86 protein-coding genes and 1 pseudogene (1 of these 87 running past the window's edge) are annotated in these 115,343 nt (G+C 51.7%); 27 read left to right on the top strand and 60 right to left on the bottom strand.

What is annotated here, in order from left to right; genetic code table 11:
• The 5 genes from CHH67_RS15675 to CHH67_RS15655 all read right to left on the bottom strand — a co-directional run.
• Window positions 1-3,319, bottom strand: partial view of an invasin domain 3-containing protein gene (locus CHH67_RS15675; RefSeq protein ID WP_244908216.1) — the 5' portion only. 1,643 nt of this gene lie to the left of the window's left edge; the window shows 3,319 of its 4,962 coding nt (coding positions 1-3,319); it begins with the start codon at window positions 3,317-3,319; its stop codon lies beyond the left edge, outside the window.
• 285 nt (window positions 3,320-3,604) lie between these two features.
• Entirely contained in the window at window positions 3,605-6,199 is a 2,595-nt protein-coding gene (locus tag CHH67_RS15670; protein WP_095266139.1) for a winged helix-turn-helix domain-containing protein, read from the bottom strand.
• A 107-nt stretch (window positions 6,200-6,306) separates the two neighbouring features.
• The gene (locus CHH67_RS15665; RefSeq protein ID WP_095266138.1) at window positions 6,307-6,516 is read right to left on the bottom strand and encodes a hypothetical protein; all 210 of its coding nucleotides are present in this window, start codon (window positions 6,514-6,516) and stop codon (window positions 6,307-6,309) included.
• A gap of 12 nt (window positions 6,517-6,528) precedes the next feature.
• Window positions 6,529-7,005: a phage tail protein gene (locus CHH67_RS15660; RefSeq protein WP_095266137.1), complete on the bottom strand. Its 477-nt coding sequence runs from the start codon at window positions 7,003-7,005 to the stop codon at window positions 6,529-6,531.
• Between the two features lie 32 nt (window positions 7,006-7,037).
• On the bottom strand, window positions 7,038-7,517 hold the full coding sequence (locus CHH67_RS15655; RefSeq protein ID WP_095266136.1) for a GyrI-like domain-containing protein: 480 nt from the start codon (window positions 7,515-7,517) through the stop codon (window positions 7,038-7,040).
• A 109-nt stretch (window positions 7,518-7,626) separates the two neighbouring features.
• Here CHH67_RS15655 and CHH67_RS15650 point away from each other — a divergent pair, with 109 nt between their 5' ends.
• Window positions 7,627-8,577 carry a helix-turn-helix transcriptional regulator gene (locus CHH67_RS15650; protein WP_095266135.1) on the top strand — a complete coding sequence of 317 codons (951 nt, stop codon included), beginning with the start codon at window positions 7,627-7,629 and terminating at the stop codon, window positions 8,575-8,577.
• Window positions 8,578-8,790: 213 nt separating this feature from the next.
• A complete protein-coding gene (locus CHH67_RS15645; RefSeq protein ID WP_095266134.1) occupies window positions 8,791-9,927 on the top strand; it encodes a zinc-dependent alcohol dehydrogenase in 1,137 nt (378 codons plus the stop codon).
• A gap of 191 nt (window positions 9,928-10,118) precedes the next feature.
• On the opposite strand, the gene CHH67_RS15640 is transcribed toward CHH67_RS15645, so the two are convergent.
• The 6 genes from CHH67_RS15640 to CHH67_RS15615 all read right to left on the bottom strand — a co-directional run bounded on the left by CHH67_RS15640 (window position 10,119) and on the right by CHH67_RS15615 (window position 15,643).
• Entirely contained in the window at window positions 10,119-10,940 is an 822-nt protein-coding gene (locus tag CHH67_RS15640) for a tyrosine-protein phosphatase (RefSeq protein ID WP_176475410.1), read from the bottom strand.
• 49 nt (window positions 10,941-10,989) lie between these two features.
• Window positions 10,990-12,255, bottom strand: a complete 1,266-nt coding sequence (locus tag CHH67_RS15635; protein WP_176475411.1) for an ABC transporter substrate-binding protein — start codon at window positions 12,253-12,255, stop codon at window positions 10,990-10,992.
• An 82-nt stretch (window positions 12,256-12,337) separates the two neighbouring features.
• On the bottom strand, window positions 12,338-13,222 hold the full coding sequence (locus CHH67_RS15630) for a carbohydrate ABC transporter permease (protein ID WP_095266131.1): 885 nt from the start codon (window positions 13,220-13,222) through the stop codon (window positions 12,338-12,340).
• Window positions 13,223-13,246: 24 nt separating this feature from the next.
• Entirely contained in the window at window positions 13,247-14,119 is an 873-nt protein-coding gene (locus CHH67_RS15625; protein WP_179292142.1) for a carbohydrate ABC transporter permease, read from the bottom strand.
• 17 nt (window positions 14,120-14,136) lie between these two features.
• A complete protein-coding gene (locus CHH67_RS15620) occupies window positions 14,137-14,835 on the bottom strand; it encodes a glycerophosphodiester phosphodiesterase (protein ID WP_179292141.1) in 699 nt (232 codons plus the stop codon).
• Window positions 14,836-14,986: 151 nt separating this feature from the next.
• Entirely contained in the window at window positions 14,987-15,643 is a 657-nt protein-coding gene (locus CHH67_RS15615) for a GntR family transcriptional regulator (RefSeq protein ID WP_095266129.1), read from the bottom strand.
• Between the two features lie 232 nt (window positions 15,644-15,875).
• Between CHH67_RS15615 and CHH67_RS15610 the strand changes: the two genes are divergently transcribed.
• Window positions 15,876-16,616, top strand: a complete 741-nt coding sequence (locus CHH67_RS15610; RefSeq protein ID WP_095266128.1) for an EcsC family protein — start codon at window positions 15,876-15,878, stop codon at window positions 16,614-16,616.
• Between the two features lie 250 nt (window positions 16,617-16,866).
• Entirely contained in the window at window positions 16,867-18,219 is a 1,353-nt protein-coding gene (locus CHH67_RS15605) for a glycoside hydrolase family 64 protein (protein ID WP_176475414.1), read from the top strand.
• Between the two features lie 65 nt (window positions 18,220-18,284).
• Here the strand turns inward: CHH67_RS15605 and CHH67_RS15600 are convergent, their stop codons facing one another.
• Window positions 18,285-19,433, bottom strand: coding sequence for an MBL fold metallo-hydrolase (locus tag CHH67_RS15600; protein WP_095266127.1), 1,149 nt, complete (start codon window positions 19,431-19,433; stop codon window positions 18,285-18,287).
• Window positions 19,434-19,712: 279 nt separating this feature from the next.
• Between CHH67_RS15600 and CHH67_RS15595 the strand changes: the two genes are divergently transcribed.
• Complete coding sequence (locus CHH67_RS15595) at window positions 19,713-20,882, top strand: S8 family peptidase (RefSeq protein ID WP_095266126.1); 1,170 nt, start codon at window positions 19,713-19,715, stop codon at window positions 20,880-20,882.
• 487 nt (window positions 20,883-21,369) lie between these two features.
• Here the strand turns inward: CHH67_RS15595 and CHH67_RS15590 are convergent, their stop codons facing one another.
• The 3 genes from CHH67_RS15590 to CHH67_RS15580 all read right to left on the bottom strand — a co-directional run bounded on the left by CHH67_RS15590 (window position 21,370) and on the right by CHH67_RS15580 (window position 25,180).
• A complete protein-coding gene (locus CHH67_RS15590) occupies window positions 21,370-22,449 on the bottom strand; it encodes a glycoside hydrolase family 88/105 protein (protein ID WP_095266125.1) in 1,080 nt (359 codons plus the stop codon).
• A gap of 187 nt (window positions 22,450-22,636) precedes the next feature.
• Entirely contained in the window at window positions 22,637-23,494 is an 858-nt protein-coding gene (locus CHH67_RS15585) for a formylglycine-generating enzyme family protein (RefSeq protein ID WP_483406830.1), read from the bottom strand.
• Window positions 23,495-23,719: 225 nt separating this feature from the next.
• Window positions 23,720-25,180 (bottom strand): sulfatase family protein, encoded by a 1,461-nt coding sequence (locus CHH67_RS15580; protein WP_095266123.1) that lies wholly within the window; start codon window positions 25,178-25,180, stop codon window positions 23,720-23,722.
• Between the two features lie 277 nt (window positions 25,181-25,457).
• On the opposite strand from CHH67_RS15580, the gene CHH67_RS15575 reads away from it, so the two are divergent.
• The 10 genes from CHH67_RS15575 (at window position 25,458) to CHH67_RS15530 (ending at window position 35,053) form a co-directional block, all read left to right on the top strand.
• Window positions 25,458-26,249, top strand: coding sequence for an AraC family transcriptional regulator (locus CHH67_RS15575; RefSeq protein ID WP_244908212.1), 792 nt, complete (start codon window positions 25,458-25,460; stop codon window positions 26,247-26,249).
• A 171-nt stretch (window positions 26,250-26,420) separates the two neighbouring features.
• Window positions 26,421-27,365 (top strand): ABC transporter ATP-binding protein, encoded by a 945-nt coding sequence (locus CHH67_RS15570; RefSeq protein WP_095266121.1) that lies wholly within the window; start codon window positions 26,421-26,423, stop codon window positions 27,363-27,365.
• Between the two features lie 2 nt (window positions 27,366-27,367).
• On the top strand, window positions 27,368-28,105 hold the full coding sequence (locus CHH67_RS15565; RefSeq protein WP_095266120.1) for an ABC transporter permease: 738 nt from the start codon (window positions 27,368-27,370) through the stop codon (window positions 28,103-28,105).
• Entirely contained in the window at window positions 28,102-28,785 is a 684-nt protein-coding gene (locus tag CHH67_RS15560) for an ABC transporter permease (protein WP_095266119.1), read from the top strand. The genes CHH67_RS15565 and CHH67_RS15560 overlap by 4 nt, the downstream gene beginning before the upstream one ends.
• Window positions 28,786-28,834: 49 nt before the next feature.
• A complete protein-coding gene (locus CHH67_RS15555) occupies window positions 28,835-29,944 on the top strand; it encodes a sensor histidine kinase (protein ID WP_095266118.1) in 1,110 nt (369 codons plus the stop codon).
• On the top strand, window positions 29,941-30,549 hold the full coding sequence (locus tag CHH67_RS15550; protein ID WP_095266117.1) for a response regulator transcription factor: 609 nt from the start codon (window positions 29,941-29,943) through the stop codon (window positions 30,547-30,549). The genes CHH67_RS15555 and CHH67_RS15550 overlap by 4 nt, the downstream gene beginning before the upstream one ends.
• Window positions 30,550-30,836: 287 nt before the next feature.
• Window positions 30,837-32,468 carry a spore germination protein gene (locus CHH67_RS15545; protein ID WP_095266116.1) on the top strand — a complete coding sequence of 544 codons (1,632 nt, stop codon included), beginning with the start codon at window positions 30,837-30,839 and terminating at the stop codon, window positions 32,466-32,468.
• A 2-nt stretch (window positions 32,469-32,470) separates the two neighbouring features.
• Complete coding sequence (locus CHH67_RS15540) at window positions 32,471-33,568, top strand: GerAB/ArcD/ProY family transporter (RefSeq protein WP_095266115.1); 1,098 nt, start codon at window positions 32,471-32,473, stop codon at window positions 33,566-33,568.
• The gene (locus tag CHH67_RS15535) at window positions 33,565-33,774 is read left to right on the top strand and encodes a CLC_0170 family protein (protein ID WP_095266114.1); all 210 of its coding nucleotides are present in this window, start codon (window positions 33,565-33,567) and stop codon (window positions 33,772-33,774) included. The genes CHH67_RS15540 and CHH67_RS15535 overlap by 4 nt, the downstream gene beginning before the upstream one ends.
• Before the next feature lie 40 nt (window positions 33,775-33,814).
• Window positions 33,815-35,053, top strand: a complete 1,239-nt coding sequence (locus CHH67_RS15530; RefSeq protein WP_095266113.1) for a Ger(x)C family spore germination protein — start codon at window positions 33,815-33,817, stop codon at window positions 35,051-35,053.
• 189 nt (window positions 35,054-35,242) lie between these two features.
• On the opposite strand, the gene CHH67_RS15525 is transcribed toward CHH67_RS15530, so the two are convergent.
• Entirely contained in the window at window positions 35,243-35,626 is a 384-nt protein-coding gene (locus CHH67_RS15525; protein ID WP_095266112.1) for a RidA family protein, read from the bottom strand.
• A 105-nt stretch (window positions 35,627-35,731) separates the two neighbouring features.
• Between CHH67_RS15525 and CHH67_RS15520 the strand changes: the two genes are divergently transcribed.
• From CHH67_RS15520 to CHH67_RS15505, 4 genes are all read left to right on the top strand, one after another.
• The gene (locus CHH67_RS15520) at window positions 35,732-36,073 is read left to right on the top strand and encodes a winged helix-turn-helix transcriptional regulator (RefSeq protein WP_095266111.1); all 342 of its coding nucleotides are present in this window, start codon (window positions 35,732-35,734) and stop codon (window positions 36,071-36,073) included.
• 256 nt (window positions 36,074-36,329) lie between these two features.
• On the top strand, window positions 36,330-36,803 hold the full coding sequence (locus CHH67_RS15515; protein WP_095266110.1) for a DUF2975 domain-containing protein: 474 nt from the start codon (window positions 36,330-36,332) through the stop codon (window positions 36,801-36,803).
• An 11-nt stretch (window positions 36,804-36,814) separates the two neighbouring features.
• The gene (locus CHH67_RS15510) at window positions 36,815-37,051 is read left to right on the top strand and encodes a helix-turn-helix domain-containing protein (protein ID WP_095266109.1); all 237 of its coding nucleotides are present in this window, start codon (window positions 36,815-36,817) and stop codon (window positions 37,049-37,051) included.
• Window positions 37,052-37,054: 3 nt separating this feature from the next.
• Entirely contained in the window at window positions 37,055-37,819 is a 765-nt protein-coding gene (locus CHH67_RS15505; RefSeq protein WP_095266108.1) for a DUF817 domain-containing protein, read from the top strand.
• An 87-nt stretch (window positions 37,820-37,906) separates the two neighbouring features.
• Here the strand turns inward: CHH67_RS15505 and CHH67_RS26785 are convergent, their stop codons facing one another.
• From CHH67_RS26785 to CHH67_RS15455, 11 genes and pseudogenes are all read right to left on the bottom strand, one after another.
• Window positions 37,907-38,011, bottom strand: a complete 105-nt coding sequence (locus tag CHH67_RS26785; protein ID WP_230875711.1) for a DUF6254 family protein — start codon at window positions 38,009-38,011, stop codon at window positions 37,907-37,909.
• 103 nt (window positions 38,012-38,114) lie between these two features.
• A complete protein-coding gene (locus CHH67_RS15500) occupies window positions 38,115-38,849 on the bottom strand; it encodes a hypothetical protein (protein WP_095266107.1) in 735 nt (244 codons plus the stop codon).
• A gap of 264 nt (window positions 38,850-39,113) precedes the next feature.
• The gene (locus tag CHH67_RS15495; RefSeq protein ID WP_095266106.1) at window positions 39,114-40,214 is read right to left on the bottom strand and encodes a glycoside hydrolase family 11 protein; all 1,101 of its coding nucleotides are present in this window, start codon (window positions 40,212-40,214) and stop codon (window positions 39,114-39,116) included.
• A gap of 239 nt (window positions 40,215-40,453) precedes the next feature.
• Entirely contained in the window at window positions 40,454-40,957 is a 504-nt protein-coding gene (locus CHH67_RS15490; RefSeq protein ID WP_144029268.1) for a hypothetical protein, read from the bottom strand.
• 132 nt (window positions 40,958-41,089) lie between these two features.
• Window positions 41,090-42,184, bottom strand: a complete 1,095-nt coding sequence (locus CHH67_RS15485; RefSeq protein ID WP_179292140.1) for a GerAB/ArcD/ProY family transporter — start codon at window positions 42,182-42,184, stop codon at window positions 41,090-41,092.
• A 48-nt stretch (window positions 42,185-42,232) separates the two neighbouring features.
• On the bottom strand, window positions 42,233-43,453 hold the full coding sequence (locus CHH67_RS15480) for a Ger(x)C family spore germination protein (protein WP_179292139.1): 1,221 nt from the start codon (window positions 43,451-43,453) through the stop codon (window positions 42,233-42,235).
• A 41-nt stretch (window positions 43,454-43,494) separates the two neighbouring features.
• A pseudogene (locus CHH67_RS15475) lies at window positions 43,495-44,956 on the bottom strand (spore germination protein).
• Window positions 44,957-45,294: 338 nt separating this feature from the next.
• Window positions 45,295-46,434: a toxic anion resistance protein gene (locus CHH67_RS15470; protein WP_095266103.1), complete on the bottom strand. Its 1,140-nt coding sequence runs from the start codon at window positions 46,432-46,434 to the stop codon at window positions 45,295-45,297.
• A 35-nt stretch (window positions 46,435-46,469) separates the two neighbouring features.
• Entirely contained in the window at window positions 46,470-48,155 is a 1,686-nt protein-coding gene (locus tag CHH67_RS15465) for a vWA domain-containing protein (protein WP_095266102.1), read from the bottom strand.
• A 13-nt stretch (window positions 48,156-48,168) separates the two neighbouring features.
• Complete coding sequence (locus CHH67_RS15460; RefSeq protein WP_244908211.1) at window positions 48,169-48,918, bottom strand: hypothetical protein; 750 nt, start codon at window positions 48,916-48,918, stop codon at window positions 48,169-48,171.
• 1,425 nt (window positions 48,919-50,343) lie between these two features.
• A complete protein-coding gene (locus tag CHH67_RS15455; RefSeq protein WP_095266100.1) occupies window positions 50,344-51,246 on the bottom strand; it encodes a transposase in 903 nt (300 codons plus the stop codon).
• A gap of 523 nt (window positions 51,247-51,769) precedes the next feature.
• Between CHH67_RS15455 and CHH67_RS15450 the strand changes: the two genes are divergently transcribed.
• Window positions 51,770-54,088 carry a helix-turn-helix domain-containing protein gene (locus CHH67_RS15450; RefSeq protein ID WP_095266099.1) on the top strand — a complete coding sequence of 773 codons (2,319 nt, stop codon included), beginning with the start codon at window positions 51,770-51,772 and terminating at the stop codon, window positions 54,086-54,088.
• Window positions 54,089-54,275: 187 nt separating this feature from the next.
• Here the strand turns inward: CHH67_RS15450 and CHH67_RS15445 are convergent, their stop codons facing one another.
• From CHH67_RS15445 to CHH67_RS15425, 5 genes are all read right to left on the bottom strand, one after another.
• On the bottom strand, window positions 54,276-55,292 hold the full coding sequence (locus CHH67_RS15445) for a glycoside hydrolase family 130 protein (protein ID WP_095266098.1): 1,017 nt from the start codon (window positions 55,290-55,292) through the stop codon (window positions 54,276-54,278).
• Window positions 55,293-55,396: 104 nt separating this feature from the next.
• A complete protein-coding gene (locus CHH67_RS15440; RefSeq protein WP_095266097.1) occupies window positions 55,397-57,718 on the bottom strand; it encodes a glycoside hydrolase family 3 N-terminal domain-containing protein in 2,322 nt (773 codons plus the stop codon).
• A gap of 88 nt (window positions 57,719-57,806) precedes the next feature.
• The gene (locus CHH67_RS15435) at window positions 57,807-59,423 is read right to left on the bottom strand and encodes an extracellular solute-binding protein (RefSeq protein WP_095266096.1); all 1,617 of its coding nucleotides are present in this window, start codon (window positions 59,421-59,423) and stop codon (window positions 57,807-57,809) included.
• 51 nt (window positions 59,424-59,474) lie between these two features.
• Window positions 59,475-60,386: a carbohydrate ABC transporter permease gene (locus CHH67_RS15430; protein WP_095266095.1), complete on the bottom strand. Its 912-nt coding sequence runs from the start codon at window positions 60,384-60,386 to the stop codon at window positions 59,475-59,477.
• A 16-nt stretch (window positions 60,387-60,402) separates the two neighbouring features.
• A complete protein-coding gene (locus tag CHH67_RS15425; RefSeq protein WP_095266094.1) occupies window positions 60,403-61,392 on the bottom strand; it encodes an ABC transporter permease in 990 nt (329 codons plus the stop codon).
• A gap of 399 nt (window positions 61,393-61,791) precedes the next feature.
• Here CHH67_RS15425 and CHH67_RS15420 point away from each other — a divergent pair, with 399 nt between their 5' ends.
• Window positions 61,792-63,072, top strand: coding sequence for a glycoside hydrolase family 125 protein (locus CHH67_RS15420; RefSeq protein WP_095266093.1), 1,281 nt, complete (start codon window positions 61,792-61,794; stop codon window positions 63,070-63,072).
• Between the two features lie 462 nt (window positions 63,073-63,534).
• On the opposite strand, the gene CHH67_RS15415 is transcribed toward CHH67_RS15420, so the two are convergent.
• From CHH67_RS15415 to CHH67_RS15350, 14 genes are all read right to left on the bottom strand, one after another.
• Entirely contained in the window at window positions 63,535-65,019 is a 1,485-nt protein-coding gene (locus CHH67_RS15415) for an alanine/glycine:cation symporter family protein (RefSeq protein ID WP_095266092.1), read from the bottom strand.
• Window positions 65,020-65,417: 398 nt separating this feature from the next.
• Window positions 65,418-68,552, bottom strand: coding sequence for a hybrid sensor histidine kinase/response regulator (locus CHH67_RS15410; protein WP_179292138.1), 3,135 nt, complete (start codon window positions 68,550-68,552; stop codon window positions 65,418-65,420).
• 190 nt (window positions 68,553-68,742) lie between these two features.
• Window positions 68,743-69,138: an OsmC family protein gene (locus CHH67_RS15405; RefSeq protein WP_095266090.1), complete on the bottom strand. Its 396-nt coding sequence runs from the start codon at window positions 69,136-69,138 to the stop codon at window positions 68,743-68,745.
• A gap of 15 nt (window positions 69,139-69,153) precedes the next feature.
• A complete protein-coding gene (locus CHH67_RS15400) occupies window positions 69,154-70,170 on the bottom strand; it encodes an ABC transporter ATP-binding protein (RefSeq protein WP_095266089.1) in 1,017 nt (338 codons plus the stop codon).
• Window positions 70,154-71,176, bottom strand: a complete 1,023-nt coding sequence (locus CHH67_RS15395) for an ABC transporter ATP-binding protein (RefSeq protein WP_095266088.1) — start codon at window positions 71,174-71,176, stop codon at window positions 70,154-70,156. The genes CHH67_RS15400 and CHH67_RS15395 overlap by 17 nt, the downstream gene beginning before the upstream one ends.
• 27 nt (window positions 71,177-71,203) lie before the next feature.
• Window positions 71,204-72,106 carry an ABC transporter permease gene (locus CHH67_RS15390; RefSeq protein ID WP_095266087.1) on the bottom strand — a complete coding sequence of 301 codons (903 nt, stop codon included), beginning with the start codon at window positions 72,104-72,106 and terminating at the stop codon, window positions 71,204-71,206.
• Window positions 72,107-72,116: 10 nt separating this feature from the next.
• Entirely contained in the window at window positions 72,117-73,070 is a 954-nt protein-coding gene (locus tag CHH67_RS15385) for an ABC transporter permease (protein ID WP_095266086.1), read from the bottom strand.
• Window positions 73,071-73,170: 100 nt separating this feature from the next.
• The gene (locus CHH67_RS15380; RefSeq protein WP_095266085.1) at window positions 73,171-74,754 is read right to left on the bottom strand and encodes an ABC transporter substrate-binding protein; all 1,584 of its coding nucleotides are present in this window, start codon (window positions 74,752-74,754) and stop codon (window positions 73,171-73,173) included.
• A gap of 506 nt (window positions 74,755-75,260) precedes the next feature.
• The gene (locus tag CHH67_RS15375) at window positions 75,261-78,575 is read right to left on the bottom strand and encodes a glycosyl hydrolase (RefSeq protein WP_095266084.1); all 3,315 of its coding nucleotides are present in this window, start codon (window positions 78,573-78,575) and stop codon (window positions 75,261-75,263) included.
• 239 nt (window positions 78,576-78,814) lie between these two features.
• Window positions 78,815-80,458 carry an extracellular solute-binding protein gene (locus CHH67_RS15370; protein WP_095266083.1) on the bottom strand — a complete coding sequence of 548 codons (1,644 nt, stop codon included), beginning with the start codon at window positions 80,456-80,458 and terminating at the stop codon, window positions 78,815-78,817.
• A 75-nt stretch (window positions 80,459-80,533) separates the two neighbouring features.
• Entirely contained in the window at window positions 80,534-81,430 is an 897-nt protein-coding gene (locus CHH67_RS15365) for a carbohydrate ABC transporter permease (RefSeq protein WP_095266082.1), read from the bottom strand.
• A gap of 16 nt (window positions 81,431-81,446) precedes the next feature.
• Entirely contained in the window at window positions 81,447-82,373 is a 927-nt protein-coding gene (locus CHH67_RS15360; protein WP_095266081.1) for an ABC transporter permease, read from the bottom strand.
• Between the two features lie 44 nt (window positions 82,374-82,417).
• On the bottom strand, window positions 82,418-85,462 hold the full coding sequence (locus CHH67_RS15355) for an alpha-mannosidase (RefSeq protein ID WP_244908215.1): 3,045 nt from the start codon (window positions 85,460-85,462) through the stop codon (window positions 82,418-82,420).
• A 271-nt stretch (window positions 85,463-85,733) separates the two neighbouring features.
• Complete coding sequence (locus CHH67_RS15350; RefSeq protein WP_095266079.1) at window positions 85,734-86,918, bottom strand: GntR family transcriptional regulator; 1,185 nt, start codon at window positions 86,916-86,918, stop codon at window positions 85,734-85,736.
• Window positions 86,919-87,337: 419 nt separating this feature from the next.
• Between CHH67_RS15350 and CHH67_RS15345 the strand changes: the two genes are divergently transcribed.
• On the top strand, window positions 87,338-89,398 hold the full coding sequence (locus CHH67_RS15345) for a GxGYxYP domain-containing protein (protein WP_095266078.1): 2,061 nt from the start codon (window positions 87,338-87,340) through the stop codon (window positions 89,396-89,398).
• Window positions 89,399-89,564: 166 nt separating this feature from the next.
• Here CHH67_RS15345 and CHH67_RS15340 read toward each other — a convergent pair whose 3' ends face one another.
• The 3 genes from CHH67_RS15340 to CHH67_RS15330 form a co-directional block, all read right to left on the bottom strand.
• A complete protein-coding gene (locus tag CHH67_RS15340; protein ID WP_095266077.1) occupies window positions 89,565-89,951 on the bottom strand; it encodes a rhodanese-like domain-containing protein in 387 nt (128 codons plus the stop codon).
• Window positions 89,952-90,063: 112 nt separating this feature from the next.
• Window positions 90,064-91,065: a biotin synthase BioB gene (gene bioB, locus CHH67_RS15335; RefSeq protein ID WP_095266076.1), complete on the bottom strand. Its 1,002-nt coding sequence runs from the start codon at window positions 91,063-91,065 to the stop codon at window positions 90,064-90,066.
• Window positions 91,066-91,264: 199 nt separating this feature from the next.
• Window positions 91,265-93,187: an LTA synthase family protein gene (locus CHH67_RS15330; RefSeq protein WP_095266075.1), complete on the bottom strand. Its 1,923-nt coding sequence runs from the start codon at window positions 93,185-93,187 to the stop codon at window positions 91,265-91,267.
• 201 nt (window positions 93,188-93,388) lie between these two features.
• Between CHH67_RS15330 and CHH67_RS15325 the strand changes: the two genes are divergently transcribed.
• Window positions 93,389-94,303, top strand: a complete 915-nt coding sequence (locus CHH67_RS15325) for an NAD-dependent epimerase/dehydratase family protein (protein ID WP_095266074.1) — start codon at window positions 93,389-93,391, stop codon at window positions 94,301-94,303.
• 403 nt (window positions 94,304-94,706) lie between these two features.
• Here the strand turns inward: CHH67_RS15325 and CHH67_RS15320 are convergent, their stop codons facing one another.
• Together CHH67_RS15320 and CHH67_RS15315 are read right to left on the bottom strand one after the other, a co-directional pair.
• Window positions 94,707-95,768 (bottom strand): glycosyltransferase family 4 protein, encoded by a 1,062-nt coding sequence (locus tag CHH67_RS15320; protein WP_095266073.1) that lies wholly within the window; start codon window positions 95,766-95,768, stop codon window positions 94,707-94,709.
• A gap of 14 nt (window positions 95,769-95,782) precedes the next feature.
• Window positions 95,783-96,118 (bottom strand): hypothetical protein, encoded by a 336-nt coding sequence (locus CHH67_RS15315; RefSeq protein WP_095266072.1) that lies wholly within the window; start codon window positions 96,116-96,118, stop codon window positions 95,783-95,785.
• A gap of 193 nt (window positions 96,119-96,311) precedes the next feature.
• Between CHH67_RS15315 and CHH67_RS15310 the strand changes: the two genes are divergently transcribed.
• Window positions 96,312-96,935 carry a DUF1796 family putative cysteine peptidase gene (locus CHH67_RS15310; RefSeq protein WP_095266071.1) on the top strand — a complete coding sequence of 208 codons (624 nt, stop codon included), beginning with the start codon at window positions 96,312-96,314 and terminating at the stop codon, window positions 96,933-96,935.
• 314 nt (window positions 96,936-97,249) lie between these two features.
• On the opposite strand, the gene CHH67_RS15305 is transcribed toward CHH67_RS15310, so the two are convergent.
• The gene (locus tag CHH67_RS15305) at window positions 97,250-98,899 is read right to left on the bottom strand and encodes a cellulase family glycosylhydrolase (RefSeq protein WP_218832023.1); all 1,650 of its coding nucleotides are present in this window, start codon (window positions 98,897-98,899) and stop codon (window positions 97,250-97,252) included.
• A 427-nt stretch (window positions 98,900-99,326) separates the two neighbouring features.
• Here CHH67_RS15305 and CHH67_RS15300 point away from each other — a divergent pair, with 427 nt between their 5' ends.
• Window positions 99,327-100,340 carry a LacI family DNA-binding transcriptional regulator gene (locus CHH67_RS15300; RefSeq protein WP_095266070.1) on the top strand — a complete coding sequence of 338 codons (1,014 nt, stop codon included), beginning with the start codon at window positions 99,327-99,329 and terminating at the stop codon, window positions 100,338-100,340.
• Between the two features lie 15 nt (window positions 100,341-100,355).
• Here CHH67_RS15300 and hprK read toward each other — a convergent pair whose 3' ends face one another.
• The 8 genes from hprK to CHH67_RS15260 all read right to left on the bottom strand — a co-directional run bounded on the left by hprK (window position 100,356) and on the right by CHH67_RS15260 (window position 111,573).
• Complete coding sequence (gene hprK / locus CHH67_RS15295; protein WP_095266069.1) at window positions 100,356-101,273, bottom strand: HPr(Ser) kinase/phosphatase; 918 nt, start codon at window positions 101,271-101,273, stop codon at window positions 100,356-100,358.
• A gap of 193 nt (window positions 101,274-101,466) precedes the next feature.
• The gene (locus tag CHH67_RS15290) at window positions 101,467-103,242 is read right to left on the bottom strand and encodes a glycoside hydrolase family 2 protein (RefSeq protein WP_095266068.1); all 1,776 of its coding nucleotides are present in this window, start codon (window positions 103,240-103,242) and stop codon (window positions 101,467-101,469) included.
• 82 nt (window positions 103,243-103,324) lie between these two features.
• Window positions 103,325-105,799: a family 43 glycosylhydrolase gene (locus CHH67_RS15285; protein ID WP_244908210.1), complete on the bottom strand. Its 2,475-nt coding sequence runs from the start codon at window positions 105,797-105,799 to the stop codon at window positions 103,325-103,327.
• Between the two features lie 5 nt (window positions 105,800-105,804).
• The gene (locus CHH67_RS15280) at window positions 105,805-106,641 is read right to left on the bottom strand and encodes a carbohydrate ABC transporter permease (protein ID WP_095266067.1); all 837 of its coding nucleotides are present in this window, start codon (window positions 106,639-106,641) and stop codon (window positions 105,805-105,807) included.
• 12 nt (window positions 106,642-106,653) lie between these two features.
• The gene (locus CHH67_RS15275; RefSeq protein WP_095266066.1) at window positions 106,654-107,547 is read right to left on the bottom strand and encodes a carbohydrate ABC transporter permease; all 894 of its coding nucleotides are present in this window, start codon (window positions 107,545-107,547) and stop codon (window positions 106,654-106,656) included.
• A 178-nt stretch (window positions 107,548-107,725) separates the two neighbouring features.
• The gene (locus CHH67_RS15270; protein WP_095266065.1) at window positions 107,726-109,105 is read right to left on the bottom strand and encodes an ABC transporter substrate-binding protein; all 1,380 of its coding nucleotides are present in this window, start codon (window positions 109,103-109,105) and stop codon (window positions 107,726-107,728) included.
• A 119-nt stretch (window positions 109,106-109,224) separates the two neighbouring features.
• The gene (locus CHH67_RS15265) at window positions 109,225-110,304 is read right to left on the bottom strand and encodes a GntR family transcriptional regulator (protein WP_095266064.1); all 1,080 of its coding nucleotides are present in this window, start codon (window positions 110,302-110,304) and stop codon (window positions 109,225-109,227) included.
• A gap of 198 nt (window positions 110,305-110,502) precedes the next feature.
• Entirely contained in the window at window positions 110,503-111,573 is a 1,071-nt protein-coding gene (locus tag CHH67_RS15260; RefSeq protein WP_095266063.1) for a GntR family transcriptional regulator, read from the bottom strand.
• Window positions 111,574-112,420: 847 nt separating this feature from the next.
• Here CHH67_RS15260 and CHH67_RS15250 point away from each other — a divergent pair.
• Both CHH67_RS15250 and CHH67_RS15245 read left to right on the top strand, forming a co-directional pair.
• A complete protein-coding gene (locus tag CHH67_RS15250; RefSeq protein ID WP_095266179.1) occupies window positions 112,421-114,025 on the top strand; it encodes a sialidase family protein in 1,605 nt (534 codons plus the stop codon).
• Window positions 114,026-114,319: 294 nt separating this feature from the next.
• On the top strand, window positions 114,320-115,318 hold the full coding sequence (locus CHH67_RS15245; RefSeq protein WP_179292137.1) for a phosphotransferase: 999 nt from the start codon (window positions 114,320-114,322) through the stop codon (window positions 115,316-115,318).
• Window positions 115,319-115,343: the final 25 nt, after the last annotated feature.

The following is a 115,343-nucleotide window of genomic DNA, read 5'->3' as shown; positions in this document are numbered from 1 at the left end:
CGGTTCGGTCCCATGCTGCATCGCCGTAGGTTACCTCCACAACGGTTCGCACGGATTCTCCAATCTGCACACGATAGGCCGATGGCATCAACCATATACCGTCGCTGAAGGCCACTTGAACGCTTCCTGGTATGGCCTCGCCGTCAATCCAGGCTTGAATATCCGCGATTCCTGTTTCAGTAGAGCGCAGCTCGGCCGTATAAAGGCCCGGGCTCGCATAGGTTACTCCGGTCACCGTTCCTAGCGAGGATATAAATTGAACGGTCCCGCTTGCAGGATTTCCGAATGCATCGCTCACATGAAGTGTAAGGAGCGCATGGGAAGACCCGTTAGCAGGCAGCGCTGTCTGGTCAACCAGCAGCCTCGATGCATTCACGTCCGGCTGACCCGGCAACCATTCTACATACGCTTTGGCAGAGACAGGAGAACCGTCAATCCGGGCAGTAACTGTTGCCAGACCTGTCTGGGTTGACGTTAATCGGGCGGTAAATCGGCCCTCTCCTTCATAGACCGGGGCAGATAGGCTGCCTAAAGAGCTGTTAAGCTCAACTGCAGGCAATGCTTGTTCGTCGACAATTGGATTGCCTGAGTCGTCCTTTAGCTGCAGTGTAATCTGTGCCGTCTCCGTGCCATTTGCAGTTAATCGTTCCCGATCGCTAACGATAGTGGAAGCTGCGAGCGAAGCTTTACCCGGAATGAATTCAACCTCTGCTTCGGCAGCCAGCTTGGTATCGTTAATCGTTGCAGTAATGGTAGCCTTGCCCGCTTGGCGCGAGCGAATCTGCGACGTATATCGTCCATGACCTGTATAGACAGGCTCGGTAAGAGTCCCGAGGGTGGAGGCCAACTGGATCCTTCCGCTATCGGTTGTCAATTCATTACCGAACGCATCCTTTAGCTGTATCGTCACTTCTGCAATTCCGTCATCCGTAGATACCATACTACGATCGACCGACAATGTAGACGTACTTGCTGCAGGAGGCCCCGGGAGCAGCTGAACCTGTACAGTGCTCAGGAGGGGTAATCCATTCATACTGCCGGTTATTTCTGCGATACCAACCTTGGTACCCGCAGTCAGAACAGCTGTATATGTACCATCCTGATGATCCTGCACCGGGCTGAGCACCCCAGCCGTTGTGTTCAGCACGACATAGCTCCCTCCGGAGTCCAGAAGATTATGAAACGCATCCTTCATCTGCAAGTGGATGATTGTTGAGTCGCTGCCGTCCGCTGTGATTTCTCCCAGCTCTGCGGTCAGTTCTGAAGTTTGGCTCGAGGCCCTGCCAGGTACGAATACAACCTGAGCGGAATCATTCAGAGGCATCCCATTCACTTCAGCACGAACCGTTGACGTCCCGGCCGTCGTGCTTGCATTAAGCATGCTGGTATAGGTTCCATTGCCGTGATCCCTAACAGCCCCTAAGGTTCCGCTGGAAGCATAAAGCTGGACCGTATCGCCGCCCGTCTCCAGCGGATTGCCATAGGCATCTTTCAAATGGACGGTAACCATCGTGCTTCCCATACCAACAACAATATTGCCGGCGCCAGTCTCGATCCTTGACATGTCTGCCGAAGCAGACCCAGCCACGTATTGAACCGTCGCCGTTTGACGGATCGCAGCACCGTTTACGGAAGCTGTAATCTCAGCCAGGCCTACTGTCGTTGGTGAAGTTAATGTCGCCATGTACGTACCATTTCCGTCGTATTGTACGTTCCCAAGCGCTCCTGCTGTCGTTGCGAGCTGGACTGCGTGTCGTCTATCGTTAACCACGGTGCCGCTGGCATCCTTCAGTTGTACCGTAATCGTGGCTGTGCTTCGTCCATCTGCGGTTATGGAAGAGGGACTAGCCGTCACCGTGGAATGGTCGATGGAAGGCGGCAGCGGTACCATAATGACATTTAAAGCAACCGGTATGGGATATCCGTTTAAGGTTCCTGTAATGACCGCAGTGCCCGCTGTGTTCGATGATGTTAGATCGGCGCTATACCTTCCGTCTCCATGATCGGTTACGGGCCCGATCTCGCCGAGGGAAGTATGAAGTTCAACCGTTCCCTCGCTCCTGCCGATGGACAAGTTGCTGCCATCATAGAGAGTTACTGTGATTCTTGCTTTACTGGTGCCGTCTGCATCAAGCAGGCTTGAGCTCGAGTACATTCGTGAGGTAGCCGGGTAGACCTGTACAGGGTTAGTGTAATACTTGTTTAGAGAACTTGAGGATATTCCCAGTTCTCCGCTGACGGTCCAGCCATGGCCCCAGAGCGTTCCGTCCTTTTTGACAATAAGGCTGTGAAGGTCTCCGCCTGTAATCCGTTCACCATCTTCAAGGAAGCGCGTGGCGACAGAATAACCGTTGTTCTGCAACCCCCACCACCAGACGGAACCGTCCTTCTTAATCACCATGCTCAGTCGATCACCGCCGCCCAGCTGCGCGACATCCGTAAGCGGCACCGAACCGGTTTGCAGCACTTGCACCGCCTTGCTGCTCGTACTCATGCCAGTGCCAACACCTAAGTTGTAATTTTCATTATAGCCCCAGCTCCATACGCTCCCGTCTGCTTTCAAAGCAAGGCCTCCAAGGCGGTGATGAGCAATCTGGATGATGCCAGTCAGGGGTTGATTCGTGACATCGATCACCTGCACGGGATAGATCGAATCGGTACTTGACCCATTACCGAGTCCATTAAAGAAGTTGTTTCCCCATGCCCATACGGTCCCGTCATTCCTCAAAGCCATCGAGTGATATTCACCAGCGGCTACGGCTTTTACATTGGTGAGATAAGAACCGCTGGAAGCTTTGAGCTGCACCGCGCGCTGAACGGTTCCGTTAAGCGAGTTATCGGTTAACACACCTCCGGCATTCTCTCCCCAGCCCCATACGGTCCCGTCTTCTTTGAGGGCAAGTGTATGCGCCTTGCCTGTCGCAATGCTTTGCACCTGATGCAATGGCGTACCGTCTGCCTGAGTGACTTGTTCGGCTGCGCTTTTATTATCCGTCGCGCCGTTTCCGAGTCTGCCATAGCTTCCTTGACCCCAGGACCATACCGTCCCGTCATCAAGCAGTGCAACCGAGAAATTGAAACCGCCGGCAACCTGTCTGGCGCCGGTTAATGGAGCTCCATCTGATTTCGCGACTTGCACAGGACGAGACGAATTCCGGGTTGTTCCATTCCCCAATTGCCCAAATTCATTATTTCCTAATGCCCATACGTTCCCGTCCCCATCGATAAACATAGAGTGGCCGTTTCCTGCCCCAACGTCTCTTACTGCTGTGGGAAAGCCGGAAGCTGCGAACGCGCCCGGAATCGGGATATGCGTCATTACCAGCAAGAATGCAAGCAAGACAGCGAGTGATTTACGTAGAAACCGCAAATAAAACCTCCCCTTCATCATAATTGCTATGGCTTATAATGAGATTGAAAGGCGTTTCAACACTTACACCTTCCGATCCTATTCGACATACTATCAAAGAAGCAGCATGCCAACAATTAACTAAAGTTAACTTTCGGATGTAATGTAACGATGACACGACAAAGCCACAGCTCCGGGAAGTTTGGCATCCCTGTGCCGTGGCTTAGATAATAGAGTATAGAATATTTATGAATTTTATTTCTGGGTAATTGATGAAACTGGAGGCGCTGGCGTAGTGGCGAGGACAGCCTGGGTTCGGCTGCGCACGCCGAGCTTGCTATATATGCGGTTTAAGTATACCTTAACCGTGCCGAGTGTTAATCCCAGCTCATCCGCGATGTCTTGATTCGTGTAACCTAAATGCAGTAGCTTGACAACTTCGGTTTCCTGGGGCGTTAGGGAGTGCCCGGTTACAGTTGGGTTAGGCCCCGAGTTCACAGCTGCTGATTCCGCATCCAGGACGGCCGCCAGCGTACGAGCATAGGTTTTCAGTTCTGGTTGATCATCAAATGCAGAAGCAGCCAGCATCTCCTCCAACAATTCCAGAAGCCATACTCCTTCATCCGCGAAGGTGCGAATATAGCGGAATGGCTGGACACGCGCAAGGGCGTGATATATTCGCTCGAATGCATCCTGCTTCTTCCCTTGAGCCACATCTGCGCAAGCTTGGAGAACCATGATGGATACGGCAATGTTGACCATGCCGGATTCTTCAGCCTGGAGCAACAGTCGTGTCAGCAGGCTGCGGGATTCATCGATCCGCCTTTGGGCAATGAGCAGCCTGACCAGCGTGAGCGTCTCTTGAACTGAGCCAAGATGAACCCGCTGATCAGGGGAAATATTCATGTCCTTCATACGTGCCTCAGCGCGGTCAACAGCGCCCTCCTGGATATCCATATCCGCAAGAGCAGTCCATAACGGTTGGCACCATACCCCCTTGGATGCTCCCTCCAATCGATCAAGGGTCTGTTCAATCGTGGCTCTTGCCCCTGCACGATCTCCTCTGACAAGACTTAGTCTGGCCATCGTCAGCCGTACCGGGACGAACAGCCCCGCAATATTTAAGTAACGGCTTCCGGCCGTTATACGGTCCAGCAGTTCTTTACACTGATCCAGTTCGTTCCATTCATAGTAGCCCTCCGCGAGCGCCTGCAGGACATATTGACACATGAGCGAGTCCCCCCACCCATTCTGTTCCAGAATCGATGTGATTTGCCACCCCAATGCTGAAGTCGTATCAGTCAAAGCCCCTTTCAGGCCAAAGGTTGTATATCTGACGAAAGGTTGATTGTGATTATAATTGAATTCAAAAAATACCGGATCTTGCGGCAGGCGTTGCTGGATGGAGTCCGCAAAACGAAACCAATCCTGGAACTGGCCGGAATGAAACGCATGGTTGGCTTTGACAAAAAACAGCCCGCTTACATTTTCCAACTGCTCTTCATTTGAGGAAGAGTGGTCCAGCTCCGCCTCCATTGCTGCCATCATATCGCGAGCATCGTCAAACTTGCCCGTAAATGTGCGGACAAAAGCGCAGATCAGTCGCAGCTTGCCTGGCAGCGTGAAAGATTCCGGAAAACGATCAAACCATTCCTGAATGAGCCTGAACTCGCCGCGCATAACCAATTCGTGAAGATGTTGATCCAGTAACCCGGTTGCAAGATCATACGCCTCGGCCTCGAATGCAAGATCAACCGCCTCCTCGTACCATCCGATGCGTGCGTACGCATGGCATGCCTTGCGTTTCAAGATGTTCCACCGCTCGGGGGATTGGTTTCTGAGCATTGCTTCGTAGAAATCGCCAGCCAGATGGTGGTAACGATAATAATCTCCACCGGCAGGAAGCAGGAACAGGTCTCTGCTCTGCAAATCGCTTATTTTCTCTTCGGAATCGGTGATCCCCGTTACGGCTTCACATAGCGGGGCGTTGAACCGCTTAAGAACCGACGTCTCGAGCACAAAAATCCGGGTTGATTCGTCCAGTCCGCTCCATACCTCACGAAATAAGTAGTTGTCAATATATTTGCCCATATCCTGAGAACGAATCCATTCTGTCCATTGCTCGCTCGGCCGCTGCAGCAGTGTGATCAATACCAGCTGCAGCCCAGCAGCCCAGCCCTCCGTACGTTCAACGAGGGAGATCACCCACTCCCTGGGCAGAGCTCGACCCAGAACGGATACGCACAGCTCTTCAGCATGATCGGGCGTAAATGCCAGCTGATGCGCTCCAATTCTTTGCATTTTTCCACTGATGTGCCACGTCTGCAGTCCCTTCAGCGGAGGCTCGGTGCGTGATGCGATGACAACCTGTATCCTAGAGGGCAGATGGTCCAGCCAATAATTAAGGCTGTCATGAATCTCGTTACGTGTGATCAGATGATAGTCATCCAGCGCCACGCTAATCGGACCAGCCACCTCATACAACTCATTAAGGCATTGGTCCAGAAAAGGTCGAACCGAATGCTCGGAAAATTCCGCAAGCATAGACAGCAGCCGATCACTGGCACCTGCGGACAGATGTGGTTGAAGCGTATGTACGAGATATCGCCAAAATCGGTGCAAATCGTTATCATGCTCGTCAAGCGAAACCCAAGATATCCGTTGTTTGCTGCCGTGTACGATTTGCGTCATGGCCGTCGTTTTGCCACTGCCGGCGGGAGCGACAATCAAGGTAATCCCCTGCGTTGCCACTCCTCCAAGTGATGAGTAAAGCTGCGATCGATTTATCCAGTGTTTACGGGGGACCGGGATTTCCAGCTTGTATTTCATAATGCCCGTCGTAACTCTCATGGCTTTCGCCTCCGTTTAAGGAACCACCTGCTCGAAAGGATGAGTTCATTGAAGTAAGGGCAACCGCTTCACCCTTCACTTTATTGTTGCGAATGAATGCCGAAGGGTCAAGTGCGATTTTTTCTCCGTTTACTGATCCAATATACGATTACAGAGATGATGATGAGCAGTGCGCCGAGGCCAAATTCAGCTGCTCCTAGAAATCCGGCACCCAGCGCCCCCATGCCTTTGATTTGCCTCGCCTTGAACAGGTGATATCCGCCCATGCCGATAAGCATAAGACCAAAACCTTGAGATACATAGAATGCTAGCTTCATGAAGGTTCCCCTTTAATTTTCGCTTTCATATGCTCCCTTTATGACAAAAAACGAGCCCCGGATGGTTCCGGCTAATTTCGATTTCTGCCTTGCAAACTTAAACTTCCCTTCCAGCTCCTGCGGTACCTCCATCCCTTCGGATAGCTTAAAGCCAACCGCGCGTTTCTTAGGATCATCCACCGTATACATCACATTAAGCGCAAGACCATCCTCATAGAAGACATACGCAAATTTGATATTGTCCACCTGAAAACATGAGGTTTCCAGAGGAGCAGCCGAGAACACAATCCCCCGCTCTTCCTGTAAAATCCGGTTTACATACGTCAGGGTTTCCTTGCTTTCGCTGGCAGGCACAACGGTAAATTCATGCTTATACTTATTCATGAAATAACGGGCTTCGTTTGCGCGTAAACCGGCAAGCGCCTCGGCTGCCGGGGATGATTCCAAACCAACCGTAGACACGCTTTTAAAATCAACCGTATAAGCCATCCTCATTCCTCCTATACCGTGGCTTACTTTTTTTATTTTCTCACAACAGGAATCCACATTTCCCCGTAGAACACCCCGTTGTGCTGCCCCATCTCCACCGCTGCGTTAGGTCCGCCAACATAGGCGATATGCTGCGCTTCCGGCAGCGCCTGTCCAAAGGCAATGCCTGTAAGCTTGTTGCTAAGTTCTTCCCCTGTCTGAGCTTCCCCTTTAACGATCAGATATTCTCCCTTAGGGAATTGAATCACCCGGGTCGCTTCCGGCAAGGATGCATCAGTCATGACACCGGCATAATACATCATCTTGTGATTGACGGCCTCGTTCACGGCAAAAATGTAGTCGTTGGCAGCGACACTCTTGAGCTTATCCAGCCTTCCATCCTCCTTAATCGTTTGCCAGAAGTCGGACTTCTCCTTATTAATGCCGGCATAATCAGTGTAATCGCTTTTCAGCTCCGTTCCGATGCCCAGTACGATAAAGCTGTCTTTTTCCTCGATTGTATAAGTAGCCATTATGAACCCTTCTCTCTTCGTTTATTGATCAAATGCTTGGTCTGTGCATCTGATAGGTTTATAATACCGTTAAATCATGTCAGAAAATGATACTGTTTAGGAGCCTCTCATGAAAAAAGTTGAACGCATTAACACCATCATGCGCTATATCAATAACCGTGCCCGTTTTACGGTTTCCGAAATCATGCGGGAATTCAACATTTCGCGCTCCACCGCAATCCGGGACATCCGAGAAATTGAAGCAATGGGCATGCCGCTAGTCGCGGAAGTTGGGAGGGATGGCGGCTATTTTGTCATGAACAACTCGGTCCTCCCGACCGTCCGTTTCACCGACAATGAGATCAAGGCGCTGTTTATCGCCTTCATGGCTACAAGAAACCTGCAGCTTCCTTATTTAAAGAGCCGTCATTCTTTGGCTGAGAAATTACTCGGACTGATTTCGCAAAACCAGCAGGACGACCTGGTTCTATTAAATCAGATCCTGATGTTTGAAGGAACCAATCCACATCATCCCGACTTGCTCGACCTGTCGGATCTGCCCCATCCCATGCTGGAGAACCTCATCAAAATGCTTTTGACAGACAGGCATCTCTTCGTATCGGTTGAAGTCGAGAGCGAAATCAGGTCCTACCCGATCTATGTGCTGCACTTATATCGTGAGAAGAGCGTCTGGCTCATCGAAGCCTTTGACCTGGAGGAAGAACAGCAGCGGATTCTTCCTGTCGATTATCTCACGGAGGTCACACCGTACCAGGGCAGAAGGAGAAAAAGCAAGAAAAAGATAGCGGAGCAATTAAGCCGGCAGGCAGAAACGAGCAACCTGGTTCTGGATCTTGGGCCTAAAGCGATTGCCCAGTTCAAAAAATACCACCCTTTCAAGTTTTCAATTTCGTATACGAATCCATATCAGACCTCGGCTAGCTTGAGCGCGTACATTCATGTCGATGATTCCGAAGCATTGACCGAGATCACCAACTGGCTGTTGTTTTTGGGTGATGATGTACAGATCCGGAAGATGCCGGAAGAAGTCGCAACCTGCATACGGAAGCGATTAAGCTGATTGTTCCTCGCGGAGAACGTGATGGGGCGGCCTCTCGCCTCTTTTTCATAGACGATCCTGGTCATCCGGTATAGAAATATCGAAGAAATACAGTTGAAACCGATAGATTGTTCTGGATTCTGGTTTATACCATAGTACAGGCAACATGCTCGCAGCTGTTTGATCGTCTCATTCATTACAGACCTAACATTCGAAGCGAGGAGTGATCACACCATGAAAGCACTAACGTATCAAGGGAAGCGTAACGTCAAGGTCAAGGACGTGCCGGATGCAAGACTGGAAACGAAGGATGATATTCTGGTCCGAGTCACCTCTACCGCGATTTGCGGCTCGGATTTGCATCTGTTTAACGGGGAAATTCCGAGGATGCGCGACGATTACATTATTGGCCACGAACCGATGGGGATTGTTGAGGATGTAGGTCCAGCTGTCACCAAAGTCAAGAAAGGCGACCGGGTCATCATCCCGTTCAATGTTGCGTGCGGTCAGTGCTTCTTCTGTCAAAACCACATGGAGAGCCAGTGTGACCATGCCAACGAAACGAAGGATACAGGCGGGTATCTCGGTTATTCGGATTCCTACGGCGGGTTTGCAGGCGGCCAGGCCGAGCTGCTGCGTGTGCCATACGGCAACTTCATGCCGTTTAAGGTGCCGGAGGATGCGGAAATGGAAGACGAGAAACTACTGTTCCTGTCGGATATCGTCCCGACCGCGTGGTGGGGCGTGGAGAGTGCCGGCGTCCAAAAAGGAGATACCGTCATTGTGCTCGGCTGCGGCCCGGTCGGCCTGCTCACCCAGAAATTCGCCTGGATGAAAGGCGCATCCCGGGTCATTGCAGTGGACTACATCCCCTACCGCCTGCAGCACGCCGAGCGGACGAACAAGGTTGAGGTGTTCAACTTTGAGGAAAGGGACAACTTCGAAGGCTATATGAAAGAGATCACCCGCGGCGGTGCGGATGTGGTGATCGACTGTGTGGGGCTTGATGCCAAGAAGAACCTGCTGGAAAAGGTAGGGACCGCATTGATGCTGCAGGGCGGATCCTTGGGCGCCTTTGAAATTGCATCCAAGGTGGTCAGAAAGTTTGGCACCATTCAGCTCGTGGGCGTGTACGGTTTAAGGTACAACATGTTTCCGCTGGGACATCTGTTTGAACGGAACATCACGCTGAAGATGGGCCAGGCGCCTGTCATCCATTACATGCCGGAGCTCTACCAGATGATGAAGGAAGGCAAGTTTGATCCCACTGACATCATTACGCATCGTCTTCCGCTTGAACAGGCCGAGCACGGATATGATATTTTTGATAACAAAAAAGAGAACTGCATCAAAGTCATATTGAAGCCTTAAGCGAAAACGCCGTTCGAAGGCCAGGAGTCACTGCGAAGTGGCTCCTGGTTTTTTCATCTGCTCATGAGCTGGTGTTTCTTCTGGTGACCATCAGAAGCAAGCCATAGCCGTACGTAGTTCAGGATCACAACATCACAACGCCATCAAGGCTCCCCTTCGCATGGAAGAGAAGCCTTGGCTCGCATTATTCGTTAAGCTTCCAAATAGATTTGCTGAATGATGTCTCGCTGCTCTGGTGTAATTCCTAACTCTTGCAGAAAAAATCCGGCCTCTCCGCCTTCATAGCTGTCGATCGTCTGAAATACGGCATCGATATAAGAGGCCTTGGCTCCCATAAGCACCTCTATATTCCGGAGCTCCTTATCCGCTGCGCCGTTTTCTCTTAGCTGACTCAGTAAATCCATCTTCATATCGAGCAGCAGCGTTTCCGAAGCGATATAGTCAGCTACGATCAGCTCCCGAGGAACTTCCAATGCCAGGAGGATCAAGGCTGCACCGATGCCTGCCCGGTCTTTGCCCACCTTGCAGTGCTGGAGCAGTCCCGGACGCTCTTCATCCTGCAAAAGCTCAAACAATCGTCTGTAAGACGGATTATTGACTGGCAGCAGGCCGTAGAAGCCGGCGAAGATACATTCGTCAAACGGGTCAGGCAGCTGAAGCGAGGCTTCCCCGTTCGTTTGGAAGGCCACCTTTTTGGCTGCCCTGGAATCGGCAGGCAATCGCTCATACTTGATCCCCTCGAATGGGGGATTCGGGCGAAGCTCAGCCTCCCAATCGTCTCTATAATCCAAAATCGTATGAATCTGCAGCGATCGGAATAAGGTCCGGTCTTGATCCGTCAATCCAAACAGCTCGCCTGAGCGATAGATGAGGCCTTTTTTGACTTTCCTTCCGTCAGTAGTCGGGTATCCGCCCAGATCTCGAAAATTATGCACACCTTCAAAAGGAAGCGCATTTTTCAGCGGCATCGATTGATAAGGATTGCTGTTATGACTAGAATTCGGGTTAATCACTATTGACCTCCGTCTGTGTTGTCTTTGGTAGAAGTATAGGGGCTCGTCGTTATGGGTTGAACAGCGGTGATACAGCCTCCTGGATTTGGCGAATCGCAGTCTCTTCGTCAATGCTTCCATCCAGAACGTTTAATTCCACTTGTTGTGTAATCTCCCGCGAGACTTGCGACCAATTGACATAAATATCGGTGTCATTCGCATACGGCAATTGATCGACCGCTACTTTGTATAGCGGATTTTCCAGATAGAGCGCCTGCATTTCCTCGCTTTCAACCGCCGAGAAACGCGTCGGAACATATCCGGAGGATTTACTGATGAACACATTTTGTTCTGTTGACGTGACCCACTGAACGAAGTCCATCATCGCATCTTTCTTATCCTGGCTGCTGTTGGCCATCATGGCGATGTCCGCGCCTCCTGTAGGAACGACCAGATGCCCGTTATCCGATGGCATGAAGGCTGTCCCGAACTCGAAGGCATCCCCCACATTATTCATAACAATCGTTAATCCACCCGTGCTTAATGAAACCATGGATACCCGGCCGGACACAAAATCCCGGAGGGTGGTTACATCCGCTTCCGCTGGCGGCGGTGCTTTCATCGTTCCGGCTTTCAGCATGCTGTTCCACAGCGATAAAGCTTGTACACCCGCCCCGTCGGCAAATCCGATATCTGTCGCCTCTTCATTGACCAAACGACCGCCGTAAGTCATAACCAGATGCGAGAAATTCCATATGCCGGTCGGTGACTCATACCCTACCCGCTCCCCGGGGATGGTCAACCGTTCAGCGTATTCCTTCAGCTCTTCCAGTGTTGCTGGCGGCGATTCAGGATCAAGGCCGACTTCTTTAAAATGCTCTTTGTTGTAGTACAGAATCGGCATGCTTCTTCCCGCAGGAATCGAGACAAGCGCGCCATCATAGGTCGTGCTCGATAATAACCCTGGAATAAAATCGCTCATATCGACGTCGTATTGATTCAAATCCTCCAGAGCTCCGGCTCTGGCAAAATTAATGATCGTCGATCGTTCCAGTATGGCCGCCTCTGGTTGATTTCCCGCTGCTATAGCGGTCTGCAGCTTGCTTGATAAGTCGCCATAACTTCCCTGGAACGTGGCGGTCACCTCGACCTGATCTTGAGATGCGTTGTAGTTTTCAATTAATTGATCCATAATTTCTTGACTGGAGCCGCCCCAGGCATGCCACAGGTTCACTTGCACCTTCTCCTGTTTCGGGGCTTCGGTGCTGGTTTCCGGTGCCGGATTGGAACCGGTGGACGTCTGCTGACCGCCGCCGCATGCGGTTAACACGGTCATGCTAAGTAACGTTAAACATAATCCTGTCATTAACTTTTTCATGTGTACTGTAGCCTCCATTTGACTTAGATCAATGACGAACTTATTTCACACCTGTAAATGCTATCGATTCCTTGAGGCGTTTACTGTTCAACATAAACAAGATCAGAAGCGGCAGCGCCAATATACAGTTTCCTGCCATGACCACATTCCATTTCGAATTACCTTCCAGCCCTTTCAGGTTCGCAACGCCAAGCGGCAAGGTTCTCAGTTCCATCGTATTGGTCATGACCAAAGGCCAGAAATAATCATTCCAATGCGTAATGAAGCTCAGCAGCATCACGGTGACGACAGCCGGTTTGATCATCGGCAGCAATACATGATACATCGTCCGTCCCTCTCCAGCTCCATCGATCTTGGCCGCTTCAAACAGCTCGTCCGGAATTTGCAGTATCTGTTGACGGAGCAGAAAGATGCCAAATGGCGTCACAACAAACGGCAGGATCAACGGAACGAGAGAGTCAAGCAATTGCCACTCGCTCATCATGAGGTAAAGCGGCACGAAGGTAAGCTGGGACGGAATAATCATCGTCAGCAGCACGAGCAGAAACAGAAATTCCTTTCCCTTGAAACGGTATTTGGCAAACACATAAGCAGAGGGTACTGCCGTGATGAGCTGTGCCGCCAAAATAGCCGCCACGATGACTACGCTGTTGGTCAGGTAGGTCCCAAACGGCCCTGATTGCCACACTTCCGCGAAGCTCTGAAAGTTCCAGGTCTGCGGCATAAGCGTCGGCGGAAAGATGAGCGCCTCTTCCGGGCTTTTCAGAGCGGTGAGTACCATCCACAGAAAGGGAAACACGAACAGGATGGCCAGCACCGACAAGAGGATGCTTTCGATGGCTAAGCCGGCATGCTTTCTTAGCTTGAACACAAGATTGCGTGATATTTCAGGTTGCTGGACGGACGTTCTTCCTACACGATCCATCGTTTTCCTCCCTCCTGTCCGGCTTTATTGATAGTGCACCTTGTTAGATATGAACCGGAAATACAGTGTCATCATCAATGCCAGGATCAGCATCAAGACGATGGACACGGCGCTGGCAAAGCCAATCTGAAAATGACGGAACGCATAATCGTAAATGAAAAACACAATCGTTGTCGTCGATCCTGCCGGACCGCCGTTAGTCATGATCTGGATCGTATCGAATACCTGGAACGATGCTATCGAAGCGATGAAGAACAGGAAAAATAACGTCGGTGACAGCAGCGGAAGCGTAATTTTGAAGAAGGTATATACGTTGGGACGCGAATCCAGCTTGACGGCTTCCTGAATTTCATTCGAAATGCGCCCGAGCCCGCTCAATATAATCAAGGTGAAGAACCCTACTGACTTCCAGATCGAGACGATGGCCACCGAGAGCATGGAGGTCTTCGAGCTGGCGATCCAATCGCTCTGGGGCAGATTCAACCACCCAAGTATATAGTTGAGCAGTCCGATCGACGGGTCCATTAACCATAACCACACCATCGACACAGATACGAGTGAAATGATGTGCGGCGTGAAGATTGCACTGGTGGCCAGCTGATGAATCAAACGCTTTTTGAACAGCCATAGAGCCAGCAGCGTTGACACCAGAATCGTGCCAGGCACGGTCAGAAGGAAGAATATAAAGGTATTCTCTAGCATCGTATAGAATCGGGCATTATTCACAATATTCATGTAATTCTGGAGACCGACAAATTCAATATTGGGATTGATCAAATCCCATGATGTAAGGCTGAGGTAGACCATATAGCCTAACGGATACAAGGCAAAGACCGCGAGCCATACCATCGTTGGCAGCAGTAATACATATGGAAAGACCGTCTTGAATCTGGTCATGACCTTCTTCCCCCGTTTCACGCGTTCACAAGCGATTTGTATAACTCCAGCTCTTCTGTGCAGATCAGCACCCGTGGATCCGCGATGAAATGGCGAAGGTCTTCTTCCCGGTTGACGGTTGCTGCGCCGGGCGAAATCCCGTGCTTCTCGCATTCATCCACATAATCCGGAGTGATATACCGGAAATAGAGCCCGATGCTCTTGGATTTCAATTCCTTGGCAAACTCGAAAATGCTAGGTGTTCTTCCGAATATGAGCGGCGTTAGCGGGATGTGCTCGTCCACCGAGCGGCATTTGACAAGACTGTAATGGTCAATCGATGACAGGGTCGCCTGATCATACGTATCTGTCTTGCGCAGCAGTTCGATCACTTTCTCTTCGAGACCCGGATACAGATGGCCAATCTGCTTCAGCTCGATATGCATCGTCACCTTTCCTTTCAGTGCAAGCAGCACTTCTTCAAGAGATGGTATGCATTCATCCTCTTCAATCTTGAATTGCTTTAATTGCTCCCAGGTGTACTGTTTCACCAGTCCGGTCGCATTGGTCGTCCGATCAAGCGTAGGATCATGGATCACGACTGGCACGCCATCTTTTGTCATGTTGACATCAAACTCGATTCGTTTGAAGCCGATGCGATATGCTGACTCAAACGCCGATAACGTATTTTCCGGATAATTTCTCAAATCCCCGCGATGTGCGATCCCTCTTTCCACATTCCTCATCCTCTCCACTTATGTTTATCTTGCATACAAGAATGGTATAACTTGAATGTAAGACGGGTGTTATCGTGAAATTATGATTGTGTAAATAAAAAACGACCTGCTCCCCAATACCTGGGAACAAGTCGTTTCATGGTGAACGATACTATGGATTCTGGATTCGGCCGGTGCGCACGATTTCGTCCCGCACGTACCATTTTGCATCCAATAACGCTTTTTTGGCCGCGGTGTAGTCTCTTTCTCGCAGATGCATATAAATGTCATTGTAGCTTTTCTTACCGGTATAGGGACGGGATGGGTTATTGTATGACCGGTGGGATACAATGTAGAAAATGATTTTGTCCCGATAAAGATCAAATGTTTTTAAAATCACTTCATTATGAATGGATTCCAGAAACGTTCTCATCATGGATAGTCCGCTTTCGTAATATTCACGGAATTGCTTGCGCTCGCTGGCCGCTATCATCTGATTCAAATAGCGCTCCATCGTTTGCAGATCGACCGGCTCATCATATTGCTCCACCACTTGCAGCGCAAAGAGATACAGCGCGGTAAGCAGATCAAACATATCGAACAATTCATTGATATCGATGCTGTTGACCCGGATTCCTTTCTTGGTCAAGGTTTCGACAAAACCTTCCTGTTCAAGCAGCCTGATCGCATCGCGAATCGGTGTGCGGCTCATATTCAGCTGCTGTGCCAGCTCGTTCTCAGAGAACAAACTTCCGGGCAAAAATTCTGCATTCAGAAGCTTCTCCCGAATCGTGCGATATGCGACTTCAACCAGAGGCAATTCGGACATTTCCTTTACTCCTTCAATTATATTACCAATTCTCTCATTCTAGCATACAAACAAGTTGGACAACAGCACTGTTTCCAAAAGCCAGAGAAATGGCTTGTATTGGTACAAGGAAGATCGATGCTGGACTTTAGTCGAGGTCACCGTCCTCCTATGGTCTGTTTCGCTGCATGCACCCGATCCGTTACAATATAAACCAAATGTAATCATTATGACGGTTGTAGGAGCGATGAACATGAATTACGAACATAAAGTGCAGAAGGAAATTGACTCCTGGGAACAACAGATGTTTAAATCGCCGGGATGGCTGGAGAAAACGTCCAAAAACATCAGCAACCGCATCAATCTGTTCATTCCTTCCAAGGTGCACAACATGATCACCACGACCATCCGTTCCATTGTACGTACGGCACTGTTCGGTGCGGAATATACGCCTGGCCGTCCGGTGGCGCGCGCGCTGGATCTGGAACAGGCTGATCAGGAGGCAAGAGAACGGTTTGCCCAGTTTCAGAAGATCGCCGTCGCTGAAGGTGCCGGTACAGGCGCTGGCGGCATCATGCTGAGCATGGTGGACTTTCCGGCACTCATTGCCATTAAAATGAAGTTTTTGTTTGAGCTTGCGCATGTCTATGGTTATGATACCAAACATTTTGCCGAGCGGGTGTTCATCCTCAAGGTATTTCAAATGACATTTGCAGGACCGAACAGCCGTGCCGAGCAGCTGGAGGCCATCAAACATTGGCATCTTGAGAAGGACCAATGGAAATCCGATAGCGAATATTATAAGAACATGGACTGGGAGACGTTCCAGATCGAATACCGGGACAGCATGGATTTTCGGAAAATGCTTCAGATGCTGCCAGGGATCGGCGCCTTCGCTGGTGCGTGGGCGAATTATACGATACTGGAGGAACTGCGCGAATACGCCATGAATGCTTACCGTCTTCGCTGGCTGCAGGAACAATCGGGACTTTGAACGGCTCAAGGTGCGGCCGGCTAATCACAGGGTTAGCCGGCTTTCCTTTATGATGAGGCTTGTCCCCACCGGACCCGAAATTTTGAACCCTATACCGAAATACCAGTAATACAAAATATTGTAAAATATGATTACAATCTTTGTTGTAAGCGCTTTATAAACTTCTCTTCCAGCTAAGGAGTGATGTTATTCCGCGTACCTGTTCTGTTGAACCCTGTTTTTTCAAATTGAATGACAAGGAGGAAATCTAATGATCCGCGCAAAAATGTCGTCCCTGCTGCTTCTGTCATTGCTGCTCGTCTGTTCTACGCTCTTCATTCCAAAGGTCGAAGCTGCTGACTACACTCAGGGTGTTGATGTGTCCGGAAGCACCGCTACGATCTGGTTCAAATCCACGGTCAACACAAGCTGGGTGGATGTGCATTACACTGTAAACAACGGCGTGCAGCAAAACCTCAGAATGACGTATAACGGCGGTCAAGCCCGTTACGAACAAGCCGTCCCCGGCATCGCTGCCGGCAACGTCATTCGGTATTCGTTCACTTATAATAACGGAATCCCTGCTTACGACACCGGCACCTTTACTTACACCGTAGGTACAACACCGCCGCCTGTCCCGTCTTCCGGCTCGATCTATGACATTCATCCGTCCTCGATTCCGATGCCGCCAAGCGGCGCTGTATCGATGAAGATCATGAACGGAACCAACGGCGCGTATGCCGACTCACAAATCTATTGGGGCGTGCTTGGCATCAATCCGGCCAACGGCCGCTGGAGCTACCTGGACCTGAGCGGAAATCTGATCCCGATCTCCAGTGCACTGAATGATGCGCCGGGCCATTTAACGAAGAACGGAATCAACTATGCAAACATTTATCACAAGGTAAGTGATGCCAACTGGGTCACTTTGCCTCAGATAACATCAGGCCGAATGTTCCTGAGCGTGAACACCCCGATGTACCTGAAAACGTTTGACGATGGCTTTGCCGGTCCGGACCTGAACAATCCGACAGACCCGAATCGCGATATTATTTTTGATTTCGTTGAATTTACAATTGATCATGCGGGATACCATGGCAATACGACCCGTGTCGATGGGTTCGGTTTCCCGATCCAGCATCGCCTGGTGAACATATCCGGTTCCTTCGATCAGACTGTGGGTGAATATGAATCTGAAACCCGCAGCGGCATTTTCGCCAAGTTCCAGGCCGAGGTTCCTGCAGAATTCAAATCGCTCGCTACGGTTCAAGCTCCATACCGCATCGTTGCGCCGATTCACGGTTCCTTTGCCCAGGGCGGAGCGAATGCCAATTATTTTGCCGGATACTCCCCTTACAGTACGCAGGATATCTTCCGCTGTGATGGCGCTTTAACAGATGCAGCGACCTGTGCAGCGATCAATCGTCATGTGTATACGAGCAATGACTGGAACAACGTGTCCAATTACTATAAAGGTACACCGGCTAACTATTACGCCAAATTCTGGCATGACCACAGCATTAACGGCCTGGCCTACGGATTTGCCTATGATGATGTCAACGGCCAAGCCGCTTATCTCGAAGTCGGCGACCCGAAAGGCTTGATCATTCGCGTTGGCTGGTAATCTCCTTAATCCTGCTGTTGACCGTCCCTCAAAAAGGCCGCGGATTTCCGCGGCCTTTCGTATGCCTATTCGGTTTCCAGCGCAGATCCATTCGCTCTGCTGCCCGTGCCTCGCCACCATACGGATGAGACATCCGTGTCGATCACTGATGCATTAGAAGACAGCGTAACGGGCTCCCCGATTTGGGGAGTGACAATGTCCACTTGTTTCTGCCGAGCCGCCCGGGTCACTCGTTCAATCGGTTCATTCCAGTCATGAAAAGCGAGTGTGAACCCGCCCCAATGAATCGGAAGCAGGCGCTTGCCTTTCACATCCAGATGTGCCTGCACGGTCTCTTCCGGCATCATATGAATATGAGCCCACCGATTATCGTACTGGCCGCACTCCATCAAGGTAGTATCAAAGGGACCGTACTTCTCGCCAATCTCTTGAAAATGTGGGCCATACCCGCTGTCTCCGCTAAAATATACCCGGCTCTCCTTACCGATGATGACCCAAGACGACCACAAAGTTGAATCCCGGTCAAACAGGCTGCGCCCGGAGAAATGTCTCGCCGGCGTACACACAAGCTGAAGTCCATCGAGTTCCGATGAATCCCACCAGTTGTGTTCGGTTATGTTCTCCTTCGGTATCCCCCACCGCTGCAAATGGCTCCCTAAGCCAAGCGGAACATAGAAGTGCCGCACCTTCCCCTTCAGCTTCCGGACCGAGTCGTAATCGAGATGATCATAATGATCATGCGAGAAAATAACGGCATCGATAACCGGCAGCTCTTCCAGATTGATCGGAAGCGCCTTGCTGTATCGCTGGTTGCCCAGAACAGGCAGCGGCGACGGCGATTTTCCGAACATCGGGTCCAGCAGAATCGTGCTTCCCTCCATTTCAAGCATAAGCGCCGAGTGACCAAACCAGGTGACACGGATTCCTTCCTTCTGCGGGATGCTTGCGGGATCCACCGGTTTCATCGGCAGCGGGGAAGCCGGTTTCCGGTTCGGATTGCTGTAAAGATAATCCTTCAGAATGGACATAAACTCCGATGCCCCCATGCTCATGGAGGTGGGAATTTGGTTGACGAACCGGCGCTGCTTGAAATTCGGAAGCTGCTGAAACTGCATTCGCTGCGCTTTGGGGACTTGTTGCCCGAAAGGCGGATAGTATTGTAAAAAAAGTGCGATGAATACGATAAACGCTGCGCATATCAGTAGAATGATCATGCCGTGGATACCCCTCCGTATCTTATAAGTGAATGAATGTTCGTTTATTTTATACGAAAAATAAACAGCTGCCGACCTGAAAGGCGATCGCTCCCCTTTCCAAGTCTCATGCAACGATCATAAAGGATCATTTTATCCATAGTCAAGTCGCTGGAATTATGCCGGATGACACGGCTGGTTGTCAGGCCAATTATACGGATCGTCCAAACCTCATCTGACCAAGCAACATATGAATATTCCGTACTCTAGTTTCTATCAAAACTTAGGGAGGAATTTCGTATGTGGTTATGGATTGGGGTATCAGCCGCAGCATTGATTGTGCTGGGGTTCTTGCTCTATCGGCTGTACAGTCAACACGCTGACCGCCAGTTCCCTCCTCACGTCGCTCATGAGCTTGTCGTCCGGTTTGCCGAAGGCATCACGCAGGAGCAGATCGATGCCATTCATAAGAAAGCCCGATGTGAGGTTGTAGAAACCAGCGAAGACCTCGGTTACACCCGAATTAAGTCCAAGCGCAGCATGCGCAGGATATTGAAGCATTACAGCAAGTTGAAAGAAATCGAATATGCAGAGCCCAACATTTTGTTTAACGCCTTTTACACGCCTAATGATCCTTACTTCGCTTTTTATCAGTACGGTCCCCAGAAGATCGAAGCCCCGGCGGCATGGGATGTCACCCAAAGCTCCCCGGATGTCGTCATCGCGGTTTTGGACACCGGCGTCCAGCTGGATCATCCTGAGCTCGCACCCAAGCTGGTTAGCGGATATGATTTTGTCGATGGAGATGCGGCGCCTTATGATGGCAATGGCCATGGCACCCATGTGGCAGGTATAGTAGCAGCGGCCACAAACAATGCCAGGGGCATTGCGGGTGTCGCGCCTCTTGCTTCGATCATGCCTGTGCGAGTGCTGGATAACAGCGGAAGCGGCAATCTGAGCAGCGTGGCCAGCGGCATCATCTATGCGGTGAATCAGGGCGCACGTGTGATCAACCTTAGCCTTGGCTCACGCTCCGCGGCGCAAACGCTTCAACATGCGATTCAGTATGCCTGGGATCGCGGTGTCGTTGTCATAGCTGCTGCAGGGAACGAAAATACCAATGCGCCGGCCTACCCGGCTTATTACCCGAACGTCATCGCCGTTGCTTCGACGAATCAGCGTGATGCCCGTTCCAGCTTCTCCAATTATGGTAACTGGGTTGATGTCGCTGCGCCGGGAGATCAAATACTGTCCACGCACTTGCGGGGGAATTATGCTTACCTGAGCGGAACTTCCATGGCAGCCCCACATGTCGCCGGAGTCGCCGGGCTGCTCGCTGCGCAGCAGAGAACCCATCTGCAGATTCACAATGCGATAGTGGAAACGGCCGATCCGATCCCGGGGACGGGGACGTTGTGGAGACATGGCCGGGTCAATGCTGCCCGGGCTGTGCAGATGCCCATATCTTAGGCTTCGCTTACAGCCAATCTCCCATTTTCTCACCGGAATTCGCTCCTCGTAGGATGAAACGATGAAACGGCAGAGCCCCAACCCGTTAAGGGTTAGGGCTCTTTCCAAGGTTCTCCCCGCATTTGTGCCTCTGTAAGCTTTGTATCATTATCCCGTCTGATCAGGTAACACAGAAAGCTGCTTGAATCGCGCCGATTTTTTCTCGCTCAATTCATCTACGCTCAATTCATCCGCGCTTTAACTCTCGATCCCTCTTCAAACTTTTTGATGGATCCTGATCAGTCCTGAACTAAAACGAACAGCTCCCGATGAATTCTGATACTTTCTAATACATTTAAATTCCATGAACTACTCGAGATCAGCTTCGACATTCTAATGAATCTAAAGGAACCCTGTGCCTCGCCCCCGAAATCCCCGTCCCCTGAACCAAAGGGATAATGAAGCTAAGGCAGCCGGAGAAGGTATCCAAGAACTGAATCTGTATGGATTAATTCACTTGATCGCTGCTATGGTTGTGCTCCCGATCCACCTTCGATTCGACAAGCTCGATCACCGCTGCCAGGAAGGCAAGCACAAGCCCCTGCCCCCATCCTTGCGCCCATTTTCGGTCAATGCTGAGATATCCCTCAATATCGTTCATGACCGCTGTTCCCCCGGACACGTTCAAGACCCGTCCATTGTCTGCAATATTGGCGAGTACACCGTCCAATGCTTGGCGTACGTATTTCGCGTGCAGCGGGTTGCCCTGCATGACCATTGCAGCCGCGATCCCTGCTGTGGCGGATACTTCTCCGTATGCTCCCGGGTAATCGAGCACAGTGCCCCACAGGCCGTCCTCATGCTGAAGTCGTTTGATCGCTGCGAGCTGATCGCGCAATGAGCTCCATATATGCATCATGGGAGGGTACAGATAGCCTTCCGGAAGGCCCCCTGCTGCGCGCGACATCGTATAGGCTGCCCAGGCGTTAGCGCGCGCCCAATGGATCCCGGACATATGATCCTGCGTGACATGATTGTAGCCATGGTACCATAGGCCGGAATGCTCGTCTTGCAGGTAATGGATATGACGTTCATATTGATGCAGCGCGTCATGGATAAGCTCTTTCTCCCCGAGGTGCACACCGACACGCAGTTCCAGGTATGCCGCCATGAACAGCGTATCGGCCCAGCACTGCTGCGGAAAATCATTGTTAGACGACACCGTATGCTGGAGAACCCGATCCCCGAAACGCAAAGCATGAGACTGCAGATAGTCCATCTTGCTCAGCAGGATATCCAGATATTGTTGTTCTTTCGTATGTTCATACAGGGTGAGCAGCATATGACCCATTGCGCATGTGTTCACCGTCCACTTCTCCGGTATGCCTGCTTCTACATATTCCTGAACCCACTCCGCCATCCGCTCCAGGCAGGACTGATCGCCCGTTACATCGAACAGCCTGCTGACACCATAGAACGCAACACCGCCTGGCCAGTCCCAAGTTAAATCCATCCCGAACGTATAATCTGCAACACGCTTTGCCGTCTGCTTTAAATCTTCGGCCGTCATTTCCAGTTTCAGATTCATCATTGTCCTCCAATCGTTATAGAGCCCTGCTTGCGAAAGGAACTCACCGTAATCGTTACCCACCCATAACCTTGAATTCTCTTAATTATATGTTCGATAAACTAGCAGATTTGACCTGCATGCCATCAAAAAAGACTCCCCTCCCCTAGGGGACGAGAGCCTAAGCTTGCGTATCAATTCAATTCAATTAGCCTTTTATCCCCATATCCCTCACAACGCGGAAGCCGCAGTTCCCTGTTGAGCTGTCTGGCGTATTCCCGCTTCGAGCCGCAACCCGGTACCGATTACAATAGGATCGGTGGCACAGATACGATCCGCCGCGCATGGACCTTCTGCCGGTGGCCTCTGAGAAATGCGGATTTACGGCAGATGTCTGTCGATGATAGGTCGGACTGAACCAATCGCTGCACCATTCCCAGACGTTGCCGGACAGGTTGTATAGTCCGTAGCCATTTGGTGAATAGGCATCCACCGGCGCAGTACCGACATATCCGTCGCTGGCGTTGTTTTTGACCGGGAATTTCCCCTGCCATATGTTACACTGAAACTTTCCATCCTGCTTGAGCAGATCCCCCCAAGGATAAGTTCTTCCTTCCATCCCGCCACGTGCTGCATACTCCCACTCCGCTTCCGTCGGAAGCCGCACGCCGGCCCATCGGCAATACGCCATCGCGTCATTCCAGGAGATGTGCACGACCGGATGATCCATCCTCGCTTCGATATTGGAGTCCACGCCCTCTGGCGCCGCCCAGTATGCCCCTTCCACGACCAGCCACCATGGCGTATCTTGCGGCACCTGTGCTACCTTCGCTTTGGTCTGCTCTGATACAAACATTTCAAACACAAATGACCACCCGAACATCTCGGCCTCTGTCACATATCCGGTTGCCTCAACAAATCGTTGGAACTCTGCGTTCGTTACAGCATAAGGCGACATTTCGAACCCGTCCACCGTCACCCGACGTGCTGGGCCTTCGCCATCGCTTGCAAACCCTTCTTGCGAATCTGTGCCCATCATAAACGTACCCCCAGGAATGGCGATCATGTTGGTATGAAGATCCGAGGACACCTTACGATCACGATGTCCTTCTTGCCATATGACGGATTGGTCCTTCGTATCGACTTCTGTCCGCTGCCCCGCGGATCTCGAACCGGCGCAGCATGAATGTTCTTCTCTCATGTTTGTCTCCTTCAACCCTTGGTACAGACGATGGACAACGATGCTGGTGCGAATGTTCCCGCTTCGATGATCGATAATCTATCATACCCTCTATACAAACTCCTGAGGGTGACGTCGCATCAGCTCCGGCACCGCTTCGCCCCGGCCCGTATTCTTCAAGCGCTCGATATATTTCGGGAGATGTCCCTTCGCATGATAAGGTCCTCCCTCTTTCATGACCGTCCACAACGGATCCACGTCAAACGGCATCGTGGACATCATCTGATCATGCCATTCGTTCAGCAGGTAGACGGCCTCCCTGCAGAGGTCCGGTCTTTGAGAAGCCAGATTGTGCTGTTCATGAGCATCTTCGGTGATATGGAACAGCATCTCTTTGTCGAACAGGTGAAAGCCGTCGTGATACGTCCGAATGTATAGCCAATCCCCAAAGCGAACGCTCCGCTGACAGACATGGGCACACTGAGACACCACGAGATACTCTCTACCGCTGCACCCGCCGCTTCGCAAGCTTTCGGCATAGCTCCTTCCATCCCAGCTTGGCGCAGGTGCCATATTCATGTATTCAGCCATCGTAGGCAGTAGGTCGAGATGATAATGCAAACCGCGATCTGTATGTCCCTTCACAATACCCGGGCCACGAATGATCATTGGAATGCGGCAAGTGCCCTGATCCGCTGTTCCGTGTTCGCCATAAATCCCAAGCTCCCCCATGTTCTCGCCGTGATCTGCAGTAATGATGACAACCAGGTCATCCATGACCCCTTTATGTTCCAGCAATTCGAAGATGGCACCGATATGCTCGTCCATGTGGCGAATGCCGCAATCGTATCCGTCAATCATCCTGCGAAGTTCATCCATCGACTGAATCTCGCCAGGATACCGCGGATAATCAGGGGATATATCATTATTATACATATTAATTTCGTTGGCTCCATGCGGCCCGACTTTCTTCCGGTGCTCCTCAAGCACCTCCTCTGTTATCCAGGCGGGCAGTGGATCGTGTTCAAAAGGATTCCCTAGCGATTCGGGTGCACGGTACGGTGTATGTGGATCCCAGAAATTCAAGTACAGCATCCAATTGTCCTCATCCGCATGCCGCTCCAGCCAGTCCAGGGCAACCGGTGATACTTCCTCCGCAGATTCCATGCCGCCTTTACCTGTATTATACATTTCATTGAATCCCGCGTAGAAGGTCCATGCTGAATGGCGTTCTCCGAACGGGCTGATCAATGCGGTCTTCATGCCGGCTCGGCGGAACAACGCTGGAAAACTATCCGAAGCCAGCTTGTCGCGGAAATCCCGGGTCTTGCCCTCGTGCCGCACATCGGCTGCTGTGCCTCCATGGCCAACAACGCCGTTATGAATACCGAATCTGCCGGTCATTAACGCGGTTCGTGAAGGAAAACAAGGTGCGTCAGAGGTATAGTAATTGTCAAAGCGCACCCCTTCCGCAGCAATTCGGTCAATGTTCGGGGACGTATTGCGATGATAACCGTAGCAGCCAAGATGATCCGGTCTGGTCGAATCCAAATCCAATAATAATACTCTCATAGGCACACTCTTCCTTCCTCTTCTGAATTCACGATATTAGTTGAAAGACTACTCCATGAACAGATGTAAGCATTCGCACCATGCTATATCATTGCTTGAAATTATAGTCCGCGATTTATGCAGCGTCGATGTACATTTCATCTTTTTGTTGTACGATTCCCATACGATTTCATTCCGAAAGATGACTGAAACGAACGATTACCTACTCAGAGCTTGCAAGGTTATGCTAGTCTTAAGGTATAAAATCACTGCGAGGTGCTCAAATGTGTTCCAATTGATGAGCGTAAATTTTGACGATAACATCCCGAATTGGCGGACGCAGCTGGAGACGATTGCGTACAATGTCCTTGTTGTGGTGAAGAGTGGCAAGGTGAGGTACGAAATCAATGAAGAAGAAGTGATTGCGGAACAAGAAGATGTGCTTTTTATCCCTCAGTCAACCCGACGAAGCGGCAGCAATTGGAACGATACCGAGCATCAGAAGTTTACCGTTTTATTTACACTCGATCACCCAGAATCCACGGGCATCCCGTTTCTGGATGAGAGACGATTTATGAAAATGAACCTGTCCCATATCCAATATGCTTACCGCCGATGTGAGCGCTTGTACGAGGAAATGAGGGGTGGAAAAAGCTACCGCACGTTGATCTGCCAGGGCATTATGCAGGAGCTGATCGGCATGCTAGCCCGCGAGCTTGACAAGACGGAGGTAGCACCGAACAAGCGATACTACGCGGACACCATCAAATCGTATCTGCTGGAGCATTACCGCGAACCTGTCGAAATCGAGTCGTTATCCAGATTAATCCAGCGTTCGCAAGGCTATACGGCTGCCCTTTTTAAGGAGGTATACGGCCTTTCTCCCATTCGCTATATGCACCAGCTGCGCGTGCAGGAAGCGTGTCGCCTGCTGCTTCATTCGGATATGAGCATTGCCCACATTGCCCAGTATTTGGGTTATTATGATACATCTTATTTTTATCGCATGTTCAAAAAACAGACGGGCTTGTCGCCTTCCAGCTACATACACCAAATGGATCTATCGGATGAATCCATTCTGTTCACGTAAGTTCTTTCTCAGTGTCATGGTCCGCGGGGTTCTGGACCGGTATAATCAGCCATCGCCATGCTTCTATGCGTTACCGAACTTCGGGTTTGATTTCGTTACAAATGTAACTATGAAAGTCCCTGCTCCCTTGCCATAATGTTGTTAATCATGCATATGAGAGGAGAGAAATTGATGGCCGTTGCAGCAATGTCCGATATCGTGAAGCGGTACGGGGACCATCGCGTTCTGGATCACGTCGATATGGAAATTGGAGAAGGTGAAATTGTGGGGCTGCTCGGACCTAATGGCGCGGGCAAAACGACGCTGATTCATGCCCTGTGCGGGCTCATCAGAGTCGATTCCGGAACAATCAAACTGTTTGGCGAGCATCTGTCCGGAACGATGCTGGATATAAAACGGAAGATTGGATTGGTAACACAGGAGATTACCGTGTTCGAAGACTTAACGGCCCGCGAGAATCTTGCTTTCTTCGGAGGTATCTATGGATTGAAGGGAGCCGAGCTGAAGCGGCGGATTGCGGAGACGCTTGAATTCGTCGGACTAGAGAAGCAGGCGAATAAGAGCCCCAAGAAGTTTTCCGGAGGAATGAAGCGAAGACTGAACATCGCTTGTTCTATCATTCATGATCCGAAGCTTCTGATTATGGATGAGCCCACCGTTGGCATCGACCCACAGTCACGGAACCACATTCTTGAATCCGTGCAAACCCTGCAAAGCCGGGGCACGACCATCCTCTATACGACCCACTACATGGAAGAGGTGCAGGCGATCGCGTCCCGGGTGCTCATTATGGATCAAGGTCATGTTATCGCCCAGGGAAGCATTGAGGAACTTGTGAGAAACCTGCATCACGAAGAGAAAATCAAGCTGGAGGTTATGGAGGTTACGGACGACCTTATCCGTGCCATTGAGCAGCTCGGCGGAGTCAAGCGGGTCAACAGAAGCGGATCGAAGCTGCAGATTATTTCACAGGCTGGGGCTGGAAATCTGGATCGCATCCTCTCCTTAGCCAAACGCGCGGGCGGCGTTATATCGATTCATGCGGATCAGCCTTCACTTGAAGACGTATTTCTCACGCTGACAGGAAAACAATTGCGCGACACCAAGGAGGATTGAGGATGCTGTTATTCAGAATGACCTATTTCTCCCTGCTCCGTTTAATTCGCGAGCCTATCGGCCAGCTGCTGCTCTTGGTCCTTCCGCTGATTATCATCAGCGTCATCGGCACGGTGATCACCGGTCCGATTAAAGGGATGGACGGGGTGCCGAGCATCGATTGGATGACAACGATTACGATCTTTACGGTTCAGTTCTTCGGCGGCACCTATCTTATGAGTTTATTGAACGATGATTTGCTGCAGACGCGAAAATGGCGTACGTACTCGCTCCCGATCCATGTTGCGTTCTACTCCTCTTCGCTTATCCTGGCCTGCGCCTTATTCAGCACGCTTCAGGGCTTCGTTATGGTGTTGTTCACGAAATGGGTGTTCGGGGTGCAATGGGGTTCTCTCGGGTGGGTGTTGCTCGTACTGGCCGTCTTTTCCTTATTCGCGCAGTTTATCCATCTGGCTTTGGTACTGTCGATCAAAAGCTTTAAGCTGTCTGAACGAGTGTCCGAAATCATCGGGCTTGGCCTGCTTGTCTTAACGGGGTTAATGTTTCCGCTGCCGGACCATGCATTTTTTAACTGGATGTCCTCCTACGGCAATCCGGTAATGCTTGGACAGCGGGCTGTAACCGGGATGCTGCCAGAGGGCGATGCAGCGAGGGCAGGCGTATCCTTAGCCTTGCTCGCAGGAATCACTGCGTTCTTTATGATCATCAGCTTCATTCTAGGAAGGAGGAGGCTCGGGTGACGATTTTCGCCTTTGCGCTAAAGCGGAGCATTCGCAGCTGGGGAAACTTGATCTTGCTGCTCGGCCTGCCGATGGTGGTCATCCTGCTTCCCCGGGGTTATGACGGCTATCCTTTGGGGTTTCAATTTTACGGAATACTGCAGCTCTTCTTCGCCTCTAAGCTGGTCCATATGATTATGGAGGACCGAAAGAACAAAATACTGAATCGGATCGGCGTTGCACCGATTACACACGCTGCCTATACTGCTCAAAATCTGCTGGCCTTCTCCCTGCTGCTCATCGTCCAGTCCATCCTGATCGTTGGAGGCGGATGGCTCTACCATGGCCCGGATCTCGGAAATCTGCTTCAATTATGGATGATCTTCTGTTTCTTCGCCTTCACCGCCATCAGCTTCTCGCTTGCTTGGTGTTCCTGGTTCCGTCATCCCGATGCTTCTGCTGCCGTCATGCTCGGCATCATTTCCATCATGGCGGTGCTTGGCGGGACTCTGATCCCTCTCGAGGTCTCGCCGGAACCGCTGCAGCGCATAAGCAAGATCGTCCCCACATACTGGCTGCACTATGGAATCGATCTTGCGGCAGAGAACAGGCCTTGGAAGCATCAGCTGACACCGCTGCTTATTCTGATCCTGTTTACGGCTGCCTTCCTGTTGATCGGAAGCCGTAGAAGGCTCGCTTAGGAAGATATGATACGATGTAGGAAATAAGAATGCTTTCCAGGAGGTGCTTATGCACAGCTATAGGGACCGTTGGGAACCGATGAGCATGGCCGATATGATATGGAGAAGCCTGGCATTGCTGCTGCTGGGCTTGCTCTGGTTTATCGGCGACAACGGGCATGAAGGGTTGATCCTGCTGCTCGTTCTGGTCAATATGACATTGGCTAGATGGCGCTTCTCATGGCCGACTTGGACAACGCTGATCGACCTGGCTGTATGCACCGCCGTTATGCCGCTGTGGCCAGAGGCCTCTTACGGCTTGGCACTCCCCTTGTTTGAAGCCATGCGAGCCTATAAACCGTTGTTCGTTCTGCCGATTGCGGTCGTTGTGGTCGCTTTTGCTAAGGTGGAGCTCTTGTTATTGGTTGTCCTGATCCAGGCAATGTTCGCTGGAGGCATCCTCCATTACGGATCCAAGCAGCTTGCATCTTACCGGCGTGAGGCAGACAGTGAACGACGTGACCGGTATGAGCTCGAGAGCCTCAAGGAAGAGCTGCTGCTGGCAAACATGCAGACCGCGCATTTCGCAGAGCTGACGGAACGCAACCGGATCTCGCTCAAGCTGCATGATGATGTCGGTCACGAATTGACCGCCGCCCTCTTGGCGCTTCAGGCGTACGAACAATTACGAAAGGAAGGGGACCTTCAAGCTGGCAGCATGCTGGAACAGGCGATGAACCGTCTGAGAGCCAGTTCATGGCAACTGCGGGAAACCGTGCATGATTTGAAACCGGCACGAGCTATCGGAGTCGCCCATTTAGAGGAAATTTGTCGAAATTTCCAAGCGTTTCCGGTCAAACTGCACGTTTATGGGGATACTTCCGAAGTACCAGCCTACCTCTGGATCATTCTCGCCTCGTGCTTGAAGGAGGCGCTGACAAACATCGTACGCCACTCGAAGGCTAAGCATGTCGAAGTTTCCTTGGACAGCAGTGAACATCTCATTCGCTTGAGCGTGCATAATGACGGGGTGACGCCGGAAATCACGGTCGAGCCAGGCATCGGACTACGCAACCTCAGACAACGGGCGCAGGCTGTAGGGGGAAGCATTTCGATGAATCATAGGAATGGATTTCAGCTCATATGCGTATTGCCAATCAGAAAGGAGCGATTGACGTGAAGGTGCTTATAGTTGACGATGATCCACTCGTTTGTCAAAGCCTGGAGCTGCTTTTGAGCCGGGAGAACGATATGGAAATTATCGGAACGGCCAATGACGGGGCCGAAGCCATTCAATGCTGCGAGCGTCTAATGCCCGATATGGTCCTAATGGATATACGCATGCCGGGCATGGACGGAATTCAAGCAACGCGAACAATCAAGAACCGCTGGCCACAGGTACAGATCATGATGCTCACCACCTTCCAGGATGAGCATAATATTCGCCTGGCCATTCTGGCCGGAGCGGAAGGATATATGCTGAAATCGACGCATGTTTCGAATATGGCCCAACAGCTGCGCGCACTGGCATCGGGTGTATCCATACTGGATGCTAAAGTTCTTAAAACGTTGACGGGACCAAGCAAGGAAGAGATTACCGAACTTACTCCCCGCGAGTCCACCATTCTCGAGCTGGTCGCTTTAGGCTGCTCAAACCGTGAAATTGCGCAGCAGCTGTTCCTCAGCGAGGGAACCGTCCGCAACACATTATCCTTGATCCTTGATAAGCTGGAGCTTCGAGACCGGACCCAGCTCGCCATCTATTATTGGAAGCGATCGCTATAGGTGCATCCTTGCACCAAGCGTGCTCTCTAGTCCAATTCGAAATAAGTAACCCCGCTAACTCGCTAAGCATACGAATGGTATTTTTGCTTAAGAAATAACAGCCCCCCTCCCCTTCTTCCTTGGTTCATAGAATCGAATAACTTATAGCTCAAATACCTCTCTTTTTCCCGCGATGTGCAGTGACTTTCATGAGGAATCCTCGGTTTAACGAGCGATCATTGATAAAAATATCACGCTGTGGAAATACTTAGGATGAACATACTCTGATGCCAGGGAGTGATCATCAAATGTCATATTCCAAGTGGATGGGCTCCCAGAAGTCTGACAACAACCATGCCGCCACGGATGCGAACCAAAATCAGGAACAAGAGCGCCCAATCACCTCCAGCCTCAGGGAAACGACCGACAGCATCCGGAAGCTGCTGGGGGATAATGACGATTTCAATACGCATGAATTCCATGTATTTGGCCAGTTCCAAGCGATGATGTATTACTTCACGGATATGACGGACCATACCATCATTAACAATACGATATTGAAGCCGCTCAAGTATGGGCCTCGCCATATCGATGTGGAGGACATTCCGATTTCTCAACTAAAAGATACGCTTATCAATGATACCCTTTACCACAGTGAGGGGTATGCGGAATCCAGTCTTTCCATCATCACGGACAGCATCCTGCGCGGCCAAACGGTGATTGCCATTGAAGGGCTGCCGGAGGCTTTTATCTTCGACACGCGGAAAATATCCCATCGCTCGATCGAACAGCCGGCTACGGAGCAAGTGATCCGCGGATCACGCGAGGGGTTCATCGAATCGCTTAGTACAAACATCTCTTTGCTTCGTTATCGTATGCAAACGACCGATTTCCGAGTGAAGTCGATGGAGATCGGAGCGAGAACCAAATCCAAGGTAGCCATCTGCTTCATGGAAGGCGTTACCAACCCCGGCATAGTCGAAGAAGTGAAGAAACGGCTGTCCGCCATTGAGATTGACGCCATCCTCGACTCAGGTTATTTGGAACAGTTTATCGAAGACAACCACTGGTCGCCGTTTCCGCAAATTCAATATACGGAGCGTCCTGACAAAGTTGTGGCCAACATTCTGGAGGGCAGGGTGGCGATTCTGGTAGACGGTTCTCCACTCGCACTGATCGTTCCGACCGTATTCAGCCAGTTCTACCAGACGGCCGAGGATTACACGGAGCGGTTTCTGCTCATGAGCGGCATCCGGCTCTCACGTCTTGTGGCGCTTGTGTTCTCCCTTGTATTTCCTTCGCTGTACGTAGCTATTATATCGTTCAATCCGGAGCTGATTCCTACCGAATTTGCGGTTGCCGTAGCGGGCGGACGCGCAGGCGTCCCCTTCCCTGCAGTCGTCGAAGTACTTGTGATCGAAATATCGATGGAAGTGTTGCGGGAAGCGACCATTCGCTTGCCGCAGCAGGTCGGCGGCGCATTGTCCATCGTCGGTGTGCTCGTCATTGGACAAGCGGCGGTCGCGGCCGGTTTTGCAAGCCCGATTACGGTCGTCATCATCGCGCTGACCACAATCGGTTCGTTTGCAACACCCGCCTATAATGCGGCCCTTGCGCTTCGCATCCTCCGCTTCCCGCTCATTATACTGGCCGGCACATTTGGTTTGTATGGGGTGATGGTCGGCCTCATTCTGGTTACGAACCATCTGCTGTCCCTCCGCTCGTTCGGCGTGCCGTATCTGAGCCCCTTCGTCCCTGGCAACTTTCAGGGCATGCGGGACTTGCTGACACGTGCGCCGCTGTGGAAGATGAGAAACCGGCCATCGTTTCTATACACGCTCGATCAATCCAGACTGGGGGATACAAAGAAAGATCAAGTCAACCACGCAAGCGAAGACATTATAAGTCCCGTGCAGCCTGATGGAGAAAAGGGGCAATAAGTATGGACCAACAACGTCAAATTACCGTCTTGCAAGCTTCGGCCATTACAATCAGCACCATCGTCGGCGTCGGTGTGCTCTCCCTTCCGCTCGCTGCGGTTCGTGCAGCCGATGCGGGGGCGCCGCTCGTCACTTTGCTGGGTGCGGCGCTATCTATCCTGGCCTCCATGCTGATCGTATGGCTGGGCATGCGTTTTCCCAATGAATCGTATATCGAATACAGCGAGAAGCTGATTGGAAAAGGGCTGGCCAGAACGATTATCATCATCTGGATTCTCTACTTTGCCATCCTGAGTTCGCTTATCGCTAGAGAGTTCGGCGAGGTGGTCATCACCGCGGTCCTGAGGAATACGCCGCTGGAAGTGACCGTGATCGTTATGCTGCTGCTGGCTGCCTTCACATCGCGTAAAAATATAATGACCTTTGCCTATATTCACACGTTCTATATTCCGTTCATTCTGGTTCCCGTCTTGCTGATCGTCGCTCTGTCCCTTAAAAACGCAGACGTCGTCAACGTGCTTCCGTTATGGGGAAATGAGCCGAGCGGGATTGTCAAAGGCTTCTTCATGCTCTCCACCATGTTCCAGGGATATTTCATCATGATGATGGTCATTCCCTCTATGCGCAGTCCGAAGAAGGCGATGCGTTCCATCTGGTTGGCGATGCTGATTACTAGCATTTTGTATGTATTGGTTGTAAGCGCGACGGTTAGCGTTTTTGGTGCCGAAGAGACCAAGAAGCTGCTGTGGCCAACCCTCGAGCTAGCAAAGGATACCTCGCTGCCTGCGAATATCCTCGAACGCCTGGATGCGGTATTTCTCGCAGTCTGGGTGACGGCGGTGTACACCTCCTTGTTTTCCTGCTACTATTTCACGATTTATTCCATCGGCAAGCTGTTCCGTCTGCAGGATCACGGGATGCTGTCCTTTTTCATTTTGCCTTTCCTGTTCTTGTTGGCGATGCTGCCGCAAAGCCTGGTCCAGTTGAATGAGATCAATGCGCTGATTACCCAGTTCGGGGTCGCGCTCACGATCGCTTACCCGGGCCTGCTGTTGCTCGTATCACTGCTGCGCAAAAAAAGGGGGAACCAGAAACAATGATCGGAGAAATGTACAGCGGCTACTTGTATATGGCTATCGCCATTTGGATATTTTCAGGGTTGTTCAATCTCGGAGTTGACAGGACAAACTATGGTCAGTTCGAGATGAAGAAGGAACAGAAAGCCTCAACCGTCCTGGGCTGGATCAACCTCTCCCTTGGCGTTCTGACCTTCACGGGTGCGATGATCATCAAACTGCTTGTCTAGCTGGAGCAACCACGGTTCAAACCGAGACTGGAGGAAATTCATGAGTAACCATGCTTACACTCGCGCCAATATGAGAAGATGCTGCGCCGCTCTGCTCATTCTTTCCTTGCTGACCGGATGCTGGGACCGGATGGAGCTGGAAGAACGCGCGGTCGTACTCGGAATTTCCGTGGACACGGCCGGGCCTGAAGCAGCGCAGCAAGAAGATGAAATCTCCCATCTGCGCGGTAAATATCCCGTGCCGCCCCAAGATATGATCCGGGTGTCTGTACAGATCGCCCTGCCCGGGCAAATTCCGCTTGGCCCCGGGGAAGGCGGAGGCGGCACAGGCGGGAAGTCGGAGGATACCGTCTGGGTTCTCGACGTTGTGGGCCATACGCTCGACGATGCCTTGATGAATCTGCAGCAGCAAATATCGGGAAGATTGTTTTTCGGGCATCTGCGTGTCATTGTCGTCTCTGAGCAGTTCGCCAGAAGAGGCCTTGAGAACTTGAATGATTATTTGCATCGTAACCCCGAGGTTCGGAGAATGGCCTGGCTGATGGTGTCCAAGGGCAGTGCCAAGGATCTGATGGAAGCTGCGCCCAAGCTAGAGCGTGTGCCTACCCTTTATCTCGCTTCTACACTTGACGATGCGGTCAGACACGGCAAATTCCCGGTGAACTATATCGGAACCTTTTGGAACAACTCATCGAAGAAAGGCCAGGAGGGCTTCCTTCCCTATATTCAGATCATGGAAGGAGAAAACGTCCAGATCAGCGGGATGGCCTTTTTTAAAGGGGCGCAAATGGTCGGGGTAACCAAGCCGTTTGAAATCGCCGGATATTTGGTTATTAAAGGCATCAGCCCTGCTGGATACCGCGGGATTCTTCAAATCCGGGATTCGCAGGTCGTCACCATCCATGCCACAAACCGTGAATCCACCACGAGGGTGGAGATTCGGGACGGCAGGCCCCATTTTATTATCACAGCCATGACAGAAGTGAATCTGGAAGAGAAGAACGAAGATATCGTCCCGATCGATTCTTCGGCCATTCTGGAAGAGATCGGCCGAGAGAACGAGAGAGCGATCACAGAACTTGTAGAGGGACTGGTGCAGAAAACACAGCAGCAAGAATCCGATATATTTGGTTTTGGCGAGTTGCTCCGGGCTCACAAACCGTCTTACTGGAACACCCATGTCAAGACAGCCGAGCAATGGCGAGAGATCTACAAAACGGTTACGTTCGATTACAACATCACGTCGAAGGTCCGCCGCGTAGGCATGAAAGCCAATTAAACACCCGCCCGCCACCGGCTTCCTGCGAATGCTTCACTCATAGACCTCGCCAGATTGTCCCCTACAACATCTATAGCGAAACAAAGAGTGTTCCTATGGCCACTTCCGTTGGTCATAGGAACACTCTTTCTAATGATCATTTACATACGATCAGTGCCTCGTTCTCCGGCTACTCCTTCGACCCTTGGATCAGTCCGTATGGGCGACCGCACGGATTTCGACCCATTGCTCTGGGGACGCGAGGTACGTCACGCCGATGAGGCTTCCAGCCGGACGATGCTCTCCTACGTATTCTTTAAAGAGCCGGATCACAGGGTCGAAATGCTCCTCGGCATGGGTCAAATAAATTTCCACATAAGCGAGATTGGATTTCGTGACACCAAACTCCGCCAGTACGCGATCCAAATTATCCAGTGTCTGTCGGGTTTGCAGCTCGATATCTCCCTCGCCAACAAACGCACCTTCCTGATCGTGAGAAAATTGCCCCGAAATGTAGATGTTGCCGTTCACACTGTACCCTTGCGAGATGCCATGATCCCATAGATCATGGTTATAAGTTTTAACATTAGCCATCAGATTCTCTCCTTTACTTCAAAGTAAGGCTAGTATAAACTGAGCACAACTAAAAAAGTAGTACGCACATTAATGATAGGTACTACCTGAAAGGATAGTGTAAAGATGAGTTTGGCGGACTATAAAGGTGACGGCAATATTCAAGAAACGCCATTTGGCTATACGTTGTCCCTGATTGGGGGCAAATGGAAAATGCTGATTCTTTATCTCCTGGCAGAACAGCAGCCCGTTCGATTTAATGAAATGAAAAGACGTCTGGGAACGATCACGTATAGAACGCTGAGTTCCCAACTGAAGGAGCTCGAAGCGGACGGTCTGGTGAAGCGGACCGAATATCCGCAAGTGCCGCCCAAGGTGGAGTATCGGCTCACCGAGAAGGCCGAGACGTTGCTGCCCGTGCTGGAACAGTTATGTGAATGGGGCGCTCGAAACCAGCCAGCGCGGTAAGGTTCCACTCTTCTGCCCTCCTCCATCGCCATGAAAAGCCGTCATCGTGACGGCTTTTTCGTGGTCGGCTTCTTATGGGATGATCCCCCCTCCACCAGCAATCCATTCGCAATCGACGAATATTCCCTCAATAATCTGGTATCCTCCTATGTCAACAAAACAATAATAATATCATAACAATCAATATATATTTATTGATAAACGATAAATATCATGCTACAGTAAGAAGCGAAAACGACCGAGTGAGGTGCTTGTAATGAAGCGAGAAACGCTTTTTTTAAAACTGACTGTGTTTCTTATTGGAACCCCGATTGTGTTGCTATGTGTGTGGGGATTGCCTTCCATCATGAAAGACGCAGCGGCCTATTTTCCGGCATACTGGCTGTATCCGGTGTTGGCCGGGATGTATATCTCCGCGATCCCGTTCTTCGTGGCGCTAGTCCAGGCCTATAAGCTGCTTAATTATATCGACAGGAACGAAGCGTTTTCCGACTTGTCGGTGCGGGCATTGAGAACGATCAAATATTGCGGGTTATCCATCAGCGGATTGTATGCCGTGATTTTGCCGTTTTTATTTTTCATGGCGGACATGGATGACGCCCCAGGGCTTTTGGCGATTGGCATAATTATCGTTTTTGCTTCTTTTGTCATTGCTGCCTTTGCTGCACTGCTCCAAAAGCTGCTCCAAAATGCCATCGATATTAAATCCGAGAACGATTTAACAGTATGAGGTGAATCGAGATGGCGATTATTATTAACATTGATGTCATGCTGGCCAAAAGGAAAATGAGCGTGACCGAGCTGTCTGAGCGCGTCGGAATCACGATGGCGAATCTTTCCATATTGAAGAACGGGAAAGCCAAGGCGATCCGCTTCTCCACCTTGGAGGCGATATGTGAAGCGCTGGATTGTCAGCCTGGTGATATTATGGAATACCAAAGCGATGCAAATTCTGATGCCGCCGGGCCGGACGAATAAGTCATGAGAGCGATCCGGCAACTGGTTCGATTCGGCTGGGAGCAGGCGTTATCCTGCGTGTTCCCGGTCGTCATCTTTGCCTCACTGGCTCTCACCCAGCTCATCTCCCTCCCCTTGCTGCCTCGCTATGACTGTCTGCTTGTCATCTGCCTTCTGATGCAATGGTGGATGCTGCGCTCCGGGCTAGAGACCCGGGATGAACTCAAGGTGATTACACTGTTTCACCTGATCGGTCTTGTGCTTGAGGTGTTCAAGGTGCATATGGGCTCTTGGTCGTATCCGGAAGAAGGATATGTGAAAATATTCGGGGTGCCTCTATACAGCGGGTTTATGTATGCCAGCGTAGCCAGCTATCTGTGCCAGGCCTGGCGGCGCTTGCAGGTGGAGCTGATCTGCTGGCCGCCGTTTTGGATCGTGGTGACCCTGGCGGCTGCCATATATTTAAACTTCTTCACCCATCATTTCTGGGTGGATATTCGCTGGTGGCTGTCGGCGCTGGTCCTTATCGTGTTCTGGCGATCCTGGGTCGCTTATGAGGTGAACGGCACGCGTTACCGGATGCCGCTAGCGCTTTCTTTTGTACTCATCGGATTCTTCATTTGGATTGCCGAGAATATTGCCACCTTCTTCGGAGCCTGGGAGTACCCTAACCAGACCGAAGCCTGGAGTCTCGTCCACCTGGGCAAAGTCAGCTCGTGGCTCCTGCTTGTCATTGTCAGCTTCCTTATCGTGGCAACGCTGAAACAAGTGAAGGATAAGATTCGCTAGACAGCGCAAACAAGCTCCTGACGGCATAGTCGCCGCAGGAGCTTGTTCTTCGTGTTACCCGTCGATCCAAGCAGTATACTTCTCAACCTATTCGTTCGATAATTCCTCTAACGATTTGATTTTTCCATGGGGATGCTGCTCTTGCTTGCGTGACTTCCAGGCCGCCTCTCTTCTTCTCTTCTGGTGAGCCATACGTGCTTCCTCCTCTGGAATTGAGATGTATACCACTCCCTTATGTTGTCAATCTTGACAGCAGTTCATGCACGCCGAAGGAAGAGGCAGGCTGCGCCGATGGCTAGTCCCTTGTCTTCACCGACGCCATCGTTTCGTTGATGATGCGTGCCATCGTGTCCACAGCAGCCATATCGGATCGGTAGCCGATCCGAACAATATGCTGATCGAATGCGTAGAAGATCACCCCGGAAAATACGTCACTGTCTGCATATTGATTCTGTTTCCCCTTAAGACCATTTTCCGATGTAATATCAATAAACTCATCGTTAAACGCACGCTCATGCTGCTGCTCCTTGGCCGCTGCTTCGTCCAACGTCGTATGCTCCAGCACCTCATACGTAACGGTGGCTTCTCCGGACAGGTCGGTTGTAAACGTGACGGTTCCACCCTCAACCGAAGGCTCTCCCATCGTGGTGCGAATGGCGAAACTCAGCCCGTACGGCTCTAACTCATATTCCCTTCCCTCAAAGGAGAGCGTCTCGTGTTCCACAGAAGTTTCCAGTTGGACAATATCGCCCTTGACCAGAACAGGTCGAACGGTGTCATCAGGCGTCTGATGGACCGGCTCGGTCTCTTCCGCGCCTTCATTCTTCATCGTTTCATTCGCCTGATTAACGATGCCTGTAGGCACGGGAGGCTCCTCTTCCTGCTGTTGCGCTGTCCCTGCTGCTCCTGGCATCGGCTGGGCTGCCGTTTCTTCCGGATTGCTCTTTCCTGTGCAACCGGCGATCAGTAAGATGGCCATGACGACGGTCGTGACTGCAGTCAGAAGCTGGCTCCATCGTGGCTTCCTCAATAGTTCTTCTCTCTCCCTTCATCTCATCCTGATTGTAGGTTCTAACGGTTAAACGTTGGCAGTTCATGAATAGTTCCATGCTCCAGGTTGATCATATCAAAAAAATCCCGGCAGAGAATCCCCCGCCGGGATGAAATCATTATTGTTCATGTTCAGCTTCCACTTAACCAGAGTTGGCCGCGTTCGTGGAGACAGCAGCCCCTACAGCCCCTCTATGATCCAGCAGCTACCGCTTGATGTCATCATGTTCGATAGACCGATAGGTCAGCGGATCTCCAAATAGTCAATGAAAGCGTCCCAAGTCCCGTCATCCGCCGTAACAATCAGCTCAATCTCCTGATTGCCGGTGCCATGACTCACATTGTTCAGTGTATAGACCGCGGGATAACTTCCGCCAAAGTAGAAGGTGCCTTTCGTCTGACCGCCGATCTTCAGATCGACTCGGGCCATGTTAGCATTGTTTGACGCTCCTCGCAGCGAGAAACTATGCGTGCCTGTGGCAAAATACTGCGTATACTTGACCGAATCGTTGTTGGCGTACAGGGCCACACCATTGAACGGCGAGCTGATATTACCTGTGTACTGCCCGCTTTTGGTCATGCTTTCAGCTTCGACTCTCGTCACCGTTCCCGGGTTCGTGCCTCCTCCCGGATTACCACCGCCCGGGTTGCCCCCGCCGATGGTCAATGTATTGCTGTACACATTCGCGCTTCCGCTGCTCTGATAGCCCTCTACCGTCATGGCAACTTCATACATTTTCCCCATCGGCATGCCGCGGCTTTCCCAGGCTCTGAAATGCTCGCTGACCGAGATCGTGCCGCTCGTTCGCTTCGACGTCCGGACACTCCAATACTGCTTGAACGTCGCCGTTCCTTTAATGGATGGCTGGTTCACCCGGGTCGTCTCATAAATATCGTACGTGCCGCCATCCACGTTAATGGTTCCTTTATGGGTGCCTGTCGGACGGTATGTTCCCCAGCTGTCGACAATGTAAAATTCAACGAGCGGATCCACCGTCCAGCCGTATACGGTCAAGTACGCATTACCGTTCGGCTGGAAGTTCGCGCCATAGGTGATCGACATGTTCCCGATTTGCTGATGGGTTTGTGTCTCGTTGAACTTTTTGCCCTTGCGGAACAGGATGTTGTTGATGTTGCTCCACTGGGCGCTGAACGTACCGCCGCTGTTCAGTGTCATGCTGCCGGAACCGCCGCTGTCCTTCCAAAATTCATAATCATAACCGTCATGCGTCCCAATCTCGTTAGAAGTGATCGTGGTTGCGGCATGCGCACCTCCTGCGGGCAACAACAGCACAAAACAAAGCAGTACGGCAATATACCATCTCGTTTTCTTTCTCGTCTTCATGAATTCCTTCCTCCTCTTTAAATCGATTGTCACCCGTCTGACTAGGATGCTGTTCAGCATTCAGCAAGGCTGCTGCGAACGGTCATACCTCCTTTCTACTTCTTTATTGTAAGCGATTACAATAAGTAATTTATCAAAATTTACCTTATAATTCCATTCTAAAAATTAAGGTCATACCTTGAAAAATTCAGGTATTGCTGTTTTGAATCCTGGATTGCGGGGAGCGATGCTGTTATATGTTATTCGGATTTATCCAGCGGCCAGCGGTATCCCCGTTTAAACAAGAAGTATCCAAGCGCAGCCATAACCGGAATCGCACCTAGGGACATTCCCATCATTATTCGCGAGTTGGACTCAGAAAGTCTGGCCGACATCCGGATTTCCTCTATCCCTCCCCCGGCGCACACGACGCGATCAAATACGGAATAATCCCCACGATTCGTAAATAGAAGAACGGCCTCCGTTCCGTTAACGTCAGTGACCGACCGCTCTTGATCCAGCTTGATCTGCTCCCCATCTAACGTGCAGTTTACCGCATCCACTTGTACATCCGAAGGGATCGCCCACACAGCTACCGTTCGGGAAGCACTGGTTGGCGAGAACGAATCGCCGGGCTCTATCACTTTATGAATAAATGTGCCTGGAGGTTGCGCTTTCTGATAGGCCATAAATGCACCAAGAGGCCCCGTAATGATTACAGTCAGACAAGCCAGTGCAAATAAAGATATCGTTTTCCTTGTCATCGTCATCCATCCCTTCTGTCCATAACCGCTTTAAGCTTCGATCATGTATTCATCATGATAAGGAAGCCTAGCTCATCGATTCCTTCCGATTTCTTGTTATGTACGAATGAACCGTTGCATGGTTGCATTATTTCAAGATTGCTGCTTTCCCCACTTGCGCCGGATTCCGATAACAACCAGCAGGATCAGTGGAAGTACGACTTGAAAAAAAGGCGTTACATAAGTTACAACGACCTTTATCCCAAGCCATATATGGTGAGGGTAGTTGGGGGATATAAAAGCGAGCGCATATAAGCATACGCCTACGACCACCGTCCACATTTTATAGGACCACCCTGTTATTTTATGGAGCCTCATCACAGCCCCCATAAAAAACGCAGCCATTTTCGAGCCCAGGCCGAGCACTAATACGAAGACAAATAACACGTCAAAACGTTCGAAGGTTTCTGCAATTTCGATAAGCTGAACCACCTGCAGCAGCGGTAGAGTACTATTGATTGCCTGTGTCGGACCTAGGACAAGGACATTGATCTGGTTTATCAGGATCAGGCAAATTGCTGTAATCAGGTAGGTGATGATCACACTTCTTCCTAATTTCCTCTTTTTCTTAACTAAAGGAAAGAAGAGCATAAATAATAAGGTTTGGCCAAACGGAAAAGACACAATTTCGGGTACGGCTGCTGACCAGACAGGCTGGAATCCATGTTCCAGGACCGGCAGCATAATCTCGTAACGTATTAGCCCGGATGAGACAAGGAGAGTATAGATGGTCAAATAACTCAAAATCATGATGGGCAAAAAACCTGCGCACGTCAAAATAACGACATACGGTCCATACCTTACCGTATTTGCTACTACAATTAACGTGATCAAGATGATCGCCATCAGCGGCGTACGATCCAACAGGGTCAATATCGTAAGCTCCCCTAGATCCCTCAGATTACGGGAGGCCTCGTATGTAAAATAACCTACAAAGGCTAAGTTAACCACCGTCCCGATAACTTTGCCGAATTGTTTTCTGCAGACGCCATATAAATCGAGCTCCGGATGGGTGCGGTGAATGAGAAGATACATCATTAACAGAAACAAACCGATCAAGGCGGCCACACTCATAGCCAACCATGCATCTCGCCCGGCATCCGCCCCTAGAAAGAACAACGTTGTGCTTCCGACTTCAAATACGGCAAGGTAACATACCAGCTCGGTAATTCTTATGGATTGTTTCATGTCCGGATTCCTTTCTTGTTCAAACATCCATTTCAACAAAGAGCATGGCTAGTTTTCGTCCGGTTCAAAAGCTTTCTGAGACATCCCCGTCTGACTGATGGAAGCCGTTACCTGCAGCACAAGCCTCGTGGACGGTATTCCTTCTGTTTCCCAGCGTTCCTTTATTTGACTCCATTCCTCCGGATATTTGCGATGAATATAATCGGCAAAGTGAGGCAGGTCGACATGCAATCTTTTGCAGGCTTCCCAGCCTTGCAGCATATGTTGTTTAATCACCTCTTGAATTTCTTTCTCTGCAGCATGGAGGTTGGACAAATTGGACAGATCAGTCGGACAGGAAGTCTCCGTGACCCTTCCCTTTACATCAACCGAGACTTTAAACGTATATTCATCGCCTTCCTTCATAAGCTTTACCTTCGTATTGGCCGCATTCGTCTGATAGGATAGCAGCCCCGGTTCGTTTTCACCTGGACAAGGAAAGGATAAGGTGCTGAATTGGACTTTGTCCGTCAGCCACGATATACCAAAGCTCTCATCCTGTGTTAACAATCCGATCCAGCGGTCCTTTTGAAACGCCGCCAATCCTGTTATTCTAAGCTTTGTAGGCGTAGAGGTTTTATTTAATTGATCCATAGATTCCACTTTATTTGATGAGAACTCCTCCACTAATTCAATCTGAGGAACACCTGCTGCATGGGACTCAGAAACAAGACTTCGCGTTAACTCAAACATCTTGATGGAAGGATAGTTGTTGTTGAACTTAGCCGTCTGCCTGGAAATGTTGGCAATCGCTGAGCCCGGCAATCGTTCCGGTGGAATAAGCTGCTTTAACATTTCACTCGCCAGTCCATTCGTTACCAACACATTGACATTCTCCCGCAAGTTCGGATTTCTCCAGTAGAAGTCGATAATGTCCCTTATTCCTTTACTGGCTGCCTCCTTGCCAAGGATAAGCACATCGGCATGGGGAAAATACAATCGTCTAGGCGTCTCTGTATAACTTACATCAATCGCTTCCCGAAGGGTTGGGCCTTCTGATGAAAACACATGCACCGGAGCGCCTGCCCCCCCTGACATCCCCCCACCAGCTGCGTTGGATGATATCGTTGACGGATTGATTAACTGATAGCTGACGATCCAGCCATTTTCGCCCCGGTCAATCCCGAGCGCTGAAATAAGTCCAATTTCATTCAGTTCTGTTCGATTCCAGCAGCCTGTCAGGATGACCATCAGGAGAAGGAAGAGATACAGCACAGCCAGTCTACGCATATAGACCACCCCTTTTTTCATATAGGCAGCTTTTCTAACCTTTACTTCTGTCTTGCCTGATTGTGCGGTTTGATATCATCCGGTCTTGTCTTCAGAAACGGCCAAGGTACACGAATAAACACGTCTCTCATATCCGAGAAGCGCAGCGGAACGAAGGGTGAAAGATAAGGGACGCCGAACGAAGTCAAGGAAACCAAGTGAACATAGATTGGAATGATGCCCGCCAAAATGCCGTATAACCCGAGCGTTTCCAGCAAACAGCATCAACACAAAACGAATGATGCGGATCGCTGCCGCCATGCTGAATGCCGGGATTGCAAAGTTCGCAATCGCTGTAAAGGATACCACAATAACCATCGCGCCTGAGACAAGTCCCGCCTGCACGGCTGCCTGCCCGATGACCAATGCGCCCACAATGGAGATTGCGGGCCCAATGACCCTCGGCATTCGGACGCCGGCTTCGCGGATAATTTCGAAGGTCAGCTCCATCATGATCGCTTCAACCAGCGCAGGCATCGGAGCGCCTTCCCTTTGTGCCGCGAGGCTGATTAATAACGTGGTCGGAATCATCTCCTGATGAAAGGTTGAAATGGCGATATAGAGTGACGGTAACAGCAAAGATACAATGAAAGAGAACAGCCCGATAACACGTAAAAAAGTAGTGAGGTCATATCGTTGATAATAGTCCTCACTCGAGTGGAGAAATCTGAAAAAAGTGACCGGAGCGAGCAACACAAACGGAGTGCCGTCCACGAGAATGGCAACTTGCCCTTCCAGCAAGCTGCCTGCTACAGCATCGGGTCGTTCGGTGTTGAGCAACGTAGGAAATGGAGAGCCCGTTTTATCTTGAATAAACTCCTCGATATAGCCGCTTTCTAGTACACTATCTGTTGTAATCGATTGCAGCCGGGAGGTGATCTCCTGGACAATTTTCTGATCCGCGATTCCTTCAATATAGGTCAATATCACTTTCGTATTGGTATACTTGCCGATAACCAGTGTTTGTACCCGTAAGTCAGGTGTTCGAAGTCTTCTTCGGACGAGTGACAGATTCGTGGAAATATCTTCAGTGAACCCGTCCTTTGGTCCCCGAATGACGGTTTGTGAGCTTGGCTCCTCGATAGATCGCTTTTCTAAACTTGTTATGGAAGCTGAGAACGAACTTGTTAAACCGTCAATTAATAGGACGGCTTTCCCATCCAATACGGTTGAAATCACAGCATCGACGGTATGTAATTGCTTGAGTTCGCCTCCCGGCACCACCTTTTTCATCAGAGCTGGAATATCGGGCAATCCGTCGGCTTCCATGGATACAGTCAGCCATGACTCGCTAATCTGATTCAGCTGATTAACATCAATAAACCCTTCGATATAACATACAGCCAATTCCGGCAAAACATCGTTTCCCGATATGGTTCTGATTACAAAATCCGAACTGTTCCCCATTCTCTGACTTAGTGCCTCTACGCACTCCTGAAGTGATGCACTTATCTCAACCGGCATATTGTCCTTCGCCTGCACTGTGCTGCTGCTTGAATTGCTGTGCTTCCTCATTTTTTTCAGTAGTCGGCTCATCATGACAGTCCCTCCATATGCTTACACCGTATTATGAGAAGTTGTCCTCTAAATTATTCCTTTTAAAGCACATATTCTCTGTGCCCGAAATAGCCGGAATTACAAAAGTAAGCTATCGGAGTCGGCAATACACAACAAAAAAACCTGATGAAATTCGCGAGCGCATCGGCTCGGCACTTTTCATCAGGTTATACTATCAGGTTATACAATACGCAACTTCATGATCAGTCTGCGTAAAGCTTAATCGGGTTATCCCCAACTAAATGTTAGCCTGCGATCTTCTTTCCTTTTTCAAGACGAATAATTTGTTCTTCGCCGCTGTCCGCCAGGTTTCTGAACTGCTCAATTGTCTCGCGCATCTTCGGCAATGCTTGCTGCTTGAAGGTGCTGATTGCTTCCATGGCCTCGAACGTATCATCAAAGGCCTTTTTCAGCACGTCGACCGACACGCTGCTCTCGATCGCTTGTTTCTGAATGGCAACCCCTTGCGACTTCAACATCTTCGCCGTGCCTTCAATGAAAGTGTTCGTCGTTTTGTTCAGTGCTTCAATCTTATCCAGCACAATCTTCTGATTGTACAGCGCACTGGCCACCGTTACTGCCACGCGCAGTGCGGATACCGTAACCGTCTTGGCCCGATCGACACCGCGAATCAATTCCTTGTTGTTGCGGATTAACACTTCAAACGCCAGATATCCCTGTTGATTGACTGCCAGCATTTGCTGCATATCCATTAGACGCTGGCGGAGCGGGAACAAAATCTCTTCTCTTACAAAACGAATTTTCTCAGCATCCCCGCCGCGTTCTTCCTCCAGCGTTAATTCCCGCTCAATATGCTCATCCATGAACATGCCTAGCTGAATTTCTTTCTGCAGCTGCTTGGTCAGATCACGCAGGAATTGTTGTTCAATTTCCAGCGTCGTATTATCGTTTCTCAGCGTTACCTTGCCTTTATCCAGCGTTTCAACAATCTCGGAGATCACTTCATCGGCTTTCTTGAACTTCACAAAGTAAGCACGAACCGGATTGAAGAGCTTGCCCAGGAAACCGGTCTTGAGAAAATCGATGCCGCTCGGGTCCAGATCCTTCAGATGGAGATGAAGCTCGGTGAGTCCTTTCGCAACCGGCCCGCCTTCATCACCGCTCTTGGACAGCTTGCCGACCGTTACTTTGAGCAGGGAGTTTTTATCCGATGATTGGCGCATCGTCTCCATCCCGAAAGCGTCAATGCTCGTTAGAATGCCGCGGCGCTGTTCAAGCGAATCCAGGTCAATGTTCATCAAGGACTTTACGTTTGTCTCAGCCTGCGTCATCAGCTGCTGTACTTCTTCATTAACCGGAGCGACCTGTTCTTCCAGAACCGTCTTGATCTCATTCTCATTAGGAACACTCATTGTAAATGCCATAATTACGCCTCCCTTAGCTTTTGGTTTGACATGCGTTACATTTGCACGTTCAGCAACTGTCCAATTTTATAAACAACATCATCGGTGTCCGCATTGATGTTGGCAGCTTCATTAATGCTTGAAATTTTCTGGAGCGCATCAATATTCGCATTGTAGCCGATCGTATAGATTGGAATGCGATAGGCCTCAATCAACCCTTGCACCTGCTTGAGGGAGTTGCCCCGATTTGTCTCGCCGTCACTCAGTACAAATATGAGCGGTTTCGTATTGGGATTCACAGCCATTTCCTCTTCCAGCATCTTGATCGCCACGACAATGCCGTCGAACGTCGCCGTATTCCCTTCCGGAGTCAGGCTTTCAGCCGCACCGACGAAGAGTGACTGCTGGTTCGTATCGTATTTGGCGATCGGAAGGTTGATTGTGACATCATCCGAATAAGACACCAGACCGATGCTGTTCTGGGCGCCCAAATATTTCTGGCCCTGAATCAGCGATTCTTTCAGGCGTGTCATAGGCTCGCCGTGCATACTGCCCGACACATCGGTCACGAACACCGCCGCGATTGGCATGCCCGCATTTTTCTTGTCTTTCCACAGCTTCTGCGCTCTCGTAATGACGCCGCCATCCACTGCGTTCGCTTCTGACTTGTAATCTGCCAGTTGGTTAAAACCGTATTTACTTGCGCTGTTTTGATACTTGTCTTGCGCTGCGAATTCGGCGAATTTCTTCATAATCTCTTTCTTGTCGGCGGATACATCGCCAAGGGCGTACAACGGACTGTCATGTCTGACACCAAACGGAACGAACTCATAAGCCGAACGAATGCCCGCTTCGTTGAAATAGGTTTGATACTCAAGAACAAAAGCGTTCAAACGCCCGGATTCAGCAGCTTCCCTCATTTGCAGCGTCGTCGACGCGATGAAAGGCACGTTCGCCTGGAATTGCTCGAACCCTTCCACAGCTTGATTGCTCAGCAGATTATCACTGTCAAATACGCTAAGCGCCGTAATCAGGAAATTCAGTCCTGTCGAACTTGCAAATGGATCGGTATAGCCCATGGCAAGCTCATTCGCTGAAATAGCTTCCAGCACAGTGTTTATGTTCATTTCGCCGTATTTGCTTTTCAGCTCATCGTGTTTGCCCTTCTCGATGACGATGCCGGGCACGTTGCCGTTCAGGCTTTCGGAGATGCGTTCGGTCTTGATGCCGCCTGCTTTAATCATCTCCATCCACAGTTCATTGGAAGGTGTAAAGGCATCCGGTACATATTTACCGGACTTGATGTAATCCGTCGCCGTTCCGGACGCGATGCTGCGAATCATGACCGATGCAGGCTTTCCATTCACGGATATATTTGCTTTGTTGAAATCAGTCGCCACCTCATTCAACCACCCGTCCACGCCTGAGCCGGATTTCTCTGTTGAAGAGAAGATCTCCACAAATTGCGGAGTGCTGTTCTTAACCGAAACCGGGAACTTCTCGATGTCTGGCAGCGATTCGGCTACATCTATCGGATTTAGATCAATCTGCCCCATGACAGGCTGGGCCGTTCTAACGTTAATTTTACTGTACAGCTTATCCAGCCGTTTGGCTGCTTCCTCAGGTGTGAGGGGCTGACCGCTTCCGAGATTGGAGGTTGCGCTAATCCCGAAATAGACAGCGATGAATACGACAACAACAATGGCGGCAAGTCCGCCGACTACTCTCCCCTTACCAGACATTTCATGACCCCTCTCAGTCTTTATACAGTTTCGTTTGCTTAATGAGCGCATCGATTTCTTTCATGCACGACATATTCTCGATGCTTTCCAAATCAAGGCTCCCCAGACGTGCAATCTCGAGCAGAAGCTTGTCGAGCTTCAACAAGATCTCCTCATTGGTGTTGAGCGAGTCGTTGACAAACTGAAGATACTCGTTGTACACCTGCATCTTTTCCTCGATAATTTTGGCGGACAGTTTTTTATTCTTTTTCAGATCGGCAATAGCGGCAAAATCCGATACGCTGAATACGCCAAGTTTGTTGAGTATGCTTTTGATATTTTTGTAGAACAGATCCTCCACTGCGTGTACCACAGAATAGAACTTTTTGTAGCTCAATTCGGAGGCATCGAATCTCTGCTCCAGCACCTCAAGCAGCTTCATTTTGCGGTTCTTCATCCGCTCCAGCTGGTTTAAAGCCAGATCCACATCATTTCTCAGGACCTGGATCGAACCGTAGCTTTTCATGGCATCAACGTAATCTTCGTGGGTCACTACCTCTTTTTTGGTTTTCACAACAGGCTTGGGCTTGAAAAGGTATGTATAACTTCCATAGATCAACGCTATGAAACTCCCTGCCAGAAATGCGGCCCCGAAAGCAACAACCAATGGACTCTCCGACGAGAAGGACACCCCGAGGAACCCTCTGGACCACACCAGGATGTTTGCTACAATTACCACCGCGATCAGAAGAATAAAATTTTTGAACTTCGGCTCAACCAACACTCATCACCATCTTCACCCATCGTTTCAACCACGCTTTCATGTTCAGTTTGTTAGCAAATTATAACATGACTATCCATAATTTTCTTTGCATTTTACTCGAAAAATGGGATTAAATGCCTGCTTTTGCTCAAAAAGATAGGTTTTGATTGAAACGATGCTCATGATCCACACTGGCATGTCATCTGTCACTGGTCACTGATCATGTCATGTAACGTACCACAGTCACTTTTTACAGAGATTTCTACCGCCACCTCCCGACTAGCCTATTTGCAACGGTTCACTGCTTTTTCCATTGTTATGAAATTTTACGTAGGATCATTCATTTGGTTCCAGTGTTTTGGCCGCTCAAGCGACGCAGGTAACTTGGTGTGGTTATCTCCCTTGTCGGCATTAATCTGATTTTGCGTCAGAAAGATGCTGCTGGACAAATCCGAGGCCTAAGCACGCAGGGCTGTCCTGCATTCTTATCCATCGAAAAACCGTCTGAGGTAGTAAAACGTAAAACTACACAACAAAAGCCGATACATTGTTCACAATCCGCCCTCAAGCGCTCTTGAATCTTCATTTTATTTACCTCCGAGCAACAAAAAAGCAGCCGCAATCAATTCGATTGGCTGCCTTGAACTGTATTCTGACAAACCCGATACCTTAATTTTACCATTAATAGATGGAGATGTGTGATCAATATGACTAAACCTAAATAATTATGACAATGCCAACATCGCATTCATGTCTTCCTGAGCCGATCTAATCAGCTTAAGAACGAACTTCTCGACCAGGAAGACTGAGCATTTTTTGGAGGGGGAGATTCACATTCGTCTCGCAGTTGCTTTGCATCATTATCCCTTTGGATCAGGTAACACAGAAACAGAAATACGAGCATCAGGGGAAGCTTTTACGAGGAAAAAACACACTAATACATGCACTCGTAAAACCAGACCGGATGAACGGATCTGGGCGAAGATGATTAAGCTACAATAGATAAGAACCCCAAAGTCAAGGTACAAAGGATCAAAGCATGAGATCTGAAAGATCAAAAGAACAGCGACGAGCCATCAAGCACAAGAGATCTTAGAACAAGAAATCGATGCACGAGTTATCAAAGCACAACAGATCAGCGAACGAGTTATCAAAGCACAAGAGATCTTAGAGCAAAAGATCGAGGCACAAGTTATCAAAGCACAAGAGGTCTTAGAATAAAATCGGCCTAAGAGAGGTCATAAACAGGAAATATCAGTGCACGAGAATCAAGCACAGCAGATCAAAGGCCAACGCCGGCGCAATCCAAATCAGATCAAAAGAAAGGAAATTTGCAGCACTCCCCCTTCCATCTCCAGCAAAGCCTGCACTCGCACTATTCAGATGCACGCTCACCATCCAGGTGATCCGTATCATCTCTATGACTCTTACCGTTCCCACTTCATATCAGGCAACAGCTGCAAGGGGTTGAATCGGACGATGTCCAATCAGTTGGTGGTACGAAATCCTAGGAATCGCCATACACTTCTGCAGCAATTTCTGCCCCATCGTTTTCTCCAGTTTGGACAAGTGCAGCTGTCGACGGGCCGTGAACTCATTCAAATACGCCTGCAGATGTTTCTGCCCCAACGCGCCATAAGTGCTTTTTAGTGATTTCCATGTCTCTCTCACTATGTTCCGCAAAGGCGCATACAACCGAAAAGCTTGAGAGAACAGCTGGACGTCTGATGAATGGCTATCCACGTGCTCGCTAATGAACGCGGTTAGATCGCGACGCGCAGCTCTTGTATCGCTTCCTCGCTTCTGCGGCACTAGGCGGAGTTTAACCTGCAGCGGTTCACCGGACTCTGTGACCGTGCAGCCAGCTACGACCGCTGAGGCATGCGGGTGCGAAACCGTGACTCGGGAGGGATTACGACCATACTGATCGCTGTTCACCTTAACGTCACCATAAAGCGGCTCCCGGGCATCGAACTCCCCAACAGCATAGCGAATCTTGTGCAGCATTAACCACGCTGTTTTGTAAGTGACCTCGATCACTTGACTAAGCCGCATTGCGGAGATGCCATCCGGGAGCAGAAACAAATCCAGAGCCATGAACCACTTGAGTAAGGGCGCCCGAGTACCTTCAAAAATCGTGCCCACCAAAGCCGATGTCTGATGTTTGCAGCGTCCACACTCGAACAAGGGAACACGCCGGGAGTTCAGACGGCTGCACCCGGTGTGATCACAGCGCGGGCAGACAAACCCGCTTGGCCACTTCATGGCAATCAACGCCTCCATGCAGTCTTGCTCGCTCTGATAACGGCTATAGAATGGTTGAAGTCCCGTCCCGGTATGGATGGTCATATCCGATCCCCCCCAAAAAATTATAAATTTTCGCACATTATTCCTTTATAAACATACCGAAATTCCAGAAAATTAAGAACATACGTTCTTCTTTTGTTCCTATTATACCAAACGAACGTTCTTGTTTCAATTCATATTTGTAGAAAAAACCATTTTACTAGTTGTTTTATTCGAAGCAAGCCTGTTCCCTCTCGTTCCCCTTCCCTCCTAACAATCACGGTCAGCCACTCTTCATGACGCCTATCCTTCGTCTCCAACCTCACCCCTGATCGAGAGGGATAATGGTGCAAAGGTAACAGATGGCAATAAGTACAGCAGACAGGATCGGTGAACACTGTTAATCTACTACAATGAGATTCATTCGGTTTTGGTAGAGGCGGCACAAGAAAAATTCTCAGTTTCTTCCCTAGATTTTCACCAAATCCAATCATTATAATGATATAATCTTTGGAACAGCAAATGTTGGTTGATGACATTTGATGAACACAAGACAAGAAAGAATGGCAATGGGGGGTTCATCCAAATGACAATTCAGAAGCTCAAATCATTCATCCTATCCGGTTTCCGAATGAACTGGAATCACTTCAAGTCGAAACTGCTCCTAAGATACGCGCTCTCTTATATTCTGATCTTCCTGATTCCTCTGACGGGGGTAACGATTTTTGTTTATGATAGCGCTGTCAAAGACTTGCGTTCCGAAATCGAACAATCCAACATTAACCAATTAAATCAGGTCAAGACCACGATTGATTCCCGTATGGAAGAGCTTCAGGAGATAGCTGGCAGAATCGCATATGATCGGCGGCTAACCCCTTATATGGTCCGCGATTCTTATCACAGAGTTGAAGCGATTCAAACATTAAACAATTATAAGGCCAATAGCAGCATTATCGAGGACATTTTTCTGTACTTTCATGACGATCCGGTCATTTACTCCCATCGCGGTCTGACGAATGTTGACATTGCGTTCGATTCTTTCTATCGATACGAAAACTGGAGATTGAATGATATCGTGCTCGCGCTGAATAACACGAATCAGATGCTCATACGACCAGCGGAAAAAGTGACGATCAACAACTCGCTCCACGAGACGATGCTGACGGTTATTGCACCGATTAAACCGAATGATCCATATCCTTATGGTAGCGTCATATATCTTGTGAAAGAATCCAACCTTACCGGTGTGATGGACTCCATCCTTAGCGATTTTACTGGAAGCAGCTTTATTTTCAATCAAAATAGTGAAGTGCTGACCGCCAACAACCACGGCGTCACTCTGTCTCAAGAGCATCTCGGAACACTTGCTGCGCTTGATGCCGGCATTCACAACCTCTCCTTGGACCATGAAATGTACTCGGTGGTATCGGTGAAATCCCGTGATAATGGTTGGACTTACATGACCATTATGCCAAGCTACCAGTTCTTCAGCCGTGTCGCGCACGTTCAGACTCTGATACTGCTGGTGTTCGGAATCGCTGTCGTGACTGGTGTGCTTGCGGCCTTTGTACTGGCTAGACGACAATATCATCCAATCAAGGATCTGATGGAGTTCGCCAAGCTGAAGGTTGGCGATGCTTCAGAACCGAAAACGCGCAATGAATGGGAATGGATTCGTCAGACCATTCACGACTATAGCGCCCGCATTGATATGCAGGAGCCTTTTGTGCGAAACCAGTGCATGCTATTACTGCTCAAGCACGGCAAGCCGGATGATCCTGAAATCGAGCGTATGATTATGGGGGCTGGACTGGAATATCCGAAAGAACAGGGCATTTATTTCTCTGTCATTCTGTCGTGGGAAGATGATGAAGCCGGGGAAGCGCTGGATGACCGCCAGCAACTGCAGGAGATTCTTGGCCATGTTGAACTGCCCGGGCTGAGTGCACATATTTATGGGGTGGAATTTTCCACAGACAATCAATTGGCGCTGATCATTTCGATTCCGGACCCTGGTGAATCCTCGCTTAAATTCCGGATAGAGCAAATCATTCGTGCGATTCAGGCTCTCATCTCTGAAAACACCCGGCTTGATCCAAGCATCGGGGTAGGGACGGCCTACCAGGATCTCGCGCAGCTCAACCAATCATTCATTGAAGCGGCTACAGCGCTGGAGCATCGGATGGTCGGCAGCAGCCGAATTACTTATTTCGACCAGTTGGCAGAGCAGAATTATCCGGTCGCCGAAGGATTATGGCTTCCCAGAAAGTCGTTGCTCAAATTGGAGCAGAGCCTTAAACAGGGCAATGAATCGGTGGCTGTACAGATGATCACCGAGATGATGGACACGATCCGGAGCGAACCGTTGCAGATTCAACTGATGCGCTGTATCTGCTTTGATCTCTTGAACGCCCTGCTTCGAACCGCCTCCGAGATCGGCATGAACAAGGTGTTCAACCATATCTCGGATTATACCTCGTTTGAGACGCTCGAGGAATTCGAGGACAAGCTGTTGTCATTGACAGCGGATATTTGTCAGACGGTTGAGCGGAATCATGAGCAAGCCGCCCCGGCGCTGATTGATGATATTGTGGATTATGTAGATCAGCAGTTTGCCGATTATACGCTTAGCCTGGAGCATGTTGCTTTAAAATTTTCCGTTTCGACTTCTTACTTGAGCCGTAGTTTTAAAGATAAGACCGGAATCAGCTTCTCGCAGTATATCTGGAAACGCCGCATGGAAGAAGTGATTCGCCTGCTTGTAACTACGAGCGCTCCGCTCAAGGAAATTATCGAACAGGTCGGTTATTTGGATGCACCAAATTTCATCCGGAAATTCAAGAAAGAAACCGGGTTGACGCCCGGTCAGTACCGCAAACAGCATCAGCATCGCTCAAACAGCTAGCGTATAGTCCGCATATGGGCTCTATAGGGTACGTATAGGGTCTATAGGATACACATATGGCCAACCCGGCCGCAGTCATGCAGCCGAAGCACCGTGCAGCTCCCAGGCGCGCAGTGCAAATATGTAAAGACAGGGCCCTTGGAGACGCATTCTCCAAAGGGCCCTGCTTATTTGTGATGTACCTCGCTTATTGTGGTTCGTTCAAAATATAGTCCACGAGCTCATCAAGCGGCACTGTGGCCAGCGCGATGGCCGTGTCCGTTACACCGTAATAGATGTAGAGCAGTCCGTCCTTCACCACATTGCCAGTCGGAAATACCACATTCGGAATTTGATAGCCGAATTTCTCGTAATACGTTTCCGGCTCCATAATGAAATTGTGCGTCCTCGCAATAACTTTCTCAGGATTGTCCAGGTCCAGCAGCATCGCTCCCACGCGGTAGACAATCTGATCATCGACCCCGTGGTATAGAACGAGCCAGCCTTTGTCTGTGCGTACAGGAGGCGTTGCTCCACCGATTTTTCTCGATTCCCATACCGGGTTTTCCGCCTTGGCCAGAAGCTTTGGCTCTTCCCAGTGAACAAGATCCTCCGAATACGTGATCCACATCGCTGCACTGTCGGTTCCGTAGGCTTCCCCTACGTATTCCTCCGGACGGCGCAACAGCACATATTTTCCATTGATCTTCTCAGGAAATAAAATATTGTCACGATCATTAATATCCAGCGGTGTCGTATCGGCAACAAATTCCCAGTCGATCAGGTTATCCGATTTCAGAATGGAGGAACGAGTGAGCCAGTGCCCCTCATCTTCTCCCCATCCGTCCGGATATTTCGGAATTGAGCGCTCCGGTATGCCTGCTCCGGTTGGATAATAGCTCATGGCGCACGGCCTGAGAGCGTAATTCATATAAAAGGTGCCGTCGATTTTTACAATTCTCGGGTCCTGGACGCTACCGTATGGAAATCCCAGCATGTCCGGCGTTACGATCGGCTCGTCCTTTACATGCGTGAAGTTCACGCCGTCTTCACTTTCAAGCAGTCCGAGAAAGTTTTTGCAAGGTGTCAGCGAGCCAGCGGTTCGTTCAATCATGTAGAACTTCCCGTTGTCGATAATGACGGCCGGATTGAAGACCGTAACTTTGCGCCACTCGTACTTGCCGGGGACCACAATCGGGTTGTTGGGGTGTCTTGTTATTTTCATAGACGATGTATGCCTCCACATTACGTATTCATCTGGTACGAATAAGCCCAATGCTTAAAGCTTAAATATGAGAGATAATCTAGGATGAGCGTGGCAGGAAAACGCTATGCTCGCTCGCCTTTTTCCCAGGATGTAGTTACTTTCAGTGTTGCTGTCATATACGATTCGGAATGAGGACCGACCAGAAGACTGAAATCGCCCTCCTCGACGATGCGTGTCAAATCTGCAGATACGAATTCGAGCTGCTCCCTGCCCACGCTGAAGGACACCTTCTTCGTCTCGCCTGGCTGTAAGCTGATCTTGTGAAATCCCTTCAATGACTTCTCGGGCCGGGTTAGCGAGGCTGCCATATCCGTGATGTACACCTGGACAACCTCCGCACCTGCGGCATCACTAATATTGGTTACGTCAACCGTAACCACGGCTTCTTCATCGGCCGAGATCACGGCAGGTTCCACCTGAAGATTGCTGTACTCGAATTCACTGTAACTCAGTCCATAGCCGAACGGATATTGAGCGTTGAAGTCCGTCTCCAGGTATCGCTTGCCCCGTGTGCGGCGCTTGTAATAGTACACCGGAAGTTGACCAACATGCTTTGGTATGCTGATGGTAAGCCTCCCGGAAGGGTTCACATCGCCGAACAACATGTCGGCAACCGCATGTCCGCCCTCCTGTCCCGGGTACCATGCCTCCACAATTGCATCTGCATGCTCCACGATCCACGGTTCGGCAATCGGCCGGCCGTTGATATAAACCACGATCAGCGGTTTGCCCAGCTTGTGCACCTCCTGGACGAGTTCCAGCTGAACACCAAGCAGATTCAACGTCGAGCGGTCTATGCCTTCTCCACATTCCATGTCGTTCCACAGGTCATCAGTGACGACAGATGCCCCTGTCTTCAGATCAATGGTTCCTTCGCCAAAATCCCGCGCGCTGGAGCCGCCGATGACCATGACCACGGCGTCCGCTTTGGCTGCGCACTCCAGGGCGAGCGGGAAGCCTTCCCGCGAATCGCCTTTGATCCGGCAGCCCGGTGCGTACAGGACGCGCTCGGCCTCGCCTCCAAGCTTAGCGCGAATGCCTTCCAGCACGGTGACGATGGCTCCTTTAGGCTGCGGTGAGGTATAATCGCCAAGCTGATTGTAAGGAGCATCGGCATTCGGCCCAATGACCGCGATACTGCCGATCTCTTTGCTCAGCGGAAGCGTATGCGCATCATTTTTAAGCAGAATGATACTCTCATCCGCCACCTTCTTCGCCAAATCCCGGTGTTCGCTGCATCCGATCACCTGGCGAGCCCGGTCCGGATCGACCAACGGACGATCAAATAATCCTAGCGTGAACTTCATCTCCAGCACCCGTGCCGCTGCACGGTCCAGATCGGATTCGTGAATCAGCCCGCGGTCAATTGCGGAGAGGAGATGCTCCTCGAACATTTCTCCAGACATCTCCATGTCAATGCCCGCAATCAGCGCTTGTGCGACCGCTTTGTCTGCACGATCGGCTGTGTTATGACCGGATACCAGCATGCCGAGCGCACCGCAGTCCGTAATGACAAATCCGTCAAATCCCCACTGGTCGCGCAGCACGTCCTGCAGTAAATATCGGTTGGTGGTGCAAGGCACACCGTCAATTTCATTGTAAGCGGTCATGACAGAGCGGGCTCCCGCCTCGACCGCTTTGCGGAATGGGAGCAGGTCCACCTCATGCAGCTCGCGCGGCCCCATGTGTACGGCGGCGGAGTTTCGTCCGCCTTCTGAACTGCCGTAAGCGGCAAAATGCTTCACCGTCGCCAGAATAGCGTCATCCCTGTCCAGCCCATGTCCTTGAAGCCCTCTAATCGCCTGAACGCCCATCTCGGCCACGAGATAAGGATCTTCAGCGAAGCACTCCTCCGTCCTGCCCCACCGGGGGTCCCGGACCACATCCAGGACCGGTGAGCACGTTGCGGCTCCTCCTTGACTGCGAGTTTCCAATGCTACCGCCCGGCACATTTCATGATATAGTTCCGGGTTCCAGGTGCTCCCGATGGCAAGAGGAACCGGGAACACAGTTGAGCCGATCGCCATATGTCCATGCGAGCATTCTTCACCGAATAGGATCGGTATGCCAAGCCTGCTCTCCTGTATGGCATAAGCCTGCATCTGATTAATTAGCTTCGCCCCTTCTTCCGGAGACAAGCCTGTCTCCAGAGTTACCCCGGTCCAGGGATCAGCACGAAGCGTACCGTACAGAGAGCCTATCCCTCCTTGGGCGACCCTTGTCTTAAATGCCTCCGTCATCTCGACGCTGCCATCCGCCTTACGCTCATAGCACGTCCAGCCGAATGGCTGGATAAGCTGTCCGGCTTTCTCTGCCAGCGTCATGCGCCCCAGCAAGTCGCAAACACGCTCTGCTGTAGGCAAGGTTTGATCTCTGTATTTCATGTAGAAGCACCTTTCTATTGTCTGTTGAACGTTTGCATGAACCAAAGGGAATAAGTCAGGTTCAACTTGTATAGAACCTCATTTAAATTTAGTTCGACTTCCAGCGGTCATAAGCACCTTGGTAAATTTCAACCACCCGATCGGCACCCATCTTCTTCATCGTGCTGATATAGTTATCCCAACTGGAGAGCGGCTCTGCTCCGGTAACGAATTTCGCTTCCATCTGTTTCACATAGGTGCTCAGATCCGAATTCAGGCTGTTGATCTCCGTCTGCTCTTCGACGGTAAGGAACAACGCTGGGAACGGTGGTCTGGCTCCACGATTAAGCAGGTTCTCCTGCGTCTCTTGCTCTACCCACAGGTCAAAGTCAGTTTTCAACCCTTTATTGATATCATCCGTATTGACGGTTGGAGCCGGGATGCCGTAGTTTGGCGTTAACGTTGCACGGTAATCTTCCATCTCCATGCCGTCTGGAACTGGCAGATAGCGTTTGACACGGTTCGCTTCATCTGTGTACTCCCACAGCATGCCCTCCGGCCCTTTATTGAAGAAGAGTGCGCCTTCATAGGAATACAGATAGTCCACCCAACGCATCGATGCCTCTGGTGCAGGGTTAGTGACCGAGATGGCAAAAGCGCCTGTTGTAATGCCTCTGTTCTTGGCAATGGCCGGTTTATCTACCATATCACTCTTCACCGGAATGAACATCGGGTCTTTGGTCGAAGGCTCTCCGCCTTTCGTCATGTAGGCATGCCAGTCGGAGAACAGAGCAACTTGATTGTTCTGTGCCTTGGCTTTTTTCTGCTCGGCGGTCTGGGAGAAGCTTTCATGATCAAGCAGATCCTCTTCCCACAGACGGTTCATATACACAAGATATTCTCTGAACCCTTCTTCAATCGGGGTATAACGTACAACATCCTCATCATCAACGTAGATTTCGTCCTCATAAACACCGAATGCTCCGAGCAGCCAGGTGCGGATATCCCGAACATTAGTCGTCGCTGTAGATACCGAAGAAATCGGAATTTCATCGGCAACGCCATTGCCGTTCGGATCCTCTTCTTTCACGCGTTTCAGGAACGTATACAGCTCCTCGGTGGTCTCAGGCAACTTGTCGATGTTCAGCGCTTCCAGGAAGTCGCCGTTGTACCACAGCGGGTTACGGTACCAATGCTGGCTCAACTCAATGACAGGCAAAGAGTAAATATGGCCGTCCGGTGCTGTAATCGATTTGCGGATTTCCGGATTCTCGTCCATGAGCGCCTTGAAGTTTGGTGCGTATTCTTCAATCAGGTCCTCCAGTGGAACGAGAATTCCCTGCTCGCCATAGTTCATCTGCTCGGCAGGCGTCAAACCTGCAGCATAGAACACATCCGGGTAATCGCCGCTGGCAAATACGAGATTCTTCTTCGTATCAAAACTGTCCTTCGGCGCATTTTGATATCGGAAGGTGATGCCTGTCTTTTCAGCCATCTGTTGCAGAACGACCATCTCCTGCCAGTTCTGAACGCCGACATCCGGCGCCATCATCGTGAGCGTAATCGGTTCATTGACAATCGGAAAGCCTTCCTTATTTACAGCTGCAGCCTCCGTTGAATTCTTCTCGGCCGAGTCCGTACTGCCGCCCGAACTGCATCCGGCGAGCAGCGAAAGGACGGTCAGTCCCGTTACGACCAGCTTCCACGGTTTACTAGTAATCTTCATCGATGAATCCTCCCTTTCGATAATTAAGCTCCAATTATATGAATGCTCTCCCTAGCCTTTTACAGAGCCGATCATGACCCCTTGGACAAAATAGCGCTGCAAAAACGGGTAGAGAGCAACAATTGGCAAAGTAGACACAACAATGACACCATATTTGATCAGTGATGCTGTCTCGGCCTTTGAATTCATCGCACGAGCGGCATCTCCGCTGAGCGCGGCACCGGTCGTTTCCGCTGTCATCTCCTGAAGAACGAGAATCTGCCGCAGCACCATCTGGAGAGGATACTTGGCTTCATCATTGAGATAAATCAGAGCCGGAAAATAACTGTTCCAATGGCTGACCCCATAAAACAAGGCCATGACAGCAATAATCGGCGCAGACAGCGGCAGAACGATCCGGATGAACAGCTTGAGGTTAGTACAGCCGTCCATATAGGCCGCCTCCTGAAGCTCTTTCGGAATCGTTGTCTGAAAGAAGGTGCGGGCAACGATGATGTTCCACACCGAGGCAGCGACAGGAAGAATAAGTGCGCCCATCGAGTTGATCAGCCCCAAATCCCTGACCACAAGATACGTTGGCACGAGCCCGCCGCTAAAGAACATGGTAAACAGAATAAATCCGAGGAACGCTTGGCGGCCGACCAGATCCGATCTGCTGAGCGCATAAGCTGCGGGCAGCGTCACCGTCAGATTCAGCAGCGTGCCGATTCCGGTATAAATGATGGTGTTCAGATATCCGTTCCAGATCTTCGGGTTGGCGAAGACCAGCTGATATCCAGCCCAGGTGATCTCTTTAGGAAACAGCCACATTTCCCCTGTATTCACCTGCTGCGGGCTGCTGATGGACGCACTGAGAATATAAATAAGCGGATACAGGACCACAATCAGCGCAACGATCAAATAGAGATAGACACTGACAAGAAAGAGCTTGTCTCCCTTCGATTCCTTAATCGAGGTAACCAATGATACTTCCTCCCTTCTACCACAGGCTGTTCTCGCTGGTGCGTCTGGCAATTCGGTTGACGGTGACCAGCAGAATGACATTGATGACGGAGTTGAACAGGCCTACGGCTGTCGAGAAGCTATACTGTGCGTCGACCAGACCGGCTCTGTATACATAAGTCGAAATGACATCCGATGACTCCATATTAAGCGAGTTTTGCAGCAACAGTATTTTCTCAAAGCCAATGGTCAGAATGTTGCCCATGTTCAAGATTAACAAAATAGTGATTGTCGGAAGGATGGCCGGCAGGTTGATGTGCAAAAGTCGCTTGAACCGACTGGCTCCATCCACAATTGCAGCCTCATGCTGCTGAGGATCGACTCCCGAGAGCGCCGCCAAGTAAATGATGGTGCCCCAGCCCGTGCTCTGCCATACGCCAGACAGTACATAGACCGTCTTGAACCAGGCCGGATCCGATAAGAAGTTCGGCGCATCGATACCGAACCATTCCATAAATTTGATCAGAATACCCGTGGATGGCGACAGGAAAGCAATAATCATCCCGGCCATAACGACAACGGATATAAAATGAGGCGCATACGTAACGGTCTGGACAGTTTTTTTGAAGGGACCATTGCGGATTTCGTTAAAAGCAAGCGCCAGAATAATCGGGAGCGGAAACCCGATGATCAACTCGTAGAAACTGAGGCTGAACGTATTCCAGAGCAGATCCCAGAAGTAATAAGAATTGAAGAAACGCTCAAAGTGGGCGAAGCCCACCCATGGACTGTCCATGATTCCTTTGCTGGGGATAAAATTTTTGAAGGCAATCTGAATGCCGTACATCGGCCCGTAGTGGAAGATAAGAAAGTACAGCAAGCATGGCGCCAAGAATAAATAGAGCTCCCAGTTCACCCAGATTCTTTTTCCGAGTGACGTCTGATTCTTCTCTTTATTGGATGGTTTGTTTCCACGACGGATTAAACCGCTTCCAGAGATTGCAGCTAGTAGTCTCTTCCCCTTCATGCTCCCCCTCCTTTCGTAATGATCTATTGATGTCAGGTTATCTGGTCACTCACGAACATCCACGTCAGGGTGACTCACAGGTAACGCTTACAAGTCAAAGTCTAGAGAATACATGCTGACATCGTAAATGTGTAAGTTGTGCATTGTCACCTCACCGTGCGCGGTGATGCGCTGTTATCCTGCTTTTTTGCATCGAAACTTCCAGTACCGTTCCCCCGTGTCATTGTCCGGAATGTGTGAGTTATGAACCCTGTAAAGAGATGCATAAGCTACATATTGTGCTCCATGAAGGATTGTGCGAACATGTCGTACGAACATCCAAGAAGTCGAACCAATCAAACAAGTCTGCACTCACGCATGTGCAACGTGTGAAGCTACCATTTCAGGAGGAGATCGCTAATGAATCTGCCAGCATCCATCACCCAGCATTTGAACGAAGCCGATAAACGGCTGGAGCATCACCCCAAGCTGCAACAACTGTACAGAAACTGCTTTCCGAACACACTGGAGACCACCACGAAGCTGCTTGATGACGGTACGACCTTTGTCTTCACAGGAGATATTCCGGCAATGTGGCTCCGCGATTCCACAGAGCAGGTCCGGCACTACATTCCATTTGCCAAAGACGACCCGGAGCTGCGCCGCATATTGCGAGGATTGATCGCCAGACAGATGTTCTATGTCAATATCGATCCTTACACGAATGCATTCAATGAAACAGCAAACGACAGACATTACATGGCCACCGATGATTGCAATCTGAGTCCGTGGATGTGGGAGCGGAAGTATGAGCTCGACTCCCTCTGCTTTGTCGTGCTGCTCGCCTATATGTATTGGAAGGAAACGGAGGATGCGAGCATTTTCGATGATGCTTGCTACCAGGCACTGACCTCCATCGTGCATGTTATTCGGACAGAACAGCGGCATGCGGAGCAATCGCCTTATCATTTCATCCGCCAAACCGACAAGGATACGGAAACGCTGCAAAATAACGGCCGCGGCATGCCGGTCAACTATACCGGAATGAGCTGGTCCGGCTTCCGTCCGAGCGACGACAGCTGTGAATTCGGATATAACATCCCTTCCAATATGTTTGCGGTGGTCATCCTGGGGCATATCCAAGACATCATGAGCGAAGTATACCGGGACGAACGGCTCGCTGCTTCTGCCGCCAAACTCCGTAAAGAAATCGACTTCGGCATTCGTACGTACGGTATCGTGGATCATCCAAAGTACGGCAAGATTTACGCCTATGAAACCGATGGCTACGGCAACTACAGTCTGATGGATGACGCGGGAACGCCTGGACTGTTATCCATTCCGTATATAGGCTATACCGATATCAGCGACCCGATCTATCAGAACACCCGCAGATTTGCGCTCAGCTTCGATAATCCGTTCTACTTCGAAGGCCAATATGCCAAAGGAATCGGCAGTCCGCACACACCCGGCGGTTACGTATGGCATATGGCGCTGTCCATGCAGGCGCTCACAGCTGACAACGACGAAGAGATCAAGATGCTGATCGACATGCTCATCGCAACCGATGCAGACACTGGCTATATGCACGAAGGATTCCACCCTGACGACCCGAAAGATTTTTCTCGCGAATGGTTCGCCTGGTCCAACAGCCTCTTTGCATCGTTGATCAAAATGGCGATGGACAAGGGGCTTGTCTAAACCCCGAGCGCACACGCATTCTTGGAGAAAATCTGGCCCCTTTTTGAAAGCAAACAAGCTCAAGCACAGGCATGTAAAGCCTTAGGCTTGAGCTTGTTGTATGCTTTATTCGTAATCGCTGTGCTGTCTATTAAGTATACACGATTCTGCTGCCATGATCATAGACTCGGGCAAATCCATATTACCTTCAAGACCCATTGCACCATTATCCCTTTCGCTCAGGCAGCACTCCCCCCCGCTCCCTCCCTGAATGAAGGGGATAATCGTGCAAAGCTGAATTTAGGTCACCCGAACGGTAGATGATTTCAGTCTGCCAATGTTGTGAAACGGCTAAAACGCAGCGATCCGTGTCCATAAATAAATATCACCTGCTACACCACAACAGAAAAAGCCGCTTAAACCAAGCGGCTTTCATCACAAGCAAATTCATACGGCACATCATAGGCCCTCGAGCATGCTTCTCTACAGATTCAGCGTATTGCTGTTCTTCGGCGGTGTCTGAGCCGCAGCTTCTGGCACGTACTCCTTCTCCCAGAAGTCGGCATTAGCAATGCCCACCTTCACAGGATCGAATACCGGGTCCTTGCCCTCTTTCTTCTGCCGTTCATAATCGCGCAAAATCTTGAGCGCCGGTCGGGTGAGCAGCAGGATCGCGATAATGTTCAGCCAAGCCATGCTGCCTACCCCGATATCGCCAAGGCCCCAAGCCAGATCGGCAGTTCGGATACAGCCGAAGAAGGTTACGCCCAGGACGGCAAATTTTAGCACATACTCCATCCAGATCCGTCTGGTCTTCTGATTGATATAAGCCAGATTCGTTTCGGCCATATAATAATAGGCCATGATCGTAGTGAAAGCGAAGAAGAACAAAGCGATCGCAATGAACGGTGCCCCGAATCCAGGGAAGATCGTCTCAATGGCTTTAATGGTAAAGTCCGGCCCGGATTCCACACCGGGAAGATTGGTAACGATCGGATCCATTCCGTTAGGCGCTACGTTGTACATGCCTGTTATGAGAATCATAAAGGCGGTTGCAGAACACACGAACAACGTATCGATATAAATCGAGAACGACTGTACAAGCCCTTGCTTGGCCGGATGTGACACCTCGCTCGCAGCAGCCGCGTGCGGGGCCGTACCCTGCCCTGCTTCGTTGGAATAAACTCCCCGTTTGACACCCCAGCTAATCGCTGCCCCCAATATTCCTCCAAACGCAGCATCCGCGCCAAATGCACTGGAGAAAATAAGGCTCATAATAGCTGGAACTTCGGACAAGTTGGCAATGACAATAATGAGCGCCATAATTATGTAAGCAATGGCCATGAACGGCACGATCACTTGGGCAACATAAGCAATCCGCTTCACGCCTCCGAAAATAATAATCCCAAGAACCAATACAAGCAGCGAGCCAATGACGGCTGGGTGAATGCTAAAAGCGGAATTCATACTCGAAGCGATGGTATTGGCCTGAACTCCCGGAAGCAGCATGCCCGTTGCAATGACAGTTACGATCGCAAACAGGATGGCGTACCACTTCATATTCAGCCCTTTTTCAATATAGTAAGCAGGTCCGCCCCGAAACTGTCCATTCTGCTTTGTCTTGAACACCTGACCAAGCGACGCTTCGACAAAGGCTGAGCCGGCACCGAGAAACGCAATCAGCCACATCCAGAATACGGCTCCCGGCCCGCCGGAGGCGATGGCCGTTGCCACACCGGCGATATTCCCCGTCCCTACTCTCCCTGCAAGCGCCATCGACAAAGCCTGGAATGAGGAGATCCCTGCCTCCGAGCTTTTGCCCTGGAACATCAACTTGACCATCTCTTTAATGTATCGGATTTGCAGGAACCGTGTAGCAAGCGTAAAAAACAAGCCGGCACCAAGACACAGATAAATCAGTGCATTGCTCCAAATCAGATTATTTAACCATTCAACAGCTTTCTCCATATTCTGCCCCCTAAGGTTTAAAATTCAAATTCATTTGGAATCAACTTAGAAGTCATTTGGTATTACACTACTTTGTTTCGTCATGAATCACCGTTTCGTCATGAATCACCGCCTTTGTGCCAATCTCACTCCATCCCCATTGCGTGTCATATTCTATTACATATTTCTAAGTCATAGAACATTTTTTATCATTATAATGTTAATATGCTATATTCTGTCAAGGTATATTTCATTCCAGTCCATTTCGTATGTCAGATTATTTTCCATATCTTAATTTCTCTTTTTCATCTTAAGTTCCCCTCTTCCGTAGCCCCAACCGCTCTTCAACGCAAAAAAGCGAGGGATCCCATTCCCCCGCTTTCCTGAAACGCCTCGCCAAATGGCAGGCCCAGCACATGCTACACCATCATCTCAGATCGTTCATGATCATTGGACAGTGAGCCGGATCGACCTTCTTTCGGTACGGTAAAAGATACAATCGTGCCCAGTCCCACAGCTCCCTTCACCTTCAAGCCCGTCCCGTACAGCTGCTTCAATCTTCGATCGGTATTCGCCAGACCAACGCCTGAAGAACTACCGATTCCATCTTCCGGATTCAGCGCCTTCCGCAGCGTATTGGGATCGATGCCGACACCGTTATCTTCAACCGAAATCTCCGCCCGGTCCCCGCGATCAATCACCCGTATTCGCACCGTGCCTCCCCGGGAGCGCTGCAGAAGCCCGTGCCTCAGCGCATTCTCAACCAATGGCTGGACGGACAGCGGCGGGACGTTCAGCTCCAGATGCTGGTTTACCTCCCACTCGATCTGAATACGGTCGCCAAACCGCTCCTTCTCGATGTACAGGTAGGACTGAACCAGTCCCAGCTCTTTTCGCAGCGGAACGAGCCGGTTCAGATTGGCAAAGTCAAAGCTGGACCGCAAGTAATCTCCGAAGGCGAGCAGCAGCCTCTGCATCCGCTCGGTATCCACCTCGGCAAGTGCAGCTACCGAATTCAGCGTATTGAACAGAAAATGCGGCTGAATCTGAGCCTGGAGCCATGCCGCCTCCAACCGGGTTTGCTCGCGAGCCGCACGGGCTACCGCTGTGAGTGCTTGCACTCTAACCCGCAGCTCCTGAGCGTCCACCGGCTTGACGATGTAATCATTCGCTCCTGCGCGGAACCCCGCCTCAATGTCTTCCGGCCGGTGTCGTGCTGTGAGCAGCAGAATCGGCAGCTCTGAATGTGAGAACAGTGTGCGAACGGACCGGGTAACTTCATAGCCGGACATTTCCGGCATCATCACATCCGTGATGATCAAATCCCACGTCTCCTGATTGAGGAGAGACAGCGCCTTGGCACCGCTTGTCGCGGTCACGATTTCATAGGCATCTGGTGCGAGCGCACTGCGCAGCACATACAGATTGACAGGGTCATCGTCAACCGCCAGTATGCGCGGCCTTTCCGGCGCCTCTGCTCCGGCTGTCTCAGGCGTTCCCTCCGTCTGAACCTGGCTAAGCAGATCTCCCTCATCCATTCGGACTGCCGACACCGGAGTATCGGCTCCTGGGGCTTCTGCGACTTCTGCCTCCGTAGGCGCTACAGGCAAGGTAAAGCTGAACACCGAGCCCGCGTTCGGAGTGGAAGTCGCGGTCAGCTCGCCGCCATGAAGCTCAACCAGCTGCTTGCTGATCGTCAGACCGAGCCCGAAGCCAGAGGCGCTTCTTCCATGCTCCTCAGCCTGTTCATAAGGCTCGAAAATCCGGCTCAGCGTCTCTTCGTCCATGCCGACCCCGGTATCTGTTACACGAACAACGACATTGCTGCCCTGCACTTCTGCTTCGATCGCTACGACACCTTCACGCGTGAACTTCACCGCATTGTGCAGAAGGTTAAACATAATCTGAAGCAGCCGGTTCTCGTCCGCCAGCACCGGGGGCAACGATTCCGGTATCCGGTTCTCAAACCGAATAGGCTTGCCCTCCGTCAGGAAACGAACCATGTCCAGCACGCCTGCTGCCTCTGCTTGAAGAAGAACCGGGGCCGGTTCAATCCGGATTCGATTCTCCCGCAGTCTTGTGAGGTCGATCAGGTCACTGAGCAGAATATTCATCCGTTTGCCAACCGACACAAGCAGCTTGAGCCGGAATTGATTCTTCCGGTCCTCGGCTCTTCCGCCGCTGTCCATGACGGTCTGCGCCATATTCATAATGGCATGCAGCGGATTTCTCAGCTCGTGTGAAGTATGGACGAGGAATTCGTCTTTGAGCTTGTCTGCTCGTTGCAGTTTCTCCGCAAGTCTGGTCATCTCCGTAGCATTGCGGAAATAGCGCTTGAACCAGAACAGCGCGAAAGAGATGAATACGGCCAGCATATCAAAAGGATAGTAGCCTATATCAAGCAGCAGCGAATAATTCAGAATCCCCCAGACCAGATTCGAGACCAGCGCCACCGATCCAAGCAGCAAATAAATCGTATCGGGCAGGCCTCGTCGCACCGCCAAATACAAGATGAACGGCGTGATCACAAACGAGATCACCATGAGGAGCGTATGCAGCACGTCGGCATAGGTATACAGCTCCACCGGCAGTGCCAGCACGAGCACCCCGAAGACAATACACACCGCCAAATGCCAGCGCGAGTGGCGTAAAATCGGAAATTCCGGCAACAGTCCTCTTATAAAAGGTAGCAGCAGCGCCGCTACACCCAAATAGGACAAATAGTAAATTTTATGGGATGTGACATAATCAACGCCGAACCATGCGGGCAGCAGCCGATCAACGTCTACGACAATGGTGGCCGCACCGCTAATCGACAGCAAGGAAAAGATCAGCAGCGGCTTCTCCCGGGCTCCGATAAAATAAAGTACCAGCGCATATATCGCGTGCATCAAGACCAATAGGAACACCGTCGCCTGGGCACCGGCCGAGAACCAGTAAGCCCTGTTCATCGCATCGTTCGTTCCGAGCTTGACCGGCTCTGTCAGTCCTCCCATAACACGGTCGTTGTAGTTCGCGGTTTGCAGAACAATGTCGAGCGTCCCTTCCTGTTCCGGAAGCATGATGGAGTACGGCACATTGCTCGCTGTATAGGAGTCAGAATGCTCCGCCGGCTGACCGGACTGCTCCATCAACTGCCCGTTCACATACAAAGCCGAGGATGCGGAGATCCCCGGCACGCGTATTTTCAATTCAGGCAAGCCTTCGGAGGGCATCACCACACGCAGCCGATACGTCCCATGCCCGAAGACAGATCCTGAAGGCATCTCACGCTGCCAGCTGCCTGGAATTGTAGCGAGGGCTGCGCTGTGATCGCCCACTGCAAACGAGCCGTCCGGCGTTGGTGTGATCAGCTGCATCGGATAAAATTCCCATTCTCCGACAAGGGTCAGAATCGGCCTGTCAGCGGGGGCCCAATCCCGCAAATCCAGGACACCGCTTTCTGCATGCACCTGTGTTGAAGTGGTCTGTATATTAATCCAGGTAAGGCGAACCACCGTCAGCATAAGCAAAAACAAGCCGACCAGGGCCGCAATTTTTCTTCTTTTCATCATAAGGCTACTCATTCGACAAAAAGTGGTGTAATTCCTCCTAATGCCTCACAAAAAATATGGTCATTGCCGCTGAAAACAGGACGATTGATCCACAAACGGCAGCATGCGAGTGTAAATACGCATATTTAAGCAAGATGAAGGTGAATCTTAGGCGCTATTCAACTCCAGGTCACGACCTAGGCCCCTTCTCCTATCCCCGCTCTACCAATTCAACGACAGCTTCGCCTTTCAACGTATTGCTGATGGTGCATGCCCGCTCGACGACCGTCTTGAGCTTTTCCTTGTAATCCGGCTCCAAAGTAGGCGGCAACGCAACCGTCACGTGAAAATGAGCGAAACGGTTCTTTCTCCGGTCCTCATCCTTCGTGGACGTCACTTCAATATGAATCGAGTCTTTATCATACTTCACCCCGTCGAACGCCATCATCTTCTGAAGAGAGATGGAGATGCAGAGGGCCAGGGAAGCCTCCAGCAGTTCCCTTGGATTCAATCCGCCATCCAGATCCGGGCTGTGTGTGCCGACAAGCTGCATGCCTGCTCCGTTATAAATATGGTCCTGACCGTTTACGATTTTTAATGTTGTCATCCTTCTATCTCCTTTTCAAGTAGGTTGTTCCGTGTTGAAATAACCGGGTGCGGCATAATGGCAGGCCGCTTTGTGGTGCGGCATGATTTCCCGCAGCGGCGGTGTCTCTGACCGGCACAGCTCGGTTGCCCAAGGACAGCGGGTGTGGAATACACAGCCGCTAGGCAGCGCCAGCGGAGATGGAATCTCTCCCTTGAGAATGATTCGCTCCTTTAGCCTGCTGCGTCCGAAATCCGGCACCGCCGAGAACAAAGCCCGGGTGTACGGGTGCAGCGGTTCACGGAACAAATCATCTGTAGGTGCCTCTTCCACAATTTTGCCTAGATACATAATGCCGATGCGATCTGATATATAGCGTACCACGCTGATGTCATGTGTGATGAACAGCAGGGTTAGCTTCATATCCTGCTGAAGCTTCTTCAGCAGATTCAAGATTTGCGATTGGATCGAGACGTCCAGTGCAGACACCGGCTCATCACAAACGATAATTTTAGGATTCATGATCAGCGCTCTGGCGAGGCCGAGTCTCTGGCGCTGTCCTCCCGAGAATTCATGCGGAAACCGGAAAGCATGCTCCGGCCGCAGCCCTACCGTCTCCAGAATTTGGAACACCTTTTCCTGGCGTTCTTCCTTGTTCCCCAGTTTATGAATGATCAGCGGCTCCTCCAGAATGCTGCCGATCCGCTTTCTAGGATTCAAGGACGAATACGGGTCCTGGAACACAAGCTGTACTTCCTTGCGGAATTTCTTCAGCTCGTCCTTGGTCATCGCATTGAGCTCCCGGTCGCCGTACAGCACCTGGCCTTCAGTTGCAGGTGTCAGCCCCAATATTGTACGCCCGGTCGTGCTCTTGCCTGAGCCGGATTCGCCGACCAGCCCATAGGTTTCACCTTCAGACAACTCGAAGGAGACATCGGTGACGGCATTGACATGGGCTTTGGTGCCGAACAGCTTGCCAAAGGATCCATAGACCGGGAATCGCTTATGCAGAGAATGGACGCGCAGAATGGCTTGATCAGTTGATTGAGTCACGGGTGGTTTCACTCCCCTCCAGCCGGTTTATGGAGGCATAATGCCAGCATTTGACCTTGTGTTGTTCATCGGCGTGCCTCATCGGCGGCTCTTCAGACCGGCATTTCTCATCTGCAAACGGACATCTGGTTGAGAAACCGCAGCCCTTCGGAACATCCGTCAGAGAAGGCACCGTTCCTTCAATCACATGCAGCTTGTCATTGCGGTCTCCGTCCAGTTTGGGAATCGATTGGATCAGTCCTTGTGTATAGGGATGGAGCGGCTTGTCGAACAGGCTTTTCGTGTCCGCTTCCTCCACAATTTGTCCCAGGTACATAACCTTAACGCCTGTGCACAACTCGGATACGACACCCAGATCATGCGTAATGAACAGCACGCCCATGCCGAGCCGTTCGTTCAGATCGGTAATAAGCTCCAGAATCTGTGCCTGAATCGTTACATCGAGCGCCGTAGTCGGCTCGTCGGCAATAAGCAGCTTCGGCTCACAAGCCAGCGCCATCGCAATCATGACGCGCTGCTGCATGCCACCGGACAGCTGATGCGGATACTCGTTCACCCGAATCTCCGGTGACGGGATCCCGGTTAACCGCAAAATGTCGATCGCCTGCTGGTAAGCTTCCTGTTTGGATTTTTTCTGGTGGAGACGTATCACTTCCATAATCTGATTCCCGATTGTATACACCGGACTCAGAGAGGTGAGCGGGTCCTGGAAGATCATCGAGATATCGTCACCGCGGATCGCTCTCAGCTTGGACAGCGGCAGCTCCAGCAAATTCTCGTTCTCGAACAGAACCTCCCCTTCGTAGGCAATGCTATCCGTATGATCAAGCAAACGCAGAATCGACTGGGACATCACGCTTTTTCCGCAGCCGGATTCACCGACAATGCCGATAATTTCGCCCTTGTGCATCGAGAAGCTGACGCCGTTGACCGCCGTTACTTTCCCGCGTTCGGTATGAAAATGGGTTTTCAGATCTTTGACTTCCAATAGAGGCGCTTCGCTCATATCAATACCTCCAAGCTCTATAAATCATCATTTACTCTGTTTCTGCTTGACGCGAGGATCGAGCAGGTCACGCAAGCCATCGCCCAGCAGATTGAGACTGAGGACGGATAATACTACCGCTGCGCCAGGGAACACAACCATCCACCAGGCCTTGAAAATAACCAGCTTGCTTGCCTGCAAAATATTGCCCCAGCTTGGTTCCGGTGCCGGAATGCCTGCGCCGAGAAAGCTGAGCGCCGCTTCGGATATAATCGCCTCCGCGAACACGAAGGTGGCCTGTACAAGCAGCGGAGACAGCGTGTTCGGCACGATATGCAGCCAGATAATCCGGGTGGCGCTTGCTCCTTGCGCCTGCATCGCTTCAATGAACGTCTGCTCCCGGACGACCAGCGCCGAAGAACGAACCACTCTGGCAATATTCGGGGTGAACACAATTGTCAGCGCAATAATGACATTGAGCGCAGATGCGCCGAGCGCTGCCATCAGCGCGATGGCCAGCAGAATCCCGGGTATCGCGATCAGTCCGTCACAGATACGCATCAGAATGTGATCAAGTGTCCGATAATACGCAGCATACACCCCGATGATCAGTCCCAGTGACGAGGAGATGAGCGCCACCGCCAGCCCGACGCCCAGCGATACCCGGGCTCCGTATAACAGCCTGGTCATGAGGTCTCGTCCGAATTCGTCCGTTCCCAGCACATGGGCGCCACCCGGTTCGGATAAGCGCTCCACGACCTTCATCTCATACGGATCATAGGGGCTGAGCATCGGACCGAACACGGCCAATATAATAAGAATCGCCAGCACCGAAGCGCCGATCAACAATCCGTAATTAGAGCGAATACGACGGAAAGCGAGTGTGCGCTGCTCTTTTTTCAGCTTTTTGCTTACTTCTGCGATTTGCTCTTTATTCTGTATCGTTGCCATCCTCTTCACCTCACTTCTTGCGATCCAGGCGAACGCGAGGATCGACAGCGCCATATAACAGATCGACCAACAGATTGATCGTAACATACATCAGCGTGACCACCAGCACGACGCCTTGAATGACGGCAAAATCCCGCCGGGCAATCGAATTCAGAATCAGTTGCCCCAGGCCCGGAATATTAAAGATCGATTCCACGACGACGGCCCCGGTCACAAGTGTTCCGAACGTCTGCCCGATGACGGTCAAGATCGGCAGGAAAGCGCTCCGGAACGCGTATTTGAACAATACCTTCATCTCATGCAGACCTTTGGATCTGGCTGTCTTGATGAAATTAAGGTTTAGCACCTCCAGCATGGAGGAGCGGGTCATTCTCGTAATGAGTGCCGCCTGGATCGTTCCAAGCGAAATGCCTGGAAGGATCAAATACTTCAGATGCTCCCAGAAGCCGCTGCTTAAGGGCGCATAGCCGGCCACCGGCAGCCACTGGAGCTTGACGCCGACAAACAGCATCAGGAACAGCCCGAGCAGGAAGCTCGGCAAGGCCATCCCGAGCAGCGACAGTCCGGTCAGGGAATAGTCCGCAAGTGAGCCCCTTTTGTAAGCCGCGATAATGCCGAACGGTATCGCCAGCACAACAGCGATAATCTGGGCCAGTATGGCCAGCGACAGTGTCGGGAGCATATGCTCGGCAATCGCCTCGCTGACAGGTTGATGCATGAATATCGAATCCCCCAGATCCCCTCTTAGCACATTGGCGATCCAGCTGGTGTACTGCTCCACAATCGGACGGTTCAGTCCCAGCTCCTCATTCAGCCGCTCAATATCTTCTTGTGAAGCTTCCATTCCCAATATGGCCGCTGCCGGGTTACCCGGCGTCAGATGGATGATCAGAAAGATGGCAATGCTCACTACAGCCAGTACAGGAATAAGCGACAACAGTCTTTTGGTTATATAAGCCAGCACGGACAATCCCTCATTTTATAGATGGTCTATGAAACTATAATGACAAAAGAAAGAGGGTGCTGCCAGTTAACAGAGTAACTTGGAACACCCTCTATTCCATTTACTTCGGCATTTTGGCATTCCAGACAACAGGTGCTTCAAACAGTTCAAAGCCTTCAAGTGATTTGGATGTCGCCACAACCCCGTTGTAATGCCCGATTACCGTAGAGGAAGCATATTCGTACAGGAAGAGCTGCAGCTTCTCCCACTCCTGCTTCGCTTCTTCCGGCGTTGCTGCCCCGCGAATGGCGGCCAGGCCTTGCTTGACCGTCTCATGATCCAGACCAGCCCAGTCCGGCGTTACGGCAAGCAGCTGCGGCGGCGTAAGCTGATACCCGGTGCTCGCCACGAAGATGTCCCATTTGCTGCGGTCATTCTTCGTTTCCAGGAATGTAGGGAAATCAAAGTTATCCACTTTGACATTCATGCCGATTTTGCGAAGCTGCTCCTGGATGACCAGCGTCGCCGTGTACATTTCGTTGTAATCCTTGGTCGTCAGCAGCGTGATCTCTTCGCCGTTGTATCCCGCCTCTTCAAGCAGTTGTTTCGCCTTTTCCGGATTCGCCTGGTTGTAATACTCGGCCCCCGCATCCGTGGACCATTGAACCTGGTTCGTGTTCAGATAGCCAGGTGCAAGAGAATACAGTTCCGGTTTGGCGAAGCTCGCCAGCATGATCTCTTCGTTGTCAAAGGCGGCGAGAACAGCCTGACGAATCTTCTCGTCTGCAAGCGGCCCTTCGTTGGTATTGAAAAATGCCGTCAGTGCGCCGCCCGGAAGCGCGTGCAGCGTCACATTGTTATCCATATCAAGCTCATCATAGTTTTCAATCGGAATGCTGTCAGCGACATCATATTGTCCTGTCTTGATGCCTGCAATCCGTGTCGAATGGTCGGTTACGAAATGAAAATACAGATTCGGGGTCGGTGCTTCCTTGCGTCCGTCAAAGCCGTTCGGTTCGCCGTCCACCGATTGATATTCCTCATTCTTTACCAGGTGAATGTACTGGTCCTGCTTCCACTCCTGGAACTTGTAAGGACCAGTACCGATGTATTCCTTGATTCCGTCTGCCGGAGCAGCATCCACGATTTCCTTCGGCATAATGGCCGGGAACTGAGCCTGTGAAGCGATCAGAATCAGCACATCGGACGTCGGTGCTTCTACCGTCAGCTTGACGGTATAGGTGTCTACCGCTTCAAAATTGGCATTTGTCAGCAGCACTTTCGCGCGGGATGAAGTCGCCAGCCAGCGATTCATCGAGGCCACAACATCCTCTGACGTCATCTCTTTCCCGTTATGGAACTTGACGCCCTGACGCAGCGCGAACGTATAGGTCAACCCGTCCTCACTGCGTTCGACGGATTCCGCAAGAGCTGGCACTGGCTCATACTCCGCATTCAACGTATACAACTGCTCGAAGATGTTGCCCGCAATATCCAGTGCAACAGCCGATACCGTCATTGGCGTGTCGAGCGTAGGAGGCTGGGCGGTGATTGCAATGTTCAGCTCCTCCCTGTATTCCTTCGCTTCCGCCGATTCATTGTCGGCATTTCCTTCTTGGTTTGCGTTCGTTCCTTCATTACTGCCGCAAGCTGCAAGCAGCAGAACAAGAATCAATGATAATAGCCCTAACTTTGATGCCTTCATGACAATCCCCCCGTTGTCGCACAGATACGATGCTGAATCATATGCCATGCGTTTAACATAATAAATAAATGTTGCCCCTGATCGCATTCCGTTCAGGTTGCTTTAAACCTAAGTTATAAGGTTGGTTTAATAAGTTATGGAAATACTAATCGATTGTTCAGGGGTTGTCAATGTTATTAATTGTGCAGTATAGAAGGAATTCCCTTGTTTGTTACATCCCGTGTTGGAAATGGCATGTTAGGCGGAAAATGACGAGAATCTGAACCCAAAAAAATCAGTCAGGGACGGTCAACGTCACCTGACTGATCGGCTCTCTCTATGGCATAACCAAGGATTAATTCATGCTTCGTTTTGGTTTCATTTATGCGTTCACTCAGGGGATATATTCATGCATCTTGCATGCATCATGCTATGTTTTCTTCCTTGGTTCCTTTCATGTGTCATTCATGCGGTTCATTCATGTGGTTCATCCATGCGCTTCTATTTGACGTCGAGTCATTGTGCGCTCAATCCCGTTCCATAGACCGTTCAATCCGGTCCCTTTCCATGTATACGATCCGCGACGAGCCGGTGATGCCGGAAGGCAGCGCCCGCTTACCGTATAGATTCTCCAGCGTATTGGCTGCCTGTATTCTGAGGGTAACCGCTTCCGATGCCCCCTCTTCCATTCCCTCGCCAATAAACCGTGTAATATCCCACCGGTACGGGGGCCACAGCCTGATGCCGGCATCCTGATCGTTCACGAAGAGGCGCGCCGTCTCGCGAATATCATTAACCTCCAGCCATACCTGCTCTTCTATCCCCGGCCTTGGCAGTTTCAGCTGCTGCGAATAGCAGGCGGTTCCGGCATAGAAAGGATAACCTTCCGCACACCATTCGCCGGCGACCTGCCTCGGCTCCACGGTCAATGCCGTTCCATGAACAGCGAACGGACCGATCAGGAAGGCGGGGAAGGAGATCTCCTGCATCGGCTCCAGCAGGGATACCGTCAATATCTCGAGTTCATTTAACCCCGGCTGCAGGCTAGACGTAATCTCGACACTGTGATAGTAAGGGTCCTGCCAGGAAGATGGCCCCAGTGCAGGCTGACGCACACCGTTCACGAAAATTTCGAGATTTCGGCGCCGCTGAAGAAAGCCGATATGGGAAGGAACATTCTGATGCACGTCATCCAGGACCAGTTCCACCCCTCGGTGGCGCGATGGTGATCGGCCGGGAGCTTCGGAACGGGCGTTAAGCCATTCGATCAGCTCTTTTGTCATATGGAAGGTTGTATGATAGGTGTTGACCTGACCGGGCATCGTTGCATTCATCTTCGATTGCCGGTCGTTCAAGGTCACCTGCCAGCGGTCGAGCAGCAGCACATTCGGTTGATCCGCCTCGTAATGCCACAATGGCTCCAGCTGGATCTCCTTGCTGCGCTCCCCCGCCCTTCTTGGCATTCCAAGTACATCGCTCCTGTCGAACCGGCGGGCAGCGGTTCCTGAAGAATCGGCTTTACTTCCAGCTTCTCCTCCGTCATCAACCGTATCCTCGCGCTCCTTCATGGAGAAGACTCGCAGTTCCCCGGGCGAAAAGGTCAAAACCGCATCATTACGCACAGCGCGCACATCACCATGCTCCAGCCGCCATTCCTCGATTATCCTCTCGCCGGCCGCGCCTTTCTCCTGTCGATGATCAAGCCGGATCGCAACCTCTTGCTCCGACCAATTCATCATCCACGCATACCGCCTGCCAGACTCCCCTCGTTCTACGACAATCAGATCCTCCAATCCGCCTTCAAGCATCGTATAGGAGAACAGCGGCTGCTGCTTCAGCAACGGCTTGAGCAGCGCGCACAAGCTTTCGAGCGGATCCGCATCCTGGTTATCGCGTTTGGCCTGCTCCAGGGAGTAAAAGAGCGTGCTTCCATCCCCGATGAAGCGGCGATCGCCATGACCGCCTTCCCCGAACAGCTGCTCCATTACGCGCTTCAGCTCCGGATCGTTATGCTGGGACTCGCTGTCCTGCGGAATGGTTCCGACGGCAATCAACGTCCCGCCTGATTGAACGAACGAGAGCAGCCTGACGGCAAGCTGCCGGGACATGACGCGAATACATGGCAGCACCAGAAGCGGGTAGGTGCCCCCGCGCTCGGCGAATCGGAATCCGGGCCGCTCCCTGCCGATGATGTCGGCAACTGCCAGCTGACACTCATCGACATAGTCATAATCGATCGCGCTGCGCAGCAGCCGATCCGACAGCAGCTGGAACAGCGTATCCGCATTGGGCTTTCGCTCCGATACGCCGGAGGCGAACATATCCTGATACACGGTCCGGATCGGAGAGAGCAGCAGCACCTCCGGGCTTCTGTTTGTCCGGGCTCCAAGCAGGCTTAGCCGTCCAATGTAGTCGGCAAAGGCACGATAATGCGGCCAGTGGGGCGCATGCTTGAACTCGGTCGGCGGAAAATCGGTCTTCCGATAACCGGCAAATGAATAGTAGAACGCATGCGGAATGAACAGGTTCACGCCTAAGAATGCCATGAAATTGGCGTCCAGTCTCCGCTGTCGCATCGAGTACGCATGGCCGCTCGCCCCGAACGACTCGCATATAACGCGCGCCTTGTTTTCCAGCTGCGCTACGGAGGCTGCTGTTTTCACCGAAACGATCCGGTGTGGATTATCTTTACTGCCGATACCGGCGGTCAAGTAATCCACACCAGCATAATGGAACTGCTGAAGCACCCGTGTCTGATTTCCCTGAGAGCGTGCCTGACCCCACACCGGCTCTTCCAGCGTATGTCCGATATACAGCAGGCCATTGCGTTCGCACCATTCTCTGATCGCACCATGGTATCCTTCGACATACCAGCGGGTGATCGTGTCATAATACTGCTGTCTTGCGGTCAGACTGCCGTCCGTCAAATGATAAAGCAGCGCCCCCAGCAGAGGGATAAGATCGACGCCGTTATCGGCCAGATAGCGTTCCTCCATTCCCCGCGTCCAGGCGAACACGATCCCGGGCAGCGTGGCCTCCACATCGCGAACCTCCGTCCGGATGGCCTCTACACCGAAGAAGCCGTCATGAATCATCAGACCAGGCTCATCGGTGAACACCCCCTTGATCGTGGAGCTATAATGCTGCTGAAGCTGCAGCAGCGGCTCATAGGAGAGCCGGATGAAGGTTTGCACCGCTTCGGGATTGAGCGTGTCCAGGTAGTACCCTCCGGCAAAAGTCATCCCCTCCGCAATCTCGCATGACCAGCAGGCCAGCACGACATAATCGCCTTCGCTTCCAGGGGTCCAGACATCGCCTAGCTGCTCCGTAATTCGGAGCGGCTCCGGATGCAGCAGCCACTCTCCGCCCTGCTCTTCTGCCCGGTAGGCCAAGATCGCAATCAGCTCATTGTGATCATACGGCTGAAAATCAAGCGTCAGCGGTTTCGGCCAGTCAGCAGCGCTGTAACGCCGCTCTTCGATCCTTAGGTAGCGCATCCGGTACTCCGGATGCTGCCGGGTCAGTTTGCCGCCAAGCGTTCCGCTTGGCCAGTTGTCTTCATCGTACAGCCAGACGTCCATCCCGCGCTTGCGGCATTCCTCGGTGCAAAAAGACAGCGCATCCATAAATTCAGACGACAGATATTCCGCCTGCATGCCGTGACGGGCGTGCAACACCACACCCCCAACCCCTTGCTCATGCATCGCTGAAATCTGTTGCTCAAGCTCCTGCCGCTCCAGCTTATGGTTCAGAAACCAGAAAGGCTGCGGCCGATAGGTAGCAGCCGGGTTATTAAACTGCCGAATGATGTCATCTGAAGCCGGCAGTGTGTTGGTCATCATTATCCCTCGCTTTAACCGATTATTGCTCGTATTGTATCATACCTTTCCCGAGCTAGAGCCTGTCATATGTCACATTTTGGATAGAGCGTGGCGCTAAGCCAAATGGGTTGATACGGGCTGGGCGCATGTGGTCGACCGACCGCTGTTATGCAGCGAAACACCGCGCGCTGCTCCCAGCGCGCGGTGTTTAAGCCCGGCGTTTCAGGTGTAATGCTGGATGGGAGCGCTGCTTCTGCCCGTCAGTTCGGCATCTGCAGCGTTACAACCTCCTTACCCTTCAGATTTTCATTCACATATTCCATCGCATTGTCATAGCCCGTCTTCTTCATCTGATCCCGCAGATCGTTAAGGATGCGCAGTGCGGCTTCGTCGGATTTGGCAAACACCGCCTCCGTCCAGGCATCACCGGTCCGGTCCAGCGAAGGCTTGAGCATCTCCCAATCCGGAGATTTGGTAATTACATCGCCCGGATTATAAGCGCTGATCACCTGTATTCCGTTCGGACGGAGAATGGCGCGAGCGTTCTCCATCGCCTCTGTCCGTTTCTGATCTGCCCATATATCGCCGCCTGCGGCAGAATTGATCCGATCGAGCCCTGTAAGCGATTCCAAACCAATGCCGATCCCGACATTTTTGCGCTCCTTGCCGCTTGCGTCTTCCGCAAACTTGTCAAACCACTCCTGAACTGGCTTCGGTGTCCCATCGACCATTTCCCAGTGAACCCCTTCAACCCCGTATCTCGTCAGCAGGAATCCTTCATCCGAAGCCAGGAAATCAAGCAGCTCAAGCGCTTTATCCACGCATTCGCCCTGGCAGTTCTTCGTAATGGCGGTCACGTTGTTGCCCTGAATGGCCAGGTCGACCGGACGATCCGGTGCGGCTCCCGCGCGATCCAGCGGTCCAAGCGGAATGTAATCGCTACCAGGATTGGCTGTGACATACTCTTTAGAAGCGTCCAAGATCGCCGGATAATGAGCGGCAAGCACCGCAATTCGGCCCTGGTTGATCTTTTCCTTCGCAATCGGATCCGTCTGCGTGAATACCTCAGGATCAAGCAGGCCTTCTTCAATCAGCTTGCGATAGAACAGGGTATATTCCTCATACTCTTGTCTGAAGAAAACATGTTCCAGGTTGCCGTCGCCCCGGTCTACATAGTTGCTGCCAAAAAACATCGTGTTGCCGATGCCCACCGCCCAGCCATTGCTGAACCCGCCTAGCGGAAACACAGGCTGACCGTTCTCCTGCAGGTTGGCATCCTTGATCTTTCTTAAAAATTGATAGAAATCATCCTTCGTGACTACCGATTGCGGATCGACACCAACCGCCTCGGCAATGTCTTTGCGGACATAAAAGCCGTACAGCCAATCCATGCCGTCCTCGTTCGTCGCCGGCTGGTTTTGCAGCAGCAAATACTGCTTGCCGTCAAAAGCGTCAAACGCTTTCTCATACAACGCTGGCGGCACGTTCTCCTTCGCAATCGATTTCTGCAAATTCGGATAGTTGGCAAGCTTATCGGAGATATCAACGAGCTGTCCCTCATTCGCAGCTTTAATGATGCCATCCAGTTCACCGCCCCAAGCGGGACCGGTGTAGATATCCGGCAGATCCTGCGTGGCGAAGATCGTGTTCACCTTCTCTGCTTCGCTGCCTTTCGTGTACTCCCATTCAATCGTGATGCCCGTTTTCTCCCGGATTACCTCTTCAATCGGTGTAATCCCTTGGTCAGAGCCGGTTGATCCGTTCCAGTTGTGCAATACTTTCAGTTTGTAGGAATCTCCGTCCTGCCGATTGTCACTGCCCGAACCTGTACAGCCGGCAAGCAGTCCGCCGAGCAATACGGTCGCGATCAGCGCCGCTGCCCCTTTATGCCAAATCTTCGTCAATTCAATCCCCTCCCGGAAGTGAATATGTAATCCAAGCGGGCTGTCCCCGCTGAATATCGATTTGAAGTCTTCACCTTACCCTTTCACCGAGCCGATCATAACGCCTTTCACAAAATATCGCTGCAGGAACGGATAGATGCACAGAATAGGAAATACCGTAATAACGAGCAGGGCCATGCGCAAAGATTCCGGTGTCGCTCCGGCTCCGCTCACGCTTCCCACCGTCTGTCCTCCCTGCTGCGCAGCCCGCTGCATCGAGTTTGAGAGCGCTTCCGCTTCACTCAACATTTCTTGCAGCAATGTCTGTACAGGGATCAGATCTTTATTGGATACATAGTAAGCGCCGGCGAACCAGTCATTCCAGTGAGCAACGCCGATAAACAAGGAGATTGTGGCCAATACCGGACCGGACAAAGGCAGAATGATTTTGAGGAAAATTTGAAAATCGCCATATCCGTCGATCCGGGCAGACTCTTCGAGCTCTTCTGGAATGCCTTGCAGAAACGTTCGGATGATGATGATATGCATGAAGTTGTAGAGCAACGGAAAGATGTACACCCAGAACGTGTTAATCAGTTGCAGCTTTTGAAGTGTGATGAAGAATGGAATGAAGCCTGCGCTAAAAATGGTAGGCAGAAAAATATAGAAGGTAAAAAAGGAACGTCCCGGCAGCGTTCGTTTAGACAAGGCATAGGCCATCAGTGTGCAGAGCGTTACGTGCAGGAATGTGCCAAGCACCGTTCGCATCAGCGTGATTTGATAAGCTTTCCAGATGCGGGCATTGTCAAATACTTGGGCATAGTTTTCCAGCGTAAACTTCCGGGGCAAAAAATAAATAGCGCCCTGCATGGAATCCTTCCCGTCATTGAGCGAGTAAGCCAGGATGTAGATGAAAGGATAGATCATGGCAAAGCCGACTAGCGTCAGCAAAGTATAGTTGACCACAGAGAACACGGACCAGCGGCGGTTCATAACGTCAGCCACCTCCTTAGAACAGGGATACGTCGCTGATTTTCCGGGCTATGCGGTTTACCGTCAGGATCAAGATGAGACCGATGACACTTTGGAATAAGCCCACTGCGGCTGCGTAGCTTAATCGTCCTTCTCGGATGCCGGAGTTGATCGCATGAACGTCGAGCACACTGCCGATGCTGGCTGTAGCAGGACCGTTCAGGAGCAGAAGCTGCTCATATCCGGCGCTCATCAGATTGCCAACAGCAAGAATGAACAGAATGATAGCGACATTCCGGATGCCCGGAAGCGTGACATGCCACATTTGGCGGTAACGGCCTGCGCCGTCGATTTTGGCAGCTTCATACAGCTGCTGATCGATTCCCGCAATCGCCGCCATAAAAATAATGGAGTTCCAGCCGATATTCTTCCAGATTTCAGAACCTACAATTATCTGATAGAACCAGGTTGGATTGTTCAAAAATTGAATCGGGTCCGCCCCGAAGGCGCCCAGCAGTTCATTGACCGGCCCGCCATAAGGTGTCAGCAATCGTTGCATCAGCGTAACGACGACGATCCAGGATACGAAGTAAGGCAAGTACGATAAGGTCTGAATCGTTTTCTTGAATCGGATCTTCCGCACCTCATTCAGCAGGAGCGCGAGAATAATCGGCATCGGAAAGCCGATAAGCAGCTTCAGCAAACTGATAACGACCGTGTTCCGGATGATGTCCCCGGACTGATAGTAGTTAAAGAATTGCTGGAAATACTTGAGGCCCGCCCACGGGCTTCCGGTGAAGCCGCCGCTAAAGGTATAGTCCCTAAAGGCAACCTGAATCCCGTACAGGGGCACATACGAAAAGATAAAAAACCAGATCAGACCCGGCAGCATAAAAAAATAGAACATCTTATGCTGCCAGACCCGTTTGATCCACCGCCTGCTTTCCTTACGACTCTTGATCATGTTTCCCACCTCCTTTCAGGCAGGGCGGTGAATCATGGTTAACTTTAACGCTTCCGCTTCAGCCGGAGCGTATGAATTTCGAACGGCTTGAAGGTCAGATGAACAAACGAAGCCCCTTGTTCCCCATCCTCTTCCACATCCAGACGCGCCTGCTCTCTTTCCAGCAGATCGGCACTCCATGCTTCCTCCAGCGCCATTGCGACCCGAAGCACGGTCTGTACCCGCGTACCGGATGTTTCATACAGACGCAGGATGATGTCCTCGCTATCCTCCGCTTGCTTGACCGATTCCACCATCACCAGCGGATGGCCGGTCTGAAGGAACGAAGGCGCTAACACAGCATCTGTCTTCGGATTCTGGGCTTCCGCCGGATGTCCAGCTTTAGCGCAGTCCATCGTCCGAAGCGGCACGTTAAGCTCCCAGCCTTTCTTGTATACGCCGGCCTCGACATGGTTGCCAGCATGCGGATACAGGGAATAGGTGAACGTATGCTCCGCCAGGTCTGCTTCGGGATCCGGATACGAGCTGCTGCGCAGCAGATTGAGATCCAGCACACCATTCAAGGCCCGATGGCCGTACTTGCTGTCATTGAGCAGCGCTACACCGTAATCCGGTTCGGACATGTCGATCCATTGATGCGCACATATCTCGTCTTTGGCAAAATCCCACATCGTATTGCGATGGGTTGGCCTGCTGATGCTGCCAAACTGGATTTCGCATGTGACGCTGTCCGTACGAATATCGAGCGGGAACGACGTCCGCAGCATCTTGCCGCGCTCCTTCCAGTCGACCTTCGTCCGGAAATCAATGCGCCGGCTGCCCTCTGTCAACGTCACCGTCTGGGTGAGTACCGATTCCCCGATACGGAACTCGAATGCCAGACCAGCGGCAGGCCCTTCGCGATGCTCGCGAATATGCTGCAGCGTGAGCCGTGTTCCGCCGGTGACGGCATAGTCATGCCGGAAATCCCAGGCGTCGCCACGATCATGGTAGACCTTCAGTTCATTGCCTCTCAGCCCCGGGGCAATCAGCTCCCGGTCTTCAGCCAAATCCCGGATGGAGACGATCGCTCCCTCCTCATCGAAGATGATCTTCACGAGCTCATTCTGAAGCGTCCGTTCGCTTGCAGACGTATGCACCGTGCCGAAGCGCTCCGACGGATCATGCGCTTGCGCCTCTTCTGCAAGAAGTGCGTAGCCCATCGACGGCACGCGCACCTTGGCCCATTGCCCTTCACTCGTCTGAACCCATTCCTCGCGCTCCCAAGGCAGGGAGTTGAACACGGCAGTCTGCGGCTGTCCATGCTCGCCCTGCCCCTCCCTGGCGATATGCGCCGAAAGCTTGCGATAAGTCTCCTCTATCAAATGCTCGGTCTCCCCAAGCAGCTGCTCATACCGCTCCAGTGACTCGTCATACACACGCTTGATCGACGATCCCGGCAAAATATCGTGGAACTGGTACAGCAAAACCTCCTTCCAGATTCTCTCCAGCGTCTTCGCCGGATAGGAATGCCCGAGAGCGGAGACGGCCAGGACGGAAGCGAATTCCAGCTCGCGCAGCGCCTTTTCCAGCTTGCGGTTGTACCATTTATTCCGCCCCTGGCTCGTCAACGTCCCCTGATGCTTCTCCAGGTACAGCTCCCCGCGCCACGTCTCGAAACGGCTGCTCTCCTTCTCCAATCGTTCGAAGAACCGCCAAGACGGCTCCTGCTTGACCGGGGGCAGGCCCAGCAGATTCTTCTCCCGCGCAAGCCGCTCCAGATGCTCCTCGCCCGGGCCGCCGCCGCCATCGCCGATGCCGAACAGCAGCAGGCAGTGCTCGGATATATTTTTATCGAGGTAATCCTTCTCCGCTTTCGCCAGAGACCGAGGCGCAGCCGGACTGTTGTATGTGTCCTCCGGCGGCATATGCGTCAGCACTTTGGAGCCGTCGATGCCTTCCCAATGGAAGGAATGATGCGGATGGCGATTGTACTCGCTCCAGGACAGCTTCTGGGTCATCATATAGTCCACGCCGGCTTTGCGAAGGATTTGCGGCAGACTGGCGGTATATCCGAACACGTCCGGCATCCACAGCGACTTGACCTCCATGCCGAACTCCTGCATGAAATACCGCTTGCCGTACAAAATCTGGCGCACCAGCGCCTCACCGCCCGGCACATTGGTGTCGGATTCGACCCACATCGCGCCCTGCGGCTCCCAGCGGCCTTCCTGAATCCGCTCCTTGATGCGCGCGTACAGCTTCGGGTGATGCTCCTTCATCCACGCATACAGCTGCGGCTGACTGGCACCAAATATGTAGTCCGGATATCGCTCCATCATATGGAGCACCGTCGAGAAAGTTCGTGCGCCCTTGCGGATCGTCTCCCGAATCGGCCACAGCCAGGCCAGATCAATATGCGCATGTCCGACAGCGCTGACGCGCAGTACAGGATCTCCGCCCTGCAGGGAAAGCGGCCCCTGCAGCAGCTCCTTCGCCTGCCCGACCTTGTCTTCGCTCATGTCGGTCAACAGCAAGGAGGCATCGTACAGTGCCTGCAATATTTTCGCCCGCCGCGCGCTTCCCTCCGGCAGATGCTCCGCCGTCTCCAGCAGCACCTCTGCGTCATAGTACAGGCTGCGTATATCTTCGCGGCAGGTGGCGATGACCGCTTCCTTCAGCGTTCCGCCGCGATACCTCCCGAACAGATCGTTATTGCCGCCATCGGCCCACAATTCGAATGTGCCGCCGCAAAGGTCCAGGCTGCGGGTATCCACCACCCGTTTGCCTGGAAGTCCAAGCGAGAAATCAAATTCCGAATTGACGGTCGTAAGCCCCTGGATCGGCGTGCCCTCGCGGTCAACGAGGCACAGCTCACCGTTCACATCCAGCAGCAAGACGGTCGAAGCCTCCTTCTCAAGCTCCGGAATTGTCCCCTGGAAGCGGAACCAGGCGCAATCCCACAGGTCGCCCCAACGCTCCCCTTGTGTCAGGCTGAGCGGTGTTCCGCTCATGCGCTCTTCATATGGTACGGGCTCCGGCGTGACCCAGGCTGTTACCTCAAGATCGGCAATCGGCTTGTAAATGGCTTCGCGGAGCTCGGTAATCATGTGTTTCAATGACGAAATTTTAATCGGTTCGTATGGCATGATGGCTCTCCTCTCCGGTTTCTCTTTTGTATTCTCTCCCGTGTCTTTGCCTATGCAGTAAACGTCTCATAACTAGGTGTTGACGTTAACCATTCGTTTCCAGCACATGTTCAACGACATGTCAAACGCTCCATCTGCTATAAAATATAATATACCGAATGAATATATTCAATATATTTTTACAAATAAAAAAGCCCTCCCGATCTGGATCGGGAAGGGATGTATATCGTGGTTATTCCGGCTGCTCCGGACGTGGCCCGCTCGTCTGCCGGATCACGAGCTTCGGTTCGCTGAGCATTTTGCTGTAACCCTTCATATCGCCGTGGCCGGACAGAACTTCCAGCAGCTTGCTTGCTGCCCGGAATCCCATATCCTTCTCATACTGATTCACATGAGTGAACATGCTGAATTCCTCCACAATGGAGGTCGGATCGTCAAAGCTGACAATCGACACATCCCTCGGCACCTCAAGTCCGGCCTGTTTGGCCATCTGGTATATCTGGACTCCGAGCCTGCCGTTCAGGGAAATATAAGCGGTCACCATTCGATTGCGGATGTAGCGATACAGCGGATGCGCCTCGGCATCCTTCAGCTCGGACAGCGGCTTGAAGTCGGTGATCATATGCGCGGGATTGATCAGCGCGCCTTTATCCTTGAGCGCTTCGATATAGCCTTCGATCCGCTCCTGGACAGTAACGGTCTGCAGCGGCGAATCCGAGCAGATGGCGATCTCCCGGTGCCCGAGCTCCCATAAATGGTCAACCGCCAGCTTCGCGCCCCGCCTTCCGTCAGATGCGATGTAATGGGTCTCCACGCCGGGCAAGTGCCGGTCAATCAGCACAAACGGAAATCCGGACAGCTTCATGCCGAGAATTTCCTCGTTGTAGTTCTCCTCGTCCACAGGGAAGATCAGCAGGCCTTCGGCACCGAGCGCCTTCAGCTCCTTGATAGCTTCCTTCTCCCTCGCCAGACTGCTGTAGGTCAGCATAATCATGCTCCGGTATCCCGCGGCAGCGAGAGCCATTTCAATACCGTTAATCAGCCGGATGGCAAAATAGTCCTGGATGTTCGGCATAATGATGCCGATGAGCTTCGTTCGCGCCAGTGAGCTTCGTTCCTCTCCGACCTTCACAGCCGTCGCGGTTGCTGAAGCCATCTGGCCGTTCGAGCGGCCTGCCGCGAGCATATCGGCGTCTTCGGTCACGAAACTGCCCTTGCCAGGGACCCGGGCGATCAGCTTCTCATTGGCCAGGCCGGTCAAGGCATTGGCCACCGTGATTTTGCTGACCTGGAACTGCTCCATCAATTCTTTTTCCGTCGGGATGCGGTCGCCAGGCTTTAAATTTTCCGTCTCGATAATGTGACGAATATATTCCTGGATTTGCTGATATAACGGAATTCGATCATTAGCACTCATTAAAATCACCAAATTATTCTTAATATTTGTAATATATAATATATCCTTCATTCGCTGATCGCAATATAAAGCGCGGACTCGTTGTCCTGCGGCTTAGCACAATCATCCCTTTTGATCCGGCTGCATCCGGAACCAAAGGGATCATCTTGCTAAGCGGATTGGGGCAAGGACAAACCCGAAACGGGAGCCGCTCCCCGTCTCATTCATGTCAAACGATGCGGAATGAACGTCCATTGTGCCAGCTTATAGGAAGTTTTGTCAAAGTCCTTGAAAAGATATATTTAAATATATTTAATATGTCTTGAACGGAGATGTGTCTATTGGCGATCACGAACAGGTATGCCAAGAAAGGAGGCTTTCGTAAGCAGAGGCGCGTTTGCCCGTTCCTATTATGAACTCACGCGAGGAGTGATAGCGTCATGGTTCGCAAATTTACAGCACTATGTCTGACTTTCCTGTGCACGTTCTCGTTAACTGCCGGAACGGCTGTAGGCTCAGCCTCCTCAACCCCCGAGCCGGCCGCAAAACCGAATTGGCCGCCGAATCAGGAGCTTCCGACATTTAAATCTCCCAAAAAATTGGATGTCGCGGATGTATACGATGCGCCAGGCGATATCAAACTGCTGTTCGGAACGCTTCAAGGCATTGTGAACCGGAGCGAGCCGCGCATCTATCTGATCGAGAACCAGGAGGAAGGACGGTTTGCCTGGCTGAACGATCTGGACGTCCCTTATAAGGTGCATGACGATTACTGGAATATATTCGCGGCCTACAAACAGGAGGTCAAGGGCATCATTGTGTATGATCCGCAAGTGCCGGATACCATCAATGTCGCCACTACGCTGGCCGGGCTGAAGGATGCGGTCGTTGCGAGTCCCGAGCTAGCCCTCAAGCTGTCCTCCGCCCCCTACAACCTGAAAGTGCTTGAGGATTTGCGCGGAAAATTCAACAGCCGAATGGAAGCGTATACATGGCAGTTTGAGCATCTGTGGAACCAGACGACTCACCGGATGCTGATCGGCCTGTCGCCAGACACCTCCATCCGGATACCGCCGGGAATGCCGGCGTCCTTTGTGACGATTGAGGAGGAGAAGGAACAGATTCGCGACGCCAGCAACCGCGCTGTCTACAATCTGGATCTTTCCGGCCAGCTTGGCGGGGAGCATGTTTATCTCCGCTTTGATGACGCCTTCCCTCAGGACGGCTGGGGTCCGGCCGTGCATCAAGTAACCGTCAAGGCGGACGGACAGGAGATCGCCCAATTCGTTGTGGGTACCTCGGAAGAAGAATTGTATTTGTACGATCGGCATAACTCCAAGTTTCTGGAGGGGCATGGCGGACACCGGTTTGCGGATAACGGCAGCTATTTTGTATACGAATTCACCCCTCCTGCGGGAACGACACAGCTGATTGCCGAGGTGGACATGTGGAATCAGTATAAAGTTTCTGCAGGCCACATCCGTCCGCTTTCCTCGGAGAAAAAAGAACCGTATGCCTATTTGCGCGACTACGCCGTTGCCAACAAGGCGATGGTCTTCTGGCTGGATTCGAACGTGCCGGAGCAGCAGGCGCTGTTCGAGCAAATCATGGCCGATGTCGAGCCGGGAACGCCTTATCTCGGATGGTTCAGCAATGATGTGGAAGGCGAGTTCAGCTCGGTTGAAATTGCTTCCAGGTACGGCGTATACGTGCTGGCCGCTGACTGGTTCAGCAATTTGACCGTCTTCTCCGGAACGAAGCCGAAGTACGCGCCGCTGAAGCCCGCTGCCGAGCCGAAGCTGGAGAACAAAATATATGTCACCTACGTCGTCACGGAAGGCGACAATTTCCAATACAATCAGCACCGCATGCGCGTCATGTGGGATGATCCAGCACGTGGCCAAGTGCCGATAAACTGGACATCCAGCCCGCTGCTCCATGAAGGCGCGCCGGCGCTGCTCAATTACTACCGCAGCACGGCTACGGAGAATGATTACCTCATCGCCGGACCGTCGGGCGCAGGGTATTTCTATCCGAATCCTTGGCCGGACGAAAGCTTTGCCACCTTCCTGCGGGATACCGAGAAGTATATGAAGCGCACCGACATGACAATCCCGTACGTGCTGAACCGGATTGACAGTGAGAATGTGCCGCTCAGCCCGCAGAAAGCCGCAGCCTATGAGCAACAGTACAAGGCGCCGGGCATCTTCATCAGCTACGAAGACCGGTATGGTGTGGAAATTATCGGCAACAGCCTTCCGGCCTCGACCGTCCGTGGAATCAGCACCGCGCAGGACGGCATCCGGGTGCTGGAAGAAGCCAAGGCGCAATGGGACGGCAGTGAGCCGATGTTTATATCACTCGGTTTGCTTGCCTGGAGCATGATGCCTTCGGATGTGGTCGAACTGACCGATGCCTTGGGCGATGAGTTCGAGGTCGTGCGCGCTGACCATTATTTCTCCCTGATCCGGCAAGCTTACGGTTTGCCGAAGGTCAAGTAGACCTGCCCTGTCAGTCTGACGGTCTGTGCTGCGTTCATACAGCTCATGGCCGATATAAAAAGGGAAGCCCCGGTGACCTTTCACCCGGAACTTCCCTTTTTGCCTGTTGCTTATTCTTATTGCGCCTGCATCAGGTCCGTGTTAACGGCATGCCTGAAGCACGCCTTCAGCCCAGTGTCGGTGTCTTGAAGGATGAACAGGATGTGCACTCCTCCACCAGAAATGCCAGCGAAGTGAAGCCTGCTTTCCGCAGTTTGCGGGCTGCGATGAAGCCGTCTGACCGCTTCGGTGTAACAATGACGATGTCATCCCCCGGTTTCAGCACCGTATCCCAAACATAAGGCAGTCGCCCCAATGAAATATTGATCATGTCGCACTTGGGATTGGCCATGAATTCGGAGACATCCCTGACGTCAACCAGCTTTAAATCCGGACGCTCGACTCTCGCCGCATGCAGTTCACTGCAATTCATCATACGCAAGCCAGGTACCGGCACATAGCGGCGATACACATAGACGGCTGCCACAGCCAGAACCGCCAAAGTAATCAGCATCACGGATTCCCCCAATAATCTGTATATAGTCTATACTACGCTTATTATCAAGATGGGTGAAAGTCCCTCCCGGCTATATACTAGGGTCATCCTCTCGAAATGTCAATATCGATTATAGCGCGCATTCCTCGATTTCGAATCCAAGATCTTCGATCATTTGCCAATCCGCATGCTGATCCTGACCGGCTGTCGTTAAGTAATCCCCGATAAAAATAGAATTGGCGGCATACAATCCGAGCGGCTGCAACGATCGGAGGTTCACCTCGCGTCCTCCGGCGATGCGGATTTCCTTATCAGGATTCACAAACCGCATCATCGCCAAAATCTTCAACGCCTTGACCGGCGTCAATTCGCGCCGCCCTTCAAGCGGCGTCCCGTCAATCGGATTCAAAAAATTGCACGGAATGGAATCCGCCCCGAGCCGTTTCAGCTCAAAGGCAATCTCCACCTGCTCCTCCTCCGTCTCCCCCATGCCGAATATCGCACCGGAGCAAGGCGACATGCCGGAAGCTGCAGCTTCTTTCACCGTCTCGACGCGGTCGTCATACGTGTGCGTTGTCGTAATTCGCCCGTAGTTATCTTTTGACGTATTCAGATTATGATTGTACCGGTGAACCCCAGCCTCAGCCAGCTGTCTGGCATGCTCTTCGCTCAGGAATCCGAGACAGCAGCATACCTTCAAGTCGGTTGTCGCCCGGATCTCCTTGACTGCCTCAACCACATGCGCGATTTCGCGATGCGTCGGCCGGCGGCCGGAAGCTACAATGCAATACGTGCCTGCCTTGCGGCGAATGGATTCCCTTGCGCCCTCCAATATCTTGTCCTTGGTAAGCCAAGCATATTTATCGATAGGCGCCTCGGATATGATCGACTGTGAGCAGTATCCGCAATCCTCTGGACAGAGCCCGGACTTGGCATTAACAATCATATTAAGCTTGACCTTGGTGCCAAAATACGTTTTGCGAATGTGAAAAGCGGCCTGCATCACCTGTAACAATTCATCATTCGATGCTCGCATAATGCGCTGCGCCTCTTCTTTGCCCACCTCATAACCTTGAGTAACCCGCTCAGCCAGAGATAGCCAATCCACTGCATTCCCTTTGATTATTGTCATATGTATCGCCATCCTCCCGTGCAAATCATATTTGTTAACCTAAAATCAGATCATTTAGGTTGACAATAGATTTAATATAGCACACGTCCACAGCGACAGCAATCGTTGCCGAGAGACTGCAACGATATATAAAGTCATAAAAAACCGCTCTGACCCGGCTATTTGCCGATCAGAGCGGTTTCGTGAACTTAATTGTATTTCAGGACTTGGAGGCGCGGTCTGGCAGCAGCTTTACATAATCATCCGACAGCTTCATCAGCTGCATAATATAGTCATAGTCGCTGCGATAAGGGCCAATGTCTTCCACTGGCTCCAGCGTGTCCAGCCTCACGGCTGTGCCATCCTCAAACCCGTCCCCTGGAACGAACATAATCTCGTTATTAAAGAACGATCCTGTCGGAAGGTAGTAACGCATGCCAACCACATTCCGGTCGATATTCAGCAAGTCCTGACCAAAGGCGGTCAATTGCTCATCCTCCAGCCGTATGCCCAGCAGATTAGCGATCGTTGGCAGCAGATCGACCTGACCGCCAACCTGATCAATGACCTGGCCGCCCTCGATGCCCGGCACATGCATGATCAGCGGAATATTGAAGCGGCTGATCCGCTCATGATAACGGATGCCAAGCACGGATGAAATCTGCTCGGGGCTCGCTTCTTTCTGATTGATGCCGAAGTGGTCGCCATAGACAACAAGCACCGTGTTGTCCCAGAGTCCGTTCTTCTTCAAGTCCTCAACGAGAACACCCAGCGCATAATCCGAATAGTTGACCGATTTCAGGTATTTGCCGAGATGTGTGCCTTCCAGCTCTTCAGGGAGCGCAATCTTCACAAATTCATCCTTCAAGGTGTAGGGTGAATGGTTGGAGACCGTGATCAGATTCGTATAAAAAGGCGTATTCTGCGCATGCAGCTCTTTTATCTTTCGCATGCCGACGCGGAACAGCTCCTCATCCGATGGACCGAAGTCATTAAAGTGATCATCCTGAAAATAGGGCTTGTCGTAGTATTGCTGGAATTGCAGTGCCGGATACAGCTTGCTCCGGTTCCAGAAGTTGATATCGTTGACATGAAACGTATTGGTTACATAGCCAAGGCGATTGAGCATGCGGGGCAGACTGGGCAGCTCCTTGTTGCCATAGCCTGTGGACATCGCAATCGTGCCGGTCGGGTAGATGGACGTATTCACCGCGAACTCCGCATCGGAAGTATTGCCCTGACCGATCTGCTGGAATATGTGAGGGAAGTACAGCCCCTCCTCAACTAGATGGTTCATGACAGGGGTCAGCTCTTGACTGTCAAGCGTAAGACCGATCGGAAATGTCTGCAAGGATTCCATCTGCACGACGAGCACATTTTTCCCTTCAGCTATGCCATAATAGGCCGGTGCCGCCCCCTTCTCGTCCCGGTAAGGATACTGATCCTGGAGCTGCTTCACTTGGGCGATCACCTCCTCGCGATTAGCCTTGGCGAGCATGCGGTTCTCTCGTTGGTTCCGGATTGCAGCCTCCACCTGATAATTCATGAAGCCCATTTGCTCCGCGCGGGCAATCTCATTCTCGATCCCCCAGGCGCCCCGCATGATCCAGCCCGACAGCAGAACGGTCACTACGAGCATCCCGGCCATCCCCGTTTTCCATACGAGACTGGATGTTCTCAGGCCCGAATAGCCGGGCGACAAACGGAACATTAGGCCCCTGCGGAATCGGGCTCGGAGCTTTCGAACCGTCCATACCGCTGCAATAACAATCACATCGGCAAAAAACAGAAAATGCGCCGGCCTGATCAAAGCCTGGACACTGCCTTTCACCTGATTGACCTGCCCTATCCCGGATAACGCCGTGTAGGTCGGAATCGAGCCGAAGTATACGTTGTACACCGCTGCGGCGAACAGCATCAATGAAAACAGAAGATTAAAGCACCAATAGATCGTCCGCTTCCCTTTATTCGGCAGCACCAGCTCCAGCAGGCTCAACACCGCCAGAATGGATAGAGCATCCGGCAGCACCCGCCCCCACATCATCCCGCCGAACAGAAAGCTCCGTAACAGGATAAGCTTCACCAGCAGCAGGATGAACACGCCGATAAACCACCGTATATGATCTTTCCGAAGTAATTCCATCCATGACTCCCTCTTTTTTGTAAACTCAATGTAAAAACGCAACCTCTATTATAGCAGTTTTGTATAGGGCGATCTAATCGCATCGAAATGTACGGTATATCGCAGCCCATTCCTTCGGCCCGGAGGGACAGCCGCTCATGCAATCCCCTTGTCCCTCACGTAAGATAGAGCATCCTATCTTAAGGCTGGAGGGTTATAGGCATGAAAATGGTAGTTACCGGTGGTGCCGGATTTATCGGCTCTCACCTGGTGGACGGCCTCGTGGCCCGAGGCTGCGAGGTCCATGTCATCGACAACCTTACAACCGGTGATCCAGGTCGCCTCCATTCCGAGGCGATTCTGCATGTAGCGGACGTAAACTCCCAACAGACGACAGATTATTTGGCGCTCTTAAAGCCCGATGTCGTGTTTCATCTGGCCGCCCAGGCGGACGTGCAGCGTTCGATTGCAGATCCTTACGAGGACGCCGATACCAACGTTTTGGGGACCATCAACATATTGGAGGCCTGCCGGAAATCCAAGATTCGCAAGATCGTGTTCGCGTCTACTTCAGGCGTATACGGAGATTTGGAAAAAGAGCAGCTGACCGAGGATGACCCGCTCTCCCCGATTTCGTATTACGCCTTGTCCAAAATGGTTGGCGAGCAGTATATACGTCTCTACAGCCGCTATTTCGGGCTAGAGTATACGATATTGCGATATGGCAACGTATACGGCCCCGGGCAAACGGCCAAGGGCGAAGGCGGGGTCGTTGCGGTATTCGGGGATCGGCTGAAACGCTCGGAACCGTTCACGGTATATGGGGACGGTAATCAGACTCGGGACTTTATTTTTGTCAAAGATGTGGTAGAAGCCAATCTCGCGTCGATTGACCAAGGAAACGGACAGACGCTTCATGTCAGCACGGGCCGCAGAAGCAGCATCAACGAACTGGTATCGCAGCTAACCGCCCTGCATCCGGAGCCGGTTGACGTCCGGTACTTACCGCCCAAGCAAGGCGACATCCTGCACAGCTGTTTGAATAACGACAGAACGAAGGCGGTGCTGGGCTGGGACGCGGAAACTTCGCTTGCCGAAGGAATTGCAAAGACGTATCGCAGCTGGTTTCAAGCCTAGCTGATTCCAGCGACGGGGCTGTTCCTTACGGGACAGCCCCGTCGTTGTTTGCAGCAACGCGTAAACAAGCCCGGTAACACCTGCGCACAGCTGCTCTCTTCGAGAAATATAGCAACGTGTGGCCAATTTTTCGAGTTGCCGGATTTCCTTGGTTTCGTGAGCTTTGTCAATCTGTACAATCTTCTTGGGCGTCCTGGTGTTCTAGTAGTGTTTCCAAAAATCCGGACGAACGAACCCCGACTCCGCCATAACAGAGCCGCGACACTTATCGCCTTATTAGGGCAGCTGGTGATCAGCTGCGCATGGCGGCTTGTCCAGGAAGCCAGAGCGGAAGCTCTGCCAAACGGTGCAAGGCTGACCCTGTTGCTCATGGAGTCAGCCTCATGGATGCGGATATTTTCCGTTACACCGAATGGATCATGTTGGCGAAATTAGCAGCATACACGTGCGGATTGAAGGCTTGCTGCACATGCTGCATCGCACCGGCACGGATCTGCTCGCGCAGCGCAGCGTTATGCATCAGCTCAAGCCCTTCCTGCACCGCATGCTGTATATTCCCGAGCGTATAGAACTTGCCGGTGGCATTATGATAAACAGAGGTCGATACGCCGTCCGAATCGGTAGTGAGCACCGGACAGCGGCAGCTCATCGCCTCCAGCACCGCGTACGGGGCTCCCTCCACCTTGGAGGTGGAGCATAGAAAACCGCCGGAATCACCGATGACGGAAAAATAATACGGCATTTCGCCATTAGGCACATTCGCTCTTACCGTCAGCCGGTCCTGAAGACCGAGCTCGGCAATCAATTGCTGGAACTGTTCACGTTCGGCCGGAACGCTCAGATGGTTGTCCTCAAACATCCACATTCGCAGGTTAGGCACATGTTGACTTAATTGGTGGCCGATGTGCAGAAACTCGCGCCAATTTTTGTTGTCCTCGATTCTGCCCAGCCAGGCGATGACCGGATATTCCGGATGGATGTACGAGTTATACGTGAAGTACGTCGTATCAAAACAGTTGTTGAAATTGAATTGGGGCTTATGCGGATACAGTTCCTGAAACAAAGCAGCAATATGCGGCGTATTCGGATTCAGCAAGGCCGAGGCATACTGGTTGATGTACGGCATGGCTGCCGTCAGCTGCGCCCGGGCCACCTCCTTCGGCCCGTAACCCTGGATCTCTAGCACAAACTTCCCCTTGAATCCGAGCATGCTGAAACGGGCGAAGCTCGCATGGTCTGTCGTCACCACGATGGCATCATACTGGTTTGAATCGAGAATATGCTTGATCTCAATGTCATTGCGGCTGATATAGACCGGAAAATCAACGGAATTCTGGATTCCCGCTCCCCATCCGTAATAGAGGCAATGCCCTTCGATGCCAGCCAGACGAAGCGCGCGGCAGCGTTGCCTGTTCAGGGTTTCGACACCACCGCTTGGCACATAGTACACAAACAGCACTTTCATGATGTTCCCCCCCTTTATTCGATAATGCTGAAATTCGGATTGGAGAAGACTGCGACCAGCTGCCTCTGGTTTTTGGCATGGACCGTAATGACCGTGGAGTGCGAGTAGTTAATGTTGGTGACCAGCAGCAGACTGAAGCTCAGATTGTGATTGGCCACCTCCGGAATAACAACGGTTGCTCCGACACCGACATGAGTCAAGCTGACATAATAGACACCGTAAGGATTATAACCGTGAATCAAAACGTCAAAGGGGTCTGGCCCCGCATTCGTAATCGTGATATCAACAGATTGAATGTATCTGGAATCGATGACTCCATGTTCAACCGCGTCCAATCGAAATATGGACATTGAATTCCCCCCTGGTCATCACTTAATAATTACTATCAGGGTATGTACCGCATATGGCATGTGTAAGGGCATATCAACCCGGCCAATATCCATTTGTGCGGTAGCGCTGGCATGTTAGTCCACGCCTCTTCGCGCCTTTCGGCATTCAATAGAATATAACTTCACTGCCAAGAAAGGATCAGGTGAGAGTGCGATGAACCTTGCGGATCTTAAGGTTCCTTACAACGCCATTTTCAGCCTAGGGAACAACTGTATTCCCGCTATTCAGCTTCGCAAGAACGGACTGCGCAGGTTCGCGGGCCCGCTGGACTGGATGGGCACGCCATTTCTGCCTCAGGTGATTAGACTGCTGCAAAATCGGTTTGTCGGGTATCTTGACTATACGAAACTGCAAGTCGTCGATCAGGTAAGCTCGGAGCTGTACAACGTTCGGGATCAGGAATACGATCTGTTCATGAATCACGACTTCCATGTCAATGCCGATTACCCTCCATACAAGCTCAGCTATCCTGCCGTGAAAATGAAGTATGACCGCCGCGTCGACCGCTTTCTTCTGACCCTGCAGCAGCCCGGCCGGTATTTGTTTATCCGGACCGACTCGGACATTCTGCATGTCAGGGAACTGGTGGAGGTGCTGCGCGGTCTTGTGGTCGGCGAGTTCCGGGTGCTGCTCGTGAATCATATGCCCGTCCCTGAACTGACATGGGTGGAGAGCGGCATGAATGAAGTATGCTGGCTGCATATGCCGAATCAGGAAATCTGGGAGGGCAATAACTACCGCTGGTCCTTTATTTTCCAGGGCATGTCGCTCGCATGAGCGGCACTGTGGTGTTGAAGACCGACCGTTCATCGGTTTAACACGCGCAGGGGATCCACCATTCGCCGGTTCTTTCACAACATCGTTAATCGTTAAGGAATGTCTGGAGCTGGCAAAGGGCCACATGTGGTAACCCTATGGGCGATCGACCGCCGCCTTGCAGCGTCCCGCAGAACAACGCCCCGGTCAATCCTGACGGGCAGGAATGACCGGGGCTTCTTGTTACCGCTCTTATTCAGACTCTGAATTCAGGGCTACGTTCAGGACTTACGTTCGGAGCTTACAAGCTTACGCTTCTGTAGGTTCCATTCCGATTAGTGCGAAGGTTGGATGAAGAATGTCTCCCATGCGCCGCCTACCGAGTCTCGGTTCGCATACAGCACGCCGTCTCTGTCCAGGTCTGCGGTGACATATTTTCCGTTCGCTACAGACTTCAGCGCATAGAGTCCGCTGCTGATCTGCTCGCGGGTAAACTTCTCCCAGGTCGAGGCATAGGTGGCGGAGGCAATGAGTCGTCCGCCATTGTTCAGATCAGCCTGCACAAACTTGTTGTTGCTCATCGACAGAAGCGATACCGTTCCATCCGCATGCTCGATGATCTTGAACCGTTCCCAATCCCCGTCCGTGTCGCGGTTGGCCACAAGCGGCGCAGCCCCGGCATTCTCGGCGCTGACAAACTTGCCATTGGCATTGGCTTTCAGGCTGGACCAGCCTACCGTAACCGGAGCGGTGCCGGTATGTCTTCTCACCACATTCAGAAACGCCGTGTTGCTGGCAAAATGGTTTGTGGTGAAGCGCGTCCATTTGGCTGCGATTGTATCGGCGCTGTCGGTATTCAGGTTCGGAGCCGGATTATTGTTATTATTGAAATAGCCCCAGTTGCCGCCGCCTTTAACCTTGTAACTCCAGTTCGTCCAGGAGGCGTTCAGGTTATTCAGGCCGGACAACCATTTCTCCGTCAAATCATGCTGACCGAAAGAGAATTCGCCGGCAAATACAGGCACGTTCCAATTTTTCTGATGTGTCGCCAGGTCTCTCAGCCAACGATCAATCTCCTGGTTTGTCATCTCCCAGTTGTTATAGTCGGTGAACTGGTAGTGATGCGTCTGGTACATCACATTTTGCCAGCCGTACGTGCTCGGCGGATAAGCGGCAAACCAGTCGTGGAAGGCTGCGATAATGATCATGTGATCAGGGTCCTTGGCGCGAACAGCCCGGTACATCCGGTCATAGAACTCCATCTTCTGCCGGATCTGCGTCGAGTTCTCTCCTGCCCCCATCGAGACGAGCGGTTCATTCAGAAGATCGTAGGCTGCTACGGTCGGATTGCCTCTGTAGCGTGTGGCGATACGCTCCCAAATCTGGATGGTCCAGTTCTGGTAGGTGGAATTGGTCCACAGCTCATTGGCATTTTCCCGTCCGCAGGAATGCCATGGACAGGCTGCGCCAGGGGCTCCGTGAAGATCCAGAATGACATACAGATTGCGCTGTCCAGCTTCCGCGATCAGCCAATCCAGCTTGCGGAAAGATACCGAATCGGGTTTCATCACGCCGTTTGTATTCATGAAATCCTCCCAGTAGAGAGGAACCCGAACCACGTTCATGCCCCAATTCCGGATATTGTCGAGGTCACTCGCCTGAATCCAGTGATCCTGATATACATTAATCAGCGACTGTGCGCCGGCTTCGCCAAAACGATGGATCAGCGTTCTCCGCAGCGTGTATTCGTCCACCGCTCCGGACGGCGTCATCCATTCCTCCTGCAGCAGCCATCCCCCAAGGTTCGTGCCGCGCAGATTGACAATGCTGCCATTGCCTGAATTGTTTCGCACAACGGTCCCGTTTGCCTTCAGAAAATCGCCGGGCCCAAAAGCAGCATCGGCTGTCGGCGCACCGATAACTGAGGCAAACAGACCTAGCAGCAGGCTGGTACATAACAGAATGATTTTGCTTTTCTTGAACACAATAACGCCTCCCCAATATGAAAGATCGAATTCGCTTGAAGACTGACCCTGCTGCTTGATGAATGATAACACCCGGAAAACCAGGACGTTACAGGACAACGCTTCCCGCCCTCCTGAAAACCCCAAAGACGGTTTTCGTATACCGATGATGAAATCGATTTCATTTCAAAGCAATGTTGGAAATCGGATTTCTCCTCATTGGGAAAGAATTGACGCTAACCCAAATGTGAAATCGATTTCATAAATCAGAAGCCTTGCGAATCATCACACTTACATCCTCCCGTGATCCCCTCCTTTCTTCCATCGATTCATACATCGACGTTATGCAAGATTGCGCTTCTGCTTATTTCTCTTGTTGTAATCGTTTTCAATTCACATTATAATAGAATTACAATAATTGTCAATCATGGGTTTGGAGATGTGAACGATGGATGTCAAAATCGTGGATGTGGCCATGATCGCCGGTGTCTCCCCTGCTACCGTCTCGCGTGTGCTGAATCATACCAGCAAGGTCAGTGCCCGCACCCGGGATAAAGTGATGCGGGCCATTGAAGAGCTGGGCTATCACCCGAATGCCGCAGCCAAAAATTTGCGTTCCCAGAGAACGATGACCATTGGCGTCATTGTTCCGGATATCAATAATTCCTATTTCGCCGAGATTATCAAGGGCATAGAGAATATCGCCTACGCTCAGCATTACAAAATCATTATCTGTGATACGCAAAACCAGAAGGAACGTGAGGCGGAATATCTGAACCTGCTGCTGGACCGGACAATCGACGGCGCTATCATCCTCACCCCGCTGGTCGAGGATCAAGAGCTGATCGAGCTCGCCGATAAAGGATACCGCCTTGGCGTCGTGGGCAAATATGTCAAGCATGATCAGGTTCCTTGCATTTATACGGATAATGTGAAATTTTCGCAGGAAGTAGTGCAGCACCTGGTTGATCAGGGCCACCGGGATATTGTGTTCTTGAGCGGTTATGCCGATGCAGTGGACAGCTACGAGCGCCTGGAAGGTTATCTGAAGGCGCTGCGCAGCCATCACATTCCGTTCCGGCCGGAGCTGGTCGAGAACGGAAACTTTAACGAACAAGGCGGGTATGAAGCGATGAAGCGGCTGTTCGAGAAGCGGCTGTCTTTTACGGCTGTCTATGCGGCCAATGACGAGATGGCGCTGGGTGTATACCAGGCTTGTGCCGAATACGGCATGCGCATTCCGGATCAGCTGGCCGTTGTCGGGGTGGATAATAATCGGATCAGCCGCTACATTCAGCCAACTTTAAGCTCAGTGGATCAGCCGAAATATACGATGGGTGCTATTTTGGCTGAGAAGCTGATTGATATGATGAATCACAATGAGTTCGCTCACCAGCGAGTATTCAGGATCGACTCCACCCTGCTCATCCGGGAATCCTCGGCCTATCAGCGCAAGAGCTGAGAAACATAACGCTACCTATGACTGCATTTCATTCTGGATGCGGCTCATGAAGTCTTCCGCCGCACTGTAGCCGAGCTGTTTCAGGTACCAATTGTTGGCGGCCGCCTCGATCAGACCGGCTACATCCCGCCCAGGCTGAAGCTGGACTTCAAGATGCGGTATCTGAATGCCTAAATATTCGGTGAACTGAGGCACGACCTCCAGCTCGTTGTTCAGCGCATTCTCCCGCCATGGAGACAGCTCGATATCGAGCACGATGCGAGTCTCGTCCTGGAACGCGGTGCGCCCGTATTGACGCACCACATTAATCAGACCGACGCTTCGCAGCGCCAGGAACTCACGGGACGTCTGATTATGGGTGCCAAGCAGCGTCGTCGGCCCCAGCTTTTTAAGCACAACAATATCGTCCGCTACGAAGCGATGCCCTTTTCGAATCAGCGTATGCGCGGTTTCACTTTTGCCAATGCCGGACTTCCCCCGAAGCAAAATTCCGATTCCCGCTACGTTCACGCACACGCCGTGAATCGACATCTCCGGGGCGAGCGCCTTCACTAAATAACCGTCCAGCTTGGCGATAAACTCTGTCGTTGTCTCGGCTGTCCGCAGCAGCGGAATGCCTTCCTGTTCACAGAACAGCGTCAGATAGTGAATCTCCTCCTGGCCTGTCGTAACAATGAAGCAGGGCGGATGATATTTCACAATATTGCCGATATGCAGCTTGCGCTCCTCCACGCTTCTGGTCAGCAAATAGTTGATTTCCTTCCGTCCAAGCACCTGCACTCGCTCCATGGGAAAAAAATCAAAGTATCCGACAAACTCCAGGCCCGGCCTGTGCGACCTAGGACGGGTAATGATCCGGTCCAGACGATCGGCGCCAGTGAGCACCTCCAGTTGAAAAGTATCCTTTATGTTCTGAACGGTAATGGACTTCATGTGTCTCCCCCTCTGCGGCATATTTTAACTTTTATATTTACATAATTGTGTTTCCAATACAAATACGAGCCGGAGGCGAACCTGGTTACGCCATCATAAACGACAAAAGAAGCGGGGGATCATTCCCCGCTTCCCGGTTCGCTGCTGCAGCTGATCATCTGGCCCTTTGCGGCGCAGACACGCTGGACTTGAGCTATTTTTTCAGGTTGATGCTGCGAATCGCTTCCATATTCACCTTCGGCTGGCGATCAATCGTCAGCAAGCCGTTCACTTCCTGCTGCACATCGGTAATTTGGGTATAGCAGAACCCGCATACGTAAGGCAAATCTTTAATCGCTTGCGTCACCCCTTCATACCGCTTCAGGAATTCCTCTTCGGTTCGCACCTGATTGCCATAACCCCAGCCCTCTTCGCTCGTAAAGGCGATGCCGCCATATTCGCTGATGATAACCGGCTGACCACGATAGCCATATCCTTGCGCGAAAGGATAACGATTCTTATTATGAGCAAAGTCGTTGCTTAAGAGCGCCTCTTTGTCCTGATAGCGTTCGGCCAGATCGGCGCCAAGCTCTTCATAATCATGAAGCGTAATAATATCCGAGATCGTATGCTCCCACCCGTCATTGACGATAACCGGGCGCATCTGGTCAAATGCTTTCGTCAGATGATAGATCGACTCTGTAAACTGCTGCTGCTTGCGGTTGGTGGCAATATCCGACACCCCCCACGACTCATTGAAAGGCACCCATGTGATGATGGAAGGGTGATTGTAATGCTGGCGGACCACCTCCATCCACTCTTTGGTGAAGCGCTCGACGGCATCGTCACCGAATTCAAAGGTCGATGGCATCTCCGACCATACGAGCAGCCCTTTACGGTCGCACCAATATAAGTAACGGGGATCCTCCAGCTTCTGATGCTTGCGCACTCCGTTAAATCCGAGCGCCAGCGTCTTGTCGATATCCTCCAGAATCGCTTCCTCAGATGGAGGTGTCAGATGCGTGTCTTCCCAGTACCCTTGGTCAAGCAGCAGCCGCTGATAGATTGGGGAATGATTCAGGATCACCTGGTTCCCGGCAATGCGGATGTTCCGCATGCCAAAATAGGAATACACCGTGTCGATCGGCTGTCCATCCTTCTTCAGGATCATCTCGACGTCATACAGAGCCGGGTGGTTCGGATGCCATGGTCTGATCTTCCACTCGCCCACGGCTTCATTCACGACACTCACATCAACGGCTACGGTTCCGCGCTCCACATTCGTCTCGATGGAACGGATCAGCTTGCCGTCAAAGCGGACCGTTGTCTGAAGCGACAAACCGTCAACATCCGCACTCCCAAAGCCACCCAATTCGTAAATGAAATTTGCGGATCCGCGTTCCAGTTCGGGCGTAATTTTCACGCGGCTGATATGAACCGGATGCACGAACTCCATCCACACCGTCTGCCAGATCCCGGTCGTCTGCACATACCAGCAGCCGAAGCTGTTCGGCGTCCACCGCTGCTTGCCCCGCGGCTGCGTACAGCTGTTGCTGTCTGTGGCACGAACCGTAATCCGGTTCTCCCCGCCAAGCTTGAGCGCTTCTGTAATATCAAACGAAAAGGCTGCATATCCGCCCTCATGATTTCCGATATGGCGGCCGTTCACCCATAGCGTTGTCTCGTAATCAACCGCCTGAAAGTGAAGGATGACCCGCTTGCCCGCCGCCTCTGCAGGGACGGACACGGACCGTTCATACCATACGCATGGATGGAATGATTCATCGCCGATGCCGCTGGCCTTGGTCTCGTAGGTGAACGGAACCGTAATTTTCCGGTCTGCCTGCAGTCCTTCGTACCATCTGCCGAGCTCTCCCTCCTGGCTGTCATCAAACCGGAAATCCCATTGGCCGTTCAGGTTCTCCCATTGCTCACGCACCAGTTGAGGTCTGGGATAATCTTTTATATATTTGTGCGAATTTGTAGTCATCGTCTTCCACTCTCCATCTTTTTTATTTGTTGAACGATTGATGTACTGCATGCGCTTCTGCATGTATTCACCATTCGCGCAGTTACTTCGTTTTTACGGACTCCACATCGATATCTCCAAGCTTGATCTGCTCGGCATGAACCGAACGGATGCCAACCCGTCCTTGCAAGAATGCTGCGGCATCCCGGAAGGTCATCACCGGCTCCGTTTCATCTTGGACATAGACCCGGATTGAATCCCCGATAGCCTCAATCTGCAAGCGGACAGGCTCTCCGGCAGGAAAGGAAGTCTTGACGCTGTGCAGCAGCTCGGAATCGTACTGATGTTTGTACAGCTCCAGCTTCGTTGCGCTCACGGCTAGGAAGTATCCCATTAGGGAATCGCTGACCTGATCCCGGAACTCCGATTCATGGCTCACCCGGAACAGAACCCCTGCCTGCCCGGCAGGATCATCACCCAGCGTCACCGTGGTCCGGATGCGATAATCAGTCCACAGATGGCTTCCTCCGTACATTTTCACATCGCCATCCTGGGCGCCGATATAGCCGTCACCTGTCTCAAGCCATGTGCCATGGACATCCTCTGCGCCAGCTTGCTCCAGCAGCCGTTCATGCTTGAACGGTTGATCATCGATGCGCTCAACATCCATCGTCTTCCACTCCAGCTGGCCGCTATTCAGCTGCACTGTAATGGTGTGCAAGCCTTGTTCCAGCTCCAGTGTTCCGGCCCGGATCTTCGCCCAGGATTCGCCCTCAGAGAAATGACGGCTGTCCACCGTATAGGTTCCGGCTTTCCGGTCATCAACCTGCACCTGGATGGATGAAGGCTGCTCCGCTGCCCTAACTGTCAGATCCAGCGCATACTTGCCGGTCTCTGACACATTCACGGCATATCGCAGCCAGTCGCCTTTATGCGACAGCGTGGCTGCATAGCTGCCATCCTCCGCAAGGGTAATCGTTGTGCCATCCGAACGGCGCCACTGGCTGGTCGCTGATGGTTCACGGACCGAGAACCCTCTGTTCTCTCCGCTTAAGTAATGAACCGCTTCAATGCTGCCCGGAAGAGGCTTCACTGTTTCGAAGTCGCTGCTGCCGGAGGCGACATTGGAGAAAGCCGTATAGGACAAGCCCGGCTCGCCTTGCGCGTACTGATACCCGATTTTGCCTGGGCCAAAACCTGAGGCCTCCGCCGATTCATCCAGCTTCAGCAGCCCGTCCACATAGATCCGCAGCTGTTCTTCTCCTCGTTCCACGCGAATCGTATGCAGCTTCGTCCAGTCCATGTCCTCGGGAAGCTCTGACGTAGCCAGCGTGCTGCGATGGCCGGCCTCCACTCGGCCTATGGACACAAGATTGTGCTGCGGATCAAGCGCAACGAATCCGTAATGCAGCTCATCCTCATAGGCGAATAGCATGTCTACTGGCGCCGTGAATGGCGTCAGATTATATTCCGCTGTGTAGATCTGCTCCGTGCTCACCTTGCTTACGATCATCGTTTTGTCGCTTGACGCCACCTGTTCCCACACGCTCGAATCGGGAGCGCCCTCATTCAGCCTGCCGGCAAAGTCAGGCCCCTTTGGTACAGGATGTGCATAGTTGGTTGGGCCAAGAACCTCCATCTTGTCGCCATTGAATACGAGCCTATCTATGTTCATGCGGCGCACCGGCGGGCCTTCCTGAGATCTTCCGATCAAGTTATGGTACACAAGATAATAAGAGTCCAGATCCGGCCCCATCACAGTAGAGCTGTGTCCGAGTCCGTAGAAATCGTCCGTCGTGCTGATCACGAGCGGGTTGTTGGACGGGGCTGTGTAGGGTCCGAGCGGCGAATCATGGGCGATCGCGTAGTGAATGCGATAGCCTTTGCTGAACACATGATTGCCCGTATAGGTTAAGAAATATGTGCCGCCGCGCTTGATGATCATCGAGCCTTCCGTCCAGTGGCCCAGATAGACCCCAGGAAGTGTAACACCGACGCCAAAATCTGCCGGGCCATTCATCGGTACACCGACAATACCGGAGGATCCAGCATGCGTGAACAACCAGCTGCCGTCATCGTCAATGAAGACCGAGCCGTCAATGCTCATACCGACATTGTCCGTGATTCGCTCAAACGGTCCCGTCGGCGATTCGCTCCGAAATACATAATGTCCCTGCCCGGCTGGGGAGGTGTACAGATAGAACCATCCATTCCAATAGTTGACCTCCGGCGCATAGGCCCCGGTGGACACCGGATCCTCCGTTACCATCCCGGCATAAGTCCAGTCGATCAGATTATCGGACACCCACGCCTTGATGCCAGTCCGGTGATCCTTCGTGCTGACATACAGATAGTAGCGGCCGTCATGCCGCAGCACATACGGGTCGCCGTTGCCATAATCCTCCCATTCTTCCTCTAAGGATGGAAAAGGATTGGCATACATTTCACGATAATTGTCCATATTCACCGCCTCCGGTTTCGCGCTTGAATCACATCCTGACAATGCGAGCGCTGCTGCTAATCCCAAAGTTCCGAGACTGCGCATAAACGGCCTCCGTCTCGCCTTGCTGATCTGCATCCGCTTCACCCCTTGATTCCGCTGATCGCCATCGATTCAATAAAGTATCTTTGGCAGAAGAAGAACACCACGATCACCGGCAGCATCGCGATGACGGCCGCTGCCATAATCATCGGATAATCCGACTGGCCGATGTACATCGCCTGCATGGAGGCGATCAATACCTGTATCGTCTGCTTCTCCGGCGTATGCAAGTAGATGAGCGGACCGAGAAAATCGTTCCAGATGCCCATAAATCCGAGGGCTGCCTGAGCGGCAAGCGCCGGCTTCATCGTCGGCAGCGCGATTTTGAAGAAGATGCCCGGGAAGCTGCAGCCGTCGATCTTGGCCGCCTCGATCAATTCCGTAGGCAGCGCGCTCTGTAAATACTGCCGGATGAAGAAGATGACAACAATATTGCCGAACAGCCCCGGCACGATCAGCGGCAGCAGCGTATCCACCCAATCGAGCCTGGAGAAGCCGATATATTGCGGAATCATGACTACCGAATACGGAATCATCATCGTTCCGAGCAGCCCTAGAAACAGCACGCCTTTGTAAGGAAATTCGAATTTTCCGAACGCATAGGCAGCCATGGCCGAGACGAGCATGCCGACGGTCAGGACAATGACAACGATGATCAGACTGTTCATGAAGCCGTATAGCAGCGGCGATTCCAACCAGACGCGCTCATAATTGCTGAACGTGATCGGATCAGGAATCCACTGCGGAGGAATTTCAAATACATTTCGCCGATCCTTCAATGAAGTCGAGATGGTCCAAATAAACGGCGCAATCATAAAAATTGAACCGAACAAAAGCAGCAGCAGCGACCAGAGGTCCTTCCATTGTTCCCGTTTCACAAGATCACCCCCCTAGTCCTGGTAAACCCATCGGTTCGAAAGCTTGAATTGAATCAGTGTCACGACAAAGATCAGCAGGCCGAGCACCCAGGCCACCGAGCTGGCATAGCCCATGTTGAAGTATTTAAAGGCGTGCTGGAAAATGTAATACACAACGGTCGCGCCGCTGTACTCCGGTCCGCCGTCCACCGCCAATACGTAAATTTGGCTGAACGACTGGAACGCTCCGATGATCCCCATCACAATTACAAAAAAATGAATCGGCGTCAGCAGCGGGATCGTAATCCGCGTCAGCTTGTGCCAGGCTCCGGCGCCATCGATTTCCGCAGCTTCATAGTACGTCGACGAGATCGATTGGAGACCTGCAAGATACAGCACCATGTTGCCTCCGATACCGCCCCACAGCCCGATTAGAATAAGCGAAGGCTTCACCCACTCCGGCTTGCCCAGCCAGTTCGGACCCGTAATGCCGAACGTTTCCCATAAGAAGTTGTTCAGCAGGCCGTAATCCTGATTCAGAATCCACTGCCACAGCAGGGATACGGCAATAATGGGCGAGATGACCGGCAAATAGTAGATGGTGCGCATGAACGAGATGCCTGCAAATTTGCGGTTCATCAAGATGGCCAGCAGCAGCGACAAGACCATGCCGATCGGAATGCCGATCATCAGGTAAATGGTGTTGTACATGGATTTGTACACTTTTTCATCGCCAAGAAGCTCCTTGAAGTTCGCGAACCCCACCCACTGTGGATCAGACAGCATATCCCATTTATGAAAGCTGATATAGATTGAGAACAAGATCGGCACCAGACCGAACAATAGAAAACCGAGAACAGGCGGGGCGACGAATAAGTACAGCCACACCCGTTCCTTTCTGCGATAACCGCTAAGCTTCATTCCCATATTCATTCCACCTTAGCCTGTATTCATCATGACAGGACGTGACCCGGCGGGAAGCACCGCCGTCCGGCTATACAGCAGCCAGATCAAGCGGCTCTTCCCCTGGGTCTATGTGCATCTTGCATGAGAGCTGTTCACGAGGCGCCCTCTCTCTGAGGGCGGTCACCCGCTCCCGATAGCCTTACTTGTTGCCTTTATCGTACAGATCCTGCATCTGCTGATGGATCTCGGCGGTGAAATCCTTGGCAGACATATCGCCGTTCCATACCTTGCTTGCATTCTGATTGAACAGATCCATCCACTGGGTGTCCTTCGAGAAGGCGATTACATCCGGACGTCCGTAGTCCTCAATGATGTCCAGGAACACTTGGCGTGTCTTCGGTCCTTGCTCCATCTGCAAAAATTCCCCTTCAGCCATATCGATCAGATTCGGCACCGCCTGGCCGAGCTGATAGTTCTCACGTTGGCCTTGTTCATCCAGCGACAGGAAGGCCGCCAGATCAAACGCCTCCTGCGGGTGCTTGGATTTCGCCGAGACGGCAAATCCCATCGAGCCAAGCCAGGTCGCCGTCTGCCCCGTATTCGGGCTGGCCGGCCATGCCGCGATATCCCATTCAAAAGGCAGCTCCCAGAAAGCCGGCTGATCCCAAGGCCCCATCGCGAACATCGCCAGCGAACCGTCAACAAAGCGTGTATAGGCATTCATCGCCTGCTCGGCTTCCTGATTCGGGCTCACCTTATGCTTCAGGCTCAGATCGGCTACGAACTGCATCGCTTCATAGAATTCCGGCTCATTCACCTTCACGGTGCCGGTTTCGTAATCGATATACTCGCCACCGTTGGCCCATACCGCCGACTCCAGAGCGTAAGCGCCCACACCATACTGTTCCGGCTTCCCATCTCCGTTGCGGTCCACGGTCAGCTTCTGGGCCGCTTCCAGCATGTCCTCCCATGTCCATTCCCCGGCTGTGGCGGAAGGATACGGCACACCTGCTTCATCAAACAAATCCTTGTTGTACACAAACGCCCACGGGCCGACATCCTTCGGCAAGCCGTACAAGTCGCCTGCTCCTACCTTGCTGCCATCAAAGCGGTAGCGGTCCAGCGCCTCTTTCCATACATTGTCTGGATTGAACAGCGTTGTCTGATCAAGGTAAGACTGAATATTCAGCAGAGTCCCGGCTTCTGCGAACCGGTAAAATTCAGGGCCGCCGACGTAGAAGACGTCCGGCACCTTGCCTGAGCTGATGAGCGTTGTCATCTTCTGCGAATACTCGCCAGGCGGAACCGATGTATATTTCACGGTCACATGCGGGTATTTGTCCTCAAAGGACGCGATCAGCTTCTCGAATATTTTCTTCTCATTCGGGTTGCCATGGCCCATAAACTCGATGGTGACCGGCGCCTTCTTCCCCGTTTCCCCACTCCCCTCTTGACCTGGCTGTGGCGAGCTCGGGCTGCCTGTCGAAGAATCACCGCTTGGACCGCCCCCGCTGCAAGCGGATAACGCGAACATCAACAGCAAAACCAACATGCCTGCAAATTTGCTCTTCGATTTCATGCGATTCCCCTCTTCTTTTCAAAATATTTATTTGTAAGCGCTTTACAATGTGATGATATATTATAACAATATAAATTTATATACTAAATTCAATATAAAATCAGGATGAATCATTCCATTCAATTATCGTGTACAAGACGGACAGGAACGACAATACGCCGCGCATCATAACCCCCCTTGATCTGCTCAATCAGGAGCTCTACGGTCAGGCGGCACATTTCCTCCTCGTTTTGGCGAATGTATGGAATATGCGGCAGCTCCGGAGGGTCGAATGTCACGAGTTCCAAATCTTCGGGCACCCGTAACGAGGCGGACAATGCGGCTTTGTACGTATTTCTGCACAGCTCGGTATTGACGGTCACCGCACCGGTTATTCCGCGATTGGCGGTCAAAAACATGCGGATGATTTCAACCGATTGCCCGGAAGCAATCGCATCCAGCGGCAGGAGGCACCATAAATTTTTGTCGATGGACAAGCCGTGCTCCAGGAACGCCTGCTCAAACCCGTGCGCCCGCTCGTCCGTCACCGTGTTCGTAATCTCAGGCGATATGAAGGCGATGGAGCTATGTGCCTGGTCCAGCAAATAGTTGACCGCTTCCTTGGTGCCGTTCACGTTGTCCGAGCTGACGCTGTATGTCTTGACCTCCTTGAGAAAACGATCGATCAGCACAAACGGAAACCGGTCCAGCGACAATCGAAGGATCGAATCATTATAGGTCTCGTTCTCCACCGGGAATATGATCATCCCATCTACGCCCTGCTTCAAAAATGACGCGATCACCCGCGACTCCTCCACCTGGGATTCACGCGTAATTCTGACCATAACCTCATAACCCGCCTCTGTGGCATACCTCTCCAGACCGTCCAGAAATCGCTGATCGACTTTTGTCTTCATCGCCGGCAGCACGAGTCCGATGCGCCCGCTCCGGCTCGGCCCCGCCGTCCATTCGCCCAGCGTCTCAAGCGCGGAGGCCTCCTCCGGCCTGCTCATCACAAAGGTGCCTTTGCCCTGAATCCGCACCAGCAAACCTTCCTCCATCAGCCCGACCAGCGCATTCTTGCTTGTAATCTGGCTGACGCGGTAACGCTCGGACAGCTCCTTCTCGGAAGGGACGCGATCCCCTTCCCTTAGTTTGCCGATCGCAATCAGTCGCTTGATGTCCTCCTGGATCTGTTTGTACAGCGGCAACGATTTCAATGTATATCACAACCTTCGCGTTTCGAATATTATATTAAGTATATTAATATAATATTTCTCGATACTTGTAAATATGAAAACGCTTTTTTGTGCAAATAAAAATCGGCCCGGACAATGAGGATTCCTTCCTCTGCCCGGGCCGATCCCCGCTATAGCCGCACTATCACTATCGAATTGAAACCTATCGTTTTCCCAGCATTATCCAGTCTGCACCCACGCTACCGGCACGACCTCTCTGCGCGGGTCATACTTGCCCTCCAGCTGCTCAGCCAACAGTTCCACCGCGCTGCGGCACATCTCATCCAGATGCTGACGAACATAAGGAACACCTTCGAGATCCGGATCGTCAAAAGCCGCCAGCAGCGGTCTGTTCTCCGCCTGTGGCCAGATGTCCCGAAGGGCATAAAACGCATAGCGAGCCAGCTCCGCATTCACGGCAAACAACGCGGTAACCTCGCTCTTTTCACGTAAGAAGCGGCTGATCTCCTGCTGGCCAAGTCCCTTGCCTAAGGTGTCCAGATCAAGCAGGCACCACAGCGTCTTGTCAATCGGCAGGCCTCGCTCCATAAAGGCCGCCTCGAACCCTTTCGCTCTTTCATCCGTGACCGTATTGGTGATTTCCGGCGACAGAAGGGCCACATGCTCATGCCCCGCAGCAAGCATATCGGAGACGGCTGTCCGCACGCCGCCATAATTGTCAGCGCTCACGCTATACGTTTTGATCTCCTTCAGGAAACGATCGACCAGCACCAGCGGCACCCGATCCAGCGTCAAGCGAAGAATCGCATTGTTGTAGCTTTCCTGCTCCACCGGAAAAATAATGTAGCCGTCCACGCCCCGTTCCCTGAAATGCTCGATCGCGAAGGCTTCCTCCTCCGGCGATTCGCGGGTAATGCGTATTAAGAGATCATAATCCCTCTCCGAGCAATACCGCTCCAGGCCATCGAGCAGCTGCTGGTCAATTCTCGTTTTCATCGTCGGCAGGATCATGGCAATCGTTTTTTTGGCGCTTGGTTGGGGCTGATGCTGGTGCGGATGCCCGCGCTCGGAGCTGAGGAGCTCCCGCACGAAGGTCCCCCTCCCCCGGTAACGAACGAGCAGCCCTTCTTCCACCAGACCGTTCAGCGCATTTTTCGATGTGATCTGGCTGACACCATATTGCTGGGCCAGCTCCTTCTCCGACGGTACCAGCGCCCCCGACGGTAGCTCGCCGCTCTGAATGCGGCTCCTTATATCGTTCTGAATCTGTTTATACAACGGATGTTCCATGTTATACCTCTCTTTATTTATCCATTCCTATCGTTGCAGATTTGAAAAATAGTATATAGTTAGTATATTAAAGATACATCCGCAGCAAAGCATTCATATTCATATATTGTATCATCTCTTTGGATAATCTCAATCCCTTGGAGACGGAGTTATGCGGTCAGACTTTTAGGATAAAAACCACTATAAAAAACACGACGTCAGATCGACGACATCGGGTTAAGCATACTTGGGCTCTCTACAGAAGAAATTGAGATTGAAGACATTTTTATGATTGTTTGCTTTGGCTCTACATTAAATATGAGTATTACAAAGAGGTACATCATCACTAAAAGCCCAATAATGATGGATAATGTGATACCTATTATCTTTCCTAGTTTCATTTGGTTCCTCCTGTACTTCGATATTGAAATCGTGAATATGCGAATATAGCTTATAAAAACCAGAAACATACATAAATGATTATTGTTACATAAGTAATGTTAAAGCGAAAACAGGAAGATTTAAAGGAAATATTTCCTATTCCCACTCATGTTCCGCACACTTAGCAGAATTATCCCGCTAGGTCAGGATGAAGAACAAAAGACCGTGAAGATTCACATACTTCCCACGGTTTCTCATCCACTCCTTTTTTATCCCTTTTCATCCCTTCCGCTCTAAGCCTCTAACCTCTGCCCCCTGAATGAAAGGGATAACCATGCAAGACTGACGGCAAGGGGTACCGTGGCCGGCCCGCCAGTTAATTTTAATATCAATTTAGTATATCTATATGGATATCAACTGCGATACAATCCTTTTTAGAAAGCGCTTTCTACCATCTAATGACAATGTTGGGAGGCTGATGATGATCATGATACGGAAACAACAAGGCCGCTGGAAGCGTCCACTGGCCTTCATCTTGATGCTGGTGCTGGCAGCTGCATCCATGCCGATGAGCCCAGCTTATGCCGCTTCAACCGGCATGGCTTGGGCTACACAGCAGGTTCCGATCTATACCCCGCCTTCAGGCGGAGTGTGGTATCCGAGGCTGCTCAAGCTGACCCCGCAGGAGTGGCTCGTCTCGTTCGACACGAATGCCGGCGGAGGAAATACAAGAATCGTGGTGTCCAGAACACAGAACGGCGGCTATTCCTGGAGTGCTCCGGTTACGGCTGTCTCCAGCCCTACCGGCAACGTAGGCAACGGACAGATGATGAGGTTGCCGAACGGGGAAATCTGGCTGGCGTATCGGCATGTCGTCCAGAATGGCTCTACGTACGACATCCAGCTGAATGTCCGGCGAAGCTTCGATGGCGGTTATACATGGAGCGACTTGCCGGGCGGACTTATCGGCAGTTCAACCGCCTCCTCCTTCAAGGGGCTCTGGGAGCCGCATCTGGAAATGATCGGCAACACCATTGCAGTGCTCTATGCAGATGATAGCCCGGCAGCGGTCGGAACGACAGGTCAGCAGAATCTGTATATGAAGACTTGGAACGGAAACAGCTGGGGCAACCGAATCACGATCAGCGACGGTGTCGCGGTCGGCTCCCGCGAAGGCATGCCGGTCATTACGCGAATGAGCGATGGTCGGTATATCACCGTATTTGAAGCGTCTGACGTGCCCGGACATCCTTTTGTCATCAAATACAAAATCTCGCCGGACGGCTTTAACTGGTCTGTGCCGCGTCAGACGCTCTATGTGCCCAACGGAAACGGCAAGAAAGCCGGCGCTCCTTTTGTCGTCAGGCTTGAGGACGGTCGCCTGATGACCGCATTTCAGACGGATGATAGCAGCGCCAACACAGGGGACCCGTACACCTCCATGCATACGATGATCAGCGCCGATAACGGGGCCACCTGGCAGCACAAGTATAATGTGTTCCCGGTATCCGATACGCGCTCCTCGAATTGGAATGCGCTTATGACCGTTGACGCTACGAAAGTTGCAGCGGTGACCAGCGCGACTTATCCCGCAAACGGCATCTATCTGCGGTTTGGTTACACGGTAACACCGTTTCAGACGAATCTCGTGAACAATCCCGGGTTTGAGACAGCAAACGTAGCAGGCTGGACCACATACGGGGATGACTACCCGCAGCGCATTCTGATCCACGGTGCGAATGACGGTGTCGGCTTGCCGGCCGCAGAAGGCTCGTACTTTGTCGGCCTCGCCGGAACCAGCGGGCCGGCCACTGCCTATATCGGTCAAACGATTACCGGACTGGATAACGGCACCTATACGATGCGTGCCCGAATGCGCAGCAGCGGCGGTCAGAACAGCTGTGTCATGGAGGTTAAGGATTATGGCGGCAGCATGCGCCAGGCTGGCTGTCCGGTTACCACTTCGTGGACGCCGGTCACTATTTCCAACGTTCAAGTGACGAATGGGCAGGCGACCATCGGATTCTATGTGTCCAATTCCTCCCCTTCCCAATGGGCGGACATTGATCAGGTGGAATTTTTCCGGGAGTAACTTCGTATTTCTTCTTCTCACAACATTTGCGGAAGCTGCCGCCTGCCACCGTATGCCTGAAGCATCTCATGTGTGAGATGCTTCGATCAACCTGGGCACTCACCTTATTTAACTGGCAATAGACAACTCCCCGAAGCGTACAGCTTCGGGGAGTTTGTACTATACGAACCCCTCTCACCAATCATGGACAAATGAGGCGTCGATGCTATAATGATTGCGTACTGCTACAATTCCCTTTCCCCATTCGATGACCGTTCCTATTATATAAAAACGACCAAGGAGCTTATCACTTTTATGCATGCAATGAATGAAGCCTATTACCGAGCCATACTCGCCGCTTATCCGCTTCCGCCGGTCAGGCAGATCGAAGCGCGCGAGAGCGGCATGAACAATACGACCCGCTACGCTGTCCTGGAAGACGGACAAACGATCGTACTGCGTATTTACGAGAACCATCGTTCAACCCTGAAGCTGGCTGCCGAGCATGAACTGCTGCTCCAACTGGCACAGCAGCAGCTCCCCTTTCTGATCCCTTGCCCGCTTCGCACGGATCAAGGCCGGACCTGGACGACGGCATCTGACGGGAAGCTCGCCGCCCTCTTCACCTATCTGCCGGGTGTCAAACCCGCTGCCGATCGCCACGACCTGTCTTACGCATATGGACAAGTCGTAGGCCAGCTTACGCAGGCGATGGAGAAGCTGCAGCTTGAAGCTGCGCCTGCATACCCGCCGTATGATGAATTACTCGGCCCGGACACGGAAGAAGCAGCGGCAACCGCCCGCAACCTCTATGCGTCCGACCCGGCTCTTACCGCACTTGCGGAAGAAGCTGATTTCCTGCTGAATATTCTTGCTGCACTGAACCGTCACGCTGACGCCATTCGCTGCCTGAATAGACAATGGATACACGGCGACGTATCGTTCGCCAATGTCTTGATCGAGCCAGAAGGCGTTATCCGCGCTGTGCTTGACTTCGAGTTTGCTACACGTGATTCTAGGGCGATGGAGCTTGCTGTTTGCCTCGCTGAACAGCTATCCGCCCCCGGTGGGCTTGCGTTAACTGTGATTCATGAACTGCTCGCTGGTTACAGAAGCGTCCGCCCGCTGGAGTCAGAAGAGCTGAAGCTGCTCCCCGAGCTGCTTCAGCTGCGCAAGCTGGATGTCTTCCTTCACTTCCTGCACCGCTATCAGGAAGGGCTGGATCCCGCCCCTGTCCTTCTGGACCAGACGCGTAAATCCGCAGCCGTATGTCGTTTTATCAGCTCACATGCCGATCACATTCGCAGCCTGTGAATCCGTGTCATCGCGTTAGCACAAC

Origin of the sequence: Paenibacillus campinasensis, from assembly GCF_002272015.1 — a bacterium.
Classification (GTDB): Bacteria; Bacillota; Bacilli; order Paenibacillales; family Paenibacillaceae; genus Paenibacillus_AQ; species Paenibacillus_AQ campinasensis.
Note: the sequence above shows the minus strand (reverse complement) of the source record. Positions and strands in the feature narration are given on the sequence as shown.

Coding starts and splice junctions, on each gene's coding strand:
- CHH67_RS15670 (WP_095266139.1), bottom strand. CDS start 6,199: ATGAGAGTTACGACGGGCATTATGAAATACAAGCTGGAAATCCCGGTC.
- CHH67_RS15665 (WP_095266138.1), bottom strand. CDS start 6,516: ATGAAGCTAGCATTCTATGTATCTCAAGGTTTTGGTCTTATGCTTATC.
- CHH67_RS15660 (WP_095266137.1), bottom strand. CDS start 7,005: ATGGCTTATACGGTTGATTTTAAAAGCGTGTCTACGGTTGGTTTGGAA.
- CHH67_RS15655 (WP_095266136.1), bottom strand. CDS start 7,517: ATGGCTACTTATACAATCGAGGAAAAAGACAGCTTTATCGTACTGGGC.
- CHH67_RS15650 (WP_095266135.1), top strand. CDS start 7,627: ATGAAAAAAGTTGAACGCATTAACACCATCATGCGCTATATCAATAAC.
- CHH67_RS15645 (WP_095266134.1), top strand. CDS start 8,791: ATGAAAGCACTAACGTATCAAGGGAAGCGTAACGTCAAGGTCAAGGAC.
- CHH67_RS15635 (WP_176475411.1), bottom strand. CDS start 12,255: ATGACCGTGTTAACCGCATGCGGCGGCGGTCAGCAGACGTCCACCGGT.
- CHH67_RS15630 (WP_095266131.1), bottom strand. CDS start 13,222: ATGGATCGTGTAGGAAGAACGTCCGTCCAGCAACCTGAAATATCACGC.
- CHH67_RS15625 (WP_179292142.1), bottom strand. CDS start 14,119: ATGACCAGATTCAAGACGGTCTTTCCATATGTATTACTGCTGCCAACG.
- CHH67_RS15615 (WP_095266129.1), bottom strand. CDS start 15,643: ATGTCCGAATTGCCTCTGGTTGAAGTCGCATATCGCACGATTCGGGAG.
- CHH67_RS15610 (WP_095266128.1), top strand. CDS start 15,876: ATGAATTACGAACATAAAGTGCAGAAGGAAATTGACTCCTGGGAACAA.
- CHH67_RS15605 (WP_176475414.1), top strand. CDS start 16,867: ATGATCCGCGCAAAAATGTCGTCCCTGCTGCTTCTGTCATTGCTGCTC.
- CHH67_RS15600 (WP_095266127.1), bottom strand. CDS start 19,433: ATGATCATTCTACTGATATGCGCAGCGTTTATCGTATTCATCGCACTT.
- CHH67_RS15595 (WP_095266126.1), top strand. CDS start 19,713: ATGTGGTTATGGATTGGGGTATCAGCCGCAGCATTGATTGTGCTGGGG.
- CHH67_RS15590 (WP_095266125.1), bottom strand. CDS start 22,449: ATGAATCTGAAACTGGAAATGACGGCCGAAGATTTAAAGCAGACGGCA.
- CHH67_RS15585 (WP_483406830.1), bottom strand. CDS start 23,494: ATGATCGCCATTCCTGGGGGTACGTTTATGATGGGCACAGATTCGCAA.
- CHH67_RS15580 (WP_095266123.1), bottom strand. CDS start 25,180: ATGAGAGTATTATTATTGGATTTGGATTCGACCAGACCGGATCATCTT.
- CHH67_RS15575 (WP_244908212.1), top strand. CDS start 25,458: ATGAGCGTAAATTTTGACGATAACATCCCGAATTGGCGGACGCAGCTG.
- CHH67_RS15570 (WP_095266121.1), top strand. CDS start 26,421: ATGGCCGTTGCAGCAATGTCCGATATCGTGAAGCGGTACGGGGACCAT.
- CHH67_RS15565 (WP_095266120.1), top strand. CDS start 27,368: ATGCTGTTATTCAGAATGACCTATTTCTCCCTGCTCCGTTTAATTCGC.
- CHH67_RS15555 (WP_095266118.1), top strand. CDS start 28,835: ATGCACAGCTATAGGGACCGTTGGGAACCGATGAGCATGGCCGATATG.
- CHH67_RS15545 (WP_095266116.1), top strand. CDS start 30,837: ATGTCATATTCCAAGTGGATGGGCTCCCAGAAGTCTGACAACAACCAT.
- CHH67_RS15540 (WP_095266115.1), top strand. CDS start 32,471: ATGGACCAACAACGTCAAATTACCGTCTTGCAAGCTTCGGCCATTACA.
- CHH67_RS15535 (WP_095266114.1), top strand. CDS start 33,565: ATGATCGGAGAAATGTACAGCGGCTACTTGTATATGGCTATCGCCATT.
- CHH67_RS15530 (WP_095266113.1), top strand. CDS start 33,815: ATGAGTAACCATGCTTACACTCGCGCCAATATGAGAAGATGCTGCGCC.
- CHH67_RS15525 (WP_095266112.1), bottom strand. CDS start 35,626: ATGGCTAATGTTAAAACTTATAACCATGATCTATGGGATCATGGCATC.
- CHH67_RS15520 (WP_095266111.1), top strand. CDS start 35,732: ATGAGTTTGGCGGACTATAAAGGTGACGGCAATATTCAAGAAACGCCA.
- CHH67_RS15515 (WP_095266110.1), top strand. CDS start 36,330: ATGAAGCGAGAAACGCTTTTTTTAAAACTGACTGTGTTTCTTATTGGA.
- CHH67_RS15510 (WP_095266109.1), top strand. CDS start 36,815: ATGGCGATTATTATTAACATTGATGTCATGCTGGCCAAAAGGAAAATG.
- CHH67_RS15505 (WP_095266108.1), top strand. CDS start 37,055: ATGAGAGCGATCCGGCAACTGGTTCGATTCGGCTGGGAGCAGGCGTTA.
- CHH67_RS26785 (WP_230875711.1), bottom strand. CDS start 38,011: ATGGCTCACCAGAAGAGAAGAAGAGAGGCGGCCTGGAAGTCACGCAAG.
- CHH67_RS15495 (WP_095266106.1), bottom strand. CDS start 40,214: ATGAAGACGAGAAAGAAAACGAGATGGTATATTGCCGTACTGCTTTGT.
- CHH67_RS15490 (WP_144029268.1), bottom strand. CDS start 40,957: ATGACAAGGAAAACGATATCTTTATTTGCACTGGCTTGTCTGACTGTA.
- CHH67_RS15485 (WP_179292140.1), bottom strand. CDS start 42,184: ATGAAACAATCCATAAGAATTACCGAGCTGGTATGTTACCTTGCCGTA.
- CHH67_RS15480 (WP_179292139.1), bottom strand. CDS start 43,453: ATGCGTAGACTGGCTGTGCTGTATCTCTTCCTTCTCCTGATGGTCATC.
- CHH67_RS15470 (WP_095266103.1), bottom strand. CDS start 46,434: ATGGCATTTACAATGAGTGTTCCTAATGAGAATGAGATCAAGACGGTT.
- CHH67_RS15465 (WP_095266102.1), bottom strand. CDS start 48,155: ATGTCTGGTAAGGGGAGAGTAGTCGGCGGACTTGCCGCCATTGTTGTT.
- CHH67_RS15455 (WP_095266100.1), bottom strand. CDS start 51,246: ATGACCATCCATACCGGGACGGGACTTCAACCATTCTATAGCCGTTAT.
- CHH67_RS15450 (WP_095266099.1), top strand. CDS start 51,770: ATGACAATTCAGAAGCTCAAATCATTCATCCTATCCGGTTTCCGAATG.
- CHH67_RS15445 (WP_095266098.1), bottom strand. CDS start 55,292: ATGAAAATAACAAGACACCCCAACAACCCGATTGTGGTCCCCGGCAAG.
- CHH67_RS15440 (WP_095266097.1), bottom strand. CDS start 57,718: ATGAAATACAGAGATCAAACCTTGCCTACAGCAGAGCGTGTTTGCGAC.
- CHH67_RS15435 (WP_095266096.1), bottom strand. CDS start 59,423: ATGAAGATTACTAGTAAACCGTGGAAGCTGGTCGTAACGGGACTGACC.
- CHH67_RS15425 (WP_095266094.1), bottom strand. CDS start 61,392: ATGAAGGGGAAGAGACTACTAGCTGCAATCTCTGGAAGCGGTTTAATC.
- CHH67_RS15420 (WP_095266093.1), top strand. CDS start 61,792: ATGAATCTGCCAGCATCCATCACCCAGCATTTGAACGAAGCCGATAAA.
- CHH67_RS15415 (WP_095266092.1), bottom strand. CDS start 65,019: ATGGAGAAAGCTGTTGAATGGTTAAATAATCTGATTTGGAGCAATGCA.
- CHH67_RS15410 (WP_179292138.1), bottom strand. CDS start 68,552: ATGATGAAAAGAAGAAAAATTGCGGCCCTGGTCGGCTTGTTTTTGCTT.
- CHH67_RS15405 (WP_095266090.1), bottom strand. CDS start 69,138: ATGACAACATTAAAAATCGTAAACGGTCAGGACCATATTTATAACGGA.
- CHH67_RS15395 (WP_095266088.1), bottom strand. CDS start 71,176: ATGAGCGAAGCGCCTCTATTGGAAGTCAAAGATCTGAAAACCCATTTT.
- CHH67_RS15390 (WP_095266087.1), bottom strand. CDS start 72,106: ATGGCAACGATACAGAATAAAGAGCAAATCGCAGAAGTAAGCAAAAAG.
- CHH67_RS15380 (WP_095266085.1), bottom strand. CDS start 74,754: ATGAAGGCATCAAAGTTAGGGCTATTATCATTGATTCTTGTTCTGCTG.
- CHH67_RS15375 (WP_095266084.1), bottom strand. CDS start 78,575: ATGATGACCAACACACTGCCGGCTTCAGATGACATCATTCGGCAGTTT.
- CHH67_RS15365 (WP_095266082.1), bottom strand. CDS start 81,430: ATGAACCGCCGCTGGTCCGTGTTCTCTGTGGTCAACTATACTTTGCTG.
- CHH67_RS15360 (WP_095266081.1), bottom strand. CDS start 82,373: ATGATCAAGAGTCGTAAGGAAAGCAGGCGGTGGATCAAACGGGTCTGG.
- CHH67_RS15355 (WP_244908215.1), bottom strand. CDS start 85,462: ATGATTACCGAGCTCCGCGAAGCCATTTACAAGCCGATTGCCGATCTT.
- CHH67_RS15350 (WP_095266079.1), bottom strand. CDS start 86,918: ATGAGTGCTAATGATCGAATTCCGTTATATCAGCAAATCCAGGAATAT.
- CHH67_RS15345 (WP_095266078.1), top strand. CDS start 87,338: ATGGTTCGCAAATTTACAGCACTATGTCTGACTTTCCTGTGCACGTTC.
- CHH67_RS15340 (WP_095266077.1), bottom strand. CDS start 89,951: ATGCTGATTACTTTGGCGGTTCTGGCTGTGGCAGCCGTCTATGTGTAT.
- bioB (WP_095266076.1), bottom strand. CDS start 91,065: ATGACAATAATCAAAGGGAATGCAGTGGATTGGCTATCTCTGGCTGAG.
- CHH67_RS15330 (WP_095266075.1), bottom strand. CDS start 93,187: ATGGAATTACTTCGGAAAGATCATATACGGTGGTTTATCGGCGTGTTC.
- CHH67_RS15325 (WP_095266074.1), top strand. CDS start 93,389: ATGAAAATGGTAGTTACCGGTGGTGCCGGATTTATCGGCTCTCACCTG.
- CHH67_RS15320 (WP_095266073.1), bottom strand. CDS start 95,768: ATGAAAGTGCTGTTTGTGTACTATGTGCCAAGCGGTGGTGTCGAAACC.
- CHH67_RS15315 (WP_095266072.1), bottom strand. CDS start 96,118: ATGTCCATATTTCGATTGGACGCGGTTGAACATGGAGTCATCGATTCC.
- CHH67_RS15310 (WP_095266071.1), top strand. CDS start 96,312: ATGAACCTTGCGGATCTTAAGGTTCCTTACAACGCCATTTTCAGCCTA.
- CHH67_RS15300 (WP_095266070.1), top strand. CDS start 99,327: ATGGATGTCAAAATCGTGGATGTGGCCATGATCGCCGGTGTCTCCCCT.
- hprK (WP_095266069.1), bottom strand. CDS start 101,273: ATGAAGTCCATTACCGTTCAGAACATAAAGGATACTTTTCAACTGGAG.
- CHH67_RS15290 (WP_095266068.1), bottom strand. CDS start 103,242: ATGACTACAAATTCGCACAAATATATAAAAGATTATCCCAGACCTCAA.
- CHH67_RS15285 (WP_244908210.1), bottom strand. CDS start 105,799: ATGCAGATCAGCAAGGCGAGACGGAGGCCGTTTATGCGCAGTCTCGGA.
- CHH67_RS15275 (WP_095266066.1), bottom strand. CDS start 107,547: ATGGGAATGAAGCTTAGCGGTTATCGCAGAAAGGAACGGGTGTGGCTG.
- CHH67_RS15270 (WP_095266065.1), bottom strand. CDS start 109,105: ATGAAATCGAAGAGCAAATTTGCAGGCATGTTGGTTTTGCTGTTGATG.
- CHH67_RS15260 (WP_095266063.1), bottom strand. CDS start 111,573: ATGGAACATCCGTTGTATAAACAGATTCAGAACGATATAAGGAGCCGC.
- CHH67_RS15250 (WP_095266179.1), top strand. CDS start 112,421: ATGATACGGAAACAACAAGGCCGCTGGAAGCGTCCACTGGCCTTCATC.
- CHH67_RS15245 (WP_179292137.1), top strand. CDS start 114,320: ATGCATGCAATGAATGAAGCCTATTACCGAGCCATACTCGCCGCTTAT.